The sequence below is a fragment of the Pseudoduganella sp. R-34 genome (assembly GCF_049904655.1).
In the GTDB taxonomy this organism is placed as follows: Bacteria; Pseudomonadota; Gammaproteobacteria; order Burkholderiales; family Burkholderiaceae_D; genus Rugamonas.
Map to the genome: position 1 here is coordinate 5,035,777 of NZ_CP184572.1, position 112,475 is coordinate 5,148,251.

A 112,475-nucleotide genomic window follows, 5' to 3' on the forward strand; every position below is an offset into this window, starting at 1 on the left:
CAGCGCAGGCGTGAACACGTTGACGCCCGCCTTGCCGGTGCTGTGCTTCCAGACGATGCGGGCCGGCACGCCGGACTTCAGTTCTTCCAGCTTGGCCGGCGCGAACTTGTCTTCCTTCTTGAACGGATTCAGGCTGCCGCAGCCGGCAGCCAGCGCTACGACGCCCAGCGCAATAACAGTACGGGTGGCAAGCATCGGATCAGGCCTTCACTTCCGGCACCGTGCCGCCAATGGATTCGAGCTTGAGCTGGATCAGCTGGCGGCCGGGATTGTTCTTCTCGGCCGCTTCCAGTGCTGCCTTGTAGGCAGTGCGGGCCTCTTCCATCTTGTTCTGGGCAGCCAGGATGTCGCCCTTGCGGTCCTCCACGGAAGCCTTGAACTGCGGCAGCGCTGCCACGGCCAGCGCCTTCAGCGCGGCGTCGTAGGCCTTCTCGTCCAGCAGCACGCCGGCCAGGCGGATCGACGCGATGTTCTTGTGTTCATCGTTGCCGTGCGCAACCACCCACTCCAGCTGGGCCTTGGCAGACTTCAGGTCATTGGCATCGAAGAAGGACTTGGCAGCGCTCAGTGCGCCCAGCGAAGCATAGGCGGTGCGGCCGAACTTGGTCTCGATGTCGCCCGCCACGCGCGCCACCTTGGCATTGTCCTTGGCGTTGACAGCGCTCTGCAGTTCGTCAAACAGCACGGAGGCTTGCGCCGCCTGGTTGCGCTGGTAGTAGTTCCAGCCGTTCCAGCCCGAATAGGCGGCCAGGCCTGCGATCACCACCCAGGTGGTCAGGTTGCCGTACTTTGCCCACCATGCCTTGAGGTTAGCAAGCTGTTCTTGTTCGTCGAGATCGTATGCCATGTTTCAGTCTGCCTGTTTCTTTAATTAATGGTGGTGGTGATGGTCGTGGTCACAATCGTCTCCGCATGTGATCTGGTCCACGACGTAATCGACAACGCCTTCAAACGCGACGGTTTGCTGCTGGCCCTCGCCTTCTTCAGCGCGCATTGCCTTGACGACGGCAGTGTTATTGGCCACTTCGTCTTCGCCGATGATGACTGCGAAGCTTGCGCCGGAGCCGTCGGCTTTTTTCATCTGCGACTTGAAGCTGCCGGCGCCATTCAGGCCGCCGCAGTGCAGGATCACGTCCAGGCCGGCGTCGCGCAGGCGCTCGCCGATGATGAAGGCTTGCATGCGCGCCGCTTCGCCCTGGTGCACCAGGTACACGTCGCACTGGCGCGGCGCTGCGGTGTCGCCGGCGCCTTTCATCAGTTCGATCAGGCGCTCGATGCCCATCGCAAAGCCGACCGCAGGGGTTGGCTTGCCGCCGAACATTTCGATCAGCGGGTCGTAACGGCCGCCGGCGCACACGGTGCCCTGCGCGCCCAGTTCGTCGGTGACCCATTCGAACACGGTGCGGTTGTAGTAGTCGATGCCGCGCACCAGGCGGGTGTTGACGGTGTACTGGATCGCGTTGGCGTCGAGGATCTTCTTCACGCCTTCGAAGTGCGCACGCGATTCATCGCCCAGGTAGTCCAGCAGCTTCGGCGCGCTGTTGACGATGCCTTGCAGGTCCGGGTTCTTGGTATCGAGGATGCGCAGCGGATTGGTATGCAGGCGGCGCTTGGCGTCGGCGTCGAGGTGCTCTTCGTGCTGCTGCAGGTAGGCGATCAGGTCGACGCGGTGGCGTGCACGCTCCTCGGCATCGCCGATGGAGTTGATTTCCAGGCGGATGTTTTCCAGGCCCAGGTCATCCCACAGGCGGCGGCACATCACGATCATTTCGGCGTCCACGTCCGGGCCGGTGAAGCCCACAGCTTCCGCGCCGAACTGGTGGAACTGGCGGTAGCGGCCGCGCTGCGGACGCTCGTGGCGGAACATCGGGCCCTTGTACCACAGGCGCTTGGGGCCTTCGTACACCAGGTTATGTTCCAGCACGGCGCGCACCACGCCGGCGGTGCCTTCCGGGCGCAGGGTCAACTGGTCGCCGTTCATGGAGTCTTCGAAGGAATACATCTCCTTCTCGACGATGTCGGTCACGGCGCCGATGGCGCGCGAGAACAGGCGGGTTTCTTCCACGATCGGGGTGCGGATCTGCTGGAAGCCGTAGCTCTGCACCACGGACTGCGCGGTGTTCTCGAAGATTTCCCACAAGTGGGCGTCGGCCGGCAGGAGATCGTTCATCCCCTTGATTGCCGAGATTTTGTCTGCTTTATTGGACATGTTCTTTAAGCTGCTTTGCTATAGTTTTTCTGTACGTAGTCGAGCACGATCGCCTGGAATTCGCTGACGATACTATCGCCGCGCAGCGTCGCCACCTTTTGGCCGTCGACGAAAACCGGAGCGGCCGGCGATTCGCCGGTGCCCGGCAGGCTGATGCCGATGTTCGCATGTTTCGATTCGCCCGGGCCGTTGACGATGCAGCCCATCACGGCCACGTTCATCGCCTCCACGCCCGGGTAGGTCTTTTTCCATTCCGGCATCTGCTCGCGCAGGTAGCTCTGGATATCGTCCGCCAGTTCCTGGAACACGGTGGACGTGGTACGGCCGCAGCCCGGGCAGGCGATCACCATCGGGGTGAACTTGCGCAGGCCCATGGTCTGCAGGATTTCCTGGCCCACCACCACTTCCCTGGTGCGGTCGCCGCCCGGTTCCGGGGTCAGGGAAATGCGGATGGTGTCGCCGATGCCTTCCTGTAGCAGCACCGACAGCGCGGCGGTCGACGCCACGATGCCCTTGCTGCCCATGCCCGCCTCGGTCAGGCCCAGGTGCAGCGGATAGTCGCAGCGCTTGCCCAGTTCACGGTACACCGCGATCAGGTCCTGCACGCCGGACACCTTGCACGACAGGATGATCTTGTCGCGCGCCAGGCCCAGTTCTTCCGCGCGCACCGCGTTTTCAATCGCGGAAGTGATCAGCGCTTCGTACATCACGGCCTGCGCGGTCCATGGATTTTCGCGTGCCGCGTTTTCGTCCATGATGCGTGCCAGCAGCGCCTGGTCCAGCGAGCCCCAGTTGACGCCGATGCGCACCGGCTTGCCGTACTTGGCCGCCACGTCGATCATCTGCGCGAATTGCGTGTCGCGCCTGGCGCCCTTGCCCACGTTGCCCGGGTTGATGCGGTACTTCGACAGCGCCGCGGCACAGTCCGGGTACTCGGTCAGCAGGGTGTGGCCGTTGTAGTGGAAGTCGCCCACCAGCGGCACGTCGATGCCCATCTTGTCCAGCTGGTCGCGGATGTAAGGCACGGCGGCAGCCGACTCCGGGCGGTCCACCGTCAATCGCACCAGCTCGGAACCGGCGCGTGCCAGTTCCTTGATCTGGATCGCCGTCGCCACCGCGTCGGCGGTGTCGGTATTGGTCATCGACTGCACCACCACAGGCGCGTCGCCACCGACCCAGATCTTGCGCTCGCCATGCTGCACCAGCACGCGGCGGCTGGCACGGCGCGCCAGTGGTCCGGATGGGATCGGGTTGTTCGAAGAAGACATGCTTGGCTACTCTTATTACTTGATGTTCACGAGGGCATACGACTTGCCCGGACCTTGCGTCAATTCCAGCTTGCCGCCCGCCAGGCTGGCGCTCACGGCGCTCGGCTTGCCGACGATCAGCACGTCATCGGCGCGCACGTTGAAGGTCTGGGTGCTGCCGGCCTTCACAGTGCCACGGGTCAGGTTGGGCTGGCCGGCGCGGCGAATCTCGACCCACGAATCTTCCTTCACCGTCAGCACCAGCTTGCCGCCGGCAGTACCTACCGCGGGAGCTGCCCCAGCTACCGTTGCCGGCACGGCCGGCGCGGTTGCAACCGGTGCGGTGCCCTGCGCAGCGGCTGGAGCAACCGCCGTTGGCTTGGCCGGGATCAGGCCCGGCGAAGCTGGCGTCGTGGTTGCCGGCGCCGTGCCAACGGCTGGCGCACCGCCAACGGTCGGTGCAGCGCGGTTGACCGGGGCGACGCCCGCTACAGGCGCGCCTGCGGCATTGCCTGGCGCCGTCACGGGCGCAGTTGCCGGCGCAGCAACGCCGCCCGATGTCGTGGTCATGCCAGGAGCCATGGCCGGGACGGTGCCCGGCGCGGCTGCTGGTACAGCCGCTTGCGCAGGCACGCCGACGCCCGCCACCGCATCCGGCGCAGTATTGCTGCCTGGTTGCGGCGGCACCGAAATCAACGGCACGTTCTGCGTCTGCATTGGCGCTTCGGCAGGCTGCACACCCGCTTGCGTTACCACAGGCACCGCAGGCTCGGCCGGAGCAGCAGGCGCAGTGAGCCCGCCGCGGGTCGCCAGCGTCAGCGGCGACAGGATGCCCATCTGCCAGGCCGCGGCCAGGCCAAGCAATGCCAGCACACCCACGCCGGCCACGATCGCGCCCAGCGGCTTGCCGTTATTGCGTTCGTTCAGCGAAGGGAAGCGCGACTCCTGGAACGAAGCCTTCACCATGGTCGGGCGCACGGTCGCATCGGCATGCCCTGCCGCCCCTTCCACTTCCACCATCGCCACCAGCGGCGCCGGGTCGAGCCGTACTGCCTTCGCGTAAGCGCGGATGAAACCACGCGTCACCGCGCGGTTTGGCAAGGCATCGAAATCGCCCTGTTCGATCGCCACCACCTGGCGCGGCGCCAGCTTCAGCTGGTCGGCAACCTGCTCGACCGACAGCCCCATCGCCTCGCGTGCCGCTGCCAGTGCTGCCCCGGGCGCGGAAGCTTGCTGCCGGCTGGTCGGCTTGTCCTGCTCAGAATCCATTGGTTCCCCGTTCTCACTCATCAAACGCCCCACGTTGATACGCTGCGTACTCCGGCGACTGGGCGTGGTGACGCCGCAATTGGGTCGCGAAGCCCTGCTCCAGACCCTCATCGCCCATCTTGTGCTGCACCTTGATCGCCAGCCACAGTATGTCGGCCGGCAGGCTGTCCAGCTTCGCTACCTTGTGCAATTGCGTGATAAAGAAGCTGGCGCGCGGATAATCGCGCCGCGCATAGTACACCTTGGCCAGGCCGATATTCGTTTCCGGCACGTCCGGCGTCAGCTTCAAGGCGCCCAGCAGGTAGCGCTCGGCCAGGTCGATGTCCTTGACCTTCAGCGCGCAGTTGCCCGCATTGTTCATGGCACCGGCCGGCGAGCGGTAATTGCGGTTCGCCAGCGCTGCATCGAAATGCTTGAACGATTCCTTGACGCGGTCGTTCTGGCACAGGAAGGACCCGTAATTATTGTTCAGGTCAGGATCGTTTGGCGCCAGCTTCAGCGCCTGCAGGAAGTTGTCGTTCGCCAGGTCCTTCTCGCCCATGCGCATGTAGATGATGGCGCGCAGGCTGTAGCCATTGGCGCCCTGCGGATCGGCAGCGATCGCCTTTTTCACCTCGTCGAGCGCAATCGGGTAGTTACCCTGCTCGAAGTAGCCGATCGCGAGCTGCATGCGGATCTCGGCGCGCTTCTGCGCGGAAGTCTGGTCGGAAAGGGTCTTCAGATCTTCTCTGCCGCTGGGGCCATGCCCCGAAGTCGCGCAGCCCGCCAATACGCCGGCCAGCACGACCGCGGCCAGGCACTTGAAGCGGCGCTGGGCGAAATCGGTCATCAGGAACGAATCTCCACAATCTTGCCGAAATCGGCGCCGTACTTCTTCTGGTATTCGGTCATCTTTTCCATCCGTTCAGCCACGCGGGTGCGATCTTTCACTTCGCCCGCCAGCTGCCCGCAAGCCGCGTCGATATCATCGCCGCGCGTCTTGCGGATGGTGGTTACGATGCCCGCATTCATCAGAATTTCGGCGAAGGCCTTGATGCGCGGGTTCTTGGAGCGCAGCAGGCCCGATTCCGGGAAGGGGTTGAAAGGAATCAGGTTGAACTTGCAATTGACACCGAACTCCGGGTGGTTCACCAGCGCGATCAGCTCGCGCGCATGTTCATCCGTGTCGTTGTAGTTATCGAGCATGCAGTACTCGAATGTGATGAAGTCGCGCGGCGCGAACTCCAGGTAGCGCTTGCACGCCGCCAGCAGTTCCTTCAGCGGGTACTTCTTGTTCAGCGGGACCAGCTCGTCGCGCAGCTTGTCGTTGGAGGCGTGCAGCGATACGGCCAGCGCCACCGGCACGTCCTGCGACAGCTTGTCGATCATCGGCACCACGCCCGAGGTGGACAGGGTCACGCGGCGGCGCGACAGGCCGTAGGCGTTATCGTCCAGCATCAGCTTGAGTGCGGTGGCGGTCGGTCCGTAATTCAGCAGCGGCTCGCCCATGCCCATCATCACCACATTGGTGATCTGGCGCTCGCCTTTCGGGCCGGGTTCGATGCCTTTGGTCTGGCGCAGCGCGAATTCGGCCATCCACAGCTGGCCGATGATTTCGCCCACGGTCAGGTTGCGGTTGAAGCCCTGCTTGCCGGTCGAGCAGAAACGGCAATTCACGGCGCAACCGGCCTGGGTCGAGATGCACAGCGTGCCGCGGTTTTCTTCCGGGATGAAAACGGTTTCCACGGCATTGCCATTGCCCACGTCCACCAGCCATTTGCGGGTGCCGTCGGCGGAAGTATGGTCGCTGATGACAGTTGGCGCCACGATGTGGGCGCGGGTCTTCAGCTTCTCGCGCAAGGACTTGGCGAGGTCGGTCATGCTGTCAAAGTCGGATGCACCGAACTGGTGGATCCAGCGCTGCAGCTGTTTGGCACGGAAAGGCTTCTCCCCCAGCTCCGCGCAGTAGGCGACTAGTTGCTCCGGATCAAAATCCAGCAGGTTGGTGAGGGATGTTTCCATGCTTTTTTACTCAATTTCAAAAACGGCTTTGCCCCGGACCGAAGACCCGGGGCAAGGCGCAATACTACTGTACTACATTACAACCGCTAAAAATTAACGGGAGTAGACGTTCAGTGCTGGGAAGAAGTAGGCGATTTCAACGGCAGCGGTTTCAGCGGCGTCGGAGCCGTGAACAGCGTTAGCGTCGATGGAATCAGCGAAATCAGCACGGATGGTGCCTTTTTCTGCCTTCTTCGGATCGGTAGCGCCCATCAGGTCGCGGTTTTTCAGGATCGCGCCTTCGCCTTCCAGAACCTGGATCATCACAGGACCGGAAACCATGAAGTCAACCAGGTCCTTGAAGAAAGGACGCTCGCGGTGCACAGCGTAGAAGCCTTCGGCTTCAGCGCGGGACAGCTGGGTCATGCGGGCAGCGATCACTTTCAGGCCTGCGCCTTCGAAACGGCTGTAGATCTGGCCGATCACGTTCTTGGCTACTGCGTCAGGTTTGATGATCGACAGGGTGCGTTCGATTGCCATTATGAAAAACTCCAATAAAAAGAAAGGTTTAAAAGAAGAAATTAGATTCTCGATCAACCCTAGATTTTAACATAGTTCACTCTCTATGCCCAAGGAAACACTCCTCGGGCGCATATAAGGGCTTCCCCTAAGCGTTTTTAAGTATTTCCTAAGCCAGAAAGTCCCCATCCGGTCAGCGGCATGCTATGCTTTTTGGTAAAGGAGGCATTTAAATATGCAAAACGTACATCATTTTGGCAGCGCCGTCGCCACCGACAACGCGCTGATCCGCAACCGCGTGCTGCGCAATACCTACTGGCTGCTGGCCCTGTCGATGATCCCGACCGTGCTGGGCGCATTCGTTGGCGTGACTTTCGGCATGCCCTTCCCGCGCGGCTTCATCGGCGCAATCTTGTTCCTGGGTATCGCTTTCGGCTTCTTCTGGGCCATTGAAAAGAACAAGGACTCCGGCATCGGCGTCGCCCTGCTGCTGGGCTTCACCTTCTTCATGGGCCTGATGCTGACGCCGCTGCTCAGCCGCACCCTGGGTTACTCCAACGGCGCCACCTTGATCATGACCGCATTCGGCGGCACGGCATCGATTTTCGCCGCACTGGCCAGCTATGCCACCGTGACCAAGCGCGATTTCTCGATGATGGGCAAATGGCTGTTCGCCGGCGTGATCGTGCTGATGCTGGCTTCGATCGCCAACATCTTCCTGGGCATGAGCGCGCTGTCGATCGTGATCTCGGTGCTGGTGATTGCCGTGTTCTCGGCGTATATCCTGTTCGACGTGCAGCGCATCGTCAACGGCGGCGAGACCAACTACATCTCCGCCACCCTGGCCCTGTACCTGGACGTGTACAACATCTTCACCAGCCTGCTGAACCTGCTGGGCCTGGCCGGCGACCGCGAATAAGCGACAAGCTGTCCAATGAAAAAGCCGGCATCCGCCGGCTTTTTTTCGTTTGACCCACACCTTTGCGCCAACTCAATCCGTACCCCACACGATTGGCAAACACTTATCGCATCGCCACCCGTGGGAGCCTATCATGGAAGCGGATTCCCCTGACCACGAAGAACGTATTCGCAAACTGGAGGAGAGAGTGCCTGACCTCGCCTGCGAAATCAAGCTTCTGAGTGAACGCCTGGACAAGTTCGCGATAGAGCTGCGGGCTGAGATCGCCAGTGCTGTCGCCGAGTCGGAAACGCGCATGCATGCCTATGTGGATGGGCGCCTGGCGGAACTGGAGCAGCGGCTGACCGCGCGCATTGTCGCGCTGGAGCAAGGGCAGCGCTGGATCATCGGACTCCTGGTCGCCATACTGCTCGGGATGGTCGGCCTGGCAAGCGGCATGGCGACCATCCTTTCCCGGCTGGCTTAGGCCTTACACGAGGTCGAACACCGCCATCGACTCCACGTGCGAGGTGTGCGGGAACATGTTCATCACGCCAGCTTGCGACATGCGATAGCCGGCGCGGTGCACCAGCACGCCGGCATCGCGCGCCAGGGTCGATGGCGAGCACGACACGTAGACGATACGCTTCGGCAGCATGTCCGGATTCGACTCCCTCAGCTCGGCCAGCGCCAGCGACAAGGCCATGGCGCCGTCGCGCGGCGGGTCGATCAGCATGCGGTCGAACTTGCCGAGGGCGATCAGGTCATCCTTGGTGATCTCGAACAGGTTACGGCACTGGAAAGTGGTGTGGCCGTCAACGCCGTTCACCTTGGCGTTCGACAGCGCGCGCTCAGTGAGCGCGGTGGAGCCTTCGATACCCACCACTTCGCGCGCCTGGGTCGCCAGCGGCAGCGTGAAGTTACCCAGGCCGCAGAACAGGTCGGCCACGCGCTCTTCCTTTTGCACGTCCAGCAGGCGCAGCGCCTTGTGCACCAGCACGCGGTTGATGTGGTGGTTCACCTGGGTGAAATCGGTCGGCTTGAACGGCATCTTGACGCCGAATTCCGGCAGCGTGTAATACAGCTCCTTGCCGGCCGGGTAGAACGGGTATGCCGTGTCCGGGCCTTTAGGTTGCAGCCACCACTGGATCTTGTATTCGTCGGCGAAGGCCTTCAGCTTGTCCTCGTCGCCTTCGCCCAGCGGTACCATATTGCGCATCACCAGCACGGTATTGTCTTCGCCGACGGCCAGTTCGATCTGCGGCACCTTGTCGAAGATGGTCAGCGAGTGGATCAGGGCGCGCAGCGGCATCATCATGTCCGACACGTGCTTCGGCAGGATCTGGCAGCTCTGGATATCGGCTACAAAGACCGATTTCTTTTCGTGGAAGCCGACCAGTACCGTGCCCTTCTTGGCCACGTAGCGCGAGGACAGGCGCGCACGATAGCGGTAGCCCCAGGTCGGTCCATACATCGGGCGCATCATGGTGTCGGACTTGACCTTGGACAGGTGCCACAGGTTATCTTCCAGCACGCGCTGCTTGATCGCCACCTGGGCCGACGCTTCCAGGTGCTGCATGGAGCAGCCGCCGCAAATGTCGAAGTGCTCGCACTTCGGCTTGACGCGCATCGACGATTCCTTGTGCAGCGCGGTCATGCGCCCCTGCTCCCAGTTCTTCTTCTTGCGCAGCAGCTCGAAGCTGACTTTTTCGCCCGGCAGCGCGCCTTCGATGAAGACCACCTTGCCCGGCGAGCCGTCTTCGTTCTCGATGTGGCCAACGCCACGGGCATCCATGTCCAGGGATTTGATTTCGACGATGTTGTCTTGCATAGCGATTAAGGTTGCAGCCGGCGCGTTGCGCGCCCAAAGCCCGCTATGATACCAAAAACCGGTACCCCGGTGTCAGACCCGCGGGGTCTGACACCAATCCACAGCAACTGCAGGCCAGGTGTCTGACCCTGCGGGTCAGACACCGCACTTCCGGTTTCAGAGAAGCGAATCGCGTACCACGCCGCGCGCCGCCATCGCCCGCTTCAGCTTGACCAGCGCTTCCTGCTGGATCTGGCGCACCCGCTCGCGCGTCACGCCCATTTCCTCGGCCAGGGTTTCCAGCGTCGCCGGATCGTCGTTATCGAGCCCGAAGCGGCGCATGATGACAATGCGCTGCTTGTCCGGCAGCTTGGTCAGCCAGTCGCGCACCAGCACCGTCATCTCATGGTGTTCGGCGCGCGCGTCGGGCGAATCCTCGGAATCGCCCGGCAGCATGTCCATCAGCGACGACTGGGGGTCGTTATCCAGCGGCGCATCGAGCGAGGTGGCATGCTCGGACAAGGCCAGGATATCCTGCACCTCTTCCACCGGCCGCCCCACCAGGTCGGCGATATCCTCCGCCGTGGCATCCTTGCCATTATGGTGCTGCGCCTCCAGGTGGTACTTGCCGCGCAGGATCTGGTTCAGTTCACGCACCATGTGCACCGGCAGGCGCACCGTGCGCGCCTGGTTCATGATGGCGCGCTCGATGCTCTGGCGAATCCACCAGGTGGCATAGGTAGAGAAGCGGAAGCCGCGCTCCGGCTCGAACTTGTCGATGGCGCGCATCAGGCCGATGTTGCCCTCTTCGATCATGTCGAGCAGCACCACGCCGCGATTGATGTAATGCTTGGCGATCGACACCACCAGCCGCAGGTTATGCTCGATCATGGTCTGGCGGGCGGCGAAATCGCCCTGCTTGGCCAGCGTGGCGAAATGCACCTCCTGCGGCGCCGTCAGCAGGGGACGGGTGCCGATCTGGTTCAGGTAGTGCTGGGTAGTGTCGGTGGAGAGCTCCGCCGCCAGCACCTTTTTCAGTTCGTCGACCGTTTCAAGGACGGCGCTGGCGCCTTCAACCGCAACCTCGCCGTCCGGTTCCATGGAATCGATGGCTACTTCATCGATCGGCTCGTCCGGGAATTCCTCAGGAATCGAGTCGTCTTCCAGTTGGTCATTCGGCGAGCGTGTCATGGGTGCTTATCTAGCGGTTAGGCAGGAATTTCGATGGATCCACCGGCTTGCCCTGCTGCCTTATCTCAAAGTGCAGCTTGACCGTGTCGGTATCGGAGTCCCCCATTTCAGCAATTGCCTGGCCCCTGCGCACTTCCTGCCCCTCCTTGACCAGGATGGAGCGGTTGTGGGCATAGGCCGACAACAGGCTGTTACTGTGCTTCACAATGACGAGATTACCATATCCGCGGATGCCGCTACCGGCATACATCACTTTTCCTCGTTCAGCAGCCAACACTTGTTGTCCGGCGCGCCCTGCGATGTCGATGCCCTTGTTCCTGCCCTCGTCGAACTGTGCCACCACGCGGCCATCGGAAGGCCAGGTCCACGACAGGTCGCGGTCTTCCGCGCTGACCGCAGCTGCCTGCGGCACGGCCGGCGCCGGGGTTGGGGCCAGGCTGGCCACCATGGCCGGCTTGTCGGAGCGTTCGTCGGATTTCTGCAAATCCGCCACTGCGGCATCGGAATACGGGCGCTTCTCCCCCTTTGGCGTCGACTTGCGCGGCGGCGGCGGGGTTTTCTCGATCTGCGGCGGGGTCGGCACGGCCGCTACCTGCACGCCTTCGGGTTGCGTCAGGCGCAACACCTGGTCAACCTTGATGTCGTCCGGATTCGACAAGTTGTTCCAGGCCGCCAGGTCTCGATAATTCAGGCCGCGGTCAAAGGCGATGCGGATCAGGGTGTCGCCCTTGTGGACGGTATAGTAGCCTTCCTTGTCTTTCGGCTCCTCCACCGCGGCCACTTTCGGCGGTGTGGTGGGGTGCGGTGTCGAACGATCTTCGACCGGGGCCTGGGTCGGCACGGTCGAACATGCGGTCAGCACGGCCAGCGAGGCCGCCATCAGGAAAAGGGAATAGTTCTTCGTCATTCTATTGATCTGTGTGTTAAACGGTGCCAGGGCGCAGCGGCACAAAATGGCAGTCTTCCAGCGTCTGGCGCACCCATTCGTTCTTGCTGACACGGGTCACCAGTTCGAGATGCTGGGTGCGGGCCCCGACAGGGGCGACCAGGCGGCCGCCGATATTCAGTTGATCCAGCAAGGCCTGCGGCACTTCCAGGCCAGCGGCGGCAAGGATGATGCCATCGAAAGGCGCCGCCTGCGGCAAGCCTAGCATACCATCTCCGTAGTGCAAACGCAGGTTCGGCACCCGCAGGGGCCGCAAGTTGGCCTTGGCCAGTTCGTGCAGGGGCTTGATGCGTTCGATCGAAAACACCTCTTTCGCCACGCAGGCCAGCACCGCCGCCTGGTAGCCGCAGCCGGTGCCGATTTCCAGCACGCGGTGCAGATCCTGGCCGGCGCGCATCACCTCGATCATGCGCGCCACGATATAAGGCTGGGAAATGGTCTGGTGGTGGCCGATCGGCAGCGAAGCGTCGATATAGGCTTGCGGGGCCAGGCCCTCGTCCATGAACATATGGCGCGGCACGGTGTCGAGCGCGCCCAGCACTACCGGGTCGCTCACGCCCTGCTTCGCCACCCGCTGCACCATGGCGCGACGCACGCCGTCCGATACCAGGGCATTCTGGCGCGGCGCCGCCACGGGGCCAAGCTGCACCTGGGCGCGTTCCTGGGCATAGGAATGGGCGCGCGAGGGCGAGGCCACCGGTTGCGGCGGGCGCCAGCCGCCAGGGCTGGCCGCGGCAGTGCGGGCGGCATTCTGGGTGGCGGTTTGTGGCGTGGCCACGGTGCTGTAGACCGGCTTTTTCGCCGGGCTCTTGTCGGTAACAGAAGACAGGGGCAGCGGGAAAGTGCGGGTCTTTTCGCTCATGCGATGGCCTTTGCCAGGGTATCGAGTTGTTGGCGATGGGTCAGGTCGATCTGCAATGGCGTCAGCGAAACGCGGCCATTGGCGACGGCATGGAAGTCGGTGCCCTCGCCAGCATCCTTGCAGGCGCCGGGCGGGCCAATCCAGTAGATTTCCCGGCCGCGCGGGTCAAGCGCCTTGACCACGGGTTCGGCCTGGTGGCGGCGGCCGAGGCGGGTCGGGGTCAGGGGACCCAGCTGCTCATACGGCAGGTTCGGGATGTTCACGTTCAGCAGGTAGGGCCGCTCCAGCAGTTCCAGGTAGCGCTGCACCAGGTCGCGCGCCACGCGGGCCGCGGCATCGACATTCGCCCAACCGTAGGAACCCTGCGAAAAAGCCATCGCCGGCACGCCGAACAGGTAGCCCTCGGTGGCGGCGGCCACCGTGCCCGAGTACAGCGTGTCATCGCCCATGTTCGGGCCGTTGTTAATGCCCGACACCACCAGGTCCGGCACGTGGTCCAGCAGGCCGGTCAGCGCCACGTGCACGCAATCGGTCGGCGTTCCATTGACAAAATAGAAACCATTGGCCGCCTGCTGCACCGACAAAGGACGGTCCAGCGTGAGGGAATTGGAAGCGCCGGAACGGTTGCTGTCGGGCGCCACAACCACGATATCGGCAATTGGCTGCAGGGCTTCCGCCAGCGCATTGATGCCAGGCGCCAGGTAGCCGTCGTCGTTACTGATAAGGATTCTCATACAGGGAATTTTACCTGAAGCAACGACTGGCGCAGCGCGCCGGCGGCGACAAATTTACATTGCCGCCGGCATCGGCCAGTACCCTGCGCGCTCTTGCTCGAGCGGCAAGGCATGGTGGTTGTTCAGGGTGGCCGGCCCGGCAGCGGGCAGGCGCTGCCAGGGGCAGAGCCCATCGCCAAACCATTGCATAAATGCATAATAGCCTTGCTGCAGCGCCAGCGCCGGCAGCGGTTCGCCACTGGCCAGGCTGGCGCAGTGCGGCAATTGCACCGCATCGAAGTACTCTTCCAGCGACAGCCAGGGCAAGCCGTAGGCCTGGCCCAGCATGCCTTCGAACAGGGGCTGGTAGCCGCCCTCCCCATCCTCGCCGCGGCGCCAGAACCTGCATTGCGCCTCGTCCGAGGTATCGATGCGCGATGGCAGCGGGTAGACCAGCAACTGGCGCTGTTCGTCCTCATGGCAACTGCGATAGCCGGTGGCGCGCGCCACCAGGTCCCGCAGGCCGTCCAGGTTTTGCCGGTTCGGCGCGAACACCAGCACCAGCCGTGTCGGCAGCAAGGTTGTGCAGATGGCGGCGCAGTCGGCGCGACCGCTGCGCGCATCGACCAGCACATGGCCGAAATGGCGCGCCAACCGCGCGGCAAAGGTGCGGAACAGCGCGGGGCAAGCGTCGAACAAGCTTTGCCAGTCCAGCATCGCCGCGCGTTCCGCATGGCTGCCATCGCACCGCCCAGCGCGCAGCAGCCAGAGTGGCCGGTCATCGCATGCCCTGATCAAGTACTGCTCCCAGCGTACCGCGTCGAACACCGCCTCGGCCAGCGCCTGCTCGCTGGCGTAGCGGCCGGCGCGCTCCTGGAGCTGCTCGCGGCATTCTTCGAACAGGTCCAGCACTCCCGGCGCCTCCGCCGCGCCGGGAAAGTAGTAATGCAGCCCCGGAGCCTCCAGGTCCCAGTCGACCAGCAACACCGGCGCCGTGCGGCGGCTTGCCAGGATGTGCCCAAGATTGGCCAGCGCCATGGTACGGCCTACGCCGCCCTTGTAGGAATAGAAAGTGGTGACTTCGCCGGCTGCGGGCAGCTCTGGCAGGTGCAGGCGTAGGTGTTCCATGGCGCTCTTTCAGAGGTTTTTCTAGCGAGGAAAGTGAGGCGGGGCCGGCGGGCGCCATTCCGGCGGCACCGGCGGCAGCACGAACTGCCTGCAGTCGTGGTCGGGCGGAATGCTCGCCTTCAGGCAGTGGTAGTGCATCGTGATGCGCTCGACGATGCGCCGGATATCGGGCAGGAAATCGGGATTGGTCTTCAGATCCCCGGTTGCCAGCGTATAGCGCGAAAAATCGACATACATGCCAGGCTCGCTGATCTGGCGCGGCAGGTTCAGCGGATGGCGGGTCATGATGACGGGGATGATCAGGTGGCTTGGCAGCTCGTACCAGCCGCTGCGCTCGGCCTCGATCATCTGCATGGCGGCGAATTCGCGCCGGGTATATGGGTGGGCTTCGTACTTGGGCGTGTAGATCACGATCATGGTGGCGCTCTGGCACATGGCCAGCGCAAGCCGGCGGTCGATATCGTCCCCGCCACCCAGTTGCTCGCTATCGACAAACAGCTCGGTCTCGTTGTCGAAGTGGGGCTCAAGATAGCACTTCAGGGCATCGACCAGGTCGTCCTTGAAGTGGCTCATATATGCGTGCTGGCCATGCGCGTAACTGAAAAAGCAGCCGTACCGGATACTCATGGCAATCGCCTCCCCTGCCTGCCAAATGTATTCCCCTCCCGCGCGATAAACTTTGTGCCGGCGCAAAGTGTTCTCGGGCATAATCGCACGATCGTTCCAAAAATGATGGAGACCATATGAAGGCTATCGTTTGCAAGGAGTGGGGCCTGCCCGACACGCTGGTGCTGGAAGATGTGCCCGACCCGCAGCCTGGCCCCGGCCAGGTGGTGTTGCAGGTAAAGGCGGCAGCAGTCAACTTTCCGGATGTACTGATCATCCAGGGCAAGTACCAATACAAGCCTGCCCTGCCCTTCACGCCGGGGAATGAAGTCTCGGGCGTGGTGCTGTCGGTGGGCGAAGGGGTGCAGGGCTTCAAGCCGGGCGACAAGGCGATTGCCTTCTCCGCGCATGGCGGCTTTGCCGAACAACTGCTGGTGCCCGCCGCTTCGCTGATGCCGATGCCGCCGGGGATGGATTTCGACACCGCCGCCGCGATCACCCTCACCTACGGCACCTCGCACCACGCCGTGGTGGACCGCGCCCGGTTGAAGGCCGGCGAAACCATGCTGGTGCTGGGCGCCGCCGGCGGCGTCGGTCTGGCGGCCATCGAGATCGGCAAGGCGCTCGGCGCGCGGGTGATTGCCGCCGCTTCCAGCGAGGAAAAGCTGGCCGTCTGCAAGGAGCATGGCGCCGACGTCCTGGTCAACTACAGCAGCAACGACCTGCGCGAAGCCATCAAGGCCGCTACCGACGGCAAGGGCCCGGACGTGATATACGACCCGGTCGGCGGTGAATACGCCGAGCCGGCCTTCCGCTCGATCGGCTGGCGCGGCCGCTACCTGGTGGTGGGCTTTGCCAACGGCGAGATACCGAAGCTGCCCCTGAACCTGACGCTGCTCAAGGGCGCTTCGCTAATGGGCGTGTTCTGGGGCGAGTTCGTCAAGCGCGAGCCGAAAGCCAACCTGGCCGGCATGATGCAGCTCCTGGGCTGGCTGGCCGAAGGCAAGATCCGCCCGCACATCTCGGCACGCTACGCCCTGGCCGACACGCCGCGCGCGCTCGAAGCGATGGCAGCACGCAAGGTCACCGGCAAGGTGATTGTCAAGCCTTAAGCCACTGCACGAAGCGAACGGCGAGATAAAGCATCGCGCCGTTCGCGGCAAGCATCGCCGCCAGGTGCAGCGCCATCGCCGCCAGCGTTTGCAGCAACGGCCCTGCGGCGCCACTGCCGCTGCCGCAGATCGTCATCAGCGCCGGCATGAGGATGAAGCCTGCGCCGTGCGCCGTGGATGTGATGAAAGTCCACAGCGCCATTCCCGCCTGGCCCGCCAAGGCGTGGCCTTTGCCGATGCGGCAGGCCAAAGCAACCAGCAGCAGCACGCCTGCGCCCCACTGCAGGGCCGGGCGGTCCAGCGGCAGCCGGAATGCCACCGCCGCCGCCACCGCCATCGACGCCGCATGGCCGCAGGCGATCGCCGTCACGGCCCGCCAGGGCCGGAAGATCGACATGGCATCCCCGCATCACGCCTGGGAGCCGCAGCATGACGCCGCCGGTTGCGCGTAGCGGTCATGATGCCTGACCCACGCCATCGTGTACGGCAAATCATCCTCGTGCCGCCCGAGCGGCGTGAGATCGAGGAAGCGATAGGTATGCATCATCACTTCCACCCCGCGGCCGTAGGTCGAATAAGTGTGGTAGACCGTGCCCGCGTCGTCCTTGTAGAAAACGCTGACGCCGGGCGCATCTTCGTGCGGGAAAGCCTGGCCGGTGTAGTTGTAATAGACTTCGCCTGCAGCCATTTCTTCCGGCGCGAAACTGACGTGGAAGTCGTAATTGAAATCGCTGTCACCCGACGACACCCATTTGAACCGCCAGCCCATTTCCTTGCGCATGCGCTCCAGGCTGGCCAGCGGTGCGCGCGATACCGCCACCACGCTCACGTCGCGCTGCGCCAGGTGCGCCAGCGCGCCATCCGTATGGTCGGCCATGTAGGAGCAGTGCGCGCAGCCGCGCTCCTGCCCGGGCGCAAACATGAAATGCTGCACCACTAGCTGGCTGCGCCCTTCGAACAGGTCGGACAAGGAACGCTTGCCCTGCGGCGTGTCGAACACGTACTGCTTGTCAACGCGCACCCACGGCAGCGCGCGGCGGGCGCTGGCCAATTGGTCCTGCTGGCGCATCAACTCCTTTTCGCGCACCAGCAACGCCTTGCGCTGCGCTACCCATTGCTCCTGATTGACGATGGCGTTCATGATTACTCCCCTCGTGGGCGGCGCACTGCACGCACCTTGCCGCTATTCTCGCCGCCGGCATAGAACAAGCCGGCGCCATCGGATTCCAGGCCGCTGACGAAGACGCCCGGCGGCATTTCCAGCCGTTCCAGCACGGCCCCGCTGTGCGGATCGACATGGCGGATGTCGCTCTGGTCGCCCTCCCAGGTGCCATGCCAAAGCTCGCCGTCCACCCATGTCACGCCGGTGACGAAGCGGTTCGATTCGATGGTGCGCAGCACGGCGCCGGTCTCCGGATTGACCTGATGGATCTTGCGTTCGCGGTACTGCCCCACCCACAGGCTGCCTTCCGCCCACGCCAGGCCGGAATCCGCGCCTTTGCCGGGCGCAGGAATAGACGACACCACCGCTCCGCTGGATGGGTCGATCTTGTTGATCCGTTCTGCCGCGATCTGGTACAGGAACTTGCCGTCGAATGCCGTGCCGGCATCGGCGGCCACCTCCAGCGAGCGCGCCTGCTTGCCGCTCTCGGGATCAATGCCGATCAGGCGGGCGCCTGTTGCCGCCCATACCAGATGGCCGTCGTAAGTAACCCCGCCGACTTTGGTAACGCCGTCGAACGGGCCGTATTCGCGCAGGATTTCAGCCGTGCGCACCTTGCTTGAATTGTGTGTCATTGCCTGGCTCCTTATGAGGCGCGCCTCGATTGGCGCCGCAAATGAACTTTATTCCAACGGCAGTGCAGCAGGGAGTAACAAGATTGTCGTGAATCCGGCCAGCGGCGGCGACAGCCAGCGCCGCGTGCGGGCACTGCCGATCGAGCGCACCCGTCCCTCCGCCTCCAGTTCAGCCAGGGCGCGCTGGACGGTGCGCTGGCTGGCATCAAGCGCCAGGGCCAAGGCCGAAGTCGACCAGGCAGCGCCCTCGGACAAGAGCGCCAGCAACGCAGCCTGCTCGCCATCGATCGGCGGCTCCAGCATGGCCAGGCTGCGCCCATCACCAGGCCGGATCGCAAAGCCGAGCGGCGTTGCCTCGATGCCGGCCAGTCCCTTGAGGAGCGCGCGAAGGCGGCCGATCTCCACCCGCAACCGCGCGCGGTGGGTTTCGTCGGGGCGACGCGTGTTGAAGGCCCGTTCGATCAGCAGGTCTCGCCCGGCATCGCCCGGCCAGGCCTCAGCCAGGATGCGGGCCAGCGCAAACAATACCGGCCTGCGGGCCAGGGAACGCCAGGCCGCGCCGCAGCCCAGGCCTCGCCGGCAGGCATCCAGTACCAGTGTGCCCGATGCCAGCAGAGCTGCCACTTCGTCGAGCGACAGCGCGCCGCCACCGTGCAGGCGCGCGGCGGGACGATGCAGCGCAGCGCTGGCCTCCACGACCTCTGCCAGAAGCTCCGGCACGCCCGAGCGGGTGGCCGCCGCATGCGCGTGCGCAAGCGCGGCCCTTGCCTGCGCCGGGCGTAGCGTTCGCATTGCCAGTTCGGCCGCGGCCAGTTGCGCAACTGCCGCCAGAGACGGCGTCAGGGCACGGATATCGAGGCGCGACAGTTCAGTTGCAGCGGCTTCGAGGCGTCCAAGCAGGAGGAATTTACGGGCGGCGATCAAGCGCGCCTGCAAGGCATTGCCATAGTCGCCGTGCGCTTCCAGCACCGCCAGCGCGGCCGCCAGCGCGCGCGGCGGGGCTGCAAAATCACGCATGGCCATCGCCACTTCCGCTTCCGCGACAAGGCAGCGCGCGCGGGCCAGTTCTTCATGCGAGCCAAAGCCACGCGCGGCACGCCGCAGCAACTCGCGCGCCCTGGGAAAGTCGCCCAGCCGCGCCATGGCGATGCCGCGCAGGGCCAGCGCCGGTGGGTCGTCGCGCAGTGCCACATGTTTCAGGGCGCCCAGCACGTCACCGCTGGCAAGGGAACGGGCCGACGCGGTAATCAGGGAATCCATCGCGCTTCAGCCGGCCCTGCGCACGCGCGAGGCAGCGGCGCGCAACAGGATGCGTGAATAGAGCTGATGGAAGCCAAGCAGCGCGCGGAACAGGCCTCCCTGCCGCGAGTGCACGACTGCGGAGCCAAAATACAGCCGCGTGCCCTGCCCGGCCGGCGCCGCCATCAACCATGAACGCGTGCTGCCTGCGACATCGCACATCAGCAACTGATCCGCCGCCCGCCCTTCCACCGACCACGCGGAGAAATGCTGGCGCTGGCCGCGCGCCAGCTCACGCGCTTCCACATCGCGCGAAGGCCGCGCAACGAACAGCGCCAGCAGCAACCGTTCCAGCTTGAAGACGGCGGTGGTGTAGAAAGCCTCGACATAGGCTGCATGCGCGACCTGTTCCGGCACGTCGATGGCGAAACAATCGGTGTAAGCCCCCTGCTCGCGGTAACGCTGCAACAAGGCGTCCTCGGGCAGGTCGGCGATCACAAGTAGGTCCAGGTGTCGGCGCCGTCGAACTTGCGGACTTCCATTTCCGCCACGGCTTCCGGCGCGAAATTGGCCATGTTCACGCCCATGCGGCCATCGTCATTGGGCTTTAGCGACTTCCAGTGCGTGACACAGCCGCAGGTCCGGCAGCGCACCGTGCGCAGTGACTTGTCGCCCCAGACGTAATCCTCGGCATGCGCCGGATCGCCCTCGATGCGGACCCCGTCTTCGGGATAGAACGCCCACAGCGCCCGCGTGCGGCGGCAAATCGAGCAGTTGCAGTCGATCAGGTAGGCCGGCGCGGCCGGCACCTCGATCGTGATTGCGCCGCAGTGGCAGGAACCGGCAAGGATGGTCATTTAACAAGCATAACACCTCGCTCGTCGATCTGCAGGCGCTCGGGGTCAGCCCCCAACACCAGCTTCAAATTTTCTCGCGCGCTGTTGCGCAGGTTGGCAGCCGCGTGCTCCGACTGCGCCTTTTGCTGCTGTGACTTGTAAGCCAGCGCCATGAAAGCGCCGACCATGGCGCTTTTCTCGTACAGGTTGCGGATTGTTTCCGCGCTTTGCTTCTCGGCCAGGCGGCGCGTGCCGCCCCCCTGGCGAAGCTGCTCGGCCACCGCCGCGAATTCCTCGTCCGGGACCTCGCGGTTGGCGAAGACCATGTAATTGCCAACGATGAAGGCCGCCATTGCGCCGTCCAGGTCATCGCGCTGCCATCCCATTTTGGCAGCCACCTGCTGGTAGACGTCCATGCTCTGCTGGAAGGCTTGTGCCATCGCTGCCTGGCTCGACGCCGGAAACACCTTTGCCAGCTCCCGCGCGTTGCGCTGCACCGCCGGCGGCGCCTCCATGCGCGCCGCCTTGCCGCGTGAGTGGAGCCCGGTGTTCATGGAATTGTTGTTCATCACCGCCATGTTGGCGAAGTTGATCAGCGGCGCCGTCGTCATGGAGTAATCCAGCCCCAGGCCGACATAGCCCTGCGCGCGGGCCGCAGGCGCAGCGAGCAGCGCGGCGTACAGCATCAGGTGCGGCAGCAGGCGGTTCATGCGCTCATCACCTGGCTAGGCAGCAGGTCGCTCATATTGTCCGCCACATTGCGTGCATTGAAGCAGCGGAAGCGGAACTCGCCGCCATCCTCCAGCTCGACTACCACGATGCCGGTCAGGATGCCGAACTCGCGCCGCACGGAACGCACTTCACGCAGCGGGATGTGCACCGGCTGCAAATCATCGTGCACGGCCTTGTTCATGATGTTCGGCACCCAGTCCAGCGCGTCGGCCGATACAGTGACGATGCCGCCCACCCACAATCCGCCAATGACGGCGCCGATCGCTTCCACGTTGCGCGCGGCCGCCCCGCCGAAACGGCGATTGACTACTGCATCGGTAATGAAGGCATTGCACAATTTCTTGATAAAGATCGTCATTGGAACCTCATGCCGTGTTTGTCGAGGAATAGGTTGGCGGGATCGCCCTTCAGCACCAGCTGCAGGTTTTCGCGGGCGGCGTTGCGCATGTTCTCGTACACGTCAGGCGGGGCACTCAGGATCAACTTGCACTTCATCGCGTCACCTCGACATTGCACAAAACGTTGTCTGAGAATATACAATTTTGCACAACGCGCCAACCGAATCGAGGTGCGTGAAAGTCACTCAGGGCGGGAGGTATCGGAAATGAAGATTCGCACGCTGGCCTGGCTGGCCATCGCACTGCACGGCTCCGTGCAGGCAGGCGAAGTACTGCTTGATATTCCCACGCGGCCAGGCGCCACCGTGCGCGTGCTCGAGATGACAGGCGAGCGCACCCCCAGCCATGTGGTGCTTTACCTCGCAGGCGGTTCAGGCCAGCGCGGTTTGCAAGGCGTATGGCCAGGCAGCCTGCCGGCCGATCCGGACACCTTGTTCGGCGCACAGCGCCAGATGGCGGACCAGGTGGGCGCCATGGTGGCGCTGGACACCGCCAGCGATCACGAAGTACTGGATATCGCCAGCCGTCAGGGATCCGCGCACGGCCAGGACGTCGCCGCTGTCGTCGATTTCATGCGCAAGCGCCACCCGCAGGCGCGCCTTGTCCTGATGGGGAGCAGCGACGGCGCCTTTTCCGCCGCCTTTCTTGCCAACCGCTTGCCGGCCGTGGATGCAGTGGTGCTGGTCAATGGCAGCGCCGACGCCTGGGCCGAAGCACCGCACCTGAAGCGCCCCGTGCTCGGCGTACACCACCGGCGCGACGCCTGCCTGCCCTTCCGCGACAGCTATCCGAAGGCGCGCTTCTTCCCGCTGATCGCAGTCGACAGCGAAGCCTTCCCGCAGGTCTTCGCCGGCACACGCCGTGACTGCAGCCGCGAAAGCGCGCACGGTCTGCAAGGCCAGCGCTCGCAAGTCTACCGGGCGATCGGCAACTGGCTGCAGAGCGGCGAGGCGCCGCCGGAACTGCGCTAGCGATTCATGCCGCCCGGCGTTCGACCAGCAGGCGCACAGGGCCGGGCAGCCATTGGCGCAGGCTGGCGCCGATCGCGGCTTCCCGCCGCTGCCAGAACACGCCGGCGGCGATAATGGCGATGCCGATAGCCGTCAGGGCTACCGGGAACAGCAAGCTGTCGCGGAAAACGGTGTACGACAGGTGGCCCAGGTAGCCAGCCAGGCCAAAACCGCCAAACACCGCGAACACGCGGCGCGACAAGGCGGCGCCGATGCCGATCATCAGGACGTTGATCAAGCAGTAGACCAGTTTGCCCAATTCGCTGCCCGAATCCATCGACGACAGGGCGCCCCAGAACGTCAGCACGCCCCAGATGTACAGCCAGAACGCATAGTCCTTGTCGCTGCGGTTGCGCAGGTCGATCCACAGCGCGAGCAGCGTCATGGCAATGCCGAATAGCGCCGAAATCACTTTGCCTTCGTGGGAAAACAGGCTGTAATGGCCAAGCAGCATTTCCGTCACGTCCATGCTCATGTACCACAGGGTCACCGCCAGCGGCATCACGGTGAACGGCATGCGGTAGCGCCACAGCACCACGGCGCCGGCAGCCAGCGTGGCCAGCTCCATGAGAATCCAGCGCCAGTCGATGTAGTAGTGGTAGTTGCGATATGAGCTGCCGGCGCCGCCGTCCGCCCACAGGCCGAGCATATGCTGCAAGCCGTAGACCGCCAGCGGCACCAGCACCACCGCGAAAGCGGCCAACACACCGGCCGGCAGCATGATGCCGCGGGCGCGCAGCCACTCGACCGCTCCCAGTGCGGCGACCATGTAGCAAATCGAAATGAACAGCAGGCCGGTGCCGCCAAACGACTCCCAGCCCAGCGTCATGAACAGCGACATGGCGCCAATGGCGATCAGGCCGCCCAGGTAGTACAGGATGTGCGCCGGCTTGAAGCCGGGCGTATGCTGTTCACGCTCCACCAGGAACTGCCACAACCGCCCTGCCTGGCCTTCGTCCAGCAGGCCCTGGCCTGCTGCTTCGTCCAACATCGCGCGTGTCAGTTTCATGACGTCTCCCTGGGGTTAATGGCCTTTGAAGAATTCGATGACGTCCGCCGCTTCGCGCGTGCGCTTGAAAGGCGGCAGGCTTTGCCAGATGCGGCGGCCATATGGCTTGGAAATCACGCGCGGGTCGCACAGCATCAGCACGCCACGGTCGCCTTCGTCGCGAATCAGGCGGCCGGCGCCCTGCTTCAGGTTGATGATTGCTTCCGGCAGGGTGTGGCCCATGAAGCCGTTCAATCCTTGGCGCTCCATCACTTCGATGCGGGCGGCCAGCACAGGATCGTCCGGCGGCGCGAATGGCAGCTTGTCGATGATCACCAGCGACAGCGCTTCGCCGCGCACGTCCACGCCTTCCCAGAAGCTCTGGGAGCCGATCAGTACGCCGTTGCCGGCCTTGCGGAACTGGTCGAGCAGTTCGGTGCGGCCACGGTCGCCCTGCACGAACAGCGGGAACTTCAGGCCGCGCTTGTCGAATTCGTCGCGCAGGCGGTCGGCGGCGCGCTTGACGGCGCGCAGCGTGGTGCACAGCAGGAAGGTGCGGCCGCCGGCCGCCTCGATCACCGGCAGCGCCGCATCCAGCACGGCGTCGGTATAGCCCATCGAATTCGGGTCCGGCAAGCCTTGAGGCACGTACAGGATGCCCTGCTCCTCGTAGTTGAACGGGCTTGGCCAGTTGCGCGCGACTTCATTCTCCAGGCCCAGTTGCTGGGCGAAGTGGGTGAAGTCGTTTTTCACCGCCAGCGTGGCGGAAGTGAAAATCCAGCTGCGCGGCACGCCTTCGCGCTGGCCGTTGAAGATCGGCGCGATCGACAGCGGCGTTTTATGCAGTTGCAGTGAGCTTTGGAAGGCCTCCACCCAGAACACCGCTTCTTCGCCGGCAGCCACCTTGGCCTTCGGATCGAACTTCCAGGCTTCCAGGCGGGCCGACAGCTCGTTGCCGCGCACGCGGCATTGTTCTATGGTCTCGGCGCGCTCGGCATTCTTTTCCAGCACGGCCACCATGTCGATCAGTTCATCCTTCAGCGTCTGCAGCGCCGGGAAGAAATCGCTGGAGGGGGCGATCTGCGGCAGCGACATGCGCACGATGTCTTGCGAGAAGGTCAGGCGCAGGTCGCGCGCTGCTTTTTCCACCGGCGTGACCACCTTGGCCCACTCGGCGCCGTCGCGCGCATGGGCCAGGCCCTCGGCCAGCACATCGCGGCACAGCTCAAGGATCTGCGAGGTGGATACGCTATCGCCGAAGAACAGCGTGGCAGTATCGGGCAACTGGTGCGCTTCGTCGAAAATCACGGTGTTCGCGGAAGGCAGCAGTTCGGCCACACCGGTATCCTTCAGCGCCACGTCGGCGAAGAACAAGTGGTGGTTGACTACCACCACGTCGGCCTGCTGCGCCTCGCGGCGCGCCTTCATCACGAAGCAGTCCTGGTAGTACTGGCACTCCTGCCCCATGCAATTCTCGCGGGTCGACGTCACCAGGTTCCACACCAGGGCGTTTTCCGGCACGCGCGCCAGTTCGGCCTTGTCGCCGGTGCTGGTCATTTTCAGGAAGCGCGAAATCTCGCGCAGGTAGCCAACGTCCTCGCGCGAAGTCATGCGGCCGTTTTGCAGCGTGCGTTCCAGGTGGTAGTGGCACAGGTAGTTGGAGCGCCCTTTCAGCAGCGCGACCGAGACCGGTGCCTGCAGCGCGGCGCGAATGGTCGGGATATCGCGCAGGAACAACTGGTCCTGCAGGTTCTTGGTACCGGTGGAGACGATGGTCTTGCCGCCCCACAGCAGCGCCGGTACCAGGTAGGCAAAGGTCTTGCCGGTGCCGGTACCGGCTTCGGCGATCAGGGTCTGCTGCTTGGCGATGGCATCGGCGATCGCCTTGGCCATCTCGGTCTGCGATTTGCGTGGACGAAAGCCACCCACCGCCGGGCCGAGGGGGCCGCCGGGTCCAAACAGGCGCTCAATATCGGCGTCGTGCGCCCCCGGAGGAAAAACCGGATCGCTCGGCGCGCCGGAAGCGGCGGTCGGCTGTTGTGTATCAGTCAAGTTATTCGAAGAATGAGTGGCCCTGCTCAGGCCGGTACGTCGGGCACCAATTGCATTTTCAGCAGGGTGATATAGTCTTTCAATTGCAGCTTACGCTTCTTGAGGCGGCGCAACTGAAGTTGATCGTGGTGACCATCCAGGGTCAACATTTCAATGACTGCATCCAGGTCGCGGTGCTCGACGTCGAGCTCAACGATGCGACGCTGGATTTCTTCTTTGTTGATCATAAATGGGAAGTCTGCACGATTTCGATTAACGTTTGCTTACAGTTTCGTAGGGACAACAGGCTATACTTGCAACAAAACTGCATACTGTGCATAGTTTAACTCAGGTAGTCATTGGAAAGAAGCTGTCAAGTCCCTATGAGCACGTACAAGATCGAGGCTGGAACCGCCCAACATATCGGTAGCCGGCCCCTACAAAATGACCGTGTCGCGTTGTTTACAGCGCAGAAAGCACCCGGCTATGTGCTGGCCGTGCTGGCCGATGGCATCAGTGGTGGCGCTACTGGCGCTGAACAGGTGCTGCATACGGCCAAACAATTGTTTGACGATTACCGGGCGTCGGAGACCGTCCACCTGGGGCGTCTGGAGGAATTGCTGCGAGAAATAGCGCACGATGTCCACCAGATCCTCGTCATGGACCCGCGAACGGGCGCCAGCGAGCCCCAATCGAGCATGGTGCTGATGGTGCTGACGCCGGAGCGCCAGGCCGTCTGGGCCGTGGTTGGCGACTCGCGTCTGTATCGTTTTGACAACAAGGAGTGCCTGGCCCGCACCAGCGACGCCGAGTATGTCGCCCACCTGATGGAGAAGGAAAACTTGCCGGAAGAAGCGGCGCGCAAGCATCGCCAGGCCAAGCTGCTCAGCAACGCCCTGGGCAACAAGCATAGGGAACCGTTTGTCACGTTCGGGGTACAGCACGACCTGAAGGCAGGCAACTCATTCCTGCTCTGCTCGGACGGGCTGTGGTCGTATTTTGCGGATGTGGAACTGGCGAGCGCGATCGCCAAGAAGTCGCCGCGCGAAGCGGCGGAACTGCTGATCAACAAGGCCCGCGAACGTGCCCAGGGCAAGGGCGACAACTGCTCGATGGCGATCATCAAGCTGGTGGCCCCGCCAAAGGAAAAGGTCAATTACACGGTGCAGAAGCTGCGTAAAGCTGTTTAAGGCTTTTTCGAGGCTGCAGCCTTGGCTGCGGCCTCGGCTTTTGCTGCTTCGGCCTTCTGCGCTTCCGCAGCACGGCGCTTCTTCTCTTCCTTCTCGGCCATCTTGGCCTTGACTTCCGCCTGCCGCTTCTCCGACTCGGCTTTCTTGCGTTCGAATTGCGCCGCCTTGGCAGCGCGTTTCGGCGCGTCGGCAGCTTCCTGGGCGACGCGGGCCTGTTCGCGGGCATCATGCTCCGCCTGGCGCTGCTGCACCGAGACCGCAGCCGGCTTCGGTGCCGGCTTCGAAGCAGGGTCGACTTTTGGCGGCTTGGGATGGGCGGCGTTGTAGGCCGCTTCCGCGGCATCCTTCTGGGCGCGGTCTTCCAGTTCTCGGTCGCGCGCTTCCACCGCATTACGGCGCTTGAAGTAATTGGCTTCCACTTCCACCGCGCGCAGTTCGGCCAGGCGCAAGCGGCGCTGTTCCTTGGCTTTGTCGATACAGGCATTGACGAAGAACTTGTCGTAGCAAAGCGCTTCGCTGGCGCTGAACTCCGCCTCCACCGCTTCGCGGTCCTTCTTCACTTGCGCCAGGCGCGCGTCAGCCTGCTCGACCGAATGGGTTTCCGGGATGCCAGGAGCACCAGTCGTTGCCGGACGGCCGATGTCCTGCGCCAGCACGGCGCTTGGCAGCATCACGGCCAGCCAGATCCAGTTCTTCAAATTATTCTCCTTGTCAGGACAGCTTTTCGGCAGCGCCGCGCTGTTCCTTTTCCATATATTCGCGCGATTGCATCTCGACGATACGCGACACGGTGCGGTGGAATTCATTGGACAGCACACCGGACGTGTACAGCTCCTCCGGCTCCACTTCGGCCGACATGATCAGCTTGACCTTCTGGTCGTAGAACACGTCGATCAGCCAGGTGAAGCGGCGCGCTTCGGACGATTGCCCGGCCGACATCATCGGAATACCGGACAATATCACGGTATGGAAGCGGCTGGCGATTTCCAGATAGTCATTCTGCGAGCGCGGGCCGCCGCACAGCGTGGCGAAATCGAACCAGATGATGGTGCCGGCGCGGCGCAAGGCTTTCAGCTCACGGCCTTCCACATGGATGCGAGGGTCTTCGTCGGAAGTTTCGGCCACGCGCGCGAAGGCTTCGCGCAACTGGTGGTCGGTATTGGCGTTGAGCGGCGTGTAGTAGGCATCCACCTGCTCCAGCGCCCGCCCGCGGTAGTCGACGCCCGCATCCACGTTCAGCACGTCCATCTTTTCCTTCAGCAGGGCGATGGTGGGCAGGATGCGGTCGCGGTGCAGGCCGTCGGGATACAGGGTGGACGGCTCGTAGTTCGAGGTCATGATGAAGGACACGCCGTTGTCGTACAACGCCTTCATCAGGTTATACAGGATCATGGCATCCGCCACGTCCGATACGTGGAATTCATCGAAGCAGATCAGGCGGTATTTTTTCGCGATCCGTTTTGCCACTTCGTCCAGCGGGTCTTCCACGCCGCGCAGTTCGTCCAGTTGCATGTGAACGTCGCGCATGAATTCGTGGAAGTGCAGGCGCGTCTTGCGCACCAGCGGGATCACCGAATAGAACGAATCCATCAGGAAGGACTTGCCGCGCCCTACCCCGCCCCACATGTACACGCCGCGCGGAGGCGTCGGCCGGTTGATCAGGCGTTTGAAGGAATTCGAGCGCTGGGCCTTGTAGGCGACCCATTCGTCGTAGCACTGCTGCAGGCGGTCGACGGCGCGCTGCTGGGCGGCGTCGGCTTTGAAGTCGCGCTGCGTGAGCGCGTGCTGGTAAAACTCTTGGACGTTCATTTTCTTAAACCGGTAGACCGGTGTCTGACCCACAGGGTCAGACACCTGCAGGCCTGGTGTCTGACCCTGCGGGTCAGACACCGCTTTGCCGGTTTTCCGGTTTAGAAGTTCAGCGTACGCTTATCAACAGCCAGCGCCGCTTCCTTGGTCGCTTCGGACAGCGATGGGTGTGCGTGGCAGATGCGCGCGATGTCTTCGGCCGAAGCCTTGAACTCCATCGCCACCACGGCTTCGGAGATCAGCTCGGAAGCCATTGGACCCACGATGTGCACGCCCAGGATCTCGTCGGTGGTTGCATCGGCCAGGAACTTCACCATGCCGTTGGTATCGCCCAGCGCGCGTGCGCGGCCGTTAGCCAGGAACGGGAAGGTGCCGGCCTTGTATGCCACGCCTTCGGCCTTCAGCTGCTGCTCGGTCTTGCCCACGGAAGCGATTTCCGGATGGGTGTAGATGACGGATGGCAGGGTGTTGAAGTTGGTGTGACCATGCTGGCCGGCGATGCGCTCAGCCACGGCAACCGCTTCTTCTTCCGCCTTGTGCGCCAGCATCGGGCCGCGCACCACGTCGCCGATCGCCCATACGTTCGGCAGGTTGGTCTTGCAATCTTCGTCCACGGTGATCATGCCGCGCTCGTCGACAGCCAGGCCCACTTTGTCGGCGCCCAGGCCGATGGTGTTGGCGGTACGGCCGATCGACACGATCAGCTTGTCGAAGGTCGCCTTCTGCGCTTCGCCCTTGGCGTCGGTGTATTCAACGGTGACGTTGTTCTTGCCGGCTTCGACCTTGGTGATCTTGCAGGACAGGTTGATCGACAGGCCCTGCTTGGTCAGCAGCTTCTGTGCTTCCTTGGCGATCTGCTCGTCGACTGCGCCCAGGAAGGTCGGCAGGCCTTCCAGCACGGTCACTTCCGAACCCAGGCGGCGCCACACGGAGCCCAGTTCCAGGCCGATCACGCCGGCACCGATCACGCCCAGCTTGGCCGGCACGGTTTCGATGTTCAGGGCGCCGGTGTTCGACAGGATCAGTTTCTCGTCGAATGGTGCGCCTGGCAGTGCACGCGGGTTGGAGCCGGTAGCAACGATGATCTGCTTGCCGGTGATGGTTTCGGTGGTAGGACCGGAGATGGCGATCGGGTAGCCTTCGGCACCAGCGGCGCCGGCGAATGCGCCGCGGCCGTGGAAGAAGGTCACCTTGTTCTTCTTGAACAGGAACAGGATGCCGTCGTTGTTTTGCTTGACCACGGTGTTCTTGCGCTTCAGCATCTGGGCCACGTCGAAGGACAGGCCTTCCACATTGATGCCGTGCTCTTTGAAGCCGTGCGATGCGTGTTCGAAGTGCTCGGACGATTGCAGCAGCGCTTTGGATGGAATGCAGCCTACGTTGGTGCAGGTGCCGCCTGGGGCTGGCTTGCCGGCGTCGTTGCTCCACTCGTCGATACAGGCTACGGAGAAGCCCAGCTGCGCTGCGCGGATGGCCGCGATGTAACCGCCAGGACCGGCGCCGATAACTACTACGTCAAATTGTTTGTTGCTCATGTCTTTTCCCAAATCATTGGTCGTCCGTGGGGACGAAAATCCACATAAGGATGTAAATCAGCCCGCCGAAGCCGAGGCATGTTGCGACCAGGACGAAGATCAGGCGCCAGATCCAGGACTCGATGCCGGATTGTTTGGCGATGCCGCCGCACACGCCGCCTAGCCAGCGGTCGGTGGTGGAGCGGCGCAGCTTGCCCACTTCGGTGGCGAAATCGCCGCCGGGCTGCTGGCTGGTACCGCCGCTTTGCAGCAGCTTTTCCTTGGCACGGGCGAATTCTTCATCGCTCAGGGCACCGGCCTGGTGCAGTTCGTGCAGGCGCTTCAGTTCTTCGGAGACGCTCATGTGACTCCCTTCGTGTTTTCTAAACCGGTGTCAGACCCGCAGGGTCAGACACCAGCCGGTAACAGTCGCTGACTTGCAGTGAGGGACGGGGGCTGGACCTAGGGCCAGTCCCCGCCGCTTTACCGGTTTTACAGGTCCAGCAGCAGGCGCGCAGGATCTTCCAGCGCTTCCTTCATTGCCACCAGGCCCAGGACAGCTTCGCGGCCGTCGATGATACGGTGGTCGTAGGACATCGCCAGGTAGTTCATCGGGCGAATCACGATCTGGCCGTCAACGACAACAGCGCGGTCCTTGGTGGCGTGCACGCCCAGGATTGCGGATTGTGGCGGGTTGATGATCGGGGTCGACAGCATGGAGCCGAAGGTACCGCCGTTCGAGATGGAGAAGGTGCCGCCGGTCAGGTCTTCCAGGGTCAGCTTGCCTTCCTTGGCTTTCGCGCCGAACTCGCCGATCTTTTTCTCGATCTCGGCGATGCTCATCTGGTCTGCGTTGCGCAGGATAGGCACCACCAGGCCGCGCGGGGAACCCACGGCGATACCGATGTCGAAGTAGCCGTGGTAGACGATGTCGTTGCCGTCAACCGAAGCGTTCAGGATCGGGTACTTCTTCAGTGCGTGCACAGCGGCCTTCACGAAGAAGGACATGAAGCCCAGCTTCACGCCGTGTTCTTTCTCGAACTTGTCCTTGTACTTGTTGCGCAGGTCCATGACCGGCTTCATGTCCACTTCATTGAAGGTGGTCAGGATCGCGTTGGTGGACTGGGACTCAACCAGGCGCTCGGCGATACGTGCACGCAGGCGGCTCATTGGCACGCGCTCTTCCGGACGGTCGCCCAGGTTGGCAACGGCTGGAGCAGCAACCTTCTGCAGTTGCGCTTTAGGAGCGGCTGGCGCCAGCGGTGCTGGAGCGGCTGGCTTCGGTGCAGCGGCAGCGGCCAGGGCGTCGCCCTTGGTCACGCGGCCGTCCTTGCCGGAACCGGCAACGTCGGAAGCGGCGATGCCGGCTTCGGAAAGGATCTTGGCAGCGGCTGGCATGGCAACGCCGGACTTGTCGGCGGCAGCGGCAGCGGCTGGGGCGGCAGGAGCGGCGGCGGCAGGAGCCGATGGGGTCGCGCCGGCAGAGGCTTCGGTATCGATGATGGCGATCACTTCGCCGGCAACCACGGTGGCGCCGTCGGCCTTGATCACTTGCACAACCACGCCTGCGGCTGGTGCTGGCAGTTCCAGGACAACCTTGTCGGTCTCGATGTCGATCATGTTTTCGTCGCGGGCCACTGCCTCGCCGACTTTCTTGTGCCAGGACAGCAGGGTCGCTTCAGCGACGGATTCCGACAGTTGAGGAACTTTGACTTCGATTTGTGCCATTTGTTTTTTACTCCGAATTTTGTGTGTTTTTCGCGCCGCCCGCTTGACGCGGGCGGCTCACCCGCTAATGCGTGAATTACTTGGTCAGGATGAAGCCCTTCAGCTTCGAGAACGCGGTTTCCAGCAGGTCTTTCTGCTGCGCGTAGTGCTTGTCGTAGTAACCCACGGCAGGCGAAGCGGAAGCAGGACGGCCGGCGTATGCCAGCTTCTGGCCCGATTCCATGGCCTCGAAGATGTTGTGCTGGATCTGGAACCAAGGACCCTGGTTCTGCGGCTCGTCCTGCGCCCACACCACTTCGGTCAGGTTCGGGAACTTCTTCAGTTCAGCAGCGAATGCCTTGTGCGGGAATGGGTACAGCTGCTCGATACGCACGATGGCGGTATCGGTCACGCCGCGGGTCTTGCGGGTGTTCACGATGTCGTAATACACCTTGCCGGAGCAGGCGATCACGCGCTTGACCTTCTTGGCGTCGATGGACTCGTCCACTTCGCCGATCACGGTCTGGAACGCGCCCTTGGCCAGTTGCTCCAGCGGGGAACCTGCATCCTTGTTACGCAGCAGCGACTTAGGAGTCAGGATCACCAGCGGCTTGCGGAACTGGCGCACCATCTGGCGGCGCAGCACGTGGAAGATCTGCGATGCGGTGGTCGGCTGCACAACTTGCATATTGTTGTCAGCGCACAGCTGCAGGAAACGCTCTGGGCGGCACGACGAGTGTTCTGGGCCCTGGCCTTCGTAGCCGTGCGGCAGCATCATGACCAGGCCGGAAGCGCGGCCCCACTTCACTTCGCCGGAGCTGATGAACTGGTCGATCACAACCTGGGCACCGTTGACGAAGTCACCGAACTGGGCTTCCCAGATGGTCAGGGTGTTAGGCTCGGCGGTCGAGTAGCCGTATTCGAAGCCCAGCACTGCCTCTTCGGACAGCACGGAGTCGATCACGGTGAACGGTGCCTGGCCTTCTGCGATGTTCTGCAGCGGAATGTAGGTACCGGCATCCCAACGCTCGCGGTTCTGGTCGTGCAGCACGGCGTGACGGTGGGTGAAGGTGCCGCGGCCGGCGTCCTGGCCGGTCAGGCGCACTGCGTAGCCGGAGGAAACCAGGGACGCGAAGGCCAGGTGTTCGCCCATGCCCCAGTCCAGGTTCATCTCGCCCTTGCCCATGGCAGCGCGGTCAGCCAGCACTTTCTCGACCAGCGAGTGCACCTTGAACGATTCAGGCACGGTGGTGATGGCGGTCGCCAGGCGCTTCAGCTCAGTCATCGGCACGGCGGTATCGGCCGCGTCGGTCCACTTGCGGTTCAGGAACGGCAGCCAGTCAACGGCGTACTTGTTCTTGAAGTTGGAGATCACCGGATCGATGGTGTGCTTGCCCTGGTCCATCGCAGCGCGGTAAGCGGCCACCATGGCGTCGCCGCCGTCGGCCGGGATCACGCCCTGGGTAATCAGCTTGTCCGCGTACAGCTTGCGGGTGCCTGGGTGCTTGGCGATCTTCTTGTACATCAGCGGCTGGGTCAGCGCCGGGGTATCCTGCTCGTTATGGCCCAGTTTGCGGTAGCAAATGATGTCGACAACGATGTCTTTCTTGAACTGCAGGCGGTAGTCCAGGGCGATCTGGGAAGCAAGTACCACGGCTTCAGGATCGTCGGCATTCACGTGCAGCACAGGCGCTTCGATCATCTTCACGACGTCGGAGCAGTAGATGGTGGAACGTGCATCGCGCGGATCGGAAGTGGTGAAGCCGATCTGGTTGTTGATCACGATGTGCACGGTGCCGCCGGTGCCGTAGCCGCGGGTCTGCGCCAGGTTCAGGGTTTCCATCACAACGCCCTGGCCGGCGAATGCCGCGTCGCCGTGCACCAGGATCGGCAGCACCTGCGCGCCGTGCGCGTCGCCGCGGCGGTCCATGCGGGCCTTCACGGAACCTTCAACCACCGGGTTGACGATTTCCAGGTGGGAAGGGTTAAACGCCAGCGACAGGTGCACAGGGCCGCCTGCGGTGGAGATGTCGGACGAGAAGCCCTGGTGGTATTTCACGTCGCCGGCTGGCAGGTCGTCGGCGTGCTTGCCTTCGAATTCTTCGAACAGGTCCTTAGGCGCCTTGCCCAGGGTGTTCACCAGCACGTTCAGGCGGCCGCGGTGGGCCATGCCGATCACGATTTCCTGCACGCCTTTTTCGCCGGCGCGCTGGATGATTTCATCGATCGAAGCGATGAAGGTCTCGCCGCCTTCCAGCGAGAAACGCTTCTGGCCGACGTACTTGGTGTGGAGGTAGCGCTCCAGGCCTTCAGCGGCGGTCAGGCGCTCCAGGATGTGCTTTTTCTTTTCGGCGGTGAAGTTCGGGGTCGAACGGATCGACTCCAGGCGCTCCTGCAGCCAGCGCTTTTCGGCCGGGTCGGAGATGTACATGTATTCCGCGCCGACGGAGCGGGTGTAGGTGTCCTTCAGCAGGTTGGTCAGGTCGCGCAGGGTCGCGGTCTCTGGGCCGAAGTAGGTGTTGCTGATGTTGAAGACGGTGTCCTGGTCGGCATCGGTGAAACCGTAGAACGATGGCTCCAGTTCAGGGATGCTCGGACGTTCCTGGCGCTGCAGCGGGTCCAGGTTTGCCCAGCGAGAGCCCAGGTAGCGGTAGGCTGCGATCAGCTGGGTGGCGGCCACGCGCTTGCGGCCCATTTCGGCGTCGGACGAAGCGACGATGGTGCGGATCGGACCTGCTTTCGCGCGTTCGGCGAAGGAGGCGATGACGGACGAGTGAACGACGTCTGGCTTGGCGCTGCCGTCGACTGCCGGCACGTTCTGCATGGCGTCGAAGTACTGGCGCCAGTTGTCTGGCACGGAGCCAGGATTTTCGAGGTACGCCTCGTACAGTTCTTCTACGTACGGCGCGTTCCCACCAAACAGGTAGGAATTGGACGTCTGTTGTTGCATCATTTCTTTGCTCACCTTTCTTCGCGCTTCGCGAGGAATTAGCGGGTTGTTCAAACCTTCCGCGACACGGCCTGACCGGTTAGCGGATTGCACATCAAGTTGTGGGGGAAGGGCTCTGTTGTTTCCAGATTTTCCAAAAACGGTCGCCTAGCATAGCACTGTCATTGAACTGAAACAACTAAAACTCCGATCCGTGCCGGGCGAACCAGTCGGCCAGGTAGTCCAGCAAGGCCCGCAGCGCAGGCGGCATGTGCTGGCGCGATGTGTAAATGGCATGTATTCCCAGCGCCTGCGGTTGCCAATCCGGCAAGACCTCCACCAGCCGGCCCGCCGCCACTTCCGGCATGACCACAAAGCGCGGCTGCATGGCGATGCCGGCACCCTGCCCGGCCGCCGCCAGCAGCGCCATCGATTCGTTCGACGACAGGTTGCCGCCGACCGGCACCTCCACCACTGCCGCGCCGGCGCCGGCCAGGGTCCACACGCTCTTGCCAAAGTAGCTATAGGCCAGGCAGTTATGCCGCGCCAGGTCCTGCGGGTCGGCGGGCGTGCCACGCTCCGCCAGGTAGGCCGGCGCCGCAGCCAGCATCGAACGGCATTCACCAAGCTTGCGCGCGATCTGGTTCGGCTCCAGCGCATTGGTGATCCGGATGGCAAGGTCGATGCGCTGCTCGACCAGGTTGACGGCACGGTTATCGACCTGCAGGTCCACAGTCACCTGAGGGTAGCGGCGCAGGAAGCCCGCCAGCGCATCGGCCAGCGCCGTCTGCGCCAGGAACTGCGCGCAGGCCACGCGCAGCAAGCCGCGCGGCGCGCCAGCTCCGGCATCGCCCGCAGCCGGAATCGCCCCGGCCAGCGCCAGCAATTCGCGGCAACGCGCCAGCGTCACCTCCCCCGCCGCAGTCAGCCCCAGGCGGCGCGTAGTCCGGTGCAGCAGGCGTGCCCCCGCCCACTCCTCCATTTCCGCCAGGTAGCGCGTCACCATGGCGCGCGACATATCCAGTGCTTCAGCCGCAGCGGCCAGGCTGCCGCGTTCGGCAATGGTGACAAAGACGTTGGCAGAGGCAATACGGTCCATATGAGCGATTTAAGCAATAAACAGTTTCAATATAACCTATTTTTCGAACATCTCCAGCGTCCTACACTGGCGTCATCTACTCACCGAAAGGAATTCAGACATGATCAAGCACACCCTCGCCGCAGCCGCCCTCGCAGCAAGCACCGCCGGCGCCATTGCTGCCCCGCTGACACTGGAAGTCTTCAATCCCGGCGAAGCCGCCATCTTCCCGGTTGCCTCCGTGCTGGTGAAAGGCGAAAAAGACGCCGTGCTGGTCGACGCCCAGTTCTCGCGCGCCGAGGCCGAAAAGCTCGCCGCCCAGATCAAGGCCAGCGGCAAGCGCCTGACGACTATTTATGTGAGCCACGGCGACCCGGACTTCTACTTCGGCCTGGACGTACTGAAAGCAGCCTTCCCGACAGCCCGCATCGTGGCACGCGGCACCACCATCGCTGCCATGGAAAAGAAAGGGCAAGCCAAAGTGGCCTACTGGGGCCCGATCCTCGGCGCCAACGCCCCAAGTGGCGTAGTGATGCCGGAACTGCTGCAAGGCGATATCGAGCTCGAAGGCAAGAAGCTGGAAATCAAAGGCCAGGGCGACCGTAGCTATGTGTGGATTCCATCGATCAAAGCCGTGGTCGGCGGCGTGGTGCTGTTCAAAGGCCTGCACGTCTGGGTTGCCGACACCCAGACACCCGAATCGCGCGCCCAATGGCTGTCGGTACTCGACGACATGGCCAAGCTGAAGCCGGTCACTGTGGTGCCCGGCCACTTCGCCCCCGGCGCCGCCCTCACCCCGGACGCCATCAGCTACACCGCCGACTACCTGGGCCGCTTCGAAGCCGCCACCCCGGCCGCCGCAGACAGCGCAGCCCTGATCGCAGCAATGAAGTCCGCCTACCCGCAAGCCGGCCTCGAAAGCGCCCTGCAACTGAGCGCCAAAGTCGCCAAAGGCGAGATGAAGTGGTAGTACAGCCCAGCCCGTGTCACACCTTGGGGTCACACCCGAAGTGTGACACGGGCTCGACTGCGCGACGCTTGAGCCCGTGTCACGTTTGGGGTGTGACCCCAAGGTGTGACACGAGGCCAGCAGTTTGCGGGTGTAGACTTTTCTGTCTAGATCATTTATTCTAGATCCATCAACGCTCTTCCTGGATCTATCATGGCCTTGCCGAAACCTACTCCTAGCGAACTGGAAATGCTGCGCCTTTTGTTTGCACTAGGTCCGGCGACCGCGCGGCAAGTGCATGAGGCGGCCATGCAGACGCGGCCAGATATGCAGTACGCGACCGTGCTTCGCCTGCTGCAAGTGATGCACACCAAGGGTTTGCTGAACCGCGACGAAAGCCAGCGCGCCCATATCTATTCGCCTGTAGAGCAGCAAGACTCGATCCAGACTTCCTTGCTGAAGGACTTGATCCACAAGGCTTTCGCCGGTTCCGGCAAGGCCCTGGTGATGGCGGCCCTGCGCGGCGGCCACGTCTCGCCCAAGGAGCGCGCCGAGATCCAGAAAATGCTGGACGAGGAAAGCTAGCCGCAAGCTATACTGCGCCCGCCAAAACTCTTCATGTAAATCGATGCAAACGCTTCAACAACTGCGCTCCGGCGAGCTGGCCGGCGCAGTGCGGCTGCAGTTGCACTGCGGCCTGACTGAATTCCCACGCGAGATCTTCGGCCTGGCCGACACGCTGGAGATCCTGGACCTTACCGGCAACGCCCTGTCCTCCCTGCCGGACGATCTTCCACGCCTGCATCGCCTGCGCATCATCTTCTGTTCCGAAAACCAGTTCACGGAACTGCCGCCAGTGCTGGGCCGCTGCGCTTCGCTGACCATGATCGGTTTCAAGGCGAACCGCATTGCGAGCGTGCCCGCTGCCGCCCTGCCCGCCCGGCTGCGCTGGCTGATCCTGACCGACAACTGCATCGAACAGCTTCCTGCCGAACTTGGCCGCTGCACCGACATGCAAAAGCTGATGTTATCGGGGAACCGCTTGCGCGCATTGCCTCCGGCGCTGGCAAATTGCAGCAAGTTGGAACTGCTGCGCATTTCGGCCAACCGTCTTCCGCAACTGCCAGCCTGGCTGACCTCGATGCCGCGGCTTGCCTGGCTGGCTTTCGCCGGCAACCCTTTCAGCGAGGCGCCATTGCCGCCTGCGGCCAGCATTTCCTGGAACGCGCTGCAAATCCAGGACAAGCTGGGCGAAGGCGCGTCCGGCGTGATCCACCAGGCCACGCTCGATGGCAAGCAGGTGGCGGTCAAAGTGTACAAAGGGGCCATGACCAGCGATGGCTTGCCAACGCAGGAAATGGCCGCCTGCATTGGCGCCGGCACGCACCCCAACCTGATCCCCGTACTCGGCACGATCCCCGATCATCCCTCACAGCTGCCCGCCCTGGTCATGCCCCTGGTCGACCCCGGCTTGCGCAACCTGGCCGGCCCGCCAAGCTTTGCAAGCTGCACCCGGGACGTTTATGCCGAGGGCCAGTTTTTCAGCACAGAAGCCCTGCTGGGCATCGCACGCGGCATTGCCTCTGCCGCCGCGCACCTGCATGCGCGGGGCATCATGCATGGCGACCTTTATGCGCACAATGTACTGAACTGCGGCAAAGGGAATGCAGTGCTGGGCGATTTCGGCGGGGCCTCGCGCTTCGAACCAGGCACCGCGCTCGCATCTGCGCTGGAGCGCCTGGAAGTGCGGGCCTTCGGCTATCTGCTGGAAGAACTGCTCGAGCGCTGCGAAGAAGAACTGCCTCACGTGCGGTCACTGGCAATTGATTGCCTGCGCCCGGCACCTGGAACCCGCCCTGCATTTGCCGAAGCGGTGGCAAGGCTGGCTGCAGCTTGAGCTAGCGGCTCTTGTCCGGATAGGCCGGACGCGCCGGTCGGCTTGGCGGCGACTTCGCCAGTTCGGCCTTGATCACCTCAATCGCCTTCTCCAGCTGCGGGTCGCGGCCCGCAATCACATCCGCCGGATTCTGGTCTACTTCAATATCCGGCGGCACGCCCTCGTTCTCGACACCCCAACCACCTTCGCGGGTCCAGAAAGCCAGGTTCGGCGCCGTGATCGTGCCGCCATCCAGCAGCACCGGGAAACCAAGAATGCCAACCAGGCCGCCCCAGGTCCGCTTGCCAATCAGCGGACCAAGCTTATTCTTGCGGAACATCCACGGCAGCAAGTCGCCGCCCGAGCCTGCGGTTTCATCGATCAGCATCGCCCGCGGCCCCTGGATCGAGGCGGAAGGCGTCTTCATATCCGCGCCATATCGCATGGCCCACCAGGCGATCTCCTGCTTTTGCAGCAGCTCGATATAGTAGTCGGCCAGGCTGCCGCCGCCATTGAAGCGTTCATCGATGATGATCGCGTCCTTGTAGGCTTGCGGGTAGAAATAGCGCTTGAAATAGGTATGCCCCAGCCCCGCTGTATTCGGCACGTAGACATAGGCGACGCGCCCGCCGGTTGCAGCGTCGACTTTGCGGATATTCCCTTCCACCCAGTCGCGGTTGCGCAGCGCATCTTCGCTCGCCACCGGCACCACCGTGATATGGCGCGCGCCCTTGCCATCCGCGTTCGGCCCGACCGTGATTTCAATCGAGCGGTTGGCGGTATTTTCGAACGCGCTGTACAGGTTGGTCGGCGGCGTCAGCGAACGTCCGTCGACGGCCAGCAGGTATTCGCCCGCTTTCACATTCAGCCCTGGTTCGGTCAATGGCGCACGCAGCGTCGGGTTCCAGTTCAGGCCGCCGTAGATTTTCTTGAAGCGATAGTGGCCGTTGGCGACCTCATAATCGGCGCCCAGCAAGCCGCCCGGCACCGGCTTGACATCGATGAAGTTGTCACCACCACCACCGCGATGGTGGCCAACCGCCAGCTCGCTGCACAGCCACTGGATCACGCGATTCAGGTCACTGCGCGTAGCGACGTCGGGCAGGAACTGGGCATATTTATCGCGCATCGCTTTCCAGTTCACGCCATGCATGTGCGGGTCGTAGAAATAGTCGCGATTGATGCGCCAGACTTCGTCGTAGATCTGCTTCCACTCCACGCGCGGATCGGCCCTGGTTTCGATGGCTTCCACACGCAGCTTGCCTTCCGAGGGCGACAGCAGCTTGCCGGTGGCGGAGCCGGTATTCCACTGCTCCTTCAGGCGCCAGGCGATCTTCTTGCCGTCAGCGCTGATTTCAAAGTCATCCGCGTCGGCGACGATGGTTTCGGTCTTGCGGTCTTTCAGGTCGAAGCGCTGGACCTGGCGTTTGCCGTCCACCTCGCGCAGGAAGAAGATCTGGCCTTCCGCACCTGCCTCCAGGTCGAAGTATGGCGAAACCGGCGGCGGCATGTCGATCACGCGGGTCGATATGCCATCCCAGTCGATGCGCATCGGCACAGGCGGCTTGGCCGTGGCAGCGGCGGCTTTCGCTTTGGCGTCCGCACCGCGGCTGGTCGAGGTATCGGCCACTACGCGTTCCTCGCTCTTGTCGCCGGCGGCGCCTTCCTTGGGCGGCTCCTTTGGCGCAGGGGGTGCAGTTGGCGCCCCTTTCTCCTCATCGCTTTCGCGCACCAGTGGCGACGGGACATCATTACGCAGCACCATCAGCCAGAGCGAGCGAGTTGGGCGGTTGTCCTGGTTCTGCAGCGAGAACCAGTTGTTGCTCGGTCCCGCGTCGGTGGATGCGAAGAAGTAAAGGTATTTGCCGTTGCGATCAAAGACCGGATTGGCGACGTCGGACAGGCCATCTGTCACCGCATGCGATTTATCCTCGTCCAGGGCGTAGATATACGCCGTGCGCGTATAGCTCAGCGAATTGAGCGTATAAGCGATAAAGCGCGAGTCCGGCGACCAGACGCCACGCAGCGACTTGTCGATACCGTACATTGGCTCGGTGGCCACTTTCTTTTGCACACCAGTCGCCAGGTCGATGTAGTACAGCGTCCAGGAGTTGTCGATGAAAGCGATTTTCTTGCTGTCCGGCGACCACGCTGCACGTTCAAAGAATCCGGAACCGTTCAGCTTGAACTTGCGCAATTCGCCCTTGCCGTCCTGTTGCCTGACATGCAAGGCGTATTCACCGCTTTCATCGGAGAAGTAGGCGACTTGCCGGCCGTCCGGCGACCAGGCTGGGCCGCGTTCATGGGCGCCAGGCGTTTGCGTCAGGTGACGAATATCCCCCTTCTCTGCCGGGAGTGTAACGATATCGCCGCGGAACTCGAACGCCACGCGCGCCCCCGATGGCGATAGTGACGAATTGCGAATATATTTTGCCCCGCGCACCCAGCGCTCACGCGACAGTCCCAGGTCGGCACTGACGCCAATCGCCAGCCTCCTGCCAACAGTCGCGCCGGTATCAAGGTTGAGCATATGAAGGTAACCGGCTTGTTCGTACAGAATCTGTCCGCCGGATAAAGCCGCATTCAGCACAGGAAAATCCGAATGACGGGTCAACTGCTTAATGGCCTTGCTGCGGGTGTCGTACACATACAGATTAAACTCGCCATCGCGATCAGAGCGGAAATAAACCTGATCGCCAACCCACATTGGATCGACATCATTCACCCGGCTTGGCGGTTGTGGAATACGTTCGACAGCTTGCGTGTCGCGATTGAACAGCCAGATAATCGAATTCAAACCGCCGCGATAACGCTTCCATTGCAGGAAAGCCGGCGAAGTCGGGTTATAGGCGATTTTCCGGCCATCCGGCGAGAAAGTCGCACGCGCGGCATTCGGGATTTCCAGCCGGGTTTCAACACCACCACCCACCGGCACCGTGAACAGGTTGCGATAGCGGTTATTCGACGCCACGCGTGGAGAGGTGAATAAAACCTGCGCGCCGTCGGGCGTAAAGCCTTGCACGAGATCCTGGCCCGGATGCCAGGTCAGGCGGCGCGGAATGCCGCCTGAAATCGGCAGGATAAATACATCGATATTGCCATCGATATTCGCGCTGTAGGCAATCGACTTGCCATCGGGCGAAAAGAACGGATTCGATTTCTCTCCCAAATCCGAAGTCAAGCGCCGGGCATCCCGGCCATCCTGGCCGGCCAGCCAAACATCGCCGGCATAAATAAACGCAATGTGGTCTTTGGAAATTGCCGGCTCGCTGAGCAGGCGGGTGTCGGCAGTATTTGGTATGGCATGTGCTGCAATGGGGAACAGCAATGCAGTGGCGAGAATAAGGTTAGGGCTGGTGAACAAGCAGGACTCCTTGAAGGGAAAGCACTCGTGTCTTCACTGACTCATAAACACGATATCAGAACTTCATCTCCGGCGGGGCATCTGAATGTCCGTCAAGCCAATTTATAGCGCGTTCATGCCGATATTTAGCTCAACGCCGGGCTTGTCTTCGTCGTCCAGCAAGCCCATACTTCCTCCCGATGGGCGATAACACTAAAGGTGACTCAAATAGCACTCCAGGATTATTCGGACGACGACGATTTTTACGGCCAGGGCTTTCAGCGACAAAACAAAGTTTCGGTCTGGGTTGGCCTTGATGGCAGCCGGGGCGAACCGGAACTCGATGTCCTCCAAGATTTATGTGGCGTCGGCTATTACAGGCTGAGCGACCAGGAACATTCCAACTTCGATTTCGCAGCCGTCGATTTGCGTGACTTAATCGCCCCCCTCTCGTATTCGGCCACTTTTATTGACGCCGCTATTGCTACGGCACGCAAGCGGGGCCTGGAGAAAGCGCGCTGGGTTACCGTGCAATACGATTTCGAATACGATCCGTTAAAGGTGACACGGCAGATTTCCAGCGATCCAATATTCATTGGCAGCTTTTTCTATACAGCCGACAGCGTGGAATCCTTGACCCACATTCGCCAGGACGGCAACAGGATTGAAGAAGGCATGGGTGTGGGAGCGCTCCTTGAAAAGGGATGGGAGCCTCAGCCCGTCGTGCGGATTGAATGGAAATCAAATGGCCATTCTTATGGCCTCGATTTTCCCGATGGGGTTCTGGCAATAGTACTTCCCGGCCGCAGCCGAATTGCATCTTTCGAGCCGGCAGTGCAAGGCGGGCCACTGCGCAATCGCCTGGTTGTTAGAAGCGCGCAAGGCGAACAGCTTTATGTTATCGATGGCCGGCTGCCATTTGAAGGCATCCCGCCGAATGGAAAATTCGTCTGGTTCGAGCCATCGCCACAGCAACCCGAACAGTGGTTCGGTGCCGTCCTGGAGGCGAATGGCCGGAATGGCATGGAGCAGTTCCTGCTCAGCTTCGAGATCGAAACTGGCGAGTTGAGAAGCGTGCAGCCCTTGCAACGCTAACCAAACATTAATAATGACAGCACAAATAGCCGACCGACTGATCAATGCCTGCCCGGACCTGAAGCTACCCGGATACCAGCTTTTTGGTATATTCACCGGCGCATTCGCAGGGGCGCCATCAGTGTCGTCCAGGGACTTGATGAGAGAACGCGCCGCACAACGTGAGTTCGCTCGCAGCGCGACTGTCCGAGTGCTGTGCGCGGAAGATGCGCTATTTGGCCTCTCGAAATTCAGCATCTATATCGATGGCAACGGCCACCGAACACCGCCGCGGCTCAAGCACCTGGCTTCGCCAAGCCTTGAAATCATCCCCGTCGAGCCGGGCAAACATCGCATCGTCGTCCGCGAAGCTGACGTACGCAAGCCCGACCGGGCCGAATCGAACACAGAACACTTCGAGCTCGCTTCAGGCGAAGAGGCGATATTTGCCTTGCAACTGGACGGCGAGGCCCTCCTTCTCAAGCCATTGCAACCATTTGTTGCGGCACCTTAGTCGCCCCAACATCAATCTGAGTGAAGTGTTCGAGCACGGCCAGAAACACGAAGAGATTCTTGATCTGGAAGGAGTGAGGCCTTCCCCAAGGAATCCGGCGCCCCTTTCTCTTGATAATGACTTGCCCCGACCTGAGTTCGGCATCACCGACTTCCGACCAGGGAAGCTTGGCGAAACGCCTGTTAAGCCCGGCCCGGCTGACCTCGATTGCACCAAAATCCACAGTTTCACCACGCTCCAGTTTGGCAATCACGAGCGGAACCATCTCCGCCGCAGTCAGCGTCAATAAATTGATGCCGAGGGAGAAAACCTCCTTATAGTTGTCGGTGAATTTCAACGTCGTTTTCGGCGCCAGTTTTATCTTCACCCATGTACTTCGAATCAGGAAGTTATGCATTCTTGTAGCGCGAACAGTCACATCCTGCACCTCGCGCCAGCGGAAGAAAGTGGTTCTCCCCCTCATCCGATGGGCAATTCCCTTCTCGAAGACCGTCAGGCTTGAGCCTTTGAGCCTATACCAGCGAATGACAACGACTATTCCGAGCAAACAGGATATTCCAGCAGCTATGGCCAAGAATACAAACAGGTTCGTACCCATCACCGCCACCTGAACGTCAGCGACGATGAAGGCCAGTGTAGTAGCTGCGGCAATCAGCGCGATCGCAAGCACAGGATAGAGCAAGCCCAGCCCTCTGATCGGATGGGTACTGACAATTTTCCCGCACTGGCTCACTGAACGAACTTTCGCAGACAAAATGATTCCTTAAACACAGAGCAAAACCAAACAAGCAATATTTTCGATAGTATTATTGAAATCTTTCGACTTGACAACTTTCTGTCTTCATCGGGAATAAAAAACGAGCCCGCGAAGCTCGCTTTTTGTATGAGGCGCGCCGTCTGAAATGGTTGGACACTTTGAGAACCACCACCGAAGCGCCACCGCCCACCAATTGAACAAGCTACAAAAGCATGAATTCTTTCGAACAGTAGCTCGAATAGCTAAGAATCTGCCGCTCAGCGCAGTAAGGACTACCCATCACTCGGAGCGCCTTACCTTGCTCATCAAGCAGAATCCGCGTTTGCAAATCCAGTCCTGCCAGTATGGTCTTTGCCCTCAGTCGTCTTCGCTTCGTTTTCATTGTTCCAGTTACCGCATGTCTCAACGTCAACGTGCTTCCATCAAGCGGCCGATATGGGATTTCGGAACTCGACAAGAAGGTCTTGAACATATTTACATCGTCAAAGACGGAGGTATCCAAGTCCCCAACATCAAACCACCAGCCATGCTCTTCTAACTCACTAACCGCACAAGTTACAGCGTCCAAAGCCCCCCCCACGAACCATAGAGTCCAGATTCCATATCCCCATAAGTCGGCGTCCATGTAATTTTGAACTTCATCGGGCGTGGCAGTGCTGGCCCAACCGGCTGGCTCAGCAAGTGCCCTGAGTATGGTCACTTTATTGCTCCCCAAACTGGCCAGACCAAGTTTTCCCGTCTTGATCCAAGATGCAACATCCACTTTCGACCTTACGCCCATTCCTAATACTCTCTTTTAAAGCGACATGCGGTCGTACTGTTCGAAAAAAAAAGCGAGCCGAAGCTCGCTTTTTCGTGCATCAGCAAGGATTACTTGCGGTCTTTCAGCGGAGGAACGTCGCGCACTGCCGAGCCAACGAACAGCTGGCGTGGGCGGCCAATCTTCTGCTCTGGGTCGGCGATCATTTCGTTCCACTGGGCGATCCAGCCGATGGTACGGGCCATGGCGAAGATACCGGTGAACAGGGACACCGGGATGCCCAGGGCCGACTGCACGATGCCGGAGTAGAAGTCCACGTTCGGGTACAGCTTGCGGGACACGAAGTACTCGTCGTTCAGCGCAATCTTTTCCAGTTCCATGGCCAGCTTGAACAGCGGGTCGTCTTGCAGGCCCAGTTCGTTCAGCACTTCGTGGCAGGTTTCGCGCATCAGCTTCGCACGTGGGTCGAAGTTCTTGTACACGCGGTGACCGAAGCCCATCAGCTTCACGCCGGAGTTCTTGTCTTTCACCTGGGCGATGAACGCAGGGATGTTGTCGACGGTACCGATTTCCTTCAGCATGTTCAGTGCAGCTTCGTTAGCGCCGCCGTGGGCAGGGCCCCACAGGCAGGCGATACCGGCAGCGATACAGGCGAACGGATTGGCGCCCGAGGAACCGGCCAGGCGGACGGTCGAGGTCGAAGCGTTCTGCTCGTGGTCTGCGTGCAGGATCAGGATGCGGTCCAGGGCGCGCACCAGCACTTCGTTGACCTTGTACTCTTCGCATGGATTGCCGAACATCATGCGCATGAAGTTGGCGGAGTACGACAGGTCGTTGCGCGGGTACACGAACGGCTGGCCGATCGAGTACTTGTATGCCATGGCGACCAGGGTCGGCAGCTTGGCGATCAGGCGGATTGCCGAGATTTCACGCTGCTTGGCGTCGTTGATGTCCAGCGAGTCGTGGTAGAACGATGCCAGCGCGCCGACGGTACCAACCAGTACCGACATCGGGTGCGCATCGCGGCGGAAGCCGCGGAAGAAGAATTGCATCTGCTCGTGCACCATGGTGTGCTTGGTCACGGTGTCGACGAACTTCTGCTTGTCCACGGCGTTCGGCAGTTCGCCGTTCAGCAGCAGGTAGCAGGTTTCCATGAAGTCGGCGTTCACGGCCAGTTGCTCGATCGGGTAGCCGCGGTATTGCAGCTCGCCCTTGTCACCGTCGATGTAGGTGATCGAGGAGTTGCACGACGCAGTGGACATGAAGCCTGGGTCGTAGGTGAATTTGCCGGTGGCGCCGTACAGCTTGCGGATGTCGATGACGTCCGGGCCCACGGTGCCCTTGTAGATCGGCATTTCTACCGATGGGCTGCCGTCGGAGAACGATAGCGTTGCTTTGGTATCAGAGATGTTCATGGACTCTTCCTTTGGGAGAGATGCAGCAAATAAAAAAACTTAAACTCAGGCTTGGCGCAGGCGTGCCAGTAACGCATGTACATGCGGCAGGTCTATTTCGCCTTCCGGCTCCTTACGGGCCAAGACCAGATCCATCAGTGCATTGTCCGACAAATCGAGGAGCCGCGTGAACGCGTCCACTTCTTCGTCGGTCAATTCAGCCTCGTGCGCATCAAGGAAACGAGTCAGGATAATGTCGTTTTCCAACAGGCCCCGGCGTGCGCGCCAGCGTAGGCGCGCACGGTTGGTGGGATCAGCCTGGTGCGCTCGTTTTTCGAGTTCCGCCATTTTTGTATTAAATCGCGCGGCGAACCATCAGTTCCTTGATCTTGCCGATTGCCTTGTTTGGATTCAGGCCTTTCGGGCACACATCGACGCAGTTCATGATCGAGTGGCAGCGGAACAGACGATATGGGTCTTCCAGGTTATCCAGGCGCTGGCCGGTGGCTTCGTCGCGCGAGTCGGCGATGAAGCGGTAGGCTTGCAGCAGACCGGCTGGGCCGACGAACTTGTCCGGGTTCCACCAGAACGATGGGCAGGAAGTCGAGCAGCAGGCGCACAGGATGCACTCGTACAGGCCGTCCAGTTCTTCGCGTTCCGCAGGCGACTGCAGGCGCTCTTTCTCCGGAGGGATCGAGTCGTTGATCAGGAACGGCTTGATCGAGTGGTATTGCTTGAAGAACTGGGTCATGTCGACGATCAGGTCGCGCACCACCGGCAGGCCTGGCAGCGGACGCAGCGTGATTGGCTCGGTCAGCTCGTTCAGGTTGGTGGTGCAGGCCAGGCCGTTCTTGCCGTTGATGTTCATCGCGTCGGAACCGCACACGCCTTCGCGGCAGGAGCGGCGCAGCGACAGCGAATCATCCACGTCGGACTTGATGCGCTGCAGTGCGTCCAGCAGCATCTTGTCGGTGTCTTTCAGCTCGACCGTCAGGTCTTGCATGTACGGCTTGGCGTCCTTGTCCGGATCGTAACGGTAAATCTTGAATTTGAGAGTGCGTGCCATGTTGTGAGGCCCTTGCTTAGAAAGTACGTGCTTTTGGCTTGAAGGTTTCGACCGTCAGCGGCTTGGTGACGACTGCCTTGTATTCCAGGCGGTTGCCTTCGGAGAACCACAGGGTGTGCTTCATCCAGTTTTCGTCGTCGCGCTTCGGATGGTCGTCCTGTGCGTGTGCACCGCGCGATTCCTTGCGCGCGTTGGCCGACACGATGGTCGCTTTTGCGGTTTCGATCAGGTTGTCCAGTTCCAGCGCTTCCACGCGGGCGGTGTTGAACACCTTGGACTTGTCCTTGAAGGAGACGTGCTTGCGGCGCTCATCCAGCTGCATGATCGCTTCCACGCCCTTGGCCAGCATCTCGTCGGTACGGAACACGCCGCAGTATTTCTGCATGCTGGCGCGGATGTCGTTGGCGACGTCCTGCACGCGCTCGGAACCGGTGGAGGTTTCCAGCTTGTTCAGGCGGTTCATTGCGAAGTCGGCGGCGTCCTTCGGCAGCGGCTTGTTTTCCTTCTGCTTCAGGTTCTGCGCCACCACGTGGTTGCCGGCTGCGCGGCCGAACACCACCAGGTCCAGCAGGGAGTTGGTGCCCAGGCGGTTGGCGCCGTGCACGGAGACGCAGGCACATTCGCCGATGGCGTACAGGCCGTTCACCACCTTCTGGCTGCCGTCGCCGGCAGGCACGACCACCTGGCCGTGGATATTGGTCGGGATACCGCCCATCTGGTAGTGGATGGTCGGCACGACAGGGATCGGTTCCTTGGTCGCATCGACGTTGGCGAACTTGTGGCCGATTTCCAGGATGGACGGCAGGCGCTTCTGGATGGTCTCGGAGCCGATGTGGCGCAGGTCCAGCAGCACGTGGTCTTTATTAGGACCGCAGCCGCGGCCTTCCTTGATTTCCTGGTCCATGGAACGGGACACGAAGTCGCGCGGCGCCAGGTCTTTCAGGGTCGGAGCGTAGCGCTCCATGAAGCGTTCGCCGTTCGAGTTGATCAGGATGCCGCCTTCGCCGCGCACGCCTTCGGTGATCAGCACGCCCGCGCCGGACACGCCGGTCGGGTGGAACTGCCAGAATTCCATGTCCTGCAGCGGCAGGCCGGCGCGTGCCGCCATGCCCATGCCGTCGCCGGTGTTGATGAAGGCGTTGGTCGATGCTGCGAAGATACGGCCTGCGCCGCCGGTTGCGAAGATGGTGGTCTTCGCTTCCAGGATCATGACTTCGCCGGTTTCCATTTCCAGTGCAACCACGCCAACGACGTCGCCGTCGGCATCGCGCACCAGGTCCAGGGCCATCCACTCAACGAAGAAGTGGGTACGGGCGCGCACGTTGCGCTGGTACAGGGTGTGCAGCAGTGCATGGCCGGTACGGTCAGCCGCGGCGCAGGCGCGCTGCACAGGCTTCTCGCCCAGGTTGGCGGTGTGGCCGCCGAACGGACGCTGGTAGATGGTGCCGTCAGGGTTACGGTCGAAAGGCATGCCGAAGTGTTCCAGCTCGTACACGACCTTAGGTGCTTCGCGGCACATGAATTCGATTGCATCCTGGTCGCCCAGGTAGTCGCCACCCTTGACGGTGTCGAACATATGCCAGTACCAGTTGTCTTCCGACATATTGCCCAGCGAGGCGCCGATGCCGCCCTGCGCTGCCACGGTGTGGGAGCGGGTCGGGAACACCTTGGACAGCACGGCCACGTTCAGGCCGGCTTCCGCCAGTTGCAGGGAGGCGCGCATGCCGGAACCGCCGGCGCCAACGATCACCGCGTCAAAGCGGCGGGTAGGGATTGCAGATTTGATAGCTGCCACGATTTACACACTCCACAGAATTTGCAGCGACCAGGCGGCGCAGGCGATCAGCCAGCCAATGGTTGCGATTTGCAGGAACAGGCGCAGGCCGACCGGCTTGATGTAGTCCATCCAGATGTCACGCACGCCAACCCAGGCGTGGTAGAACAGGGCCAGCAGGGTCACGGCGCTGAACAGCTTGAACCACTGCTTGGCGAACAGGGCCGCCCAGCCTTCGTACGACGGAGTCGACGAGGTGAAAATCATGAAGAACAGGACGGCGGTGTACACCACCATCAGGACAGCAGTCACACGCTGAACCAGCCAATCCTTGACGCCGTAGTGGGCGCCGACAACCAGGCGTTTTGGGCCGATGTTATTGTTAGCCATTTAGAACACTCCAAACAATTTCAGTGCAACCAGCGCGGTCACGATGACGGTGATCACAACCACCACGGTGGCGGACTTGCGCGCGGAATCCTTGTCCAGGCCAACGTGGGTGTCCATGACCAGGTGGCGTACGCCGGCGCAGAAGTGCTGGGTATAGCCCCAGACCAGGGCCAGCATGACCAGCTTCGCGATCGGGTGGGAGGCAATGATCATGAAGTTGGCGAAGGTGTACTCGGAGCGCAGCGATTCCTGCAGCAGGTACAGCACGAACGGCAACAGCAGGAACATCAGTGCGCCGCTGATGCGGTGCAGGATGGAGACGATGCCGGCCATCGGCAGTCGGTACTTCATGATGTCCGTAACGTGGATGTTACGGAATTCTGGCCGCTCTTTTTTCGGTGCTTCCCGCACGGCTTCAGTCATATACAACCTCCCTATGCTTTATTACAAAGTGTTTTGCCAAACTTGGCGAAGCTACGATTTTCGCCGATTTTTGCTCTTACAACCAATATGTATTGTTACATATCACCAAAATATTATTGCAGCGCACCCTAACTGAGATCATTTTGATAATGATGGCGCTCCGTTAAGTACAGACCGCGGCGCAACTCGACCGGTTTGTCGCCATAAGTGAAGGAGACGCGCTCGGCGCACAGCAGCGGCGTGCCTGCCGCAATTTTCAGCAGCTCGGCGTCCCCCTCCTCCGCGCAGACGGCACGGATCTTTTCTTCGGCGCGGATCATGCGGGTACCAAACTCGGATTCGAACAGGCCGTACATCGGGCCCTTGTACTCATTCAGGCGTTCCGCCGTCAGGCCTTTGAAGATCAGGCCGGGCAACCACAGTTCTTCCACAATGGTGGGCACGTTGTCGAAGCTTTGCACGCGCTTGATGTAGACCACGGCGTCGCCCGACTTCAGGTCGAGCAGGCGCGCCACTTCGGCCGGGGCGCGCAGGCGCTTGACTTCAATAAACCGGGATTCCGGATAATGCGGCACACCTTCGTCCGGCACCAGGCGCAGGAAGCGGAAATGCGCGCGCGCCTCGTGGTGGGTCGATACAAAGGTACCCTTGCCCTGGCGGCGCACCACCAGGTTTTCCGCCGCCAGCTCGTCGATCGCCTTGCGCACAGTGCCCTGGCTGACCTTGAAGCGGTTGGCCAGTTCAACTTCGCTGGGGATCATTTCGCCCGGCTTCCATTCGCCGGACTGCAGGCTCTGCGTGATCAGGCCTTTGATCTGCTGGTACAGGGGAGAGAAAGTCGGGGACGGAGCGCCGGCCGCGCCTGGGGCGTCAGAAGTGGTCTGGTTGGGCGTGACGGGATTCATAGCCCGCTATTCCACCACATCCAACCCCTCGCGTCCAGAAAAATCCTATAACTTATATGTCTTATATAAGACATAAGATAGGATTGACAGGCAGTCGACAGGAGCCTACACTCGCCCGAATTGTCGTATCATTACGAGCTTACACCGTTTTCACGTCCACTTTGGAGATTCACCATGGCTAAAACCCCAATGCGTGTTGCCGTTACCGGCGCCGCCGGCCAGATCGGCTATTCCCTGCTGTTCCGTATCGCCAACGGCGACATGCTGGGCAAAGACCAGCCAGTCATCCTGCAACTGCTGGAAATCCCTGACGAGAAGGCCCAGAAAGCGCTGAAAGGCGTGATGATGGAAATCGACGACTGCGCGTTCCCTCTGCTGGCCGGCATGACCGCCCACTCCGACCCGATGACCGCCTTCAAGGACGCCGACGTGGCCCTGCTGGTTGGCGCCCGTCCTCGCGGCCCAGGCATGGAGCGTAAAGACCTGCTGGAAGCCAACGCACAGATCTTCACCGTGCAAGGCAAGGCGCTGGACGCCGTCGCTTCGCGCAACGTTAAAGTCCTGGTGGTCGGCAACCCAGCCAACACCAACGCCTACATCGCCATGAAGTCCGCTCCTTCCCTGCCAGCGAAGAACTTCACCGCCATGCTGCGCCTGGACCACAACCGCGCCCTGTCGCAAGTCGCTGCCAAGACCGGCAAGGCTGTCAAGGACATCGAAAAGCTGTGCGTATGGGGCAACCACTCCCCAACCATGTACGCCGACTACCGCTTCGCCACCATCGACGGCGCATCGGTAAAAGACATGATCAACGACCAGGAATGGAACGCCAACACCTTCCTGCCAACCGTGGGCAAGCGCGGCGCAGCGATCATCGAAGCGCGCGGCCTGTCTTCCGCAGCTTCCGCAGCCAACGCTGCGATCGACCACGTGCACGACTGGGTGCTGGGCACCAACGGCAAGTGGACCACCATGGGCATCCCATCCGACGGTTCCTACGGCATCCCTGAAGGCACCATGTTCGGCTTCCCAGTGACCTGCGAAAACGGCGAATACAAGATTGTCCAGGGCCTGGACATCGACGCCTTCTCGCAAGAGCGCATCAACATCACGCTGAAGGAACTGACCGAAGAGCGTGAAGGCGTGAAGCACCTGCTGCCATAATCGTCTTTGACAGTGGAACCGGTTAAACCACCGATCCGCCGTACCCGCCGCGCTGCCGATGGCAGCGCGGCTGCTGTTTCATCTAACGTACCAATGCATCCATCCGAGGTTTTATTCCAGGGCACACGCCAGCCGCTGCTGCTCCCTGCCTGCGACCACTACGCCGGCAGTGAAAAGCTGATGCGCAAATCCATGGCCCTGCAACAAGAGCTTGGTCCCCTGTTCGACATCACCTTCGATTGCGAGGACGGCGCCGCCGCCGGCAACGAAGAATCCCACGCCAAGCTGGTCGCCCTGCTACTGCTGGACGAAGCCAACGCCTTCAACCGCATCGGCGCCCGCGTGCACGACGTGAACAGCCCGTTCTTCGAGCGCGACGTCGAAATCATCTGCACCGAAGCGGGCCACAAGCTGGCCTACATCGTGATCCCCAAGCCGGAAAGCGTGGGAGAAGTCTCGCGCGCCATCGACCTGGTGAACAAGCATGCCGCCAAGTCCGGCCGCGCCACGCCGGTGCCGGTGCACGTGCTGATCGAAACCCACGGCGCACTGCGCGACGTGCACGATATCGCCGCCCTGCCCCAGGTTGAATGCCTGTCCTTCGGCATCATGGATTTCGTCTCGGCCCACTATGGCGCCGTGCCGGGCAGCGCCATGCGCACGCCGGGCCAGTTCACGCACCCGCTGGTAGTGCGCGCCAAGCTGGAAATCGCCGCCGCCTGCCACGCGCACGGCAAGGTGCCGTCGCATAACGTGACCACCGAAATCAAGGACTCCGCCGTGGTGGCGACCGATGCCCAGCGCGCAGCCGCGGAATTCGGCTTCACCCGCATGTGGAGCATCCATCCAAGCCAGATAAAACCTGTCATAAAAGCATTCACCCCGCGTGCATCCGAAGTCAATGAGGCTGCAACCATCCTGCATGAGGCAGAGAAGGTACAGTGGGGCCCGATTAACCAGCATGGTCGCTTGCATGACCGCGCGAGCTATCGCTATTATTGGACGGTTCTGCAGCGAGCCAAGCTCGCAGGCCTGCCGCTGCCGGACTCCGTTGCCGCCCTAGTCGGGGCGGCCGAATCAAAAGGAGCCCAATAATGTCGTTTATGAAACTGATCACCGCCTGCGCCATGGCCCTCGCCATCGCCGCCCCTTCCGCACACGCAGCCCCCAAGAAAGCCGCCAAACCAGCCGCCACCCAAGGCGAGCCGGAATCGAGCGTGAGCGGGCGCACGGCCACCAACTACGCCTGCGAACTGGGCAACAAGATCACCATTTACAGCAGCGCCGACGATGGCAACAGCATCGTCATGCGCTGGAAGAACCGCCTGCACCGCCTGACTCGCGAAGCCACCTCCACCGGTGCGCAACGCTTCGAGAACAAGATTGCAGGCTTGATCTGGATCGGCATCCCTGCCAAGGGCATGCTGCTGGATTCCAAGGTGAACCGCCAACTGGCGAACGAATGCAAGACATCTGATCAAGCGCTCGGACTTTAATCAATAAGGAGAGGACATGTCCCGCAACACACTGAATACGCTTAAGGATTTCCCGATCGGGGCAAAGAAGGGTAAGTTCTACTCCCTGCCAGCCCTGGAAAAGGAACTGGGCGCCAAGATTTCCCGCCTGCCGGTATCGATTCGCGTCGTACTGGAATCCGTTCTGCGTAACTGCGACGGTAAGAAAGTGACCGAAGAGCACGTCAAGCAGTTGGCTAACTGGGGCGCTACCGCTGCCCGCACCGACGAAATCCCATTCGTCGTAGCCCGCGTTGTGCTGCAGGACTTCACCGGCGTTCCGCTGCTGGCCGACCTGGCTGCCATGCGTAACGTCGCCTCCAAAATGGGCGTCAACCCTAAGAAGATCGAACCGCTGGTTCCAGTTGACCTGGTGGTCGACCACTCGGTCACCATCGACCACTTCCGCGAGCCTAAGGCCCTGGACCTGAACATGAAGCTGGAATTCTCGCGCAACAACGAGCGCTACCAGTTCATGAAGTGGGGCATGCAAGCCTTCGACACCTTCGGCGTGGTTCCTCCAGGCTTCGGTATCGTTCACCAGGTCAACCTGGAATACCTGGCACGCGGCGTGCACAATGCATCCGGCGTGTACTACCCTGACTCGCTGGTCGGCACCGACTCCCACACCACCATGATCAACGGTATCGGCGTTGTGGGCTGGGGCGTGGGCGGCATTGAGGCGGAAGCCGGCATGCTGGGCCAGCCAGTGTACTTCCTGACCCCGGACGTGATCGGCGTGAACCTGACCGGCGCGCTGCGCGAAGGCTGCACCGCAACCGACCTGGTGCTGACCATCACCGAAATGCTGCGTAAAGAGAAAGTCGTGGGCAAGTTCGTCGAATTTTTCGGCGAAGGCACCGAGTCCCTGTCCGTGACCGACCGTGCAACCATCGCCAACATGGCGCCTGAATACGGCGCGACCATGGGCTTCTTCCCGGTTGACGACGCCACCATCGAATACTTCGAAGGCACCGGCCGCACCAAGGACGAAATCGCCGCATTCCAGTCCTACTTCAAAGCGCAAGGCATGTACGGCGTGCCGAAGAAAGGCGACATCGACTACACCCGCGAACTGCACCTGGACCTGTCCACCGTTGCACCGTCGCTGGCCGGTCCAAAGCGTCCGCAAGACCGTATCGAAATCGGCAACGTGAAGTCGACCTTCACCGAACTGTTCTCCAAGCCAACCACCGAGAACGGTTTCAACAAGAAGGCCGACGACCTGACCAACACCTACACCACCAGCAACGGCGTGCACGTGAAGAACGGCGACGTCCTGATCGCCGCCATCACCTCCTGCACCAACACCTCGAACCCGAGCGTGCTGCTGGCAGCCGGCCTGCTGGCCAAGAAAGCTGTGGAAGCCGGCCTGACCGTCGCTCCGCACATCAAGACCTCGCTGGCTCCTGGCTCGCGCGTGGTGACGGAGTACCTGACCGCTGCCGGCCTGCTGCCATACCTGGAAAAACTGGGCTTCGGCGTGACCGCTTACGGCTGCACTACCTGCATCGGCAACGCCGGCGACCTGACCCCGGAACTGAACGCCACCATCACCGGCAACGACATCGTTGCTGCTGCCGTGCTGTCCGGTAACCGTAACTTTGAAGCGCGCATCCACCCGAACATCCGCTCCAACTTCCTGGCATCGCCACCGCTGGTCGTCGCTTACGCGATCGCCGGCAACGTGACCCGCGACCTGATGACAGAACCGGTCGGCCAGGGCAAGGATGGCAAGGACGTGTACCTGGGCGACATCTGGCCGACCTCGAAAGAGATCGCCGCCCTGATGAAGTTCGCGATGAACTCCAAGGTCTTCAAGTCCAACTACGCCGACGTCAAGGGCAACCCAGGCAAGCTGTGGGAAGCCGTATCGTCGACCGAAGGCCAAGTGTACAACTGGCCTGATTCGACCTACATCGCCGAGCCGCCATTCTTCGACGGCTTCGAAATGAAACCTAAGGCAGCGGAAGCCGGCATCAAGGGCGCGCGCGCACTGGGCGTGTTCGGTGACTCCATCACCACCGACCACATCTCGCCAGCAGGCTCGATCAAGGAAGACGGCCCGGCAGGCAAATGGCTGAAGGAAAACGGCGTGATGAAGGCCGACTTCAACTCCTACGGCTCGCGCCGCGGCAACCACGAGATCATGATGCGCGGCACCTTCGCCAACGTGCGTATCAAGAACAAGATGATCCCTCCGAAAGCCGACGGTTCCGCGGTTGAAGGCGGCATCACCCTGCACCAGCCATCGGGCGAACAACTGTCGATCTACGACGCGGCAATGCGCTACGTTGAAGAAGGCACCCCGACCATGATCTTCGGCGGCGAAGAATACGGTACCGGCTCCTCCCGTGACTGGGCAGCCAAGGGCACCCAGCTGCTGGGCGTGAAGGCAGTGATCTGCCGTTCCTTCGAGCGTATCCACCGCTCCAACCTGGTGGGCATGGGCGTGCTGCCGCTGCAATTCATCGGCAACGACTCCGTTGAATCGCTGGGCATCACCGGCAAGGGCGAAACCTACGACCTGAAGGGCCTGGAAGGCGAGATCAAGCCTCAACAGCAAGCCACCCTGGTGATCCACCGCGCCGACGGGTCGAGCAAGGAAGTGCAAGTGCTGCTGCGTATCGACACCCCGATCGAAGTGGACTACTACAAGCACGGCGGCATCCTGCCATTCGTGCTGCGCCAACTGCTGGCTGCTTAAAACCGGTAAACCAGTGTCTGACCCTCGGGGTCAGACACTGCTGCTCTGCCGTCAACGAACGCCTGGCCTGTGCCCGGCGTTTTTGCTTTTAAGGTGCCAGACCCAATGGGTCTGACACCGGTTTACCGGTTTAAAACGCCGAGTCTTGCCGAATCCACTACAATAAGGGTACCGAGGTCTCCTTTTTCACTAAGAAAAGCGCTATGCGTCGCCCATCCAAAGATTCAACCCATAAATTATCTGCCGACAGCCAGCGCCTTATCTCCCTCGCCCAAGCCCTGGGCCAGGCCGCCAGCCGCATTGAAGAGCGTAACTGGGAACGGGTGCTGGATGCCCAACTGCACAAACTGCTGCGCACAGGACATCAGGATACTGTCGACTCGGCACTGAACTCGCTGTTCAGCGTGGACTTGCCTGCCTACGACATCCTGATGGACAGCGTGGAAGCAGTCAGCGAATCCGACTCCATCGTGGTGGAAGTCGACGGCGAATCGCGCGAATACGACATCCTGCTGGTGGCCGCTCCGGTGCTGGCCTGGACCCGTTTCTCGATCGCCTCGGGCCAGATCCCGGCCGACATCCTGAACACCCTGTCAGCGCATTTCTCGGCCCACCTGCTGGCTGATGGCACGCATATGGCGATGTCGTCCACCCTGTACTCGATCGACCAGCTGCCGCGCACCCACGCCGAGGCCTATTCCAAGGTGCATAAACTGGCACAGGCCGCGTTGAAGGGACAGGCCCTTAAATCGGAAGCCAAAACGCCTGAAACCGCGCCCTTCCTGGCCGATACCCGCTACCTGATGGTGGCCGTGGTGGCGCCGCACAATGGTCCGATGTTCCGCTGGCAGATGCCTGCGCACCATGCAGCACAAGCCGAAGCCCGCCGCGATGCGCTGGCAGCATGGACCACGCAGGCTACGCCGACCGTGGCACGCTTGCTGCCAGGCTGCGGCATCGAGTTGCTGCTGCCGGAAGCCTATTACACCGGCTGCCGCGAGGCCGACAAGCTGATCCGCCCGGTCTCGATCCGCGCTGCCGTGCATTACCTGACGCACTCGCTGGCTTGCGAGCCCTCCGACCTGCGCGCCGTGATCGCCGGTTTCGGCGATGAGTCGGCGCCAGATGGCCAGGTCGACGAATACCGTGTCGCTTTCACCCGCCGTTCCGACAGCGATGTGATGTACGGCGTGGTGTGGCCGCTGTATGGCCAGGAAGACGAGGAAGGCACGCCGGCCGAAGGCCTGTCCGGCAGCATGGCCGAACTGCTCAAGCCGCGCACGCCTGTCGAGGAAATCGTCGAGCACCTGAATGCCGCCGGCGTGTCCCAAGTGAAGAAGCTGGGCGAGAAGTATGTCGCGGAATACTGCGATGACTGCGGCGCTCCCCTCTTCGCCGATCCGTCAGGCGAGCTGGTCCACGCAGAAATGCCGGAAGACGCCGCCACCGGTACCGAGCACTTCCACTAATGCAAAAAGCCCGCGGTCAACGCGGGCTTTTTTCTTGAGGCGCCGCCGGTTGCGGTACCGGACACGGCTGACATGCCGCAGTTCGCGCAGGCGGTGGTGCCGGTGCGGCAGTTGGCGTGCGCGTTAGCGCGACGATCAAACCAGAGAAGCTCAGGAACAAGCCAACCATCGTTCCCAGCATCCAACGAGTAAACTCTGCGCGCATCGCTTCGAGGTCGGCTTTGGTTGCCAAAGTCGGCAAGATCGCCTCGACCCGCGCCTTGAATTCGATAAATGCGTTTTCGATGCCCATGCATCCAGCATACGCCGGACCCCGATCACTTCCAAGTGAAATACGGCTGCCTAATCAGGTTGGAATTGAGGTAGCGCAAATCGTGTGTGACGTCTTCGCCTGCCCAGTCCGGCTTATCGAACTTGGCGTCCTCTGCCGGCAATTCGATCTCGGCGACGACGAGGCCGGCATTCTCGCCGAGGAACTCGTCCACTTCCCACACGAAGCCGCCGTAAGGAATTCGGCGGCGGTACTTCTCGATCAGCGGCCGTTCGCACAGCCGGTCCAGCAGCTCGGCGGCGTCGGCGACAGGAACGGGATACTCCCATTCGCCGCGTGCCGCGCCCACGTTCTTGCTCTTGATCGTCAAGACCGCCCGCTCACCCTCGATCCGCACGCGCACGGTGCGCTCTGCGTGCGAGGACAAATAGCCCTGGCGCAGCAGCACCGGCTCGCCTTGCGTACGCCAGCCATCGCCCTTTACCAGGAACTTGCGTTCGATCTCGACGCCCATCTGCTTACTCGTCCAGCGACAGCAGGATCGGCTGCAGGATCGCAGCGCCCAGTGCCGCACTGCGGGCACCATTCCAGCCCACGGTCGGAACCGGCAGGTCGGCGTTGTCCTTGAACGGCATCTCCAGCGTCAGCGACAATACCTTGAAGTGGTGGCCGATGTACTTGGAGGCCAGGGTCAGCATGTCTTCCTTGTACTTGGAAGGCGCGTAGCCCACGGCGTCCTGGAAGTCCGGCGAAGCATTCTTGTAGCGGTTGATGAAGTTCTTCTGGCGCGCCATCTGTTCCGGCGTGAAGTTCTCCAGCATTTCGTTACCGGCCACGAAGTTGTAAGGCAGCGCTTCGTCGCCGTGGATGTCGAAGAACATGTCGACGCCGGTTTCGTGGATCTTCTCTTTCACGCACAGCACTTCCGGCGAGCGCTCCACCGAAGGCGTCATCCATTCGCGGTTCAGGTTGGCGCCGGCTGCGTTGGTACGCAGGTTGCCGCGGATCGAGCCGTCAGGATTCATGTTCGGCACGATGTAGAAGCAGCAGCGCTGCAGCAGCTTGCGCGAAATCGGGTTGGCGTCGTCCAGCAGGGAGTCGATCAGGCCTTCGGTGAACCATTCGGCCATCGATTCGCCCGGGTGCTGGCGAGCGATGAACCAGATTTTCTTTTCAGCTTCCGGCTCGCCGATCACGACCAGGTTCATGTCGCGGCCATCGACGGTGGAGCCGATATCCAGCACGCGGGCGATCGGGTTTTCGGCCACTTCGCCCAGCAGGCGCAGGTGGCGTTCCCACGAATATGGCTCGAAGTATGCGTAGTAGACGCTGTCGTTGTGCGGCGTGTGCTTGATGGTCATGACCTGGCCATCAAAGGAAGTCGGGACACGGAACCAGTTCTCGCCATCGTAGCTGGCTGCAGCGTTGTAGTCTTCGAAGCCTTTGGCGTAGGTGGCGTCGCCGGCGTTCAGGAACTTCATCGTCACCGCTTCGCCACGCGCGCCTTGCAGGCGGAAGTGGAACCACTGGTGGATGTCGGCGGCGTTGTCCTTGCGGAGTTTCAGTTCGATGTTCGCGGCGCTGTCGGCGCGGACTACTTCGATGGCGCCAGAGTCGAAATTCTGGCTGATTTTGATGGTCATTACGGTCCCGTTCAGAGGCTTGGGTTGATCGGAACCGATATTGTACACACCAAAACCGGTACGCGACGGCCACCGGCCAAGTGTCTGACCCTGTGGGTCAGACACTGGTGTTCCGGTTTTTTTAATCGACGTTGCGCCCACGCACCTTCAACGCCGCCCGCACCCCGGCGCCATACGCCGCATCAGCCTTGTCGAAATGGCCGAGCTGCCGCTGGATGATCTCGTCGCTGACCTGGCTCAACGGTCCGGCAAAATTGTCAAACAGGTTCTGCTTCTCCTGTTCAGGCAACAAACGGAACAGGTTGCCCGCCTGGGTGTAATCGTCCTCCTTGCCCCGTCCATCGTAGCGCCCTGCCCCGCCGTCCAGCGCCAGCGCTGGTTCGCCGTGGCCCATGCCCTGCGGATTGGTTCCCGCCGCTTCCACTGGCGCATAGTTCTGCTCCGCGCCGCCAAAGCCGGCCGCCATCGCGCCATCACGCTGCTGGTGATGGAATGGGCAGCGCGGCGCATTCACCGGCAGGTGCTGGTGATTGGTGCCAACGCGGTACAACTGCGCGTCGTGGTAGGCAAACAGGCGCGCCTGCAGCATCTTGTCCGGCGAATAGCCCATGCCCGGCACCACATTGGCCGGCGACAGGGCCGCCTGCTCCACCTCGGCGTGGTAGTTGACCGGATTGCGGTTCAGTTCCAGCACGCCGACGGGAATCAGCGGGAAGTCAGCATGCGGCCAGACCTTGGTCAGGTCGAACGGGTTCCAGCCGGTGCGTTGTTCCCACGCCGCCAGTTGCTGGTCGGTCGCCACCTGCACCTTCACCTCCCACCGCGGGAAGTCCCCCGAAGCGATGGCGTTGTACAGGTCGCGCTGCGCATGGTCGGGATCGGCGCCCGCCAGGCGCGTCGCTTCGGCCGCGCTCAAGTTCTTGATGCCCTGCCTGGTCTTGAGGTGCCACTTCACATAAACGCGCTCGCCGGCTGCGTTGACCAGGCTGAAAGTATGGCTGCCGAAACCGTCCATGTGGCGGTAGCCGTCCGGCGTGCCGCGATCGCTGAACAGCATGGTGACCTGGTGCAGCGATTCCGGCGTCTTGCTCCAGAAGTCGAACATCATGGTCGGCGATTTCAGGTTGGTTTGCGGGTCGCGCTTCTGGGTATGGATGAAGTCGGGGAATTTGATGCCGTCCTTGATGAAGAACATCGGGGTATTGTTGCCGACCAGGTCCCAGTTGCCTTCCTCGGTGTAGAAACGCACCGCGAAGCCGCGCGGATCGCGCTCGGTATCGGCGCTGCCGCGCTCACCGCCAACGGTGGAGAAGCGCACGAAGGTCTCAGTCTGCTTGCCAATGGCCGCGAACAGCTTGGCCTTGGTGTACTTGCTGATGTCGTGGGTGACGGTGAAGGTGCCGTAGGCGCCGGAGCCTTTGGCGTGGACCACGCGCTCGGGAATGCGTTCGCGGTTGAAATGCTGGAGCTTCTCAATCAGGTGGAAGTCCTGCAGCAGGACGGGGCCACGCGGGCCGGCAGTCAGGGAGTTCTGGTTATCGGCGACTGGAATGCCGGATGCGGTGGTGATAGGGGTCTGGCTCATTTACTGGCTCCTTCATGTGATCGGTGAAATCATTCTAAAGAGACACGAGCAATTAATGAATTTGATTAATTCTATGAAATCGATAGTCAAAAGCGTTCATGGATGGCAATCCCCTCAAAGGTGTCCGACTCGCCAGCCCACGGCTTGGCCTTGAAGGCCCGCTGCGCATCCGCGTAGCCAGCCTGCCAGCGCTGGTTGATGCCAGCGCTCGAGAAGTCGATGTCCTTGGTGTGGTCCTCGCAGTTCAGATGCGGCGCCTTGAGCAGCACGACGTGCATCGAGGTACCGCAGCCCCATAGCGCCAGCTCGCGCGCTTCCGGACTCGCGCGCACGTCCTCCGGCAGCTTCATCGCCAGTTCGCGGATCACGCGCCGCAGGCGGTGCAGCTTGCGCTGCTGCTCGATATGGCTGGCGCGGCTGGCATACTGGATCTCCTTGTGCTTCTCCAGCACGTCCAGCACGCTTTGCGGCTCGCTGCCGTCCGGATTCCACACCTGGACCGAGAAGATCACCGAGTCGCGGCGCGGTTCGTCGTCGAGCACCGCCTCGATCGGCGTGTTGGAATAGATGCCGCCATCCCAATACGGCTCGCTACCGATGCGCACCGCCGGAAAGGCTGGCGGAATGGCGCCGGATGCAATCACGTGCGACAACTCGAGCGCCTCCTTGCGCGAATCGAAGTAGCGCATGACGCCATTGCGGGCGTTCACAGCTCCCACGGTCAGCCGCGTATGGCGCTCGTTCAGGTAGGCCATGTCGACCAGGCCTGCCAGTGTATTGCGCAGCGCATTGGTGCGGTAAAACGATGCATTCTCCACGCCTAGCGGCGCGGCCGGATTCCACCACGCGAGCGGATTGGGATCAAAGAAGGCGGGAATGCCTTGCGCCAGCGTGAGCGCGTTGGCGAACGCGGGCGGCAGGCTGCCGAATGGGTCGTGGCGCTCCATCGCCTCCCAGAATGCGCGCAGGCGCGGCACGCGCTGTTCGGGTGGATTTCCCGCGATGATGGCGCCGTTCAGGGCTCCGATCGAAGTGCCGATCACCCAGTCCGGCTCCACGCCCGCTTCGTGCATGGCCTGGTAGACGCCAAGCTGGTATGCGCCCAGCGCCCCTCCGCCCTGCAGCACCAGCACCACCTGCCCCGGCATGCCCTTCTTCACAAGCGCACCGACAGGCCGACGGTGAATGCCAGGTCCGGCGTACGCCGGTTCAGGCCAAGCATGACGCCGGCATCGACGTGCAGGTCGCGCGTGAACGAATAGCCGCCGCCGAAGTCGAAGCTGGCGGTGGTCCCGCCGTCGCGCGCGCGGGCAATGCGCGGCGTGGCCACTTCAACGAAAGTGTAGGCGCGTTCGCCCAGGTTTTCTGCCAGCGTGATGCCGAATTGTCCGGTGGAGACATGGCGTCCGGATTTATCGCGATCGAGGTAGTAGCCGGGCATGACGCCCAGCTCCAGGTCGTGCGGCAGCTCCCATTCGATTGGCACGCGGAAGGACGGCCTCGTGCCATTGCCTTTGAATTCGCGCGACCCGGTCGCGAAGTCCGCTTGCATGATCAGGCCAACCGACGGCGCGCCGCCCTCCCCCTCGCGTACCTGCCACTTGAAGCTTGCGGCTGCGTCGCCCCAGCCGCGCGTGCGGGCCGGATCGCTGCGGTCGGTCAGACGTCCGTCCGACTCCAGGCGCAGCTCCAGGTCGTCCGTCACGCCCACGCGCAGCAGCAACGGGGTGCTGCGCGCCTCCTTCGACTGCAGCAGGCCGGTCTCAAGCTGTATGCGTCCCTTGCCGACCACCTCCGGCGCATCCACGAAATCGGGACGGTCGGTGGTTATCCAGCTATCGGATTCCGCCGCCGCGCAGCACAAAGGCAACGCAAGGGCAGCGCACAGGACGCGTTTCGGCATTTTGCTCTCCAGGGCATTTACGGCTTAGGATAGAAATATGCCACTAATACCGGAGATCAACAATGAAGCTTAACCATATTGATTTGCCCGTAACGGACCTGGAAGCAGCAGCCGGCTACTTCCAGCGCGGTTTTGGCTTTGAACGTTTGCCAGCGCCGGCCGAAGGCATGGCGATCCTGCGCGGCGAAGGCGGCTTCGCCCTCATCCTGCAACAGGCCGGGAGTGCCGTCTATCCGGCCGGGTTTCATATCGGCTTCCTGCAGTCATCCGACGAGGCAGTGCACGCCGCCTACCGGCGACTGGCCGACGCTGGACTGCCCTTGCCACCTGCCCCGGCGGAGAGTTACGGCTGCCTCTCTTTCTGGTGCCAGGCTCCCGGCGGCATCCTGGTTGAAGTCAGCCACCGCCCAGGCTAAGCAGGCATGCGCCCCGTGCGCAGGGCAAACGCCCAATCGGGCCGCCCGTGGCGCGCGGCAACGTCCGCCGCGGCATGCCAGTCGTAAGCAACGGCGTACTGTTCGACCGACCATGCGCCGCCAGTACGTTCGACAATGGCATAACGCGCATGCGGCGTGCCGTTTTCGGCCTTGTGCGGATAAGGCAGGTCATCGTCGTAAGCCTGCAAGCCGACGCTGCCCGGATTGAGCACCAGGCGCCCGTCTTCGAGCAGCATCGAGCGCGGCACGTGGGTGTGGCCGCACAGGATCAGGGAAGCTTGCGCATCCCCTGCCCGGTCCAGGACCTCGCCATAGCTTGCCGCGCGCTGCCCGGCAGGATCGACGGTTTCCATCCAGTACACCAGGTCCGAAGCGGGCGTGCCATGCACCATCAGGACATCGTCCTGCAAGCGCATGGAGGCCGGCAGCGATGCGATCCACGCACGATGCGAGGGCCCGATGTGATCGTGGGCCCAGCGGTCGGATGCACCCATGCGTGCCGGGTCGTGCTCCAGCACCTGGCGTTCGTGGTTGCCGCGAATGGTGGGCAAGCCCAGCGCCATCAGGCGCTCTGCAGTTTCAGCCGGCAGCAAGGGGCCGGACAGGATATCGCCCAGGTTGACCGTCAGCTCGACATTGCGCCGTGCGATGTCGGCCAATACGGCATCGAGAGCCCACAAGTTCCCATGGATGTCCGACATCACTGCGACTCGCATTGCATATGCTCCTAACTGGCAAGCGCCGCGACCTCCGCTGCGCTGAGAGCGCCATTATAGATCCGGAAATCGTCAATCTTGCCGTTGAAATAAGGATCAGCGGAATACTGCGAGCGGCCCAGCCAGTTCTGCGTTCCCGACCGCATCCGGAATGGCGCATGGGTCATCTGGTTATTCGTCGCGACCGCGCTGCCATTCACGTACAAGGTGCCGGTAGTACCCGATAAAGTCACCGCAACGTGCACCCATTGCCCGGCCGGCAGCGTTGCGGCCGACAGCGACTGGTCGCCCCATCCGTTGGTCAGGTTGATGGTGAATCGCAGGCCGCCGCCGCCAGCCTGTGGCGTCAGGAACATGCATTGCGTCGTGCCGGAGCCGAAATCGAAAATGCGCGTCCAGTTACGCCCGCCATCCCAGTAGACCCAGGCTGCGATGGAGAAGTCGGCCAGGCCATCCATGAGTCCAGCCGGCAGGCTGACGTAGTCATCGACGCCATCGAGTGCCACGGAGTTGGCCTTCTTCCCTGCCGCCCACTGCGCACCGTTCAGCAAGGTGGCATGGCGGCCATTGCCGCTGGTGTCCTGCGCGGTCGTGCCTTGCGCCTCGTTGAAGGCCAACAGGACATGCGGCACCACGGCGGTGATCACTTTCGCTTCGTTCGATACCGCGCTGGCGCCCGCCGGCGACTGCGCAGTGATTACGTAGTAGTAGCTGTTTGGCGCCATCCCGCTGTCGGTATAGGTAAGCAGGCCGGTAATGCCGCTGGCGACAGTGGCATACGGCCCGCCCGGAGCGGTCGCGCGCAACACGGTATAACTGGTGGCGCCAGCTGCGCCCCACCAGGACAGCTCGACCTTGCCGCCGACCAGGCGCGCCGTCAGGCCGCTTGGCGCTCCGCCCGCTGCCTTGGCATCGCGGCTGAACGTAAGGGTGCCGACGCCAAGCTGGTCGCCGTTGTTGCCATCGCCCTCGGCGCGCACCCTGGCCGCCATCTGCGCGGTGAACGGCGCTGCCAAGCCGCGGCGGTTCACGTAGTGGTTGTAGATCATTTCCCAGACCGGACGGATGCTTGGCAGCCCGGCCGGCGAAATGCCCGTGCCGGTGCCCTGCCGGTTGATGTAGGTATCGAACGGCATCGAGGTGTAATAGGGAGTGCCGCTCGCATCGGACAGGTTGGTCTTGGCCACGTATTCAGCCCCCGCCAGGAAGCGGTTGTTGTCGTAGCCGTAGAAATCGTCGCCCTGGTTCCACGCCATTTCGCAGAAGACCCCGGCCAGCCCGATGCCCAGCGTGCAGTGGCCCTGGTCGCGCGAGCTTTCCTGCCATTGGCCAAGGTAGCCCGGGTGGATAAAGGGTACGGCCTGGCTCGATGCGCCATTGCCGCGGCCAGTCCGGTAATACGTAACCGCTTCGTTGTACAGGTCTTCGCGGTCGCACATTACGCCGATGGCCAGGATGGCCGCCAGGTTGCACTGGTCCCAGTTGGCCCAGTAGTTGGTGATTTCCGAGCCATTGTGCCCCGTCAGGAACTGGTGGCTGAGCGGATAGAACACGTTCAGCATCATGTCCTGGAAGCGCTTCAGGTCGGCCGCAGCCCAGCCAGGGTAAGTCCGCATGATTTCAGCGGCATTGGCGAACTGGAAGCCGTAAATGCCGGCAGCCAGGAAGCGGTCGGCATTGCCGGTAATGGTGGTCAGCGTGGACGACCAGGCGTTCAGAAATTCGACAGCCTTGTTGGCGTATGCAACGTCGCCCGACACTTTCCAGCGCACCGCCAGCTGGTAGGTGCGGGCGATGTCGATATACATTTGGGAGAAATTGCTGTCGGTGCCGCCGCGGATGACGGTTTGCAGCGGACGCGGACTGTTGTTCAAGTGGGAGCGACCGGTATTCAACAACGCATTCCAGCCATCCAGCCAGGGTTGGGCTCCCGCCGCCACTTTGGCGCGCATGCGGGCAAAGTCCTCCTCAGTATGCAGCAAGCCGGGGTGAACGAAAGCCCGGCCTGGCGCAGGCTGCGCCGGTGGGGCCGTGTCGGCCGGTTGCGTTGGCTGGGTCGATTGCGCTGGCGGAGCGGGCTGGACAGCCGGTGACGACTGCGCAGGCAGCGCGCCTTCCGCGCCTTGCGAATTGTGCGGCGAAGACCCGCCGGCGTTGCAAGCGCTGAGCGCGAGTGGACCGAGCGCCGCCAGGCTAAGCGAACCGGTGCAAAAAGTCCTGCGAGGAAGGGAAATACCTTTGGTTTGCCTGGTCATAGTTACTTTCGAACGTTTGCGGGCAGGATGCCGCGAGCGGTCGTATGATAACTTACCTTAAGGCAACATTTTTGTTAGCACTTGATGAATTTTGCTTATGCCGACACTGAAAGTTTGATATTTTTGGAATCAGTTGCCGGCCAGGGCGTCTGCTACCTTGTCCATCTGGGAGGCCTTGGCAATGGCGTTGGCCGGCTTCTTCTCATCTTTTTGAGATTCCTTGGCCTGGGCCGGGGGCGGCACCGGCAACGTGGAGGCCACGCGCACCGTATCCATGGCATACATTGATATCCCAAGCCCCACCGTTCCGATCAATAACCAGCGTACCCATGAGGACAACACGATAGCCTCCGGCAAATTTTTCTACTAATGAGTTTAGTGTCGAAATTTGCCGGGATTCTATTCTATTGTCACAAGGGCTGAAGATTTTACTGCTGAGGTTGCTGGGCCATGTAGACCAGCTCCCAGATATGGCCGTCCAGGTCTTCAAAGCCATGGGCGTACATGAAGCCATAGTCTTTCGGTTCACGCGGCGTCTTGCCGCCCGCCGCAACGGCCTTGCGCACCAGGTCGTCGACCTCTTCACGGCTCTCGCAGGACAGGCAGACCAGCACCTCGGTGGCCTCTTTCGCATTGGCGATCGGCTTCGACGTGAAGGTACGGAAAAAGTCCTCGACCAAGAGCATCGCGTAGATGCTGCCGTCGTGGATCACCATGCTGGCGGCGTTTTCGTCGGTGAACTGCGGGTTGAAGGTGTAACCCAGCGCAGCGAAGAAGGCCTTCGACTTTTCCAGGTTCTTGACGGGCAGGTTAACGAAGATTTGCTTGTTCATTTGGGCCTCTCGAAAAAGGGATTTACAGGGTGGTTTGTAAACCTACGACGAGGCAGCGCTCCGGAAATCGACATCCGAGGAAAAAAAAATTTAACGCATCCCAACGAAGTATGCTCCTCGCGAATATAGCACCCAGGTCCCGCCGAGAATTTCGCAAATTGTCACAAACACAAATATTATCAAATAATACAAATATGTGACAAATCGCGTGCTAGATTCATGGTCTCACCTGGAGCACGAGCGCTCCGGGTTTTCAAAATCCCTCAAAGTCAGGAATAAGCATGAATAAAGTAATCTTTGCTGCGGTGTGCGCGATTCTCATGTCCGGTTGCGCTGACATGCCCTCGAAGGAAACCGCTGGGACAGCTGCCAAGGAAGAGACATATACCACGACGGGTTCCCGCATCCCGCGCAAGGTGAGCAGCACCGCACGCGCCGATGCAGCCATCCTGGATAAGGACGAAGTGGAGCGCCAGGTGCAGAGCCAGGGAAGCACCAACACCATGGGCCGCTAATCATCGCAAACAAGCCCGCGAACCTGGGACCAGGCTTGCGGGCTTGTTTGTCGGAACGTTAGTTCTTCACCGCCACGTAGGCAACCCGCAATTTGGCCGGCCCGCTGCCACCAGCCGTTTCCCCCACCGGTCCACGCACCGGAACGCCCAGCAAGCTCACTTCCACCATCGCCTTGTGCACGTCGATTCCGCTGAAAAGCGCCACGCCTTGCTGGCCGATCGGCACCCCCATGGTCGCCGCTTTCGGTCGCCACTTCAACGCGCGGAAGGAATCGGCCAACTTTACGCCGGCCGCAGCCAACCGGTTGCGTTCCGCCGCATCCGGCGACTGGCTCGTGCTCCACAACAAGTTGACCTGGACCAGCTTGCCGCCGGGGCCATCAAAGATATAAGTCACGCCCGCCGGTCCCGGGCCAGGCGACAATTGCGCCAGCGGCAGCACCAGAACCCGCGCACCGCCCGGCAACTTCGCTTGCTGCAGCAGCTTGGCTTGCTCCTTGAAGTCGGCGGCTACCGCCGCCCTCACCTGCTGTTCATCCATGCCAAACCGCGCGCTGCGAAAGCCTTTGATTTCATGCAGCGCATCTTGCGCCGCGTTGGCGACGAAAGTCTGGCGCAGCACCGCCGGGCCGGCAGGCGCGGCACGATGCTCCTGGCGTCGCTGAGCGCCAGGTAGCTCGACATCGAACGCGGCGCCCCCGAGGCGGATCTCGACGCCGGCACCGGCCTCATCGCGCCCGGCAAAGACCACCAACTCGCCCGGCGCAACCACCCGGCCGCGTGCGGTCGCGAACACCGGCCACTGGTAGCCAATCTGCTCGCTCGCCAGCGCCGCCGCGGCCGACAGCAGCGGCGCACGCTCCGCTTCAGCAGGATTGCCGGCGATAGACCAGGTACTGTGCACGCCGACCAGCCGCCGCTCATCGGTGCTGAAAACATAGCTGATACGCGCCGGCCCCGGCCCGGGCGCCAGCGTCGGCAGCGTTACCTCCAGCGCCAGCGTGCCGGCGGCATCGTCCGCGCCCATCTGCGCCGTCGCCAGGGCACTCGGCCAGGCAGCGGCAATTGCCGCCTTGACCTGCGCGATATCCATGCCCCAGCGCGCGCCACAGGCGCCGGAAATCTTCGCCGGCTCGCCGCGCACCGTCCAGGAATGCGGCTGGCCGCTCAGGGAAACTTCTTCGCGCGGCTGCTGCGCCTGCACGGCCGGTCCGGCGGCGAGGCCCGCCGCGACCAGCGCGGCACACAATGTCTTCTTCATAGTCATTTGTTCCAGGTTGCGTACTTCAATTCGCCGTCCACCACCTTGAGCGTCACGCCCATTCTCGCGGCTTCGTATTTCACATCGAATTGCTGCTGCCAGAAATCGGGCTTGTTGCGCGAGAATTCCACAGCCTTCGCGGGATCGGTCTTCAGCAGGTCGACCATCTTGCTTTGCCATTCCTGCTGGTTCTTGACCATTTGCCCGGTTGATTTCAGCAGTTCTCCATAGCGATACATGAACATATTGTTGTCGCTGCTGCCACGATTGCCGTAGTTCCACTCAGGGTTTTGCGACAGGTAAGCGTAGCGCGCTGCGGGATCATCCTTCAGCGACAGGCCATGCTGGTCGAGGCCTGGCTGCCGCTCAGTATTGCTCACCGTCGGCGCGAAGCCGCTGGCGACAGCGCCAACGTCGATCCCCAGGTTGAACTTGAATTCGATACCGCCGATGCCGATCGCGGCGCCAATGTCCATGCTCAGGTTGATCACGCCGTCCGAATAGCCGGCGCCGATGGAGATATTGCCGCCCACAATGCCAGGCGTATAGAGCGTTGCGCCGCCGCCCACGCTGCCAAGGCCGTATTGCAAGCCGCCGTTGGCGCCGAGGGAGGAACCCACGCCCGCCATGCCGCCCTGCGTCATGGTCAGCAAGCCGCCGACCAAGCCGTAGCGGTAATTGGTCTGGGCATAGGCGAAGGTTCCAGTGGTGACGTCCACGTTGCCCGATACGCCGCCGCCCAGGTTGCCGCTGACGCCGGCATTGGCGTACACGCCCACCGTGGCATCCGCCCCAATGGTGACGCCGGTGCGTCCCAGCCGCAGGTTCGCTTCCGCAGCTCCCTGCGCGCCGGCGGTCAGGTCCATTGGGCCGCTGCTGATGGTGATATCGACGTGGCCTTCGGCAGACGTCGAGAGCTTGACGCCAGTGACGCCGAATGAAGCGAGCGCTGTGACGACGCCACTTGCCTCGGCATCGGCCGACACGCCGTTGGATGTGCCAAGGTCGGCGCTGGTCCCTGCGCCAACCGTGGCGCCGGCGCGATTCGGACCGAGTTCCGTATCGGTGACGGTGCCGTCGCCGTCCACCAGGCGGCCAGGATTTGGAGCCGGTGCGTTCTGCTCTCCCCAGGTCTTTTCCAGGTCGGTCTGGTCGCGATCGATGATGGTGGCCGATGGCGGCCGCACCGGCAGGTTCCTGGACTCGACCAGGTTCAAGCCGAAGCTGGCATTGGAATAGACGTCGTAGGTGCCGATCGTGTTCACGCCGCTTGGAACGCCGAACCTGCCATGGGCGACTGGCATCAGGCGGTAATTGCCCGCATTCGCGCCGACCAGCCCTGCTGCTTCGTAGTAATAGCGGCCTTGCGGCAGCACGGTGTCCAGCGGCACCATACCGTTCAATTGCGGCACATAGATCGCGGTAATGGCGTCCACGGACTCGCCATTGGGCATCGGCACGCCGCCGATGGTTTCCAGCTTGATCGTGCCATGCTCGCCGATTTCGCCGTAGCTATCCAGCACGTTGACGCTGCTGCCGGTCGAGTAACGCAGCCACAGGGGCTTGATGGTCAGGGTACCGGGCAGGTTGCCGCTGGTGGCCAGCGTATAGTTTTTCGCGCTGGCGCCAGTCAGTTCGGTGACCACCTGGAAGTAGGTGCCGACCGGGGTCCTGGCATCCACCGTCATCGGCTTGCCCTGCAAGTCCAGCACGATGACCTTGCCATCGAGCTGGTCGCCTGCCAGTGCGCCCGGATAGACTGGCTTGCCAAGGTCAACGCCTTGCACCAGCTGCGAGCAGCTCATGCCATCGCAATCCTTGTAGAAGCCGTACTGGCCGGTGCCGGCAGACACCGTCCAGTTCAGCGCCTTCGGCGCCACACTGAGCTTGCCGCTGCTGCGGCCCGTGAGCACATAGTTGCCGGCTTTGGCGCCAGTCAATTGGATCTGGTAGTTGTAGTCGCCGACATTGACGCGCTGGTCCAGGTACAGGTTACGGTCGGACGCGCTGCCCGGCGTCAGTGCCTGGGTCGTGAGCCCGGCCCCGGACAGCATGAAGGACACGTCGTCGCTTCTGAACAGCACGTCGTTCGCGTTGCCAAATAGGGCCGAAGTGCCATACACAGTGTTCGCCTGCTCCGGCGCATTCAGTGCGATGGCGTGCGGCGTAATCACCAGCTTGCCCGCCACGGAACTGACGTTGTCGATCACGTAATTATTGGCATTGGTGCGGCCCAAGCCTTGCAGCGAAGTGACGCGCGCCTGGTAGGTGCCGGCATCGGTCTGTCGGCCATAGGCGACTTCCTTGCCGCTGGCATCGTAGTAGGACTGCTTGCCAGCCAGCGCTTCGCCGGACAAGACGCCGCTGAAGGTTGGGGCCAGACGGTCCAGCCAGAAGGTGCCGTTGATATCGCCGTACTCTACGCTGGTGCCGGCGCCAATGGCCGACACCTGCCTTTGCGCGATACGGATGGTGCCGATATCCGTTTTCGACAGCGTGTAGTTGCGTGCCAGGTCTGCCGGCAGTCCCACGGTGGAACGGTAAGTGCCCGCGTCAATACGGTCGCCAGGGCCGGCTGTGCCGCCGCTGTTCCACACGTCAAAGGTCCGGCCGACTGCGCCAGGCGTCGGCGATGCCAGCGTGGTGAACATGTTCCACCAGTTCGGCACGTCGCCGGCAATCCAGCCGGTGACGGTGGCGCGCCCCGGATTGCTGCCGTAGACCATGTCGTATGGTCCGCCAAAACTCACGTCCAGGCTGCGCTTGTCAACCTGGAACCGGGCCTCGCTGCTGCTCGGGCCAACCGAGATCACCTTGCCGGTCTGCGAATCGAGCCAACTGGCGCCGGACTGGGTAATGTACTGGTGCTGCGTTCCGGTGCCGGACAGCCCGCTCGGCCGGAACGTATAGGTACCGGCAGGAGTGCGGCTGGCCACCACTTGTGGAATGCCTTTGTCGTCGAGCAGGTCGCCGGTTACCTGCACATTCCTTGGATCGCCATGGAAGCCGTTCAGTGTTGCCTTGGTATCCGGCGCAATGCCGTAGGTCGACTTGCTCAATGATGGGTAGACGACGCTGACCGGTCGCGGTACGACGTCGATCATGCCAAACAGCCCGGTCGGACTTGCGTCCGGAATGTAGTAGTTACGGGCATCCACGCCGCCCAGGGCGCCGCCGACATAGTAAGTGCCCGGGATTGCATCCGCCGGCAGCGATTTCGCCGCGCCGCCCGGCAATTGGAAGTTGGCGTCCAGGTTCATTTTATCGCCCGCCAAGGCCTGGTCCCTCAGGAAGGACAGGTAGGCGCCGCCGGTGCTGCCATAGACCAGGCTCTTGCCCATGTCCAGCCCGCCCCACTGGGTGCGCACGGTAAAGCTGGCATCCACTTTGCGTGGAATGACGGTCAATTCGGCGATAGTGTTGCCGCTGGTGGCGAGGACGTAGTTGCCGGAATCCAGGCCGCGCAAGCCGCCGGGTTTGGTGGCGTAGGTGCCCACGTTCAGGTAGCCGCCGGATGAACGGCTTTCGCCGACCAGCGAACCGACGTTGATGGCCACATTGTCTTCCGGGAAGGCCGGGGTGAAGTCGACGAACACCCACACCGGGCTAGTATCACCGTAGGTACGGGTGGTCCGGTCGTCCGAGAAATAGGTGCGGTAATGCAGCGCCTTGGGCGTAATCGTGATCAGGCCATTCCGCGAGCCGGTATCGGTCACCGCGTAATTTGCCTTGTCACGGCCATTCAAGCCGATGTACGAGAGGATGGGCAACACATAATCACCCACCGGCAGCCTGGCATTGGGGTTGGTCCAGCTGCCAGAGAGCAGCACCGGAAGCGACACGTCGTCGCCATCCAGCACACCGTACAGGGTGTTCTTGAAATCGGCGCCGGTAAACAGGCGCGCGCCATATTCGTAACTTGCGACCGGGCCGCTATAGGTCAGTGTCTTGGGCTGCACGGTCAGCGTAGCGCTGCCATTGGTGGCGCCCACCGTGTAGTTGGCATTCGCCGCTACCTGTGCGCTCACCTGCATGGCGTAGCTGCCTGCCGGAGTGCGTGCTCCCAGCACCACCGGGCTGCCGTTCTGCGAGATGGCCACTTGGGTTTGCACTGCGAAGGAATCGCTGCCCACCAGGCCTTCCACCGTCACCGACGGCACGGCCAGCGTGCCGTACACCGACAAGGCATTGTTGATGATGACGTTCAGTTGCTTGGGCGTGATGACCATCTGGCCGGTCGCGTTGCCGGTGGCCGCAAACACATAGTTGCTTGCTGCCGAACCGCCCAGGCCAGTGACCGCTGCCACGTAGCTGCCGACGCCGGGCAAGGCAATGGGCGCGCCGTTGCCGTCCAGCGCCTGCAGCAACGGCGTGAGCGAATCGCCCGCCGCCACGTTGTTCAGCGTGACCTGGTTCGCAGGCGCGGCACCATACACCGAGCTGCCGTTGCCGACGTTCCAGGTCAGCGAGCGCTTCGCGATGTTCAGCACGCCCGGCGTGTGGCCGCTATCCGCTAGCTTGTAATTGTCCTGCGGAGAGGTTCGGAACAGCACGTTGACTGCGTAGCTGCCGGCCGGGGCGTGGGCATCGATCGTTTGCGAAGCGCCCAGGCCCGCAATCATCGGCACCGTGTTGATGGAGTCGCCCGCCAGCAGGCCGTTGAAGGTAAATGCCGGCAAGGTGCCGCCATCGCCATAGGTCAGGTTCAGCGTGCCGCCGGTATAGGTCAGCTCGCGCGGCACGACGGTAACGAGATTGTTCTGGCCGCCGTTCGGGTCCAGTTCGTAGTTCGCCGCGCCGCCGCCACTCAGGCCGCCCACGCGCACCGAGTAGAAGCCAACGGACGGCTTGCCGGTCGGGCTGGCACTGCCAGTGACGGTGCTGGATGCGATCGATTGAACGGGGCTTACCTGGTCGCCATTGATCACGCCCACCAGCGACGGCGTCGGCAGGTCGCTGCCGTATTGCTGGGTGCTGGCGTTGCCGCTCCAAGTCAATTGCTTGCGCGCGATGCTGAACACGCCGCCGACCTGTGAACCGGCCAGCGTGTAGCTGCCGGCATCGGCGCCACCCAGGCTGGTGATGGTCTGCGCGTACGCGCCCGCATTCGTGGTCGCGCTGGAGTTCGACAGGCGCGCGCCGCCGACATCGAAGCCAACCGGACCCGCCGTGAGATCGTCGCCTGCCAGCACGTTATTGAAGCTCAGGGCGCCTGCGGACGCCGGCGTGCCGTACACCGTCTGGACATTGCCGACCGAGTAGTTCAGCACACGGGGCGAGATCGTGAATGCCCCGGGGTCGTTGCCTTCCGCGGCGATGATGTAGTTGCCTGCGTCGCTGCCGGCCAGGCCAACTGCGGCGTAAGAGTACGAGCCGGCCTTGAGCCGCCCGGCTGGAGCGACGCCCCCGCCCTGCAGGATCGAACCCGCCACCGGGCTCACACTATCGTTGCCGACAATACCGCCCAGCACCACGTACGAACTGGCGCTGTCCGCATCGCCGTACACCTGGTTCGGATAGAAGGCGGCGAAGGTCAGCGCTTTGGGCGCCACGGCCAGGGAACCGGCCCAGCTACCCGGCGCCAGCTCGTAATTGCTCGCCGCCGCGCCGGTCAGCCCGATCACCTGGTAGGCATGCGCCCCTGCCCGCGTGGTCGCACTGAAGGCGTAGCCGTTGCCCACGGCGGACAGTGCCTGCTGCCCGCCGCCGTCGATGGTAGCGAGCGGCGCCAGCACGTCGTTGTTGACGACGTTGTCCAGCGTAACCACCGGGGCCGCCGTGCCGTACGTGCCCTGGTGGTTGCCCACCACCGGCGTGACGGACCGGCGCGTGATCGTCAACGGCATGCTGACTGGGCTCATGTCGATGAAATAGCTGCCAGCCAGGCCGTTGTTGAATGCCAGGCCCGCGCCGCCGGAAAGGCTGATGGTGCGAGTACCGGCGTTGGCTGTCACGCCGGGACCGCTGGTCGCCAGCGAGCCGCTCGCAAGAATGTCGCCCAGCGCATCGCTTGCAGTGCCGGAAGTGACGTGCAGGAGCTGGATGCCCAGGCCATCGGCGCCCGGATCGGCGTCGCCATACACTTTGCTGACAGCTGCATTGATGCCGTCGCCCAGCGCCAGCCGCGTGGCAGACCCGCCATTCAGCGAACCGATACGCGAGGTGATGCCGTCGGCGACGAACTTGAACTTGCCTTCACCGCGCAGGGCAGCCGTGGTTTCGTTGGTCCAGTCCACATGGCGCCCGCTCAGGGTCACGCTGGATGCGGAGACGCTCAGGTTGCCGGTCAGGCTGATGTCCTCGGCCACGTTGACGTTGTTCGTCAGCGTGATGTACGGCGCGATGCCGCCGCCCCAGCTCGCGCCAGGGGCAATCGTGGCCGACAAGCCATTGCCGGAGTACCCGCCCAGCGTGATGCCGCTGGCTTCGCTGTTGGTGTTGCCGGCGCCGTCGGACAGGTGCAGGGTCAGCTTGCCGTTGCTGTTGATGAAGTCGGCTCCGCCCAGTTCGATCGACGCCGCACCGGCGCCACGCTCGCTGTCGACCACGCCATTCGCTGCGCGGTCATTGGCGGTGATGCTCCAGTCGGCATCGGCGGTACCGAAAATGCCGTTCAGCGAAACCGAGCGCCCCGCCGCCAGCGCCAGCGAACCGGCCGGCGCCGCGCCTGCGCGGGCGACGATGCTGGTAAAGGTATTCCAGGTGATGTCCTGGCTGGCCTTCAGGCTGATGCTGGTACCGCCGCCGAGCAGCGCAGTAAGGTCGCCCGAATACAGGTGGGTGACGCCACTGGGGTTGTCGCCATAGCCGACGCTGCCGGCCGGGTCGCCCCCGGCATTGTCGTCGATCTGGATGTCCTGCGGATCGAGCAGCAGCTTGCCGCCCTTGCCCAGCGCAATGCGGCCGAGCGCCACGGATTGCACCGTGGACGCGGACGACACTTCCACCGCGCCGGCCGCTGCGGCGCCCCTCGCATCGATACCGCCGCGCATGACGGTCGCCTTGTCGCTCCACACGACTGCGGTGCCGCCCTCGCCTGCCGCGCCGCGAGCCGACACGTCGATGCTGCTCGCCGCATCGATGCTGGTGCGAGCAGCATTAGCCGGCGCCGAGCCGGCGGCAGCCGAGCCAAAGCGCTCCGTGTAGCGCCGCGCATCGTCCGAGCCCGCCTCCTGCTCCCTGCCGCCCTGGAAGGCGCCGCCGATGCGTACCAGGCCGCCGCGCGCATTACCGCTTGCATCCAGCCTGGCGCCGGACAGCGAAACCTCCTGCCCCCCGACGTCGATCCGACCGCCATTGGCCGCGCCAGGCGCTGCCGACGCGTCCAGCGTGCCCGACACCTTGACCGCACCGGCCGCACCACCTTCCAGCACGATCGCACCATCATGGCCCGACACGCTTTGCGCGCGGATGGTGCCCGGCATGTTCACCGCTTCGCGCAAGGCTGCGCGGACCGTTTCAGCCTTCAGCATGACGGTGCCGCCAGCAGCGTCGATCACGCCGCTATTGGTGACCAGCGCCTGCCCATCGGCCGTCACCGCATCGGATGGCAGCATCACCTGCAGGTAGCCATCGCCGGACAGGTCCAGCGTGGCCGCCTCGCCAGCGCCCAGCGCGACTTTGCCCAGCGGCGCGCTGATCACACCCTCGTTGCTGACGCTCGATCCCAGCAAGGCCACGTTGCCGCCCGGTCCGGTAATGATTTGCCCCTGGTTGACGACCGCTCCGCCCTTGCCCTTGAAGACATTGCGCCCGGCCATGAAATCGTCTTCCGACATGCCCAGCGTGGAAGCCACAAAGCCGGCGCGCGTATCGACCATGCCGGTCGGCGTAATCGCGATGCCATTCTGGTTGACCAGGAACACCGAGCCATTCGCCTTCAGGCTGCCCGCGATTTCTGAGGACTGGCTGCCCTTGACCACATTCAGCGTCGCCGCGCCGGCGCCCGGCTGTGCGAACGTCACCGTATTGCCCTTGCCGATGCTGAAGGAATTCCAGTTCACCACGGCGCGCTGGCTATCCTGCCGCAGCACCATGCTGTTGGCGTTTGGCGTGGAGATGCTGACTTTGCCGGCGCCCACGACGCCGCCCGATGGCATGGCCTGGCCATAGGCCGGCATTGGCGCCACGACAGGCAAGGTTGCGGCCACCAGCATCGGCCAGGCCATGTCGCGCCGCATGCGCGAACTACGCAGGATCGTCTTATTTCTCAAAATTGCACCTGTGCTTTGAAGAAGGCCTGGGTCTCGTACCGGCCATTAGGGCTCACGCGCCCGCGTCCAAATTCCCCCGACAGGCTGGCGTTGCGCCAGCCGGCCCGCAGGCCAATGCCGTAAGCCTCCGCATGGTCCGCCCGCGCTTGCGCCAGGCGTGTGTGAGGATGGGCATACGCGCCATAGGCATACGGCGCCAGCGACACAGCGCCCGGCAACTGCACCGGCCGCGACACTTCCTGCCGCACGACCCAGCCTCCGTCGTCGGAGAGCTGGCCGGCAGTGAGCGCCGACACGCCGTCCTCGCCATCCATGCCGAAGGTTTCGGCGCTCGGCAACACACCGCGCAAGGGCGCTTGCCCGCGCAGCACGCTGCGGCTTTGCATGCCCCAGGGCAGGCCAAGGTCGTAGCTGGCGTTTGCCTCCAGCTTGGTGTAGCTTGGACCCGCGCCCGCGCGCGACATCGGCACCTCGCTGGCTGCAATTTCCGCGCGGCTGCGGCCGCCGAACTTGCTGGTGCCTTGCGACAGGGTTGCGCCGGCCCGCATCTGGCCTTCGCCCATCGTCCCGCTCCAGTCGGCGCTGAAGCGCAGTACGCGCAAGCGGTCCAGGTCCTGGATGAAATTGAAGTAGGTCAGCGTATCAACCTGGCGGCTGGCCTCCGCCACAGCGGTCAGGGTCAGCTCCTGCTGGCGGCTGACGATGGCCGGATACACCAGCCGCAGTGAAGCGCGCCGCAACTGGCTGCGCGATGCCAGCGCAAAGAAGATGGGGCGCGGCTTGCTGTCCGAGACCGTGAATTCAGGATTCAGGCTCAAGCCGTTGTCAGCCAGCGGCAGGATCAAGCCGCCGCCGGCAACGCGGCGCCGCGCGTCGGTTTCGAACGCATGCCACAAGGGATAACCGCCCGACACATACAGGTAGGCCTGTTCGCCCATTCCCAGCAACTGGTTGGCGCGCAACTGCGCCGTCATCTGCCAGGGACCGATGCTGTCGGATTGGCGATTGTCGGACGACAGGCTGCCCACCACGCTATCCAGCAAACCTTGCAGCACCAGTACCGTGCCGCCGGGCTCAGAGCCCGCGCCCAGCACACTGCGCAAGGTCAGGCCATGTACCCGCCCCGCCAGCGTCAAGGCCCTTTCCAGCGCCTCGTCCTTCAGGTGGCGCCGGCCGAGCAGCGGGTGCAGGATACGTTCCACCGCCTTACGTGCAGCGGCCGGCACGGCGTCGAGGTTGAGGCGCTCAATGAAGCCGTCAAGGACCACCAATTGCAGCGCAGCGCCATCTACCAGCGACTGCGGAGGAATCACGACGCGCACCAGCGGATAACCTGCGGCGCGGTACAGGGCCTCGATGTCGTCGGCCAGGGCGTAAAAGTCGGCCCCCGAGATGCGCTGGCCGCGCAGCGGCGCAACCAGGCGTTCCGTTGCATCGGCAAATTCGGGGAAGCCGCCCTGCACCACCGCATTCCCCAGCGTGACGAACAGCTTGTCGGCATTGGGGGGCGGCGCCGAACGGGAAGGCTGCTGCGGCAAAACAACGGCAGGCTTGGGCGGCGCTTCCGGGCGCAAGTCGCGCGGGGTCACCTGGGGCGCTTGCTGTGCCAGCGTCGAGGCCGCCGGCAACAGGCAAAACAAGGTCGCACCCAGCAAGCGGGCGTGCAATGATTCAACAGACATGGATTATGGGAAAATGTGAAGTGTTACGCGCAGGAATTTGACATTATAATACCTGCAATGGTTTTAACAGTCTGTAGCACAAATGCACTACACGCCGGGTAACGCCGCAGCGCCGTAAAATGCCCGAATGACCGAGATTGAACTCATGGAAACGCCCATCGCCGTCGCCATCGTCGAAGACGACCCTGATTTCAGCAGTGCGCTGCGCCAGGTGGTGCAGGACGCCCCCGACATGCGCCTGGCCGGCCATGCCGCCACCCTCGCAGACGGCCTGGCCATGCTGGCCGGACCTGCCGCCGACGTGCTGCTGGTCGACCTTGGCCTGCCGGATGGTTCAGGGATTGCCGTGATCCGCGCCGCAGCCCAGCGCTGGCCCGGCTGCAACATCATGGTGAGTACCAATTTCGGCGATGAGACCCATGTCATGCGCTCGATCGAAGCCGGGGCCGCGGGCTACCTGCTGAAAGACAGCTCGCCGTCGCGCATGGGCGACGAAATCCGCAGCCTGGCCAGTGGCGGCAGCCCAATCAGCCCCATCATCGCCCGCCAGGTGCTGGCGCGCTTCCGCAGCCCGGCCCCCGCTACCGCAGCCACGGCGGATGACGGCGCATCGCAGCTCTCGCAGCGCGAAAAGGAAGTCCTGGACTACATCACCAAAGGCTTCACCGTACCGGAAATTGCAGGCCTGATGCAGCTCTCGCACTTCACCGTGCGCACCTTCGTGCGTCGCATCTACAGCAAACTCAAGGTAACCTCCAAGGCCGAAGCAATCTACGAGGCCCGCAACCAGGGCCTGGTCTGATGAACACCCGAACCGCACGCCTTGCCGGCGGCCTGCTGGCAATCCTGTCCTGCGCCGTGCTGGTTGCTGCCGCCCTGCTCTACCTGGGCGGCGGCCATGCTGGCGATACACGCATCCACCTCACCCGCGCCAGCTGGCTGCAGCAAGAGGCAGAAGCCTTCACCACTCCACCGCAGTCCGTAACGAGCGCATTCCTGGCTGGAGAATGGCAAAGCGTAGAACTGCCTTTCCGCCCCCGCATTGCACTGCTGCGCCAAGCCGCATCCGGCCGCGCAGACGAACAGGCGCAGCATGTGAGGGTCAGTTGGATCAGGGTCGACGTGACAGGGCCGCAGCAAGGAGCGGAGGCCCTCGCTATCTACGGCGCCCGTATCAAGACCGACGGCACGGTGGCTGTCTACATCAATGGCCGCCTCGCTCATCGCTCGCAGCAGAACGGTCCGCTGTACAACAGCACTCGCACCCCGCTCTGGATTACGCTGGAACCCGGCCAGGCGCCGGTAAAGGAAATCCTACTGCGGCTCGAACACACGCCGCGTTCGCAAGTTGCCCTCTCTTCGCTCTGGCTCGGGCCAGCAGATGTGCTGCGACCGGCCTTCCTGGTTCGCGAATGGGTACAAAAAGAGCTGCCTGCATTATTGAGTTCCGCCTTCATGGCGGTTGGCCTGTTCGCGCTGTTCGTCTGGTTCCGCCGGCCGCAGGACATCGCCTACCTGCTGTTCTTCAACCTCTCCGCCACCTGCTTCCTGCGCGGCCTGCATTTCTATGTGTCCCTGCCCATCGCCAACAACTGGTTCGCCTGGCTGACCGTCAATTCCCTGTTCTGGCTCGTGCTGGCGGTGCATTTCTTCCTGCGCCAATTACACCACCGGCCGCTGAAATGGCTGACCCGCAGCCTGGTTGGCATCACCGCGTTGATCGGCGTGCTCACCACGCCGGTGCTGGCAGTGCTGCCGAATATGCCGACCGTCACGCCGATGATCTATCCGGTAGCAGCCCTGATGTGCCTTATCGCCAGCTTTGTCGCCGGCTTCCTCTCGTGGAAGCACTCCAGCGAAGGCCGGCTGGTCGTGGTTGGCCTGCTGCTGTGCATCGGCATGGGGATGACCGACTGGCTGCTGCAAAATAACTTCATCAGCGTGGAAGGCTTCTACATGGGCGCCTACATGCCGGCGGTCTGTTTCGCTACGTTCGGCGTGCTGCTGTACCGGCGCTACGTATCGGCCATCGCCGAAGTGGAACAAGCAAACGTGCGTCTGGCCGAGCGCCTGAAAGCACGCGAAGCGGAACTGGAAGCGAGCCATCGCCGGCTGCGCGAAAGTGAACTGCGCCAGACCATCAGCGACGAACGCCAGCGCCTGATGCAGGACATGCACGACGGCCTCGGTTCATCGCTGATCGGCGCCATCCGTTCCGTCGAACATGGCAAGATCAGCGGCGACCGCGTCGCACAGATCCTGAAGGATTGCCTGGACGATCTCAAACTCACCATCGACTCGATGGAACCGGTCGATGCAGACTTGCTGTTGTTGCTGGCCACCCTGCGCTTCCGCCTTGAACCGCGCCTTGAAGGCTCGGGCGTGCGCCTGATTTGGGAAGTACGGGAGGTGCCGACTTTGGAGTGGCTGACGCCATCAAGCGCCCTGCACATCCTGCGCATTGTGCAGGAAAGCATAGCCAACATCCTGCGCCACACACGGGCGACCGAAATCCGCGTAGCGACCAGTGCGCATGAGGAAGGCATCCAAATTTCAATTGCCGACAATGGCGCAGGCTTCGACCTTGCCGCCGCACTTGCCAGCGGCTCGGGGCGCGGCCTGCAAAACCAGCAACGCCGCGCAGCAGCATTGAATGGCAGCGTAGTGTGGGACTCGAGAGCCGCGGGCACGACCTTCACCCTCTTGTTGCCGCTACAGGCGAATTAAACGTCAGTTCGTGTTCGGATACCCATGCCATTTCCCTCAGCTTAGCAAAGCCTAGTAATGGTAACGGCACGCGACAATGTACACACTGGTGCCTTCGACTGCATATACCAGACGGTGTTCACGGTCAATTCGGCGCGACCATAATCCCGTCAGGTTCCCCTTCAGCGGTTCGGGCTTGCCAATTCCCTCGAATGGGTCAGAAATGCAGGCATCAATAAGAGTGTTGATCTTTACCGCCAGCTTAGGGTTCTCCTGTTGCCAGTGGAGGTAGTCATCCCAGGCGTGTTCGGTAAATGCGACTGCGGATTTCTTGGCTTGATCTTTGTTACTTGCCTTTTTGTCCTTCATTCCGGATAAGCTCCCGTTTTCGCACCTTACCGGACTTCAACTGTTCGAATGATTCCAATAACCGGCTGGCGTTCTTCGGAGACCGAAGGAGGTACAGCGTCTCCTCGATGCTATTAAAGTCCGCCAAAGACAGCATCACGACCGGCTCACCGTTTTGACGGGTGATAACCGTTGGGCTGTGGTCATTGCATACATCATCCATCACAGCTTTCAGCCCGGCTCGCGCTTCGCTAAAAGTTAAGATGTTCATGCCATTTCACCCTTCTCGCTCGACGGCTCTTAAGCGTCAAGCCTCTCCTGGTAAATAAAAATCTCGATTTCCGGCAACCTGCCGGCCCGAAAACATTGTACTTAAATCGGTACAACAAGTATACGTTGTACCGATGTCCGTACCATATTTGAGCCTCATCCCAACTGTGCGGCACTCGCAATATTTTTTTGATAATGTTGCCGGCTTTTCACAGCTTACGTTGGATATGGCACAAGCCGCTCGTTTGTACGATCCCATTGGGCACAGTCCCACAATGAGCTGGCTGCTGACAGGCTTGCTGGCAGGTGCTGCAATTGCCGTGGCAGCAGTCGCCATCGTCGGCACCGGCGGTTTAGCTGCTGCCGCCGTTGTGGGCGGAATGGCCGCCGCAGGCGCTGGCGTGGGCGAGATGATGAGCACAATGAGCTGGGCGCCCAAAGAAGTGGTCGGCAAAATCATGCGCGCAGGCTCCGCCAATGTTTTCACCAACCGGCGACCAGCCGCCCGCGCCCACCTTGACTACGCCAAGTGCGAAAAACACACCGATAACGAAGTCATTGCCACCGGCAGCGGAACGGTTTTCATCAACGGCATGCCCGCCGCGCGGGAGTCCGACAAAACCAGCTGCAGTGCCGAAATCACCGAGGGTTCGAAGAACGTCAATATCGGCGGCGAGACGGTGCAGACCGACGAAATGCATGCAGAAGACCTGGTGCCGACCTGGGTGCACGTCGGGCTGTTCGTCGTTGGCGCGGGGGCTGCGGTGGTATTGGGCGGGCCATTGCTGGCAGCTGGCGGCCTGGTTGGCGGACTTGCCGGCGGTTTTGGCGGCGGTTGGCTGGGCGGGAAAATCTTCGGCGAAGGCTCGGACGGTCAAAAGTGGTCGATGCTGGCCGGCAGCGTGTTGGGTGGAATCTTCGGTGCCAAAGGCGCTACCTGGGCTGGTGGCAAATTTACTTCGCCAAAAGCGCCGCCGAGCTCCGAACTTCTTAACCAGGCGGGCGGCAAGACCAGCGGCGGCAAGTTCCCCAAGAGCGAAGGTCTCGGCACCCACACCACCATGGCAGAATTGAAGGCGACCGGCCACCTGCCTGGCGAACACGGAGTAATCGTCACGGATAAAACCATTCGTTTTGGCGACGTGTACGAACTCGGTACGCTGGGCGGCCGCAAAGTTGAATTTGCGCTGGTGAGCGAACGCATAAACGGCAAACTTGTGAAGACCCTCTATAGCGGCGATGCGTGGAGCAGCCCGGTGCCAAAGAATGGACGTTTGATCGGCCACGTGCACCCTAACGAGATCAGCACGCAAAAGTGGCCGTCGCCGGCGGACATGGACATGATCAACGGCCGCTATTTTAAAGAGCTCCAGGTCAATCCCGATGCCCGCCCCGTCCCGACCAGGATATTCTGGGGGCCGGGCGATGCGGACAATACGGTGTACTATCCGGGCTTCTATAAAGACCCTGTTCCTAAAGTTGGAAACAAGCGATGAATGAAATGGAATTGAATGAGCGAGTAACGGAATTTCTCTTTGGTCGCGGCCAGACGCTCGATAGCTACTACATCGAGGTGACGCCCTATTCCGAGATGCTGTGCTACGTGAACGAAGAAGGCCGCGAGTTCGACTTGCCGATCAATGACGAGGAGCTGGCGCAAGCGGTCTTGCTGCGGCTACGAGAAATGGGCGTACGCATCGCCAAATACGGACCGTGACGCGAACCGTCCGGCCACGCCGCAGCTGCCAGGCAGGGATTTCGGCAACAGAGACGCGACCGATTGAATTGCGTTGCTTACTCGTCGGCGCCATCTGGCAGAACGGCACGGAAAGTTATCTCAATTAGTTGCGGTGGAAACGCAAGGCGGCTGACGCCAATGAGATTGCTCGCGCATTGCGGAAGATCGATGCCATACATCTCTTTCCGCACCTTTCCCGCCACTGCGAACGCAGCATCTACATCCAGAACATAGAGCGTCTCTTCAACAACATTGTCCAGCGTAGCGCCGAATTCAGCCAACAGGGCGATTGCGTTCAAGTAGGTCTGCCGCATCTGTTGCTCCATACCTGAGAAATCGGTCGGCCTTCCGCTGGAATCAAGCGTTGCGGGTGCAACCAGAACGCCCTGGCTGTCATGACCGAGTTGGCCGGACACATATATCACGTCCTTTACTTTGACGGCCTGGCTGTAGCCGTAGATGCCTTCCCAGGCAACGCCGTGATTGGCGAATGTTTTCTTGAGGGTTTTACTCATCATGCTCCCATGGTTTCGTTTCGGTTTCGAATGCCCGGAGGTTATTTGCACGAGCAATCGGGCCAATTTTCACAAAACGAACCTGTTTCCGCATCCCTAAAAAGAGTTACGGGATGTCGCGCTCCGCTAGCGCGTGAGAGTCAGCTACGATGCCAAAAAGGGGGCGAGGCCAAAGTTGAAGGGCCGTAAGGACATCGCGGATACGAAAAAGGCCAACCGCGATGGTTGGCCTAAGTCATTGATTCTGTTGGTCGGGGCGAGAAGATTCGAACTTCCGACCCCCTGCACCCCATGCAGGTACGCTACCAGGCTGCGCTACGCCCCGACTCGAGCCACGGATTATATCAGAGCAATTTGTGGTTTTGTCAAAGTTACCTCAAACTATACGAATGACGATCGAAAGACAGCTGGCTGCGCGAGCGGCCGAACTCATTGCGCAAGCCGATGGACTGGTCATTGCTGCCGGCGCCGGTATTGGCGTGGACTCGGGTTTGCCGGATTTTCGTGGCAATGAGGGATTCTGGAAGGCCTACCCTGCCCTGGGTCTGGCGCGAATGGAATTTACCAGCGTGGCGTCGCCGCGCACTTTCCGTGACGACCCGGCCTTGGCCTGGGGCTTTTACGGCCATCGCCTGAAGCTTTATCGTGAGACGGCGCCGCATGAAGGGTTCGCGCTGCTGAAGGCTTGGGGTGAGGCGATGGAACATGGCAGCTTTGTCTTCACCAGCAATGTGGATGGCCAGTTCCAGAAGGCCGGGTTTGATCCGCGCACCATTTATGAGTGCCATGGGTCGATCCATCATTTGCAATGCCTGGAGCCTTGCTGCAGCGAGATCTGGCCGGCGGACGATTTCGTGCCGGATGTGGATGCCGATGCCTGCCGGCTGCGCAATGAGGCGCCTCGCTGCCCGGATTGCGGCGGGTTGGCGCGGCCGAATATCCTGATGTTTGGCGATTGGGGCTGGGTCGAGCGGCGTAGCGGGATGCAGGCGGCGCGGCTGGAGGCTTGGTTGGAGAAGGTGCGGCGGCCCTTGGTCATTGAGTTGGGGGCGGGAACGGCGATCCCTTCGGTGCGGCATTTTGGCCATGGCGTGGTGCAGCGTGGCGGGCGGATGGTGCGGATCAATCCGCGCGAGTTTGCGGTGAGTGGCGCGGCGGATGTGGGGATCGCGGCGGGGGCGTTGGAGGGGTTGCGGGCGATTGGCCGCGAAATTCAAAACCGGTAAACCGGGGTCAGACGGGACGGCCATCCGGCGAGGGTCTGACCCCGACTGCTCAGGTTTCTCGGCTTAGATGAACTTTACTGACAGGCTGGAGAGGCCTTCGATGCTGCCTGTCAGCGATTGGCCGCGTGTGACGGCGCCGACGCCTTCCGGGGTGCCGGTGAAAATCAGGTCGCCGGGTTCGAGGCGGAATAGCGTGGAGAGGTTGGCGATGGTTTCAGGTACCGACCAGATCATGTGGTCGGTGCTGCTGGACTGCTTGACCGTGCCGTCAAGCGCCAGCGCGATGGCGGCGCTTTCGACGCCCGCCACATCGGTTGCGCGGCGCAATTCGCCCACTGGCGCGGAATAGTCGAAGGCTTTGCCTATCTCCCACGGACGGCCGGCATCTTTCATTTTTCCTTGCAGGTCGCGGCGCGTCATGTCCAGGCCGACGGCGTAGCCGAAAATGTGCTTTGGCGCGTCGGCTACGGAGATATCGCTGCCGCCGGCGCCGATGGCCACCACCAGTTCGCACTCGTAGTGGTAATTGCTGGTTTGCGGAGGGTATGACAATTCGACTACCGTGCCCGGCGCCACAGGCACCACGGCCGCAGCATCACCGGGTTTGCAGAAGAAGAACGGCGGTTCGCGGTCCGGGTCTGAGCCCATTTCGCGCGCGTGGCCGGCGTAATTGCGGCCCACGCAGTAGACGCGGCGTACCGGGAAGCGCTCGTCGGAACCGGCGATATGAAGCGCCGCAACCTGGTGCGGCGGGAATACGTAATTGGCCATTGCTTGAATCCTCAGGTGAAAAGGAGCGCGCGCAAGGCGACGCGGAACGATACTACCAGCTCGGGGACCGGCAACTCGGGATAATTCAGCACGCGTAGCTGCAAGCCTTGGTACAGGCAGATCACGGCCTGCATGCGGCCTTCGACGGTGGCGTCATCGGCAGCCAGGCCATGCTTTGCGCGGCCGGCTTTGAGCATGGCCAGGAAGCGCTCGCACATGCGGCGGTCCGCCCCCTGGCTCAACGCGGCGATGGCGGGGTTGCGCGCACTTTCGGCGGCGATTTCCAGCGGCAGCGCCCAGTAGTCGGGGTCGAGGTTGTCGCGAATGCTCTGGTCGACGTCGTCGATGATCGCTTGCAGCGGGTCGGGCTGGCTGCCGATGTCGCTGATGATGCCCATCACGCGCGTTTCGTTTTCTTCAACGAAGGCGGCAATGATGGCGTCCTTGCTGGCGAAATAGTTATAGATATGGCCGGCGCTCATGCCGGCCGCTTTGGAAATCTCGGACATGCTCGCGCCGTGGAATCCGCTGCGGCGGAAACAGGTGGCGGCGGCGTCCAGTACCTGGCGGCGGCGGTTGGCGGCGCGCTCTGGGTCAATGTGGCGTTTTTCAGTCATAAGGCGTAACAATGGCCAAGGGAATGAACTTTGTCAAATTACAACGTGCTATGATGGAAAGGCAGTTACTTCATTCTTAAAGGAAAGAGTGATATGCCTTCCCGTACCTCTCGCTCGATTGAGATGCGGCCCGCCGAAGCGGGCGACCTGGCCTTCATGCAGCAGCTTTATTCCAGCACGCGCAGCGCTGAAGTTCGGATGGGGGCCTGTGACCTTGCCACCGAAACCCTGCTGCAAGGCTTGCAGTTCAAGGCGCAGCAAACCTGGTATGAAACCCAATACCCCAATGCCGACCTGGCCTTGATCATGGATCGCGAACGCCCGATCGGGCGCCTGTACGTCGATTACGGCCCGGACGAATTGCGCATCCTCGATATTTGCCTGCTGCCCGAATACCGCAACCGCGGCATCGGGCTTGGATTGCTGCGCAGCCTGCAGGCCCAGGGCGAGCGCCTGCGCCTGCCGGTGCGGCTCAACCTGGTGCTTGGCAGCCCGGCGCAGCGCCTGCTGCTGCGCTGCGGTTTCGACATACTGGCGGCGGACGGCAACTACAACATCATGGAGTGGATGCCGCCGGCCGGTATCGACTAGGCGCTGATCAGGCCCAGCCTCCAAGCACCTTGTACAGGGTGACCTGGTTGGTTGCTTTGGCCAGGCGCACGCTGATCAGGCTTTGCTGCGCGGCGTACAAGGCACGCTGCGACACCAGGGCATTCAGGTAAGACTCCGCTCCTTTCTGGTAGCGCGCTTCATGGATGCTGTAGCTGCGGCTTGCCGCTTCGGTCAGCGCTGCCTGCGATTCCACCCGCTCGTCCAGCGTGCCGCGCTGAGCCAGCGCGTCGGCTACTTCACGGAAGGCCGACTGGATGGCCTTTTCATAGCGCGCCACGGCGATGCCGTTGTCCGCCTTGGCGATATCCAACCTTGCCTTGTTAGCGCCGCTGTCAAAGAGTGGCAGCGTCAGTTGCGGCAGGAAGGTCCAGGCTCCGGTACCCGCCTTGAACAAATTACCCAGGCTGCTGCTTGCGCTGCCTGCCGTCCCGGTCAGCGTAATGCTCGGGAAGAAGGCTGCACGCGCCACGCCGATATTGGCGTTGGCTGCCTTCAGCGAGGCTTCCGCTTCCAGCACGTCCGGACGTTGCAGCAGCACGGAGGACGGCACGCCTTCAGGTAGTTCGGCCAGCGTGGTCACCGAAGTCGGCAAAGCTTGCGGAAGCAGGCTTGCCGGCACTTGGGTACCGACCAGCAGGGCCAGCGCGTTCTCGCCGGCCGCTACCTGGGCGGTATACAGGGCCATGTCGTTGCGCGCGGCTTCGACACTGGTTTGTGCTTCGTACATGTCGAGACCCGAAGTGGCGCCGGATTCGAAACGGCGTTTGCTCAGCTCATAAGTAATCTGCTGGCTTTTCAGCGTGTCCTGCGCCAGCAGCAGGCGCTCCTTGTCGGCAGCCAGGCCAAGCCAGGTGGTGGCCACTTCGGCCACCAGGCTAAGGCGCTGGGCGCGCTGTGCTTCCTGCGTGCCGAGGTAGGCCTGCAGGCCAGCTTCCGACGTGTTGCGCAGCTTGCCGAACAGGTCCAGCTCGTAGGCTGGAATTGCCAGGCCGCCGGTGTATTGGCGGTTGATGTCGCCGCCCGGCGCACGGGAGGCGCTCTGGCCTACCTGCGCATTCACCTTGGGCAGTTGAGCGGAACGGTCGATGCCGTACTGCGCCCTCGCCTTCTCGATGTTCAGCGCCGACACGCGCAGGTCGCGGTTGTTCTTCAGCGCCAGCTCAACGACTTCGCGCAGTTGCTGGTCGCCGATGAAGTCCTGCCAGGCGATTTCGCTGGCTGGCTTGGCATCGGCCGCTGTCTTTGCAGGCTTGTAGGCCTCGCCCTGCGGCCAGGCCGCAGCTACCGGCGAGTCCGGGCGTTGGTAAGTCGGCGCCAGGCTGCAGCCGGCCAGCAGGGCTGCCGCTGCGAGGGTCAGAATGGTCTTGTTCATATCAGTTCGCCTCCAAAGCGAGGGTGGCCGGTGCGGCGGAAGCCTTGCGGCTTACCCATGCGCGCACCACCACGAAGAACACCGGCACGAAGAAGATGCCGAGGAAAGTAGCCGTCAGCATGCCGCCCAGCACGCCCACACCGATCGCGTTCTGGCTGCCGGAACCGGCGCCGCTCGAAATGGCCAGCGGCAGCACGCCAAGGCCGAAGGCGATGGACGTCATCAGGATCGGACGCAGGCGCAGCTTGACTGCCTGCAGCGTGGCTTCACGCAGTTCGATGCCCTTTTCCTGCAGTTCCTTGGCAAATTCCACGATCAGGATCGCGTTCTTCGCCGACAGGCCGACCACGGTCAGCAAGCCGACCTGGAAGTACACGTCGTTCGACAGGTGGAAGCCCCAGGTCGCCAGCACGGTACCGATCACGCCCAGCGGCACCACCAGCAGCACCGAGAACGGCACCGACCAGCTTTCATACAGCGCGGCCAGGCACAGGAATACGATCAGCACGGAGATGGTGTACAGCACCGTGGTCTGCGAGCCGGAATCGCGTTCTTCGACCGACAGGCCGGTCCACTCGAAGCCGATACCGGCCGGCAGCTGCGCCACCAGCTTTTCCATTTCAGCCATCGCCACGCCGGAGCTGACGCCTGGCGCCGGCATGCCCTGCACGTTCATCGACGAGACGCCGTTATAACGTTCCAGTCGCGGCGAAGCGTAAATCCAGCGGCCGGTGGCGAAGGCGGAGAACGGCACCATCTCGCCTTGCGCATTGCGCACAAACCACTTGTTCAGGTCTTCCGGCGCCATGCGCGATTCCGGCGAGCCTTGCAGGTAGACGCGCTTGACGCGGCCACGGTCGACGAAGTCGTTCACGTACGACGAACCCCAGCCTACACTCAGCACCTTGTTCACGTCGGCCACGGTCAGGCCCAGCGCGGTAGCTTTCTGCTGGTCGATATCGAGCTTGAATTGCGGCGTATCTTCCTGGCCGTTCGGACGCACCGCCATCAGCAGCGGGTTCTTGGCGGCCATGCCGAGCAGCTGGTTACGCGCAGCCATCAATGCTTCGTGTCCAAGGCCCCCTTGGTCCTGCAGTTGCAGGTCGAAGCCGCTGGCATTACCCAGTTCCATCACGGCTGGCGGAGCAAAGGCAAACACCATGGCTTCGCGGATTTGCGAGAAGGCGCCCATGGCACGGCCAGCCACAGCTTTTACGCTCAGGTCCGGGCTCTTGCGCTCGGACCAGTCTTTCAGCCGCACGAAGGCCAGGCCGGCGTTCTGGCCGTTACCGGCAAACGAGAAGCCTGCCACGGTGAACACGGATGCCACGGAGGCCTTTTCATCCTCCATGAAATGGTGCTCCAGCTTTTCCAGCACTTTCAGGGTGCGTTGCTGGGTGGCGCCGGTTGGCAGCTGCACCATCGAGAACAGGATGCCCTGGTCTTCTTCCGGCAGGAAGGAAGTCGGCAAGCGCATGAACGATACCGCCAGCACGGCCAGCAACGCACCATACACCACCAGCGAACGACCGCTGCGGTTGATCATCTTGCCGACCCAGCCCTGGTACTTGGTGCTGCTGCGGTCGAAACTGCGGTTGAACCAGCCGAAGAAGCCCTTTTCCGACACGTGTGCGCCAGGTTTCAAGAAGGTCGCGCACAGCGCAGGCGTGAACACCATGGCCACCAGCACCGAAAGCACCATCGCGGAAACGATGGTCACCGAGAACTGGCGATAAATTACGCCGGTCGAACCGCCGAAGAAGGCCATCGGCACGAACACGGCGGACAGCACCATGGCAATACCTACCAGCGCGCCGGAGATCTGGCCCATCGATTTCCTGGTCGCCTCTTTAGGCGACAGGCCCTCCTCCGTCATCACGCGCTCGACGTTCTCCACCACCACGATCGCGTCGTCCACCAGCAGGCCGATGGCCAGCACCATGGCGAACATGGTCAGCGTGTTGATCGAATACCCCAGCGAGAACAGCACGGCGAAGGTACCCAGCAGCACGACCGGAACGGCCAGCGTAGGAATCAGGGTGGCGCGGAAATTCTGCAGGAACAGGTACATCACGATGAACACCAGGATCACCGCTTCCACCAAGGTCTTGACCACTTCTTCGATGGACAGCTTGACGAAAGGCGTGGTGTCGAATGCCACCACGGCCTTCATCCCTTGCGGGAACTGCTTGCCCATTACTTCGATCTTCTTCTTCACCAGATCGGCGGTGTCCAGCGCGTTGGCGCCGGTCGCCAGCTTGATCGCCACGCCCACCGCAGGTGCGCCGTTGTAGCGCGCCACGGTGTTGTAGTTTTCGTTGCCCAGCTCAATGCGAGCCACGTCGCGCAGGTGCACGGTGGCGCCGCTGGCCGTGGTCTTTAACAGGATGGCGCCGAATTGTTCCGGCGTTTGCAAACGGCTCTGGGCCGTCACCGTGGCGTTCAACTGCTGGTCCGGCACGGCTGGCGCGCCGCCCAGTTCACCGGCGGACACTTCCGCGTTTTGCGCCTGAATGGCCGCGCTCACGTCAGCAGGCGTGAGCTGGAAGCCCTGCAGCTTTTGCGGGTCCAGCCAGATGCGCATCGCGTACTGGGAGCCGAACAGTGTCACATCGCCCACGCCCTGCACTCGGCTCAGGGGATCGATCACGTTGGCAGCCACGTAGTCGCCCAGATCGGAATTCTTCATTTTGCCGTCTTCGGAAATGAAGCCGAGCACCATCATGAAGTTGCGGGTTGCTTTCGACACCACCAGGCCTTGCTGGGTAACAGCGCTAGGCAGCAGCGGCGTAGCCAGCTGCAGCTTGTTCTGTACCTGCACCTGGGCGATGTCCGGGTTGGTGCCGCTGTTGAAGGTCAGCGTGATATTGATGCCGCCGGTCGAATCGCTGTTCGACGACATGTAGCGCAAGCCGTCGATACCCTTCATCTTCTGTTCGATGACCTGGGTCACGGCATCTTCGACCGTCTTGGCCGATGCGCCCGGATAGGAACCGGTGATCGAGATCGATGGCGGCGCAATGCTTGGATACTGCGCAATGGGCAGGCCCTTGATCGCCATCACACCCGCCAGCATCACAACGATGGCGAGCACCCAGGCGAAAATGGGCCGGTCGATAAAGAAACGAGACATGATGAAAACCTCCGCTTAGCGCACCGCGACAGCAGGCTTGTCGGCAGCCGCAGTCGTGGCGGTACCGGAGGTGTTCTTTGCCACCACGGCGCTCGTCGCATGCGCCTCGCCACCAGGCTTCACTTTCTGCAGGCCTTCGACGATGACGCGATCGCCGGCAACCAGGCCGGATTTCACCAGCCATTTATCGCCGATGGTGCCGCCGGTTTGCAGCACGCGCTGTTCAACCTTGCCTTCCTTGTTCAGTACCAAGGCCGTAGCTTCGCCTTTCGGGTTGCGGGTCACGCCCATTTGCGGCACGGCGATGGCTTGCTCGCTGACGCCCGTTTCCAGCACGGCACGCACGAACATGCCAGGCAGCAGGTCATGCTTCGGATTAGGGAACAATGCGCGCAGGGTCACGTTGCCGGTGCCCGGATCAACACTGACGTCGGAAAACTGCAGCTTGCCCGGCAGCGCGTACTTGCTGCCATCTGCAAGCAGCAGCGTCACCGCCGCCTGGCCGTCGCCTTTCTTGAGCGAGCCGCTATCCATTTCGCGCTTCAGGCGCAGCAGTTCCTCACTGGACTGAGTCACGTCAACATAGATCGGGTCCAATTGCTGCACGGTGGTCAGCGCAGTAGCCTGGCCGGCAGTTACCAGCGCCCCCGGCGTCACATTAGAGCGGCTGATGCGGCCGGAGATCGGCGATGCCACCTTGGTGTAATCCACGTTGATGCGGGCCGAATCGACGGCGGCTTGTGCCGCCTCCACTTCGGCCTTGGCCTGTTCGTGGGCGGCGACGGCATCGTCGTAATCCTGGCGGCTCACGCCTTCGATTGCCACCAGCTCCTTATAACGGGCGACTTTCGGCGTGGCGGCAGCCAGGTTGGCTTTGGCCTTGGCCAGGTTGGCCTTGGCGGAATTGAAGGCAGCTTCATAGGTTGCGGCATCGATCTGGTAAAGCTGGACGCCGGCCTTGACGTCGGCGCCTTCAGTGAACAGGCGCTTCTGGATCAGGCCACCCACCTGTGGACGCACCTCAGCGACTTGGTAGGCAGCGGTGCGGCCCGGCAGCTCGGTGCTCATGGCCAGCGCTTGCGGGGCCACGGTGAAGACCGCGACTTCCGGCGCCTGCTGGGCGCCCCCTTGGGCTGGACCGGCCTGTTTGCCGCCGCAGCCGGCGACCATTGCGGCTACTGCGGCAGCAGCACCCAGCAGCATGAAATTCTTTTGCATGTTTTTCATCTTTTTTCCCGAAAGACTTAGAATGAACGATCATTCTAACACAAATCAAAAAATTGACCAGCGGGTCAGTAATTAGCACTTTGCCGAAGATCAATGTCGACATCTTTTACGCGTGCAAACATGAGCTACCGCATTGACCAAGCCATGGGAGCAAAAAAGTGGACAACGCCCTGCTCAGCTTCTTCCGGCAAGACAAAGACCTGCTTTCAGACGATCGCCCCCTTCGCCTACGCCTGGCCCACAGCACGCAGATGCTGGAAGATGTCCTGCTGCCGCAATGCATAGACGGCAGCGAGTCTATTTGCGGGGGCCTTGAATTCCGCATCTTCTGCGTCTCCCTCGATGCCTATATCCCGTTGAAAGAACTGATCGCTCTACCCGTGGCGGTAGACATCGTCACCGATCGTGGAGACTTGCGCAGCATTTGCGGCATCGTCACGGAAGCGCGCGCCGGAGACAGCGACGGCGGACTGGCCAGCTATCAGATTGTGCTGCGCGATGCGTTATCCATCATGGAAAAACGCACCAACACCCGCGTGTTCCGCAACAAGAACGAAGTGGAAATCGTGCAGCACATTCTCGACGAATGGATCCATACCAATCCAATCATAGGCACCTGCTTCAGGTATGAACTGGACGAAATTCTCGCGAATGCCAATTACCCGCAGCGTGAATTCACCATGCAATACAACGAGTCGGATGCCGCGTTCATACGGCGCATGCTCAAGCGGCGCGGTGTGGCATGGTTCTTCCGTCCGGACCAAGGAAACCATCCGTCCCATACGATGGTGTTATTCAATGACTCTAACGGCCTCCAGCCGAATAGCGCCGGCGTCGTTCGCTATCACCGCGATGCCGCAACCGAAGATCGCGACACGATCACGTCTTGGTGCGCAAGCCGCACCCTGCAACCATCCAAAGTCACGCGCTACAGTTGGGACTATAAGCAGCCTGGTAATGCGGATTATCAGACGGCCACAGCCGACAGCAACATGAAGCATGGGGAGACAGCGTACGAATTGTCCGCTACGCTGGACGACTATCAGGTGCTGTCACCGCATGCGGGTAGCGATTACGACGACCTCTGCCAGCTAGGCCAGTTGGCAATCGACCGCCACGATTATGAATCCAAATGCTTCCGCGGTGCAGGCAGCGTCCGCGACCTTTGCGCGGGCGAATACTTTGCCTTGGAAGGGCATCCTGAGATAGATGCGCACTCCGGTCCTGATTGCGAATTTGTGATTACGTCCTTACATCTCGCAATTTCGAACAACCTGTCGCAAGGGTTGACAGAGCGGATGCAACGCCTGCTTTCTCGCAACCAGTGGATGCAACGCGTAAATTGCCAAGACCCTGGCGACGAACAGTCCAACACTCACATCAGGGTCAGTTTCGACGCAGTCCGGCGCGGCATCCCTATCGTTCCGTCGTACGACGCGCGTACTGAACTCCCCAACATACCAATTCAGAGCGCCGTTGTCGTCGGGCGAGACGGCGAAGAGGTCCATTGCGATGAACTGGGCCGGGTAAAGGTACGGTTCCGCACAACGAGAACTGCTGATCATCAGCATGCACAAGGTGCAGGTGCTGCGGAGACCGATATGGACTCCGCCTGGGTACGCGTCGCCAGCAGTTGGGCTGGCAACGGGCCAGGTTCTCAACTCCAATGCGGCTATCTAGGGCTTCCCAGGGTTGGCACCGAAGTACTGGTCGCTTTCATTGGCGCTGATCCGGATAAGCCGGTCATAGTTGGGCAGCTGTTCAATCAACGGGGGCTGCCGCCCGCCATGAGTCGCGCAGACGGCCTGCCGACAAATCGATACATGTCTGGCATCCGCAGCCGCGAGATTTTCGGAAGCAGGGGGAGCCAGCTTCGTTTCGATGACACCGCAAATGAAATCAGCGCGCAACTGGCAAGCGACCATGGCGGCAGCCAATTGAATCTGGGCTTCCTTACGTCCGACAGGGCTGGCGGGTCTGGTGACCCGCGTGGCGAAGGCGCTGAACTAAGGAGCGAACAGGCTATTTCCATCCGGGGCGAAGCGGGGGTTTTGATTGCCGCCAATTGCTTCACTGGTCCCAAAAAAGAACTCCTGGACAGAGAGCGTCTTCAAGGAATAGCCATCCTTGCCAAGAACGTTTCGTCTCACCTTACATTGGTTGCTGACGCACATTCTGAAGATCACGGCGATAACGCCTCGCTCAATGCCTTAACCGACAAGCTGGAGAGTTGGAAAGCGAACGGAGGCGCGCCGCTGGTGGCGATATCCGGTGCAGAGGGAATCATCGCCGGCAGCTCGGAAGCAATAGCACTCGCTGCTCAAACCGACCTGTTTGCCAACAGCGTCGGAAACACCAACATTGGTGCTGGTGGAAGCCTCTTTGCCAGGGCCGCCAAGGGGATCAATGTGCTGGCATGCAAACTCGGAATGAAGCTGATCGCAGCAAGCGGCGACATAAAAATCGAATCGCACGATGGCAGCATCGTGATCGCATCTTCCAAGGCCATCAAGCTGGTCGCAAATGATGGAATTGAATTGCACTCTCCGAAGATCAAGATGGTCGCTCAGGGAACCCAGATCGATTGCGATGGCGGGAAGATTATCCAGCAAAGTACCGGCGCGCATACGATCAAGTCCTCGAAATTCGAACACCTCAACGGCGGCGATGGAAGTCCCGAGAGCATGCAGGTCCCCTCTGCCGAGTCCGAGCACGACCAGCAAGTTGTGATTACCGACCTCCGATCTGCCCGCCCACTCGCGGAAAGGCGGTACCGAATCGAGCTCGAAGACGGCAAGGTAATTGAAGGAAGGACTGACGCTAGTGGGTTAACGGAACGGTTCTCCACGAAGACCGCGTTCGCGAAGTACTCGATCGAACTTCTCGACTAGGTGAAGTATGTCAATCCAACTGCCCATTCGCCCCGAAACCGGCGGCACCAAGTCCGAAGGCTTTTGCACTCCCAAGGAGGACAAACGCCCACAGCGTTTCGTTGTTCCGCCCAAGAAGGTCATACCCATCGTCTTTCTACCTGGGATCATGGGATCAAACCTGCGCATGTCGCAGCCGAGGCAGTGGACGCTCAAGAAAAAGAACAACATCGCATGGCGGCCGGACAGGAAAGGCGAGGCACTTGATTTTATGTCGGTAACGCCGGCGTATCGCCAACTAGCGCTGGATCCAGATGCGACAGAGGTTGATACATATGACAATGGCCGAAGCCCAACGGGCACGCGAAAGGAAACGTCCGATGACAGGCATGCCATTGGCCGACTTGATGTTGACCTTCCCTTTACGCCGAACTCCCCTCTTCTTACTGATGATCCAGCTACAGTCATACCAAGGAGATCAAAGAGGGACAAAGCAAAGCGTCGCGGATGGCAGGAAATTCTATATTCAAGCTATCGCATTCTTCTGGAACAGTGTGAATCGAAGTTGAACGCTCCAGACATCGACGATGCCTGGAAAGACATCGCTACCCAATCTCCTCGGAATTGGCAAGCCACCGATACACCTGTTATCCCTCCGCTAAGCATGAGCGATATCAAAGACGCTCTCTCGTCGGCCTGGTTCCCTGTTCATGCAATGGGGTACAACTGGCTAGAATCTAACGCGATCTCTGCCACGAAAATCGCTGCACGCATAAATGCACTGATTGCCGAATATTCCTCTAATGGCTTCCACTGCGAGAAAGTCATTGTCGTCACACACTCCATGGGAGGACTGGTCGCGCGTGCTTTGGTGCATCCCGAAATTGGAGGTGCCATGGAAAAAATCCAGGGCATCGTGCATGGGGTGATGCCTTCCCGTGGCGCACCTGCCGCTTACCGGCGAATGCGTTGTGGCTTTGAAGAGGGCCTGGTCGGATGGGCCCCTGCCCCAAAAGTCCTTGGTAACTTTGGACCAGAGGTCACTGCAGTCCTTGGCAACTCACAGGGAGGATTGCAGCTCTTGCCGAGTGCAGCATATGGAAATAGCTGGTTAGAAATACGTCAGGGGAATAACTTGATAAGGCGCCTACCTACCTATGGAAACCCTTACAACGAAATATATAAATTGCGCACCGAGTGGTACCGACTCATTCGGGAGGAATGGCTCAATCCAGCAAAAATACAAGGTGTCAGCATAAGCAGGACATTTCGGTATCTAGGGCTTGCACAAAGATTCCACGAAATGATCGCGGATTTTTTCCACCCCAATACCTACGCACACTATGGATCTGACGTCGACCGCAACTCATGGGAAACCATCGGATGGAATGTGGGGGAAGGCCAGCTTTATCTTGGCTGGGAAAATCTCGCCATTACTGAAGACAATCAGCAAGGCAAATTCAAGGTCCAGACCGCGCAAGACAAACGTTCGATAAAAATCTCTCTAGGCCCGTCCGTAGGAGCCGGTGATCAAACAGTGCCACTGCGGTCTTCAGATCATCAACGCCAGAGCGGCAAGGTGAAAGGGATATTTCGACAATCCGGGTATGAACATCAAGATAGCTATAAGGATGAAGCTGCGCTTCGATCTACTTTGTACTCGCTTGTGAAGATCATTCAAACGATGAGGTGGAACGATGTCTCATAAATTTTCTGACGTGATTCTGAGCGCACTGATCGGGATTCTGGCTGCAGCCCCTATTCAGGCAACCGGTGCCGATAAAACCTCCGGAGTTAAAATGAAAACCAAACATGATCAAATCTCAAGATGGTTCGAAAAGACAAAGACCTATTGCATCGGGCGCTTTCTCATTGATGTTCCAGCCCAAGCGGAGGTGGTATATGGCCCGGCCTACCTCGGCGCTGACATCGCCGTTATTCCTTCTGGCGTTGCAAAGCTCGACTCAATTTTAAAAGCAGATCAAGCGGAAACATCCGAGAAGAAGAAACTCACGAGTACAGTGTTGGGTGATGCCGGGCCAATGCTCGGTAAGATCATCGATGGGGCAGTTCCAGGCCAAAAGATTGTCTTCGCGATGAGAGGATCAAATGAAGATGAGTACGAGCTTCGTTCCTATACCCCAATCGGTCACGACTTGTTCCTTGCGTGGGGTTTCGCTTATAAAAAGACTGATGATTACCAAGAACTATTGGCTCATCTAAACGCAATAAGCAGAAGGGTCCACCAACGAGCTGACGACGAAATTCCTACCTCTCCAGGAATGTGCATCGACGGTGCCCTCATCGCTCCTCTCGATGAATTTAACACCGAGCGCGTAACACTTGGCGTCAGGCTGAATGACGTCCATTTTTCGATCGATATGACCGCCAAATCCGATCTGGTGGAGTCTGATGGACTGGAGTGGCGCATTGTAGGCGCCGAGCAAGAAGCCAAGAAGCGAGGCGGCGCAGATTGGTATTCCAGGATCAAATTCTTCAGGCGCGGCAATCGAACTATTGGAGGCTGGACAGGCTTCGAGGTCGCGGCGTGGAAACCCGCCCAGAAAGACGAACATCAGTCACATGAATTTGCATTCGTCAGCCACGGCGAACCAATGAATCCGATGTTGCCAGTGCTGGACCTGGCGCTACATTCTGGCGTTGATGGAGACACTCAAGGAGCCAAAACGCCGAGCATCAGCGATGCGGAGGCTATTGCGTTGTGGGACCGCCTGATCGGTTCAATTCGAGAACGCCCCACAGTGCCTAAAACCAAAAGTACAAACACCGCGAAATGAAAAACGTCATCCGAGTTGGCGATCCAACCTCTCATGGCGGGAAGGTGGTCGCCACAAGTGCCCCGCAATTTCGTGTCAGCGGAAAGCCAGTCGCCCTGGTAGGTGATCGATGTACATGCCCGATCACTGGCCACCAGAACTGCGTCATCGTTAGCGGCAACAGCGGCCATCTAGTCAACGGCAAAGCTGTCGCCTACGAGGGCGACAAGACGAGCTGTGGCGCGACACTGATTTCGACAGTTACAACCTTCGCCTCAAATTAATTAGAGGGCAAGCTCTAATCTAATCGCAGTGCAGCATCTTTGAGTTTTATCAAGGTGTGCCAGAATGATTTCACGCACTCATTGAAGAGCAATAACAAAAAATCGTGTTCGACCTCGTGTCACCACCGCTCAACGCGCAACCGCAGTTCCTCCCGCTGGCTTATGCCAACCACCCTGCCCCTTTGTCCATCACGGCCCCGCCGCGACGCTGACTTTACGCGCGCCTACATGCGTCGCCGTGACGCATTCGTATTCCCAACTTTGTGCTGATGTGGAAGTCGGGCGAAAGCGGTTCCAGCTTCGACAAGAACCTGCGAGAAATTACCTTGATCACCAAGGATGCCTTCGAGCCGCAGCTTCCACTGTCGGTGGTGGTGCACATCGACTACCGCAAGGCGCCGATGGTGGTGCAGCGCTTCGGCAACGTGGCGCAACTGGTGGAGCAGACGCTGGATCCAATGGTATCCTCTTACTTCAAGAACGTGTCGCAGACCAAGACCTTCATTGAACTGATCCAGTCGCGCAGCGAATTGCAGCACAACGCTTCGGAAGATATGAAGCAGCGCTTCCAGGCCTACTCGCTGGAGTTCCAGGAGGTCTTGATCGGCACGCCGAAGCCGCAGCAAGGCGACAACAAGATCGAGAACATCATGGCCCAGCTGCTCGACCGCCAGATTGCCCGAGAACAGGTAGAAACGTTCGCGCAGAAACAAATCGCCGCCGACAAGGAACGCGAGCTGAATGAAGCAGAACAGCGCGCCGCCAAGCAGAAAGAGCTGACCGGCTCGCTTGTCGACATCTCGATCAAGGAGAACCAGGGCGCCGCGAACGTGAAGGCCGCCGAGAAGCGCCGCCAGGAGATCGAAGCGCTGGCGCAGGCTGAACGCTTCAAGCAGGAGATGGAGGGTTCGGGCCGCGCGTCTGCAATCCGCTCGGTGGGTGAAGCGGAAGCCGCCGCGATCCAGGCCAAATCCGAGGCAATGCAAGGCGAAGGCGCCGACAAGCAGCTGATGCAGACCGTGATGCTGCGCCTGGCCGAAGCGTTCGAGGCCTCCAGGGTTCCGCTGGTGCCGCAGATCCAGATGGGTGGCGGCGACAACAACGCCTTCAGCACCCTGCTTGGTCTGATGAGCGCCATCAAGGCAGGCGAGCTGACTGCAACCACTGAGAAGGAATAATCTTCGACGCGGGCTGGTACGAGAGTGCCGGCCCGCTTTCTCATGCCCACTTACATGAAACAGCTACCTCAAACTACACTTGTACCAGAACTGAAGGCCTGCAGTTCATTGCAGGACGTCTGCGGTTTCCTCGATAAGTCACGCGGCGCCCGCTCCCACGTATGGGTTTGTGCGGCACAATACGCAATGGCCCTTGCGGCGCGCAGTGCAGTTGGCGCGACGAGGGATTTCGACGCCGCACTATCGGTCGCGAACAGCCTGGCACGCGCCAAATCAGAAATCGACATCGTATGCTGGCACTCGCAGCGGGTGATAGCGGAGACCGAATTTATCCTGCGTGCCGCCCAGGACTTCCTCGATGAAAATACGATTCCATGCAATGAGTGGCCATTCCCCCAGGAGATTTGCGATGAAGTGGAACGCGTCGTGGCGCAGCGCGCGCCGGGAAATCACGCGCTCAAGTAGGAGCGATCAAGATCTCGGCCAGCTTTGGATCTTATGATGTCACGGAGAATGCGTTAACGAGCCACTTGGCCAAGCGCGTAGAATTGCGCCTTTTAATTGGAGAGCAATGTGAAGAAAACAGACTTGGCAAAGAACGACGCGAAAAAGCTGATGGGCAAGATGGTCGCACCGGGCGCGACTTCGTTCGGCACCACGGCCAGCCTTGCCGTCGACAAGCGCGAACAGCGCAAACGCGATCAGGCTCTTGGCCTGGTACCGTTTGCGGTCAAGCTGAATAGCGACCTGGTGAAGCGTTTGCACGACCTGGCCAACGACCGTGGGCTCGACTTGAATACTGTCGTTGCCGATGTCCTTAACAAAGGGCTCGACGCAAAGTGAGCCGAGCAAGTGCAGCTCCAGCCGGACTTTGACCGTGATCGGGACTTACGCAGGTCGGCCTTGCCTTCTGCGCGCCAATTCTCGATCCAGCGAGTTGGCAAAGTTCTGGCGGTCGCCTTGACTGAAGGCCGAAGGTCCGCCAGTGTCGACGCCCGCGCCGCGCAGTTCTTCCATGAATGCCCGCATCGTCAATTGCTGCGCGATGGTGTCTTTGGTGTACCACTCGCCACGTGGATTGAGCGGGAGGCCGCCCTTCTCCAGCACCTGGGCGGCCAGGGGTATATCGGCAGTGACGACGATATCGCCGGCGCTGACGCGTTCGACGATCTCCGCATCGGCGGCATCCGCGCCTGCCGGCACTTGCAATGCGCGGATAAAACGGGACCCCGGCACGCGGATTAACTGGTTGGCCACCAGCGTGACGTCGATCTGCGTGCGGTCCGCCACGCGGAACAGAATGTCCTTGATCACTGCGGGACAGGCGTCCGCATCTACCCAAATATGCATGAATTACATCGAATCCGATAAAAAGAATCAGACATTGTAATCAAGTTGGCCAAACTATATTCTCAAATAGGCGCTGAAGCTTGGCTGCACGATCAGAATTTACCATCGCCACATAAGAAATCCTGCCTGCCAGGTAGGACTGAAAGTTGGGATGGTTCTGCCGGTTCTGCGATGCGGGACCATGACGCATGCAATTCGTCAGCACCGCCTTGAGCCTGTCGTACTCGTCGCGCGCAATGTTCGGATGTGCGTTGATGACGATGCCCGTCACCTGCTGCCGCGTCCCTTCGCGCATCAACCGCGTTTTGCGGGTGTTCACGCGAAAGCCCTCTTCCAATGCAATTGCAGCAGCCTGGATATGAAAACGCTCTGCGGACCGCGCGAACTCCTCGCCACCGGAAAAAGCAAGGTCGTCGGCGTAGCGGCTATACGACGCTCCCATCGACCGCGCCAGCGATTCAAGCCGAATGTCGAGACGGTATGCGCAAAGGTTTGCCAGTGCCGGCGAGCACGGCGAACCCTGCGGCAAATGCGGCGATTTCAATGCCTGGCGCTCGGACCAGGCCAGCGGGCCTCCTGCCTGCTTGTCGCGGAACAGGCCATGGGGCGCACGGTTGACGCAGATGCGCGCGAGCGTGCCGGCGACGCTCTCCGGGTAGCCCAGCTTTTCAAACAGCGCCTGGACGCGCGAGTGCTGGATGCTCGGGAAGAAATCCTTCAGGTCCATGCGGATGACCGCATGCTGGCCTGCATGACGGGCGGCGTGCGTGACGCAGGAGCGTCCGCGCCGGAAGCCATGTGCCGATGGATGCGGCGGCACCAGGTCCAGTATCCGGCGCAGGATTGTCTGCTGGATGCGGCGTAGCCGCTCTTTGGGAATTTCGATCAACCGCTGGCCGCCACTACGCTTTGGCACCCAACGGTAGTGATAATGCTGCAGGCGCGATTGCTCGTCGCGCGCGATGCGCCACTGGTCGGCAAACCAGCGCAGTGCGCCGACGGGCTCATTCAGCAAGGCGGCCAGCTCGCCAACCGTTTGCAGTTCCGGTAGCGCGAGTGCGGCGAGCCACGCCGGCTTTGGGGGACGTCGCGGCTGGTCAATGCAATAGCGCCGCACGGCCGGCAGCTCGATGAAAGGCGGTGCGCTGTCTCCGGCCTCGTCATCTTCACCAAGGTCCACGCATCCGCGCCCAAGAAGCTCCAGCAGGATATCTGCCAGCTCGTGCCGGCTGAAGTAATGGAAGTTCTCTCCGGTTCGGATAGCGAGCGCCATGCAGATGCCGGGCGCCCACGGCTGCGACGCAGCGAACACACGGGTGCATGCGGCGACCAGGTTCTCCGGGCTGCCGTCCGTGGCCAGCATCGTGTCGGCCAGAGCCAGCGCAGTGAGTTTTTCGATATCCATACAATTGAAGGAGCGGAGAGCCGTCAACGAGTCTCGTGATGCGTGAGCGCTCTTGCGCGCAAGCGCAATGCGGCTCATGCGGCGAAATGCAGAACATTAAACATCCCGCGGGGTAACCCCGCAGAGGCTGTCCCTGCACGAAGCATGGACATGCCGGCTTGACGGTTCCGCCCCGCCGACACAGTAGGTTACTTTTGCTGGCAGGTCAACACTGCTGCACTTACAGCGTCGCCGGAATGGCGTCGAGCTGGATACTTTGCAGGAACACCTGCGAATAGGCCTCAAAGCCCGAATCGATGCCCAAGAGGATCCATACCGCGCCATTCGCGTCGGTCGTCACCTTCTGCGCCTTGTCGTTCTTCAGCGTCTTGCTGGCATAGGACACCGCGGTGCCGCAAGCCTGGCCGTTGGCGATATTGCCGATCACTTGCGCCTCCTTGCCGCCTTCGGCCTGGTTGCCGCGATTGATATTCATGCGGATCGCGTTGTTGACCGTGACTGCCTTTGGCTCGATGGCCGTGGCGCCCGCATAGACCCACACCGCTTCGCCCGGCGCCCCGCCCACGCCCATGCATCCTGTCTGCGCATTGCTGGCAAATTTGAGCGAGAAGTTGATGTTGTAGGTGGTGTTCTTGGCCAGGCCCGAAAACTGCTTCTTCACAAACAGAAACAGGTCGTCGCTGCGATTGGTGCCGCCAACCAGGTAACCCTTGCCGGTCAGCGGAGCTGGCAGCATGCGCTGCTCGAAGACGACATTGGTCGGCGCAGTCTCCGGCGTATAGTCGGAGGAACTCCCGGTCCAGCCAGTAACGCCATCCTTGTCGAAGTCCACCGATGCCGAGACCTGTTTAGGACGATTGTCAGTCTCGTTGCCGCCACCGCAAGCAGCCAGCAGGGACAGCATGGCGACGGAGATGCCGGTTCTCAGGATTGTTTTCATTGACTGCCCTTCTCACAAAAGTTTTGGAAAACCAATTGTAAAAAGGACCAAAGGCGCCGGGATGGCGCCTTTGTATGTAGAGGTATGTAGCCCGCTTAGACCATTAACGACATTTTTCTACTTCCAGTCGCCCCTCAGTTCTGCTACCTGGCGATACAGCAGTTCCGGACTCACTTCGGTCGGTTCGACCGGCTGGCCGACTGCCAGCGAGAGCTGCGAACGGAAGCCCTTGCGGAAGGCGCGCTCCAGCAAGCCATCCTTGCTGCGGCTAAGCAGGTGGCCCCACAGGCCGCGCAGCGCCATCGGAATCACCGGCACCTTGGTGCGCTCGATGATCTTGCTGATGCCGCCTTTGAACTCATTCATCTCGCCAGTACTGGTCAGCTTGCCTTCAGGGAAAATGCAAACCAGTTCGCCTTCATGCAGCGCTTGCGCGATGTCGACAAAGGCTTTTTCCATCAGCCATGGGTCTTCCTTGGCAGGTGCAATTGGAATCGCCTTGGCAGTACGGAAGATCCAGCCGAAGAATGGGGTCTTGAAGATGCGGTGGTCCATCACGAAGCGGATCGGGCGCGGGCTGGCGGCCACGATCACGATCGCATCAACGTAGCTCACGTGGTTGCAGACCAGGACGGCGCCGCCTTCTTCCGGGATGCGGTCGGCATCGATAGTCTTCACATTGTGCACGGTATGGATCAGGAGCCACGCCAGGAAGCGCATCAGGAACTCGGGCACCAGGGAGAAGATGTACGCCGCCACAATGGCGTTCATGATCGCGGTGGCGAGGAACACTTGCGGAATCGTGAAGCCCTGGCCCAGCAGCACGATTGCCACGCCGGTCGCCACCACCATGAACAGCGCGTTCATGATGTTCATGCCGGCGATAGTGCGCGACAGGTGTTGCGGGTCCGCGCGCAGCTGGATCAGTGCGAACAATGGGACGATAAAGAAGCCGCCGAACACGCCGATCATCACCACGTCGAAGCTGATGCGCCATGCGCCGGGCAGCATGACCATGGCGTAGGCATTGACTTCGCCTGGTGCGCTGTAGCCCTGGCTGGCCAGGTACAGGTCGATGCCGAACACCGACAGGCCGATGGAACCGAACGGCACCAGGCCGATTTCCACTTTGCGGCCGGAGAGCTTTTCGCACAGCAGCGAGCCGGCGCCGATCCCCAGCGAGAACATGGTCAACAACAGCACGAAGACGCTGTTGTCGCCTTTCAGGTAGTCCTTGGCATAGACCGGGAACTGGGCCAGCACGATCGCGCCATAGAACCAGAACCAGGAGTTGCCCAGCATGGACAGGAAGACGGAACGGTTGCCGGCCGAGAAGCGCAGGTTGCGGATCGATTCGGTGAAGGGATTCCAGTTCACTTTCAGGTCGGGCTGCGGCGCTGGCGTTTTCGGGATGCCGTGCGCAGTGACCAGGCCTGCGACCGCGAAAAATACCGTGGCGGCAGCGAGCCAAGTGATGCCGCCGGGCTTGTGATTGACGATGATGGCGCCGAATACCTGGCCAAGCAGGATGCCGACGAAGGTGCCCATTTCAACGATGCCGTTGCCGCCGGTGAGTTCTTCCGGCTTCAGGTGCTGCGGCATGTAGGCGTATTTGACGGGGCCGAACAGTGTCGAGTGCATGCCCATGCCGAAGACGGCGACCAACAGCAACGCCAGCGTGTGGGTGAACCAGCCGACGGCCGCAACGGCCATGATGCCAATTTCCAGCCACTTGATGAAGCGCGCCAGCTTGCCCTTCTCTACTTTCTCGGCAATCTGGCCGGAAGTGGCGGAGAACAGCACGTATGGCAGGATGAACAGGCCGGGCACCAGGTTGGTGATCAGCGACGGGTCAAGGGTGGTCCAGCTTGACGCTTCGAACGCCAGCGCCACCACGAGCGCGGTTTTGAACAGGTTGTCGTTAAACGCGCCGAGGAATTGGGTCCAGAAAAACGGCGCGAAGCGGCGTTGTTTCAGGAGATCGAACTGGCTGGGATGGCTCATGTTGCGTCACGGGAATAGTGAAAATATCGACAACATACAGCACATTGCCCAAGCTCTCAACCCGACTTGTCAAAGTATCGAAATTTAATACTTTTCGACAGCAGCGTCACATGCGTAGCAGTCGGCGAAATGCCGGGCCGACGGCCAATACTAGCACCACCATCCGGCATACGTGGAAGGCCGTTACCACCGGGACTTCAACGTGCAATGCGCGTGCGGTGAGCGCCATTTCCGCGATCCCGCCGGGTGATGTCGCCAACAAGGCTGTTGCTGGATGCAGGCCGCCGAATTTCGCCAGCACCAGGCCGAAAAGCGCTGCCAGTCCCAGCGCCGTTGCCGTGCAGGCGGCCACGGCCGCCATGAAGCGCGGCGCAGTGTGCAGGAAGCCTGGCGTGAAGCGGGTGCCAAGCGACAGGCCGATGCAAAGCTGGCCGGTGCGCACCATCCATTCAGGCACGGCGCCGACCGGCACTTGCGCCGCCGCCAGCAGCCCGGCGCCGAACAGGGGGCCGAGTACCCAGGCGTTCGGCACGCCGCGCTTCCACAGCAGCCATCCCATGGCACATGTGACCCCGGCCAGCAGGCCGAATGCCAGCAATGCTTCCGCCGCGCCGGGCGGCAGCGCCGCAACTGCCCTCGCTGGCGCAAGTGACGCGCCGGCCGGCAGCGGCGGCATGCCATGCCCGCTCCAGTAACGCAGCACGAATGGCAGGAAGCTGACCACGAACATCAGCCGCACGCCCTGCGCCGCCGCCACATGCTGCGCCACAGCGCCATGCCGCTCGCCCTGCACGGCCATCTCGGAGGCGCCGCCAAGCGCCATGGAGAAGAACGCCGTGGCAGCGCTGACGTCCGCCAGCCGTTTGAGCAGCCAGGCGCACAGGCATCCCAACGCCAGCGCAAACGCGACAGCCAACGCAATATAGCCGGCACGCGCGGCCACCACCGCCAACACTGCGGGCGTAAAGTACAGGCCAAGCACCGTGCCGATTGCCCACTGCCCCGCCGCGCGTGCGGGAACCGGGCAGCACAGGTCGACGCCGGCGATGCGCAGCGCCGCACTGGCGAACAATGGCCCGATCAGCCAGGGCAGCGGAGTATCGAGCCACCTGCAAAAAATAGCGGCCAGCAAGCCGGCCGCCAAAGCTTGGAGGAAGCAACGGTGGCGGGTCAGAAGACCCACAGCTTGTCGGCCGGCAGTTGCAGCCAGTACTGGCCGTCCTGCAGGCGGTATTTCGAATGAGCGCGCACGCTGATGTCGCCGCGCTTGAACAGGCACTCCCAGCGATCACCAAGGTACATGCAGGTGACCAGCGCGAGCTGCAGCGAGTTCTCCACCTCGCTGCTGTTCACGCGCACTTCTTCAACCCGGATCAGCGGAGCGATCGTTTCGCCGCCCTTGCCGCGCGCAGTCGCCTGCAGCCTGGTGCCGGCTACCTCGATCACCACGCAGTCGCCATCGCGCGAAACCAGGTTGCCAGGCAAGCGGTTGTTACTGCCCATGAATTCAGCCGTGAACAAGGTCTCCGGCGTTTCGTACATTGTCTGCGGCGTGCCCTGTTGTTCGATCTTGCCGTTATTGAGCAGCAGGATGCGGTCGGAAATCGCCATCGCCTCATCCTGGTCGTGGGTCACCATCAGCGCCGACAGGCCAAGACGCACGATCAGTTCGCGCAGGAAGGCACGCGCCTCCTCGCGCAGTTTCGCATCCAGGTTGGACAGCGGCTCATCCAGCAGGATCACCGGCGGGTTGTACACCAGCGCACGGGCAATCGCCACGCGCTGCTGCTGGCCGCCCGACAACTGGTGCGGGAAGCGCTCGCCCAGGTGGCCCAGGCCAAGCTGCTTCAGCACCTCGCCCACGCGGCGGCCGATTTCTTCCTTGTTCATCTTGCGCAGCTTCAGGCCGTAGGCCACGTTTTCCGCCACGGTCTTGTGCGGCCACAGCGCATAGGACTGGAACACCAGGCCCAGGTTGCGCTGTTCGGCCGGCATTTCAAAACCCTTCCTGCCGTCGAACACGCGGCGGTCGCCGATGTCGATGGAGCCCAGGCGCGGGCTTTCCAGGCCGGCCACGGCGCGCAGCAGTGTGGTCTTGCCGCTGCCCGATGGGCCCAGCAGCGCCACCACTTCGCCTTTTTGCAGGTGCATCGACACGCCTTTCAGGATCGGGTTGGCGTGGGCGCCGGTACCGTAGTCCAGGTGCAGGTCTTCGACGGACAGTTCGTTCATTTTCAGGTCTCGTTTCATGATCTATGTCTCAGTTATGCAGCTTGACGCCGAAGCGCAGCGCGATACCCAGGCCGATGCCGACCAGGGTGATGTTGATGAAGGAAAGTGCAGCCACCAGGTCGGTCGAACCACCCGCCCACAGCGACACGATCAGCGCGCCAATCACTTCGGTACCCGGCGACAGCAGGTACACGCCTGTCGAATACTCACGTTCGAAGATCAGGAAAATCATCAGCCACGCACCCAGCAAGCCGTACTTGATCAGCGGCAGGGTCACGTCGCGGGTTACCTGGCCGCGGCGGGCGCCGACAGCGCGCGCAGCTTCTTCCAGTTCAGGGCCGACCTGCAGCAGCGCAGTGGAAATCAGGCGCATGCCGTAAGCCATCCACACTACCGAGTACGCCAGCCACACCGCGAAAATGGTGGTGCGCAGGCTGCGCAGCGCAGGAATCGCGTTTTCCACCAGCCAGACCGCCAGGCCGTTTTCAGAGCCTTTGAGCATGCCGTCCAGCCAGCTCGGCACGAACAGGAACACCCACAGGAAAGCCAGGCCAGCCAGCAGGCCGGGGACGGCACGCGGCACCAGCACGCTGTAGTCGAGGATACGGGTCAGCAGGTCCGGTTTGCGGTGCATGGCCAGCGCGATGAAGCTGTAGCAGAAGATCGCGAGGCCGCCGCCGATCACGCCGATCAGCACCGTGTTGATGATGCCGCGGATCAGCGCATGCTGTTCGAAGATGTCGCGGAAGTGCTGCAGCGTCAGCACGTCGGCCAGCTTCACGCCCTCGCCCCAGTACTGCACGAAGGAGCGCAGCGCAATGCCGGACAGCGGCATCACAATGGTGAACAGCAGCCATGCGCCCAGCAGTGCAAACGCCATCCACTTCCAGCGGCCCAGCGGCAGCGCCTTGCTGCGCGCGCCCTTGCCCTTGATCGACACATATTTGTTGGCCGATTTCAGCAGCCAGCGCTGGATCATCACCAGCGGCATGGTCACCGCCACCAGGCACACGGCCACGGCAGCCATCAAATGATAGGACGGAGTGCCCAGCTTGTTGGTCAGCTTGTACAGGTAGGTCGGCAGCACCAGGTGGCCTTCCGGGTCGCCCAGCACCAGCACCAGGCCGAACACTTCGAAGCCGAGGAAGAACACCAGCACGCCCGCGTAGGCCAGGGCCGGCATGATCATCGGCAGCGACACGTTGAACATCACCTGCAGCGGCGAGGCGCCGGCCACGCGGGCTGCTTCTTCCACGTCCGAACCGAGGCTTTTCAGCGCCGACGACGCATACAGGTAGACATGCGGCACGTGGGTCAAGCCGGCGATGATCACAATGCTGGTGAAGGAATACACATTCCATGGGATGAAGCCGATCAGGTCCTTCACCCAGGTGGAGTAGAAGCCAACAGGCCCCATCGACACCACATAGCCGAAGCCCATCACCATCGGCGAGACGAAGATCGGCACCAGCAGCAGCGGGGAAATCCAGCCGCGACCCGGCAGGTCGGTGCGCACCATCAGGAAAGCCAGCATGCCGCCCAAAGGCACGGCGATGGCGGCCAGGCCTGCCGCCAGCAGCAAGCCATTCTTGAATGCCACGGCAAAGTCCGGGTCATCGAAGATGAAGCGGAAGGCATCCAGTCCGACTTCCTTGCCGGGCATGAAGAACGGCGCCGACAGGAAGCTCTGGTAAAAGATCAGGATCAGCGGCAGGAAGATGGCGGTGCAGGTCAGCACTGCCACAATCCCGCGCGGCCAGTTGATGCCGGCGCGGCCACTTCCCTGCAAAGTCGCGGTGGTCATTTACAACTCCTTATTTCTTGCCAGCGGTTTCTTTCCACTGCTTCAGGAAGGCCATGCGTTTCTGCGGGCCGAGGAACTGCAGAAGGATCGGGTGCACCGGCACCGGTTTGATCTTGTCCTGGCCGATTTGCTTGACCAGGTCGGACGAAGTGGTTTCACCGGTCACGTCGGCACGGATCGCGAACAGCTTTGATTCGTTGGCGATGATGGTCTGGCCGCGGTGCGACAGGGTGTAGTCCAGCCACAGCTTGGCGGCGTTGACGTTCTTCGCGCCCTTGTTGATGAACATTACGCGCGACATCACCAGGGTATAGTCCTTGGGCAGTTGCACGCCGATCGAAGGGTCGGTCTTGGCACGCACCAGTGCGTAAGAGCCCAGCACGTTGTAGCCAATCAGGTTTTCGCCGGAGGAGATGCGCTCCATCATGGTGCCGGTGGAAGACTGCACGCGCACCTTGGCTTCGCCGAAGGCGTTTTCCAGTTCCAGGAATTTCGGGTATTCCTTGGCGTCCTGGCTCATGAACATGAAGCCGACACCGGATTTCTCGATGTCGTAGGTGGTGACCTTGTCCTTGAACTTCGGCTGCTGGATCAGTTTCACGAAGTCGGCGTGGGTCTGCGGTACCTCTTTTGCATCGACCAGGCGCTTGTTGTAGACGATGGCGGCCGGCTCGAAGGTCGTGCCGTAAGCCTGGTCGTCCCACACCGCCCAGCCGGGAATCTTCGACGCTTCCACCGATTTGTATTTCAGCGCGTAGCCGTCTGAGGCCAGGCGCATCTGCAGGTCCATGGCGGACGACCACATCACGTCGGCGGTGTTGCCGCCCGCTGCCATTTCGGAGATGAAGCGGTTGTACACCTCGGTCGAGTTCATGTCGTTGTATTCGACGGTGATGCCTGGGTACAGGGCATTGAAGTCGCGGATCAGAGGCTGCGCAGCCTTGCTGTCAGTGGCGCCGTACACCACCAGCTTGCCCTCTTTTTTCGCCGCATCGATCACTTTCTGGTAATCGGCAGGATAGCCTGCCGGCAATTGTGCGAATGCGGTGCACGCGAACAGGCCCGCGGCGGCCACCAGGGTCGTCTTGATCATTTGTGTCTCCTAGAATTTTTGAGGGATGTTTAGCGCACCAGGCCTAGATGGCTGGCGCGTTTGCCGTAATCGTCCACGGCCTTATGCACATACTCGTTGAGTGCCTGTCCTGTCAGGCTGAAGGGATATAGTCCCGCTTCCGTTCGCAGCTTCGCAAATTCCGGCGTCGCCATGAGGTGCTCGAAGGTTTTCACCCATTGCTGGTAGTCGGCGTCGGCAACCTGCGGCCCCATCCACACGCCGCGGATGACCGGCCAGACGATGTTGTAGCCTTGCTCGCGAGCGGTCGGCACCGCAGCGAGCTTGCCTGGCAAACGCTCTTCCGCCATCACGGCCAGCACGCGGATCGTGTTGCCGGCCAGGTTGGCTTCGGAAGCATCGCCCGACACCACCTGCACGTAGTTGGCCTGCATGGCAGTGAAGGACTCGCCGCCGCCTTCCAGTGCCACGAAACGCAGCACTTTCGGGTCCAGGCCTGCCTGGCGCACCAGCAGGGCCACCTTCAGCCAGTCCTGGCTGCCGATGGTGCCGCTGACGCCGATCAGCACCTTGGAAGGGTCGCGCTTCAATGCCGCCACCAGGTCGGCCAGCGACTTGTACGGCGAATCGGAGCGCACCGCGATCATGCCGTAGTCCGCCCCCAAGGCCGCCACCCAGCGCACGTCGTCCGCAGTGGCTTTGCCGAACTTGCCCTGCGCGAGATTCAGCAGCGAACCGCCGGAAAACGCCACCAGGGTGTTCGGTTCGGCGCGGCGCTGCGATACCAGCGAGTGCCATGCCACGGCACCGATCCCGCCCGGGCGATACACCAGCTTCATGGGCTGGCCGCCCGGCACCGTCGCCAGGCCCTTCTGGGCCAGCT

The 112,475-nt window shown here is 61.7% G+C and carries 104 protein-coding genes and 1 tRNA gene (2 of these 105 only partly in view); 30 read left to right on the plus strand and 75 right to left on the minus strand.

From position 1 onward, the window contains the following. The 8 genes from bamB to ndk form a co-directional block, all read right to left on the minus strand. A protein-coding gene (gene bamB, locus ACN9MW_RS23105; protein WP_426163090.1) for an outer membrane protein assembly factor BamB crosses the window boundary here: on the minus strand, positions 1 to 195 show its 5' portion. It extends 954 nt beyond the left edge of the window; only the first 195 of its 1,149 coding nucleotides appear in the window; it begins with the start codon at positions 193 to 195; the stop codon falls past the left edge of the window. A 4-nt stretch (positions 196 to 199) separates the two neighbouring features. Continuing rightward, positions 200 to 847: a YfgM family protein gene (locus ACN9MW_RS23110; protein ID WP_426163092.1), complete on the minus strand. Its 648-nt coding sequence runs from the start codon at positions 845 to 847 to the stop codon at positions 200 to 202. A gap of 24 nt (positions 848 to 871) precedes the next feature. Next, positions 872 to 2,209 carry a histidine--tRNA ligase gene (gene hisS / locus ACN9MW_RS23115; RefSeq protein ID WP_426163095.1) on the minus strand — a complete coding sequence of 446 codons (1,338 nt, stop codon included), beginning with the start codon at positions 2,207 to 2,209 and terminating at the stop codon, positions 872 to 874. Between the two features lie 5 nt (positions 2,210 to 2,214). Next, complete coding sequence (gene ispG / locus ACN9MW_RS23120) at positions 2,215 to 3,477, minus strand: flavodoxin-dependent (E)-4-hydroxy-3-methylbut-2-enyl-diphosphate synthase (RefSeq protein WP_426163098.1); 1,263 nt, start codon at positions 3,475 to 3,477, stop codon at positions 2,215 to 2,217. 15 nt (positions 3,478 to 3,492) lie between these two features. Continuing rightward, positions 3,493 to 4,725, minus strand: coding sequence for a RodZ domain-containing protein (locus ACN9MW_RS23125; protein WP_426163100.1), 1,233 nt, complete (start codon positions 4,723 to 4,725; stop codon positions 3,493 to 3,495). 13 nt (positions 4,726 to 4,738) lie between these two features. Beyond that, positions 4,739 to 5,554 (minus strand): type IV pilus biogenesis/stability protein PilW, encoded by an 816-nt coding sequence (gene pilW, locus ACN9MW_RS23130; protein WP_426163103.1) that lies wholly within the window; start codon positions 5,552 to 5,554, stop codon positions 4,739 to 4,741. After that, positions 5,554 to 6,726, minus strand: a complete 1,173-nt coding sequence (rlmN, locus tag ACN9MW_RS23135; protein WP_426163105.1) for a 23S rRNA (adenine(2503)-C(2))-methyltransferase RlmN — start codon at positions 6,724 to 6,726, stop codon at positions 5,554 to 5,556. The genes pilW and rlmN overlap by 1 nt, the downstream gene beginning before the upstream one ends. Before the next feature lie 93 nt (positions 6,727 to 6,819). Next, positions 6,820 to 7,245, minus strand: coding sequence for a nucleoside-diphosphate kinase (gene ndk, locus ACN9MW_RS23140; RefSeq protein ID WP_155441729.1), 426 nt, complete (start codon positions 7,243 to 7,245; stop codon positions 6,820 to 6,822). Positions 7,246 to 7,459: 214 nt separating this feature from the next. Here ndk and ACN9MW_RS23145 point away from each other — a divergent pair, with 214 nt between their 5' ends. Both ACN9MW_RS23145 and ACN9MW_RS23150 read left to right on the plus strand, forming a co-directional pair. Beyond that, positions 7,460 to 8,143, plus strand: coding sequence for a Bax inhibitor-1/YccA family protein (locus ACN9MW_RS23145; protein WP_426163108.1), 684 nt, complete (start codon positions 7,460 to 7,462; stop codon positions 8,141 to 8,143). 133 nt (positions 8,144 to 8,276) lie between these two features. Further along, positions 8,277 to 8,609 (plus strand): hypothetical protein, encoded by a 333-nt coding sequence (locus ACN9MW_RS23150; RefSeq protein ID WP_426163110.1) that lies wholly within the window; start codon positions 8,277 to 8,279, stop codon positions 8,607 to 8,609. Between the two features lie 3 nt (positions 8,610 to 8,612). Here ACN9MW_RS23150 and rlmD read toward each other — a convergent pair whose 3' ends face one another. From rlmD to ACN9MW_RS23185, 7 genes are all read right to left on the minus strand, one after another. After that, positions 8,613 to 9,953 carry a 23S rRNA (uracil(1939)-C(5))-methyltransferase RlmD gene (rlmD, locus tag ACN9MW_RS23155; RefSeq protein WP_426163112.1) on the minus strand — a complete coding sequence of 447 codons (1,341 nt, stop codon included), beginning with the start codon at positions 9,951 to 9,953 and terminating at the stop codon, positions 8,613 to 8,615. 156 nt (positions 9,954 to 10,109) lie between these two features. Further along, the gene (gene rpoS / locus ACN9MW_RS23160; protein ID WP_426163114.1) at positions 10,110 to 11,123 is read right to left on the minus strand and encodes an RNA polymerase sigma factor RpoS; all 1,014 of its coding nucleotides are present in this window, start codon (positions 11,121 to 11,123) and stop codon (positions 10,110 to 10,112) included. Positions 11,124 to 11,133: 10 nt separating this feature from the next. Next, complete coding sequence (locus ACN9MW_RS23165; protein ID WP_426163116.1) at positions 11,134 to 12,030, minus strand: peptidoglycan DD-metalloendopeptidase family protein; 897 nt, start codon at positions 12,028 to 12,030, stop codon at positions 11,134 to 11,136. A 16-nt stretch (positions 12,031 to 12,046) separates the two neighbouring features. Continuing rightward, complete coding sequence (locus ACN9MW_RS23170) at positions 12,047 to 12,931, minus strand: protein-L-isoaspartate(D-aspartate) O-methyltransferase (RefSeq protein WP_426163118.1); 885 nt, start codon at positions 12,929 to 12,931, stop codon at positions 12,047 to 12,049. After that, on the minus strand, positions 12,928 to 13,665 hold the full coding sequence (surE, locus tag ACN9MW_RS23175) for a 5'/3'-nucleotidase SurE (protein WP_426163120.1): 738 nt from the start codon (positions 13,663 to 13,665) through the stop codon (positions 12,928 to 12,930). Before surE ends, ACN9MW_RS23170 begins: the two co-directional genes overlap by 4 nt. 54 nt (positions 13,666 to 13,719) lie before the next feature. Then, complete coding sequence (locus ACN9MW_RS23180; RefSeq protein ID WP_426163122.1) at positions 13,720 to 14,772, minus strand: KGGVGR-motif variant AAA ATPase; 1,053 nt, start codon at positions 14,770 to 14,772, stop codon at positions 13,720 to 13,722. A gap of 21 nt (positions 14,773 to 14,793) precedes the next feature. Further along, on the minus strand, positions 14,794 to 15,399 hold the full coding sequence (locus ACN9MW_RS23185) for a toll/interleukin-1 receptor domain-containing protein (RefSeq protein ID WP_426163124.1): 606 nt from the start codon (positions 15,397 to 15,399) through the stop codon (positions 14,794 to 14,796). 116 nt (positions 15,400 to 15,515) lie between these two features. Here ACN9MW_RS23185 and ACN9MW_RS23190 point away from each other — a divergent pair, with 116 nt between their 5' ends. Continuing rightward, positions 15,516 to 16,490 (plus strand): NADPH:quinone oxidoreductase family protein, encoded by a 975-nt coding sequence (locus ACN9MW_RS23190; protein WP_426163126.1) that lies wholly within the window; start codon positions 15,516 to 15,518, stop codon positions 16,488 to 16,490. Here ACN9MW_RS23190 and ACN9MW_RS23195 read toward each other — a convergent pair. Genes ACN9MW_RS23195 through ACN9MW_RS23235 form a run of 9 tightly spaced genes read right to left on the minus strand, consistent with a single transcriptional unit; the run spans position 16,480 to position 21,589 of the window. Further along, entirely contained in the window at positions 16,480 to 16,887 is a 408-nt protein-coding gene (locus ACN9MW_RS23195) for a hypothetical protein (protein ID WP_426163128.1), read from the minus strand. The two genes, ACN9MW_RS23190 and ACN9MW_RS23195, sit on opposite strands and share 11 nt — an antisense overlap. A 12-nt stretch (positions 16,888 to 16,899) precedes the next feature. After that, positions 16,900 to 17,631, minus strand: a complete 732-nt coding sequence (locus ACN9MW_RS23200) for a DUF899 domain-containing protein (RefSeq protein WP_426163130.1) — start codon at positions 17,629 to 17,631, stop codon at positions 16,900 to 16,902. A 2-nt stretch (positions 17,632 to 17,633) separates the two neighbouring features. Beyond that, entirely contained in the window at positions 17,634 to 18,287 is a 654-nt protein-coding gene (locus ACN9MW_RS23205) for a glutaminyl-peptide cyclotransferase (protein WP_426163132.1), read from the minus strand. 48 nt (positions 18,288 to 18,335) lie between these two features. Next, positions 18,336 to 19,547 carry a helix-turn-helix domain-containing protein gene (locus ACN9MW_RS23210; RefSeq protein ID WP_426163134.1) on the minus strand — a complete coding sequence of 404 codons (1,212 nt, stop codon included), beginning with the start codon at positions 19,545 to 19,547 and terminating at the stop codon, positions 18,336 to 18,338. A 6-nt stretch (positions 19,548 to 19,553) separates the two neighbouring features. Next, positions 19,554 to 20,024, minus strand: coding sequence for a hypothetical protein (locus ACN9MW_RS23215; RefSeq protein WP_426163136.1), 471 nt, complete (start codon positions 20,022 to 20,024; stop codon positions 19,554 to 19,556). Continuing rightward, the gene (locus ACN9MW_RS23220; RefSeq protein WP_426163138.1) at positions 20,021 to 20,383 is read right to left on the minus strand and encodes a GFA family protein; all 363 of its coding nucleotides are present in this window, start codon (positions 20,381 to 20,383) and stop codon (positions 20,021 to 20,023) included. Before ACN9MW_RS23220 ends, ACN9MW_RS23215 begins: the two co-directional genes overlap by 4 nt. Beyond that, complete coding sequence (locus ACN9MW_RS23225; RefSeq protein WP_426163140.1) at positions 20,380 to 21,072, minus strand: DUF6683 family protein; 693 nt, start codon at positions 21,070 to 21,072, stop codon at positions 20,380 to 20,382. Before ACN9MW_RS23225 ends, ACN9MW_RS23220 begins: the two co-directional genes overlap by 4 nt. Then, positions 21,069 to 21,452 carry a hypothetical protein gene (locus ACN9MW_RS23230; RefSeq protein WP_426163142.1) on the minus strand — a complete coding sequence of 128 codons (384 nt, stop codon included), beginning with the start codon at positions 21,450 to 21,452 and terminating at the stop codon, positions 21,069 to 21,071. Before ACN9MW_RS23230 ends, ACN9MW_RS23225 begins: the two co-directional genes overlap by 4 nt. Then, positions 21,449 to 21,589, minus strand: a complete 141-nt coding sequence (locus ACN9MW_RS23235; protein ID WP_426163144.1) for a hypothetical protein — start codon at positions 21,587 to 21,589, stop codon at positions 21,449 to 21,451. The genes ACN9MW_RS23230 and ACN9MW_RS23235 overlap by 4 nt, the downstream gene beginning before the upstream one ends. 109 nt (positions 21,590 to 21,698) lie before the next feature. Between ACN9MW_RS23235 and ACN9MW_RS23240 the strand changes: the two genes are divergently transcribed. Further along, on the plus strand, positions 21,699 to 22,463 hold the full coding sequence (locus ACN9MW_RS23240; protein WP_426163146.1) for a hypothetical protein: 765 nt from the start codon (positions 21,699 to 21,701) through the stop codon (positions 22,461 to 22,463). Positions 22,464 to 22,467: 4 nt separating this feature from the next. On the opposite strand, the gene ACN9MW_RS23245 is transcribed toward ACN9MW_RS23240, so the two are convergent. The 3 genes from ACN9MW_RS23245 to ACN9MW_RS23255 are packed head-to-tail and all read right to left on the minus strand — an operon-like array spanning position 22,468 to position 25,769. Then, positions 22,468 to 23,511 (minus strand): DUF2157 domain-containing protein, encoded by a 1,044-nt coding sequence (locus ACN9MW_RS23245; RefSeq protein ID WP_426163148.1) that lies wholly within the window; start codon positions 23,509 to 23,511, stop codon positions 22,468 to 22,470. 15 nt (positions 23,512 to 23,526) lie between these two features. Then, complete coding sequence (locus tag ACN9MW_RS23250) at positions 23,527 to 25,542, minus strand: ATP-dependent DNA helicase (RefSeq protein ID WP_426163150.1); 2,016 nt, start codon at positions 25,540 to 25,542, stop codon at positions 23,527 to 23,529. A 26-nt stretch (positions 25,543 to 25,568) separates the two neighbouring features. Further along, positions 25,569 to 25,769 (minus strand): YdcH family protein, encoded by a 201-nt coding sequence (locus ACN9MW_RS23255; protein ID WP_055931517.1) that lies wholly within the window; start codon positions 25,767 to 25,769, stop codon positions 25,569 to 25,571. A gap of 135 nt (positions 25,770 to 25,904) precedes the next feature. On the opposite strand from ACN9MW_RS23255, the gene ACN9MW_RS23260 reads away from it, so the two are divergent. Next, positions 25,905 to 26,711 carry a PP2C family protein-serine/threonine phosphatase gene (locus tag ACN9MW_RS23260; protein ID WP_426163152.1) on the plus strand — a complete coding sequence of 269 codons (807 nt, stop codon included), beginning with the start codon at positions 25,905 to 25,907 and terminating at the stop codon, positions 26,709 to 26,711. On the opposite strand, the gene ACN9MW_RS23265 is transcribed toward ACN9MW_RS23260, so the two are convergent. The 7 genes from ACN9MW_RS23265 to ACN9MW_RS23295 all read right to left on the minus strand — a co-directional run bounded on the left by ACN9MW_RS23265 (position 26,708) and on the right by ACN9MW_RS23295 (position 35,769). Further along, positions 26,708 to 27,409 carry a hypothetical protein gene (locus ACN9MW_RS23265; protein WP_426163154.1) on the minus strand — a complete coding sequence of 234 codons (702 nt, stop codon included), beginning with the start codon at positions 27,407 to 27,409 and terminating at the stop codon, positions 26,708 to 26,710. The two genes, ACN9MW_RS23260 and ACN9MW_RS23265, sit on opposite strands and share 4 nt — an antisense overlap. A 13-nt stretch (positions 27,410 to 27,422) precedes the next feature. Next, positions 27,423 to 28,520, minus strand: a complete 1,098-nt coding sequence (gene zapE / locus ACN9MW_RS23270; protein ID WP_426163157.1) for a cell division protein ZapE — start codon at positions 28,518 to 28,520, stop codon at positions 27,423 to 27,425. A gap of 101 nt (positions 28,521 to 28,621) precedes the next feature. Further along, positions 28,622 to 30,055, minus strand: a complete 1,434-nt coding sequence (lpdA, locus tag ACN9MW_RS23275) for a dihydrolipoyl dehydrogenase (RefSeq protein ID WP_426163159.1) — start codon at positions 30,053 to 30,055, stop codon at positions 28,622 to 28,624. 13 nt (positions 30,056 to 30,068) lie between these two features. Further along, positions 30,069 to 30,398 carry a PspC domain-containing protein gene (locus tag ACN9MW_RS23280; RefSeq protein ID WP_426163161.1) on the minus strand — a complete coding sequence of 110 codons (330 nt, stop codon included), beginning with the start codon at positions 30,396 to 30,398 and terminating at the stop codon, positions 30,069 to 30,071. A 128-nt stretch (positions 30,399 to 30,526) separates the two neighbouring features. Then, complete coding sequence (gene odhB / locus ACN9MW_RS23285; protein WP_426163163.1) at positions 30,527 to 31,762, minus strand: 2-oxoglutarate dehydrogenase complex dihydrolipoyllysine-residue succinyltransferase; 1,236 nt, start codon at positions 31,760 to 31,762, stop codon at positions 30,527 to 30,529. 76 nt (positions 31,763 to 31,838) lie between these two features. Next, complete coding sequence (locus ACN9MW_RS23290) at positions 31,839 to 34,694, minus strand: 2-oxoglutarate dehydrogenase E1 component (RefSeq protein ID WP_426163165.1); 2,856 nt, start codon at positions 34,692 to 34,694, stop codon at positions 31,839 to 31,841. A gap of 175 nt (positions 34,695 to 34,869) precedes the next feature. Then, positions 34,870 to 35,769: a LysR family transcriptional regulator gene (locus ACN9MW_RS23295; protein WP_426163167.1), complete on the minus strand. Its 900-nt coding sequence runs from the start codon at positions 35,767 to 35,769 to the stop codon at positions 34,870 to 34,872. A gap of 100 nt (positions 35,770 to 35,869) precedes the next feature. Between ACN9MW_RS23295 and ACN9MW_RS23300 the strand changes: the two genes are divergently transcribed. The 3 genes from ACN9MW_RS23300 (at position 35,870) to ACN9MW_RS23310 (ending at position 38,594) form a co-directional block, all read left to right on the plus strand. Next, positions 35,870 to 36,718, plus strand: coding sequence for an MBL fold metallo-hydrolase (locus tag ACN9MW_RS23300; RefSeq protein WP_426163169.1), 849 nt, complete (start codon positions 35,870 to 35,872; stop codon positions 36,716 to 36,718). Positions 36,719 to 36,910: 192 nt separating this feature from the next. Next, a complete protein-coding gene (locus ACN9MW_RS23305; RefSeq protein WP_426163171.1) occupies positions 36,911 to 37,282 on the plus strand; it encodes a BlaI/MecI/CopY family transcriptional regulator in 372 nt (123 codons plus the stop codon). A gap of 43 nt (positions 37,283 to 37,325) precedes the next feature. Next, positions 37,326 to 38,594, plus strand: a complete 1,269-nt coding sequence (locus ACN9MW_RS23310) for a leucine-rich repeat-containing protein kinase family protein (protein WP_426163173.1) — start codon at positions 37,326 to 37,328, stop codon at positions 38,592 to 38,594. A gap of 1 nt (position 38,595) precedes the next feature. Here ACN9MW_RS23310 and ACN9MW_RS23315 read toward each other — a convergent pair whose 3' ends face one another. Beyond that, the gene (locus tag ACN9MW_RS23315) at positions 38,596 to 41,937 is read right to left on the minus strand and encodes a S41 family peptidase (protein WP_426163176.1); all 3,342 of its coding nucleotides are present in this window, start codon (positions 41,935 to 41,937) and stop codon (positions 38,596 to 38,598) included. 198 nt (positions 41,938 to 42,135) lie between these two features. On the opposite strand from ACN9MW_RS23315, the gene ACN9MW_RS23320 reads away from it, so the two are divergent. Next, complete coding sequence (locus ACN9MW_RS23320; RefSeq protein ID WP_426163178.1) at positions 42,136 to 43,011, plus strand: hypothetical protein; 876 nt, start codon at positions 42,136 to 42,138, stop codon at positions 43,009 to 43,011. A 13-nt stretch (positions 43,012 to 43,024) separates the two neighbouring features. Continuing rightward, positions 43,025 to 43,504, plus strand: a complete 480-nt coding sequence (locus tag ACN9MW_RS23325; RefSeq protein WP_426163180.1) for a hypothetical protein — start codon at positions 43,025 to 43,027, stop codon at positions 43,502 to 43,504. Here the strand turns inward: ACN9MW_RS23325 and ACN9MW_RS23330 are convergent. The 9 genes from ACN9MW_RS23330 to ACN9MW_RS23370 all read right to left on the minus strand — a co-directional run bounded on the left by ACN9MW_RS23330 (position 43,470) and on the right by ACN9MW_RS23370 (position 50,973). Continuing rightward, positions 43,470 to 44,258, minus strand: coding sequence for a DUF6585 family protein (locus ACN9MW_RS23330; protein ID WP_426163182.1), 789 nt, complete (start codon positions 44,256 to 44,258; stop codon positions 43,470 to 43,472). The genes ACN9MW_RS23325 and ACN9MW_RS23330 overlap by 35 nt on opposite strands. A 205-nt stretch (positions 44,259 to 44,463) precedes the next feature. Beyond that, positions 44,464 to 45,024, minus strand: coding sequence for a hypothetical protein (locus ACN9MW_RS23335; protein ID WP_426163184.1), 561 nt, complete (start codon positions 45,022 to 45,024; stop codon positions 44,464 to 44,466). 107 nt (positions 45,025 to 45,131) lie between these two features. Further along, complete coding sequence (gene gltA, locus ACN9MW_RS23340) at positions 45,132 to 46,436, minus strand: citrate synthase (protein WP_426163186.1); 1,305 nt, start codon at positions 46,434 to 46,436, stop codon at positions 45,132 to 45,134. Positions 46,437 to 46,481: 45 nt separating this feature from the next. Next, positions 46,482 to 46,763 carry a succinate dehydrogenase assembly factor 2 gene (locus ACN9MW_RS23345; RefSeq protein WP_057259569.1) on the minus strand — a complete coding sequence of 94 codons (282 nt, stop codon included), beginning with the start codon at positions 46,761 to 46,763 and terminating at the stop codon, positions 46,482 to 46,484. Between the two features lie 7 nt (positions 46,764 to 46,770). Beyond that, positions 46,771 to 47,481 carry a succinate dehydrogenase iron-sulfur subunit gene (locus tag ACN9MW_RS23350; RefSeq protein WP_426163189.1) on the minus strand — a complete coding sequence of 237 codons (711 nt, stop codon included), beginning with the start codon at positions 47,479 to 47,481 and terminating at the stop codon, positions 46,771 to 46,773. 16 nt (positions 47,482 to 47,497) lie between these two features. After that, positions 47,498 to 49,276, minus strand: coding sequence for a succinate dehydrogenase flavoprotein subunit (gene sdhA / locus ACN9MW_RS23355; RefSeq protein WP_426163191.1), 1,779 nt, complete (start codon positions 49,274 to 49,276; stop codon positions 47,498 to 47,500). A 3-nt stretch (positions 49,277 to 49,279) separates the two neighbouring features. Next, positions 49,280 to 49,645 (minus strand): succinate dehydrogenase, hydrophobic membrane anchor protein, encoded by a 366-nt coding sequence (sdhD, locus tag ACN9MW_RS23360; protein WP_130311080.1) that lies wholly within the window; start codon positions 49,643 to 49,645, stop codon positions 49,280 to 49,282. Continuing rightward, positions 49,646 to 50,068 carry a succinate dehydrogenase, cytochrome b556 subunit gene (gene sdhC / locus ACN9MW_RS23365; protein ID WP_426163194.1) on the minus strand — a complete coding sequence of 141 codons (423 nt, stop codon included), beginning with the start codon at positions 50,066 to 50,068 and terminating at the stop codon, positions 49,646 to 49,648. It abuts the gene before it with no gap. A gap of 128 nt (positions 50,069 to 50,196) precedes the next feature. Beyond that, entirely contained in the window at positions 50,197 to 50,973 is a 777-nt protein-coding gene (locus tag ACN9MW_RS23370) for a GntR family transcriptional regulator (protein WP_426163196.1), read from the minus strand. Positions 50,974 to 51,147: 174 nt separating this feature from the next. Here ACN9MW_RS23370 and ACN9MW_RS23375 point away from each other — a divergent pair, with 174 nt between their 5' ends. From ACN9MW_RS23375 to ACN9MW_RS23395, 5 genes are all read left to right on the plus strand, one after another. Next, positions 51,148 to 52,137 carry a malate dehydrogenase gene (locus tag ACN9MW_RS23375; RefSeq protein WP_426163200.1) on the plus strand — a complete coding sequence of 330 codons (990 nt, stop codon included), beginning with the start codon at positions 51,148 to 51,150 and terminating at the stop codon, positions 52,135 to 52,137. A gap of 93 nt (positions 52,138 to 52,230) precedes the next feature. Beyond that, complete coding sequence (locus ACN9MW_RS23380; protein WP_426163202.1) at positions 52,231 to 53,232, plus strand: HpcH/HpaI aldolase/citrate lyase family protein; 1,002 nt, start codon at positions 52,231 to 52,233, stop codon at positions 53,230 to 53,232. Continuing rightward, complete coding sequence (locus ACN9MW_RS23385; protein WP_426163204.1) at positions 53,232 to 53,633, plus strand: hypothetical protein; 402 nt, start codon at positions 53,232 to 53,234, stop codon at positions 53,631 to 53,633. Before ACN9MW_RS23380 ends, ACN9MW_RS23385 begins: the two co-directional genes overlap by 1 nt. Before the next feature lie 16 nt (positions 53,634 to 53,649). After that, positions 53,650 to 56,358: an aconitate hydratase AcnA gene (acnA, locus tag ACN9MW_RS23390; RefSeq protein ID WP_426163206.1), complete on the plus strand. Its 2,709-nt coding sequence runs from the start codon at positions 53,650 to 53,652 to the stop codon at positions 56,356 to 56,358. Positions 56,359 to 56,561: 203 nt separating this feature from the next. Further along, positions 56,562 to 57,827, plus strand: coding sequence for a DUF2863 family protein (locus ACN9MW_RS23395; protein WP_426163208.1), 1,266 nt, complete (start codon positions 56,562 to 56,564; stop codon positions 57,825 to 57,827). Positions 57,828 to 57,843: 16 nt separating this feature from the next. On the opposite strand, the gene ACN9MW_RS23400 is transcribed toward ACN9MW_RS23395, so the two are convergent. The 6 genes from ACN9MW_RS23400 to ACN9MW_RS23425 form a co-directional block, all read right to left on the minus strand. Continuing rightward, a complete protein-coding gene (locus ACN9MW_RS23400) occupies positions 57,844 to 58,119 on the minus strand; it encodes a hypothetical protein (protein WP_426163210.1) in 276 nt (91 codons plus the stop codon). Between the two features lie 25 nt (positions 58,120 to 58,144). Continuing rightward, positions 58,145 to 58,612: a CYTH domain-containing protein gene (locus ACN9MW_RS23405; protein ID WP_426163212.1), complete on the minus strand. Its 468-nt coding sequence runs from the start codon at positions 58,610 to 58,612 to the stop codon at positions 58,145 to 58,147. Between the two features lie 4 nt (positions 58,613 to 58,616). Continuing rightward, positions 58,617 to 59,741, minus strand: coding sequence for a M14 family metallopeptidase (locus ACN9MW_RS23410; RefSeq protein ID WP_426163214.1), 1,125 nt, complete (start codon positions 59,739 to 59,741; stop codon positions 58,617 to 58,619). A gap of 121 nt (positions 59,742 to 59,862) precedes the next feature. Further along, the gene (locus tag ACN9MW_RS23415; RefSeq protein ID WP_426163216.1) at positions 59,863 to 61,326 is read right to left on the minus strand and encodes a catalase; all 1,464 of its coding nucleotides are present in this window, start codon (positions 61,324 to 61,326) and stop codon (positions 59,863 to 59,865) included. Positions 61,327 to 61,412: 86 nt separating this feature from the next. After that, positions 61,413 to 62,474 carry a patatin-like phospholipase family protein gene (locus tag ACN9MW_RS23420; protein WP_426172277.1) on the minus strand — a complete coding sequence of 354 codons (1,062 nt, stop codon included), beginning with the start codon at positions 62,472 to 62,474 and terminating at the stop codon, positions 61,413 to 61,415. Between the two features lie 8 nt (positions 62,475 to 62,482). Then, on the minus strand, positions 62,483 to 63,229 hold the full coding sequence (locus ACN9MW_RS23425) for a transporter (RefSeq protein WP_426163218.1): 747 nt from the start codon (positions 63,227 to 63,229) through the stop codon (positions 62,483 to 62,485). Positions 63,230 to 63,291: 62 nt separating this feature from the next. On the opposite strand from ACN9MW_RS23425, the gene ACN9MW_RS23430 reads away from it, so the two are divergent. Further along, positions 63,292 to 63,645 (plus strand): VOC family protein, encoded by a 354-nt coding sequence (locus tag ACN9MW_RS23430; protein WP_426163220.1) that lies wholly within the window; start codon positions 63,292 to 63,294, stop codon positions 63,643 to 63,645. Here ACN9MW_RS23430 and ACN9MW_RS23435 read toward each other — a convergent pair. The 4 genes from ACN9MW_RS23435 to ACN9MW_RS23450 all read right to left on the minus strand — a co-directional run bounded on the left by ACN9MW_RS23435 (position 63,642) and on the right by ACN9MW_RS23450 (position 67,470). Further along, the gene (locus ACN9MW_RS23435) at positions 63,642 to 64,382 is read right to left on the minus strand and encodes a metallophosphoesterase family protein (RefSeq protein ID WP_426163222.1); all 741 of its coding nucleotides are present in this window, start codon (positions 64,380 to 64,382) and stop codon (positions 63,642 to 63,644) included. The genes ACN9MW_RS23430 and ACN9MW_RS23435 overlap by 4 nt on opposite strands. 11 nt (positions 64,383 to 64,393) lie before the next feature. Continuing rightward, positions 64,394 to 66,637 (minus strand): LamG-like jellyroll fold domain-containing protein, encoded by a 2,244-nt coding sequence (locus tag ACN9MW_RS23440; RefSeq protein ID WP_426163224.1) that lies wholly within the window; start codon positions 66,635 to 66,637, stop codon positions 64,394 to 64,396. A 129-nt stretch (positions 66,638 to 66,766) separates the two neighbouring features. Next, positions 66,767 to 66,922, minus strand: a complete 156-nt coding sequence (locus ACN9MW_RS23445; protein WP_426163226.1) for a hypothetical protein — start codon at positions 66,920 to 66,922, stop codon at positions 66,767 to 66,769. A gap of 143 nt (positions 66,923 to 67,065) precedes the next feature. Then, positions 67,066 to 67,470 (minus strand): VOC family protein, encoded by a 405-nt coding sequence (locus ACN9MW_RS23450; RefSeq protein ID WP_426163229.1) that lies wholly within the window; start codon positions 67,468 to 67,470, stop codon positions 67,066 to 67,068. A gap of 281 nt (positions 67,471 to 67,751) precedes the next feature. On the opposite strand from ACN9MW_RS23450, the gene ACN9MW_RS23455 reads away from it, so the two are divergent. Continuing rightward, positions 67,752 to 67,985, plus strand: a complete 234-nt coding sequence (locus ACN9MW_RS23455; protein WP_426163230.1) for a hypothetical protein — start codon at positions 67,752 to 67,754, stop codon at positions 67,983 to 67,985. Between the two features lie 58 nt (positions 67,986 to 68,043). Here the strand turns inward: ACN9MW_RS23455 and ACN9MW_RS23460 are convergent, their stop codons facing one another. Genes ACN9MW_RS23460 through ACN9MW_RS23470 form a run of 3 tightly spaced genes read right to left on the minus strand, consistent with a single transcriptional unit; the run spans position 68,044 to position 79,141 of the window. Beyond that, positions 68,044 to 69,246 carry a hypothetical protein gene (locus ACN9MW_RS23460; protein WP_426163232.1) on the minus strand — a complete coding sequence of 401 codons (1,203 nt, stop codon included), beginning with the start codon at positions 69,244 to 69,246 and terminating at the stop codon, positions 68,044 to 68,046. 2 nt (positions 69,247 to 69,248) lie between these two features. Continuing rightward, positions 69,249 to 77,459: a filamentous hemagglutinin N-terminal domain-containing protein gene (locus tag ACN9MW_RS23465; protein ID WP_426163234.1), complete on the minus strand. Its 8,211-nt coding sequence runs from the start codon at positions 77,457 to 77,459 to the stop codon at positions 69,249 to 69,251. Beyond that, the gene (locus ACN9MW_RS23470; protein WP_426163237.1) at positions 77,456 to 79,141 is read right to left on the minus strand and encodes a ShlB/FhaC/HecB family hemolysin secretion/activation protein; all 1,686 of its coding nucleotides are present in this window, start codon (positions 79,139 to 79,141) and stop codon (positions 77,456 to 77,458) included. Before ACN9MW_RS23470 ends, ACN9MW_RS23465 begins: the two co-directional genes overlap by 4 nt. Before the next feature lie 127 nt (positions 79,142 to 79,268). Between ACN9MW_RS23470 and ACN9MW_RS23475 the strand changes: the two genes are divergently transcribed. Both ACN9MW_RS23475 and ACN9MW_RS23480 read left to right on the plus strand, forming a co-directional pair. After that, positions 79,269 to 79,943 carry a response regulator transcription factor gene (locus ACN9MW_RS23475; RefSeq protein WP_426163239.1) on the plus strand — a complete coding sequence of 225 codons (675 nt, stop codon included), beginning with the start codon at positions 79,269 to 79,271 and terminating at the stop codon, positions 79,941 to 79,943. Continuing rightward, positions 79,943 to 81,868 carry an ATP-binding protein gene (locus tag ACN9MW_RS23480; protein ID WP_426163241.1) on the plus strand — a complete coding sequence of 642 codons (1,926 nt, stop codon included), beginning with the start codon at positions 79,943 to 79,945 and terminating at the stop codon, positions 81,866 to 81,868. Before ACN9MW_RS23475 ends, ACN9MW_RS23480 begins: the two co-directional genes overlap by 1 nt. A gap of 51 nt (positions 81,869 to 81,919) precedes the next feature. Here the strand turns inward: ACN9MW_RS23480 and ACN9MW_RS23485 are convergent, their stop codons facing one another. Together ACN9MW_RS23485 and ACN9MW_RS23490 are read right to left on the minus strand one after the other, a co-directional pair. Further along, positions 81,920 to 82,216, minus strand: a complete 297-nt coding sequence (locus tag ACN9MW_RS23485; RefSeq protein ID WP_426163243.1) for a Txe/YoeB family addiction module toxin — start codon at positions 82,214 to 82,216, stop codon at positions 81,920 to 81,922. Beyond that, on the minus strand, positions 82,194 to 82,466 hold the full coding sequence (locus ACN9MW_RS23490; RefSeq protein WP_426163245.1) for a type II toxin-antitoxin system Phd/YefM family antitoxin: 273 nt from the start codon (positions 82,464 to 82,466) through the stop codon (positions 82,194 to 82,196). The genes ACN9MW_RS23485 and ACN9MW_RS23490 overlap by 23 nt, the downstream gene beginning before the upstream one ends. 148 nt (positions 82,467 to 82,614) lie before the next feature. Between ACN9MW_RS23490 and ACN9MW_RS23495 the strand changes: the two genes are divergently transcribed. Together ACN9MW_RS23495 and ACN9MW_RS23500 are read left to right on the plus strand one after the other, a co-directional pair. Beyond that, a complete protein-coding gene (locus tag ACN9MW_RS23495; protein ID WP_426163247.1) occupies positions 82,615 to 83,961 on the plus strand; it encodes a PAAR domain-containing protein in 1,347 nt (448 codons plus the stop codon). Continuing rightward, entirely contained in the window at positions 83,958 to 84,182 is a 225-nt protein-coding gene (locus ACN9MW_RS23500) for a hypothetical protein (RefSeq protein WP_426163250.1), read from the plus strand. Before ACN9MW_RS23495 ends, ACN9MW_RS23500 begins: the two co-directional genes overlap by 4 nt. Positions 84,183 to 84,259: 77 nt before the next feature. On the opposite strand, the gene ACN9MW_RS23505 is transcribed toward ACN9MW_RS23500, so the two are convergent. Together ACN9MW_RS23505 and ACN9MW_RS23510 are read right to left on the minus strand one after the other, a co-directional pair. Next, the gene (locus ACN9MW_RS23505) at positions 84,260 to 84,721 is read right to left on the minus strand and encodes a RidA family protein (RefSeq protein WP_426163252.1); all 462 of its coding nucleotides are present in this window, start codon (positions 84,719 to 84,721) and stop codon (positions 84,260 to 84,262) included. Positions 84,722 to 84,966: 245 nt separating this feature from the next. Further along, positions 84,967 to 85,043: transfer RNA gene (locus tag ACN9MW_RS23510), tRNA-Pro, on the minus strand. A 64-nt stretch (positions 85,044 to 85,107) separates the two neighbouring features. On the opposite strand from ACN9MW_RS23510, the gene ACN9MW_RS23515 reads away from it, so the two are divergent. Next, positions 85,108 to 85,944, plus strand: coding sequence for an SIR2 family NAD-dependent protein deacylase (locus ACN9MW_RS23515; RefSeq protein WP_426163254.1), 837 nt, complete (start codon positions 85,108 to 85,110; stop codon positions 85,942 to 85,944). Between the two features lie 63 nt (positions 85,945 to 86,007). Here the strand turns inward: ACN9MW_RS23515 and ACN9MW_RS23520 are convergent, their stop codons facing one another. Further along, positions 86,008 to 86,715, minus strand: coding sequence for a fumarylacetoacetate hydrolase family protein (locus ACN9MW_RS23520; protein WP_426163256.1), 708 nt, complete (start codon positions 86,713 to 86,715; stop codon positions 86,008 to 86,010). 11 nt (positions 86,716 to 86,726) lie between these two features. Then, positions 86,727 to 87,332, minus strand: a complete 606-nt coding sequence (locus ACN9MW_RS23525) for a TetR/AcrR family transcriptional regulator (RefSeq protein ID WP_426163258.1) — start codon at positions 87,330 to 87,332, stop codon at positions 86,727 to 86,729. A gap of 93 nt (positions 87,333 to 87,425) precedes the next feature. Between ACN9MW_RS23525 and ACN9MW_RS23530 the strand changes: the two genes are divergently transcribed. Further along, positions 87,426 to 87,923: a GNAT family N-acetyltransferase gene (locus ACN9MW_RS23530; RefSeq protein WP_426163260.1), complete on the plus strand. Its 498-nt coding sequence runs from the start codon at positions 87,426 to 87,428 to the stop codon at positions 87,921 to 87,923. Positions 87,924 to 87,930: 7 nt separating this feature from the next. Here ACN9MW_RS23530 and ACN9MW_RS23535 read toward each other — a convergent pair whose 3' ends face one another. The 3 genes from ACN9MW_RS23535 to ACN9MW_RS23545 are packed head-to-tail and all read right to left on the minus strand — an operon-like array spanning position 87,931 to position 93,667. Then, positions 87,931 to 89,316, minus strand: coding sequence for an efflux transporter outer membrane subunit (locus ACN9MW_RS23535; protein WP_426163262.1), 1,386 nt, complete (start codon positions 89,314 to 89,316; stop codon positions 87,931 to 87,933). A 1-nt stretch (position 89,317) separates the two neighbouring features. After that, complete coding sequence (locus ACN9MW_RS23540; RefSeq protein WP_426163264.1) at positions 89,318 to 92,449, minus strand: efflux RND transporter permease subunit; 3,132 nt, start codon at positions 92,447 to 92,449, stop codon at positions 89,318 to 89,320. 15 nt (positions 92,450 to 92,464) lie between these two features. Beyond that, a complete protein-coding gene (locus ACN9MW_RS23545; protein WP_426172278.1) occupies positions 92,465 to 93,667 on the minus strand; it encodes an efflux RND transporter periplasmic adaptor subunit in 1,203 nt (400 codons plus the stop codon). 167 nt (positions 93,668 to 93,834) lie between these two features. Here ACN9MW_RS23545 and ACN9MW_RS23550 point away from each other — a divergent pair, with 167 nt between their 5' ends. From ACN9MW_RS23550 to ACN9MW_RS23580, 7 genes are all read left to right on the plus strand, one after another. Next, positions 93,835 to 96,567, plus strand: a complete 2,733-nt coding sequence (locus tag ACN9MW_RS23550) for a type VI secretion system Vgr family protein (protein WP_426163266.1) — start codon at positions 93,835 to 93,837, stop codon at positions 96,565 to 96,567. 7 nt (positions 96,568 to 96,574) lie between these two features. Then, positions 96,575 to 98,254 (plus strand): esterase/lipase family protein, encoded by a 1,680-nt coding sequence (locus ACN9MW_RS23555; protein WP_426163268.1) that lies wholly within the window; start codon positions 96,575 to 96,577, stop codon positions 98,252 to 98,254. Next, positions 98,244 to 99,344, plus strand: coding sequence for a T6SS immunity protein Tli4 family protein (locus ACN9MW_RS23560; RefSeq protein WP_426163270.1), 1,101 nt, complete (start codon positions 98,244 to 98,246; stop codon positions 99,342 to 99,344). The genes ACN9MW_RS23555 and ACN9MW_RS23560 overlap by 11 nt, the downstream gene beginning before the upstream one ends. Next, entirely contained in the window at positions 99,341 to 99,607 is a 267-nt protein-coding gene (locus ACN9MW_RS23565; RefSeq protein ID WP_426163272.1) for a PAAR domain-containing protein, read from the plus strand. Before ACN9MW_RS23560 ends, ACN9MW_RS23565 begins: the two co-directional genes overlap by 4 nt. Before the next feature lie 269 nt (positions 99,608 to 99,876). After that, positions 99,877 to 100,785, plus strand: a complete 909-nt coding sequence (locus tag ACN9MW_RS23570) for an SPFH domain-containing protein (protein ID WP_426163274.1) — start codon at positions 99,877 to 99,879, stop codon at positions 100,783 to 100,785. A 54-nt stretch (positions 100,786 to 100,839) separates the two neighbouring features. Next, complete coding sequence (locus ACN9MW_RS23575; RefSeq protein WP_426163276.1) at positions 100,840 to 101,250, plus strand: hypothetical protein; 411 nt, start codon at positions 100,840 to 100,842, stop codon at positions 101,248 to 101,250. 108 nt (positions 101,251 to 101,358) lie between these two features. Next, positions 101,359 to 101,628 (plus strand): hypothetical protein, encoded by a 270-nt coding sequence (locus ACN9MW_RS23580; RefSeq protein WP_426163279.1) that lies wholly within the window; start codon positions 101,359 to 101,361, stop codon positions 101,626 to 101,628. 45 nt (positions 101,629 to 101,673) lie between these two features. On the opposite strand, the gene ACN9MW_RS23585 is transcribed toward ACN9MW_RS23580, so the two are convergent. The 9 genes from ACN9MW_RS23585 to ACN9MW_RS23625 all read right to left on the minus strand — a co-directional run. Further along, complete coding sequence (locus ACN9MW_RS23585) at positions 101,674 to 102,135, minus strand: YaiI/YqxD family protein (RefSeq protein ID WP_426163281.1); 462 nt, start codon at positions 102,133 to 102,135, stop codon at positions 101,674 to 101,676. Positions 102,136 to 102,175: 40 nt separating this feature from the next. Then, entirely contained in the window at positions 102,176 to 103,540 is a 1,365-nt protein-coding gene (locus tag ACN9MW_RS23590) for a reverse transcriptase family protein (protein ID WP_426163283.1), read from the minus strand. 220 nt (positions 103,541 to 103,760) lie between these two features. Then, entirely contained in the window at positions 103,761 to 104,480 is a 720-nt protein-coding gene (locus ACN9MW_RS23595) for a hypothetical protein (protein WP_426163286.1), read from the minus strand. A gap of 117 nt (positions 104,481 to 104,597) precedes the next feature. Beyond that, positions 104,598 to 106,484 carry an MFS transporter gene (locus ACN9MW_RS23600; protein WP_426163288.1) on the minus strand — a complete coding sequence of 629 codons (1,887 nt, stop codon included), beginning with the start codon at positions 106,482 to 106,484 and terminating at the stop codon, positions 104,598 to 104,600. 106 nt (positions 106,485 to 106,590) lie between these two features. After that, positions 106,591 to 107,616 carry an AbrB family transcriptional regulator gene (locus ACN9MW_RS23605; RefSeq protein WP_426163290.1) on the minus strand — a complete coding sequence of 342 codons (1,026 nt, stop codon included), beginning with the start codon at positions 107,614 to 107,616 and terminating at the stop codon, positions 106,591 to 106,593. Positions 107,617 to 107,654: 38 nt separating this feature from the next. After that, positions 107,655 to 108,716: an ABC transporter ATP-binding protein gene (locus ACN9MW_RS23610; RefSeq protein ID WP_426172280.1), complete on the minus strand. Its 1,062-nt coding sequence runs from the start codon at positions 108,714 to 108,716 to the stop codon at positions 107,655 to 107,657. Between the two features lie 28 nt (positions 108,717 to 108,744). Continuing rightward, positions 108,745 to 110,520: an ABC transporter permease gene (locus tag ACN9MW_RS23615; RefSeq protein ID WP_426163292.1), complete on the minus strand. Its 1,776-nt coding sequence runs from the start codon at positions 110,518 to 110,520 to the stop codon at positions 108,745 to 108,747. 10 nt (positions 110,521 to 110,530) lie between these two features. Further along, entirely contained in the window at positions 110,531 to 111,613 is a 1,083-nt protein-coding gene (locus ACN9MW_RS23620; protein ID WP_426163294.1) for an ABC transporter substrate-binding protein, read from the minus strand. 29 nt (positions 111,614 to 111,642) lie between these two features. Then, on the minus strand, positions 111,643 to 112,475 hold the 3' portion of the coding sequence (locus ACN9MW_RS23625) for a tripartite tricarboxylate transporter substrate binding protein (RefSeq protein ID WP_426163296.1). It continues 112 nt past the right edge of the window; 833 of the gene's 945 nt are visible here — the last part of the coding sequence; its start codon lies beyond the right edge, outside the window; it ends in the stop codon at positions 111,643 to 111,645.

Excerpts from the sequence above, each read along its gene's own strand:
- ACN9MW_RS23110 (WP_426163092.1), bottom strand. The coding sequence starts at position 847 with ATGGCATACGATCTCGACGAACAAGAACAGCTTGCTAACCTCAAGGCA.
- hisS (WP_426163095.1), bottom strand. The coding sequence starts at position 2,209 with ATGTCCAATAAAGCAGACAAAATCTCGGCAATCAAGGGGATGAACGAT.
- ispG (WP_426163098.1), bottom strand. The coding sequence starts at position 3,477 with ATGTCTTCTTCGAACAACCCGATCCCATCCGGACCACTGGCGCGCCGT.
- ACN9MW_RS23125 (WP_426163100.1), bottom strand. The coding sequence starts at position 4,725 with ATGGATTCTGAGCAGGACAAGCCGACCAGCCGGCAGCAAGCTTCCGCG.
- pilW (WP_426163103.1), bottom strand. The coding sequence starts at position 5,554 with ATGACCGATTTCGCCCAGCGCCGCTTCAAGTGCCTGGCCGCGGTCGTG.
- rlmN (WP_426163105.1), bottom strand. The coding sequence starts at position 6,726 with ATGGAAACATCCCTCACCAACCTGCTGGATTTTGATCCGGAGCAACTA.
- ndk (WP_155441729.1), bottom strand. The coding sequence starts at position 7,245 with ATGGCAATCGAACGCACCCTGTCGATCATCAAACCTGACGCAGTAGCC.
- ACN9MW_RS23145 (WP_426163108.1), top strand. The coding sequence starts at position 7,460 with ATGCAAAACGTACATCATTTTGGCAGCGCCGTCGCCACCGACAACGCG.
- ACN9MW_RS23150 (WP_426163110.1), top strand. The coding sequence starts at position 8,277 with ATGGAAGCGGATTCCCCTGACCACGAAGAACGTATTCGCAAACTGGAG.
- rlmD (WP_426163112.1), bottom strand. The coding sequence starts at position 9,953 with ATGCAAGACAACATCGTCGAAATCAAATCCCTGGACATGGATGCCCGT.
- rpoS (WP_426163114.1), bottom strand. The coding sequence starts at position 11,123 with ATGACACGCTCGCCGAATGACCAACTGGAAGACGACTCGATTCCTGAG.
- ACN9MW_RS23165 (WP_426163116.1), bottom strand. The coding sequence starts at position 12,030 with ATGACGAAGAACTATTCCCTTTTCCTGATGGCGGCCTCGCTGGCCGTG.
- ACN9MW_RS23170 (WP_426163118.1), bottom strand. The coding sequence starts at position 12,931 with ATGAGCGAAAAGACCCGCACTTTCCCGCTGCCCCTGTCTTCTGTTACC.
- surE (WP_426163120.1), bottom strand. The coding sequence starts at position 13,665 with ATGAGAATCCTTATCAGTAACGACGACGGCTACCTGGCGCCTGGCATC.
- ACN9MW_RS23180 (WP_426163122.1), bottom strand. The coding sequence starts at position 14,772 with ATGGAACACCTACGCCTGCACCTGCCAGAGCTGCCCGCAGCCGGCGAA.
- ACN9MW_RS23185 (WP_426163124.1), bottom strand. The coding sequence starts at position 15,399 with ATGAGTATCCGGTACGGCTGCTTTTTCAGTTACGCGCATGGCCAGCAC.
- ACN9MW_RS23190 (WP_426163126.1), top strand. The coding sequence starts at position 15,516 with ATGAAGGCTATCGTTTGCAAGGAGTGGGGCCTGCCCGACACGCTGGTG.
- ACN9MW_RS23195 (WP_426163128.1), bottom strand. The coding sequence starts at position 16,887 with ATGTCGATCTTCCGGCCCTGGCGGGCCGTGACGGCGATCGCCTGCGGC.
- ACN9MW_RS23200 (WP_426163130.1), bottom strand. The coding sequence starts at position 17,631 with ATGAACGCCATCGTCAATCAGGAGCAATGGGTAGCGCAGCGCAAGGCG.
- ACN9MW_RS23205 (WP_426163132.1), bottom strand. The coding sequence starts at position 18,287 with ATGACACACAATTCAAGCAAGGTGCGCACGGCTGAAATCCTGCGCGAA.
- ACN9MW_RS23210 (WP_426163134.1), bottom strand. The coding sequence starts at position 19,547 with ATGGATTCCCTGATTACCGCGTCGGCCCGTTCCCTTGCCAGCGGTGAC.
- ACN9MW_RS23220 (WP_426163138.1), bottom strand. The coding sequence starts at position 20,383 with ATGACCATCCTTGCCGGTTCCTGCCACTGCGGCGCAATCACGATCGAG.
- ACN9MW_RS23225 (WP_426163140.1), bottom strand. The coding sequence starts at position 21,072 with ATGAACCGCCTGCTGCCGCACCTGATGCTGTACGCCGCGCTGCTCGCT.
- ACN9MW_RS23230 (WP_426163142.1), bottom strand. The coding sequence starts at position 21,452 with ATGACGATCTTTATCAAGAAATTGTGCAATGCCTTCATTACCGATGCA.
- ACN9MW_RS23235 (WP_426163144.1), bottom strand. The coding sequence starts at position 21,589 with ATGAAGTGCAAGTTGATCCTGAGTGCCCCGCCTGACGTGTACGAGAAC.
- ACN9MW_RS23240 (WP_426163146.1), top strand. The coding sequence starts at position 21,699 with ATGAAGATTCGCACGCTGGCCTGGCTGGCCATCGCACTGCACGGCTCC.
- ACN9MW_RS23245 (WP_426163148.1), bottom strand. The coding sequence starts at position 23,511 with ATGAAACTGACACGCGCGATGTTGGACGAAGCAGCAGGCCAGGGCCTG.
- ACN9MW_RS23255 (WP_055931517.1), bottom strand. The coding sequence starts at position 25,769 with ATGATCAACAAAGAAGAAATCCAGCGTCGCATCGTTGAGCTCGACGTC.
- ACN9MW_RS23260 (WP_426163152.1), top strand. The coding sequence starts at position 25,905 with ATGAGCACGTACAAGATCGAGGCTGGAACCGCCCAACATATCGGTAGC.
- zapE (WP_426163157.1), bottom strand. The coding sequence starts at position 28,520 with ATGAACGTCCAAGAGTTTTACCAGCACGCGCTCACGCAGCGCGACTTC.
- lpdA (WP_426163159.1), bottom strand. The coding sequence starts at position 30,055 with ATGAGCAACAAACAATTTGACGTAGTAGTTATCGGCGCCGGTCCTGGC.
- ACN9MW_RS23280 (WP_426163161.1), bottom strand. The coding sequence starts at position 30,398 with ATGAGCGTCTCCGAAGAACTGAAGCGCCTGCACGAACTGCACCAGGCC.
- odhB (WP_426163163.1), bottom strand. The coding sequence starts at position 31,762 with ATGGCACAAATCGAAGTCAAAGTTCCTCAACTGTCGGAATCCGTCGCT.
- ACN9MW_RS23290 (WP_426163165.1), bottom strand. The coding sequence starts at position 34,694 with ATGATGCAACAACAGACGTCCAATTCCTACCTGTTTGGTGGGAACGCG.
- ACN9MW_RS23295 (WP_426163167.1), bottom strand. The coding sequence starts at position 35,769 with ATGGACCGTATTGCCTCTGCCAACGTCTTTGTCACCATTGCCGAACGC.
- ACN9MW_RS23300 (WP_426163169.1), top strand. The coding sequence starts at position 35,870 with ATGATCAAGCACACCCTCGCCGCAGCCGCCCTCGCAGCAAGCACCGCC.
- ACN9MW_RS23305 (WP_426163171.1), top strand. The coding sequence starts at position 36,911 with ATGGCCTTGCCGAAACCTACTCCTAGCGAACTGGAAATGCTGCGCCTT.
- ACN9MW_RS23310 (WP_426163173.1), top strand. The coding sequence starts at position 37,326 with ATGCAAACGCTTCAACAACTGCGCTCCGGCGAGCTGGCCGGCGCAGTG.
- ACN9MW_RS23325 (WP_426163180.1), top strand. The coding sequence starts at position 43,025 with ATGACAGCACAAATAGCCGACCGACTGATCAATGCCTGCCCGGACCTG.
- gltA (WP_426163186.1), bottom strand. The coding sequence starts at position 46,436 with ATGAACATCTCTGATACCAAAGCAACGCTATCGTTCTCCGACGGCAGC.
- ACN9MW_RS23345 (WP_057259569.1), bottom strand. The coding sequence starts at position 46,763 with ATGGCGGAACTCGAAAAACGAGCGCACCAGGCTGATCCCACCAACCGT.
- ACN9MW_RS23350 (WP_426163189.1), bottom strand. The coding sequence starts at position 47,481 with ATGGCACGCACTCTCAAATTCAAGATTTACCGTTACGATCCGGACAAG.
- sdhD (WP_130311080.1), bottom strand. The coding sequence starts at position 49,645 with ATGGCTAACAATAACATCGGCCCAAAACGCCTGGTTGTCGGCGCCCAC.
- sdhC (WP_426163194.1), bottom strand. The coding sequence starts at position 50,068 with ATGACTGAAGCCGTGCGGGAAGCACCGAAAAAAGAGCGGCCAGAATTC.
- ACN9MW_RS23370 (WP_426163196.1), bottom strand. The coding sequence starts at position 50,973 with ATGAATCCCGTCACGCCCAACCAGACCACTTCTGACGCCCCAGGCGCG.
- ACN9MW_RS23375 (WP_426163200.1), top strand. The coding sequence starts at position 51,148 with ATGGCTAAAACCCCAATGCGTGTTGCCGTTACCGGCGCCGCCGGCCAG.
- ACN9MW_RS23380 (WP_426163202.1), top strand. The coding sequence starts at position 52,231 with ATGCATCCATCCGAGGTTTTATTCCAGGGCACACGCCAGCCGCTGCTG.
- ACN9MW_RS23385 (WP_426163204.1), top strand. The coding sequence starts at position 53,232 with ATGTCGTTTATGAAACTGATCACCGCCTGCGCCATGGCCCTCGCCATC.
- acnA (WP_426163206.1), top strand. The coding sequence starts at position 53,650 with ATGTCCCGCAACACACTGAATACGCTTAAGGATTTCCCGATCGGGGCA.
- ACN9MW_RS23395 (WP_426163208.1), top strand. The coding sequence starts at position 56,562 with ATGCGTCGCCCATCCAAAGATTCAACCCATAAATTATCTGCCGACAGC.
- ACN9MW_RS23400 (WP_426163210.1), bottom strand. The coding sequence starts at position 58,119 with ATGGGCATCGAAAACGCATTTATCGAATTCAAGGCGCGGGTCGAGGCG.
- ACN9MW_RS23405 (WP_426163212.1), bottom strand. The coding sequence starts at position 58,612 with ATGGGCGTCGAGATCGAACGCAAGTTCCTGGTAAAGGGCGATGGCTGG.
- ACN9MW_RS23410 (WP_426163214.1), bottom strand. The coding sequence starts at position 59,741 with ATGACCATCAAAATCAGCCAGAATTTCGACTCTGGCGCCATCGAAGTA.
- ACN9MW_RS23415 (WP_426163216.1), bottom strand. The coding sequence starts at position 61,326 with ATGAGCCAGACCCCTATCACCACCGCATCCGGCATTCCAGTCGCCGAT.
- ACN9MW_RS23420 (WP_426172277.1), bottom strand. The coding sequence starts at position 62,474 with ATGCCGGGGCAGGTGGTGCTGGTGCTGCAGGGCGGAGGGGCGCTGGGC.
- ACN9MW_RS23425 (WP_426163218.1), bottom strand. The coding sequence starts at position 63,229 with ATGCCGAAACGCGTCCTGTGCGCTGCCCTTGCGTTGCCTTTGTGCTGC.
- ACN9MW_RS23430 (WP_426163220.1), top strand. The coding sequence starts at position 63,292 with ATGAAGCTTAACCATATTGATTTGCCCGTAACGGACCTGGAAGCAGCA.
- ACN9MW_RS23435 (WP_426163222.1), bottom strand. The coding sequence starts at position 64,382 with ATGCGAGTCGCAGTGATGTCGGACATCCATGGGAACTTGTGGGCTCTC.
- ACN9MW_RS23440 (WP_426163224.1), bottom strand. The coding sequence starts at position 66,637 with ATGACCAGGCAAACCAAAGGTATTTCCCTTCCTCGCAGGACTTTTTGC.
- ACN9MW_RS23445 (WP_426163226.1), bottom strand. The coding sequence starts at position 66,922 with ATGTATGCCATGGATACGGTGCGCGTGGCCTCCACGTTGCCGGTGCCG.
- ACN9MW_RS23450 (WP_426163229.1), bottom strand. The coding sequence starts at position 67,470 with ATGAACAAGCAAATCTTCGTTAACCTGCCCGTCAAGAACCTGGAAAAG.
- ACN9MW_RS23455 (WP_426163230.1), top strand. The coding sequence starts at position 67,752 with ATGAATAAAGTAATCTTTGCTGCGGTGTGCGCGATTCTCATGTCCGGT.
- ACN9MW_RS23460 (WP_426163232.1), bottom strand. The coding sequence starts at position 69,246 with ATGAAGAAGACATTGTGTGCCGCGCTGGTCGCGGCGGGCCTCGCCGCC.
- ACN9MW_RS23470 (WP_426163237.1), bottom strand. The coding sequence starts at position 79,141 with ATGTCTGTTGAATCATTGCACGCCCGCTTGCTGGGTGCGACCTTGTTT.
- ACN9MW_RS23475 (WP_426163239.1), top strand. The coding sequence starts at position 79,269 with ATGACCGAGATTGAACTCATGGAAACGCCCATCGCCGTCGCCATCGTC.
- ACN9MW_RS23480 (WP_426163241.1), top strand. The coding sequence starts at position 79,943 with ATGAACACCCGAACCGCACGCCTTGCCGGCGGCCTGCTGGCAATCCTG.
- ACN9MW_RS23485 (WP_426163243.1), bottom strand. The coding sequence starts at position 82,216 with ATGAAGGACAAAAAGGCAAGTAACAAAGATCAAGCCAAGAAATCCGCA.
- ACN9MW_RS23490 (WP_426163245.1), bottom strand. The coding sequence starts at position 82,466 with ATGAACATCTTAACTTTTAGCGAAGCGCGAGCCGGGCTGAAAGCTGTG.
- ACN9MW_RS23500 (WP_426163250.1), top strand. The coding sequence starts at position 83,958 with ATGAATGAAATGGAATTGAATGAGCGAGTAACGGAATTTCTCTTTGGT.
- ACN9MW_RS23505 (WP_426163252.1), bottom strand. The coding sequence starts at position 84,721 with ATGATGAGTAAAACCCTCAAGAAAACATTCGCCAATCACGGCGTTGCC.
- ACN9MW_RS23515 (WP_426163254.1), top strand. The coding sequence starts at position 85,108 with ATGACGATCGAAAGACAGCTGGCTGCGCGAGCGGCCGAACTCATTGCG.
- ACN9MW_RS23520 (WP_426163256.1), bottom strand. The coding sequence starts at position 86,715 with ATGGCCAATTACGTATTCCCGCCGCACCAGGTTGCGGCGCTTCATATC.
- ACN9MW_RS23525 (WP_426163258.1), bottom strand. The coding sequence starts at position 87,332 with ATGACTGAAAAACGCCACATTGACCCAGAGCGCGCCGCCAACCGCCGC.
- ACN9MW_RS23530 (WP_426163260.1), top strand. The coding sequence starts at position 87,426 with ATGCCTTCCCGTACCTCTCGCTCGATTGAGATGCGGCCCGCCGAAGCG.
- ACN9MW_RS23535 (WP_426163262.1), bottom strand. The coding sequence starts at position 89,316 with ATGAACAAGACCATTCTGACCCTCGCAGCGGCAGCCCTGCTGGCCGGC.
- ACN9MW_RS23540 (WP_426163264.1), bottom strand. The coding sequence starts at position 92,449 with ATGTCTCGTTTCTTTATCGACCGGCCCATTTTCGCCTGGGTGCTCGCC.
- ACN9MW_RS23545 (WP_426172278.1), bottom strand. The coding sequence starts at position 93,667 with ATGCAAAAGAATTTCATGCTGCTGGGTGCTGCTGCCGCAGTAGCCGCA.
- ACN9MW_RS23555 (WP_426163268.1), top strand. The coding sequence starts at position 96,575 with ATGTCAATCCAACTGCCCATTCGCCCCGAAACCGGCGGCACCAAGTCC.
- ACN9MW_RS23560 (WP_426163270.1), top strand. The coding sequence starts at position 98,244 with ATGTCTCATAAATTTTCTGACGTGATTCTGAGCGCACTGATCGGGATT.
- ACN9MW_RS23565 (WP_426163272.1), top strand. The coding sequence starts at position 99,341 with ATGAAAAACGTCATCCGAGTTGGCGATCCAACCTCTCATGGCGGGAAG.
- ACN9MW_RS23570 (WP_426163274.1), top strand. The coding sequence starts at position 99,877 with ATGTGGAAGTCGGGCGAAAGCGGTTCCAGCTTCGACAAGAACCTGCGA.
- ACN9MW_RS23575 (WP_426163276.1), top strand. The coding sequence starts at position 100,840 with ATGAAACAGCTACCTCAAACTACACTTGTACCAGAACTGAAGGCCTGC.
- ACN9MW_RS23585 (WP_426163281.1), bottom strand. The coding sequence starts at position 102,135 with ATGCATATTTGGGTAGATGCGGACGCCTGTCCCGCAGTGATCAAGGAC.
- ACN9MW_RS23590 (WP_426163283.1), bottom strand. The coding sequence starts at position 103,540 with ATGGATATCGAAAAACTCACTGCGCTGGCTCTGGCCGACACGATGCTG.
- ACN9MW_RS23595 (WP_426163286.1), bottom strand. The coding sequence starts at position 104,480 with ATGAAAACAATCCTGAGAACCGGCATCTCCGTCGCCATGCTGTCCCTG.
- ACN9MW_RS23600 (WP_426163288.1), bottom strand. The coding sequence starts at position 106,484 with ATGAGCCATCCCAGCCAGTTCGATCTCCTGAAACAACGCCGCTTCGCG.
- ACN9MW_RS23610 (WP_426172280.1), bottom strand. The coding sequence starts at position 108,716 with ATGAACGAACTGTCCGTCGAAGACCTGCACCTGGACTACGGTACCGGC.
- ACN9MW_RS23615 (WP_426163292.1), bottom strand. The coding sequence starts at position 110,520 with ATGACCACCGCGACTTTGCAGGGAAGTGGCCGCGCCGGCATCAACTGG.
- ACN9MW_RS23620 (WP_426163294.1), bottom strand. The coding sequence starts at position 111,613 with ATGATCAAGACGACCCTGGTGGCCGCCGCGGGCCTGTTCGCGTGCACC.